This window comes from Microbacterium sp. Root180 (genome assembly GCF_001428485.1).
GTDB lineage: Bacteria > Actinomycetota > Actinomycetes > Actinomycetales > Microbacteriaceae > Microbacterium.
The window spans coordinates 284576-398344 of record NZ_LMHS01000003.1; the positions used below are offsets into that span (position 1 = coordinate 284576).

Genomic DNA, 113769 nt, shown 5'->3' on the forward strand with positions numbered 1-113769 from the left:
CCTCGTCGGCGCGCACGTGCGCCGGCTCCTGGAGTCCTAGCTCACGCGTCCCGCGCGTACCGCCACGGGAGTGCGCCGATCTCGAGCCGGTGACGGGATCCGGATGCCGCGTCCCCGGCATCCGCTTCGTATTCGGCGTCGCCGCGCCACAGCAGGATCGGTCCTTCGGCTCCCCGCCGGGCGACGGTCTCGAAGCGCTCGACGCCTGCCATTCGGGCCGCGGGCCGCACGGACTCGGCACGCGGATGCCCCGTCAGCCCGTGGAGGGTGACCCACGTCGGGGGGTAGAGGGTGAGCTCGCCGCGGCTGTGGCGGGCGAGGAGTTCGGCCGGCCGCGCCCACTCCGCCGCGACGGCCTCGGCGGGCTGCAGCCGCAGGGCGCCGGACGGCGCGACGGCGACGAAGAACCAGGTGCGGATGCGCAGCGCGATGCCCGGCGGCGGATCCCAGCACGACAGCGTCACGAGGTCGGCGGGATCGAGCATGAGCCCCGTCTCCTCGGCGGTCTCGCGCACGCCCGCTCGGCGAGCCGACTCCTCCTCGGACTCGGCGAGGTCGGCCGGTTCGAGCTTGCCGCCGGGGAAGACCCACGCCCCCGCGAACGAGCCGCGGTCGGGACGCTCGATGAGCAGCACTTCCGGGCCGGCGGGCGCATCGCGCAGGAGCACCACGGTCGCCGCGACCGGGATGTCGGGATCGGCGCCGTCGTGCGGCGTGCGGGCCCGCGCCTGGTCGATCGAGTCCGCGACGGCGCGCAGCGCGCGGTCTGCGGGGGTCTGCTCCGACACGCGACCCACTCTAGGCGGAAGGCCTTCTGCCCGCTGCCCGTGCACAACTCCGGAAGAACGGGGCTGTCGTGGCCGCGCATCGCCGGGAATCCGGGGATCTACGTCGGCGCACGAAGCGGATTGCCGGAGTTGTGCACGCCGTGCCGAGCCATGCCGAGGCCGAGCCCAGCCGTGCCGGGCCCAGCCGCGCCCAGCCGTGTCGAGGCCGGGCCAAGTCGAGGCGGAAGGTCTTCGGCCCCGCTGCCCGTGCACAACTCCGGAAGAACGGGGCTGTCGTGGCCGCGCATCGCCGGGAATCCGCGGATCTACGTCGGCGCACGAAGCGGATTGCCGGAGTTGTGCGCGGCCGCCGAGCGCTGCGCGGCCCCGGCGTGGCCGTGCGCGGCGCCGGGGCTCCGACCGACGCCGTGCGTCACGGCCCGCCTCAGGCCGCGACGAGCGCCCGCCGTCGCTCGAGGGCCAGGCTGAACACGGCGAGGGCGAGGCCGCCGAGCGCGAGCAGCACCCCGACCCACGCGGGGGCGACGTAGCCCCAGCCCGCGGCGATCACCACGCCGCCGAGGAACGCGCCGACGCTGTTGCCGATGTTGAGCGCCGAGTGGTTGAGCGCGGCGGCGATCGACTGGTTGTCGCCGGCGACGTCCAGCAGGCGGGACTGGATCGTCGGGCTCAGCGCCGACGAGACGAATCCCGTCGCGAAGGCGAACAGCCCGACCGCCCAGATCCACTGCGCCGTCAGTGCGAACAGAGCGAGCACGACGGTGAGCGCGATCAGTCCGCCGATCAGCGTGCGCTTGAGGTCGACGTCGGCGAGATGGCCGCCGACGAGGTTTCCGATCGTCATGCCGAGGCCCATCACTACGAGGATGAGCGGCACGACCCACTCCGGTGACCCGGTGACCTCGGTGACGACCGATGCGACGTAGCTGTAGACCGCGAAGAACCCGCCGAAGCCGATCGCCCCCACGCCGAGCGCGAGCCAGACCTGCCCGACGCGGAAGACCTTCAGCTCCTGACGGAGCGTGCGACCGGGCTCGCCCTCATGGGCGGGCACGAACAGCGCGATGAGGAGGGTGGCCAGGGCGAAGATCCCCGCGACGACCATGAACGCCGCACGCCAGCCCACCTGCTGCCCGAGGAAGGTGCCGAGCGGCACGCCTACCACATTGGCCACGGTGAGCCCGGTGAGCACGAACGCGACGCCCTTGGCCCGATTGCCGGGGCCGAGCACGTCCGCGGCGACGAGCGCGCCGATGCCGAAGAAGGCGCCGTGGGGCAGGCCCGCGAGGAATCGGGATGCCGCGACCAGCTCGAACGTCGGGAGCAGGAACGTGAGCGCATTGAACGCCGCGAGCACGAGGGCGAGTCCGATCATGACGCGGTGGCGCGGGTACTTCGCCACGCTGCCCGCGATGGTCGGCGCGCCGACGACGACGCCGAGCGCGTAGAGGGTGATGAGCCACCCCGCCTGCGCGACGGCATCCGCAGGGTTCGACGCCCACTGGGCGGGGAGGAGATCCTCGGCGATGTTCGGCAGCAGGCCCATGACGACGAACTCGGTCATGCCGATGCCGAAGCTGCCGACGGCGAGGGAGAGGAGCGCCCACGTCGCCGCACCCCTCGTCAGATTCGAGGAGGTCACCCGGTCATGCTAGCCGCGGGAGCGGCATCCTGTCGAATCGATTCGACACTGATGCCGCAGCGCGTCGCTCACACGTCGCGCTGCTCCTCGATGGCAGCCTCGAGACGCTCGACCTTGCCCTCGAGCTCGCCCGTCCAGCCGGGCCGGATGTCGGCCTTGAGCACGAGCGAGACCCTCGAGCCGAACGGCTGGACGGCCTCGGTGGCGCGTCTGACGACGTCGAAGACCTCGTCCCACTCCCCCTCGATCTCGGTGAACATCGAGGTGGTGCGATGAGGAAGGCCGCTGTCGCGGACGACGCGGACCGCCGCGGCCACGGCGTCGTGCACGGAGCCGTCCGCGTGTCCGGTGCCGCTGGGAGCGACGGAGAAGGCGACGAGCATGGGAACCTCCGAGGGGTCGATGGATTTCAGGATGCGAGGCGGGAGAGCGCGCGGCGCGGAGCCCGCACGACACCCACCACCGCCCACACCAGCAGCGCGATCAGCAGGAGATTGCGCAGGGTCAGGACGGCGGCGGCGATTCCGTCCGCGACGATCAGGCGGTCGTAGAGGAGGGGATACACCAGCTGCGTCAGCAGCGCCGCAGCGAGTCCGGCGATCGCCGCGCCCCACCAGCGCCGGCGATCCAGCACGAGCCCGATCGCGATCGGCGTGACGATCCAGGTGAGGAACTGGGGCGAGCCGACCTTGTTGAACACGATGAAGGCGAGCACGAGGGCGAGCGCGAGCGGCGGGAACAGCGCCGCGAATCTCGCGCCACGCCACGCCTGCACGGCTCCGAGCGCCGCGACCGCGAGCACTGCGAGCAGCAGCAGCGGTGTCATCGCCGCGATCACGGCATCGACGTTCGAACCGGTGACCTGGAAGGTGAGGATGTCGGAGTCGTAGTAGATCGACGCCCCCTCGACGCCGGCCACTGCCTGCCAGAGATACCACGCGGTCACGGGCGCCTCGAGCTGGAGCCCGCGACCGGTCTGCCCGGCGACGAATCCGAAGGCGAACACTCCCCCGCCCGCGGCAACGATCGCCACGAGGGTGAGACCGGAGACGATGACGGCGCCGGCGAGGACGACGAGCCGCCGACGCACGGCGATCACGGCGGCGGCGAGAAGAGCGGCGGGCCACACCTTCATCCAGGTCGCGACCGCCAGCAGCATCGACGCGAGGAGCGGGCGACCGACGAGCCAGAGCACGCCGGCGAGCGCGAGCGGCACCGTCACGGCATCGAGCCGGTACATGCCGACCGGGCCGAGGAGCAGGATGAACAGAAGCCAGAAGGCCGCCGCGATCGTGCGGCCCTGCGATCGCCCGCGCCCCACGAGCAGCGCGAACGCGAGGGCGTTCAGCGCCGTCACCAGGATCGCCCAGGCGACCTCGTAGCCGGCGATCCACGCCAGACCGCGCGCGAGCACCAGAGGAACGATCGCCAGCTGCGGATAGATCCACTCCTGCGAGATCCCCATGATCCAGCCGCTCTCGACCGCCGCGGTCACCCACGGCCGGTAGACGAGGGTGACGTCGCCCATCGGCGCGTTCGGCTCGATGAAGCCGAGGGCCGCCACGGCGACGTGCACCACGGCGAACCCGATCCACAGCCACGCTCGCCTCGACACCCGGCAATCCTATTTCGCGCCGCGCTCCCGACCCGGCGCCGCGTCAGACCGCGTCGAGCGCGTCGGCGTCGCGCAGCGCTCCCGACCCGACGCCGCGTCAGACCGCGTCGAGCGCTTCGGCGACGGCACGGGGCAGCGACTGCGCGACGTCGAGCGCGGTCACGGGCCCGCCGCCGCATGCGGCCGACGCGAGACGTCCGGCATGCCCGTGCAGCCAGGCGCCGGACGCGGCGAGCGCGGCGAGGGACGCGGCATCCGTCGACCGCTCCCCCGCGAACGCGGCGACGAGCGCGCCGATCACGCCGGCGAGCACGTCGCCGGTGCCCGCCGTCGCGAGCCAGGGCGTGCCCGCCGACACCTCGATGACGGAGCCGTCGGGCGACGCCACGATCGTGGACGAGCCCTTGAGGAGCAGCACCGCCCCGATGGCCTCGGCCGTTTCGCGCGCCGAGGCCGCGCGGTCGGCTCCCGCGTGCCCGAGGCCCAGCGCCGAGCGCAGCCGTGCATGCTCGCGCTCATGCGGGGTGAGGATCCGCGGCGCCGTGGCGTCCGTCGCGAGATCGAGGGCGCCGGCGTCGACGATCACCGGGTCGGTGTCGTGCAGGATGCCGCGCAAGACCTCCGTCTCGGTCGACGTGCGGGTGGCGGCATCCGTTCCCGAGCCGATCACCCACGCCTGCACGCGCCCTTCGGCCGCGACCGTCTCCGGGCGGCGCGACAGCACGAGCGACGTCGGGCGCTCCGGGCCGAGGTAGCGCACCATGCCCACCCCGGTGCGCCAGGCCGCCTCGACGCCGAGGACCGCCGCGCCCGGGTAGGCGTCGGACCCGGTGCGGATGCCGAGCACGCCACGGGAATACTTGTCGTCGGAGGCCGTTGGCCTTCGCAGGACGCGTCCGGCGTCCGTCGCCGTCCATGACCGGATCATGGCGCCACCCTACCCGCGGAGACTCCCCCGAATGAGCACCCTCTTCACGCCCCTGTCGCTGCGCGACCTGACGTTGCGAAATCGGCTGTGGGTCTCGCCGATGTGCCAGTACAGCGCCGTGGAGGGGGTGCCGCAGGAGTGGCACCACACGCACCTCGCGCAGTTCGCCTCGGGCGGTGCCGGGCTCGTGATCGCCGAGGCGACCGCGGTCTCGCCGGAGGGCCGGATCTCCCCGGACGACACCGGACTGTGGACCGACGCGCAGCGCGACGCGTGGGAGCCGATCGTGTCCGCCATCCGCTCGCGCGGGGCCGTCGCCGCCGTGCAGCTGGCGCACGCCGGACGCAAGGCCTCCACGTGGTCGCCGTTCTCCGGACGCCGCGGCACGGTCGTCGCGGCCGACGGCGGCTGGAACACGGTCGCCCCGTCGGCCGTCGCGTTCGACGGGTTCGCGGAGCCCGCCGCGCTCGAGGTCGCCGGTATCGACCGCGTCGTCGCCGACTTCGGCTCCGCGGCCCGCCGCGCCGTCGCCGCCGGGTTCGAGGTGCTCGAGATCCACGCCGCCCACGGCTACCTGATCCACCAGTTCCTCTCCCCGCTGTCCAACCTGCGCGAGGACGAATACGGCGGCTCGCTCGAGAATCGTGCGCGCCTGCTCCTGCGCGTGATCGATGAAGTGACGGATGCCGCTCCCGGCATCCCGCTGCTCGTGCGGTTCTCCGCCACCGACTGGGCCGACGGCGGGTGGGACGCCGACCAGACCGCCGTCGTCGCGCGCTGGTCGGCCGAGCGCGGTGCCGACTTCTTCGACATCTCCAGCGGCGGCCTCGTCGCGCACCAGCGGATCACGACCGGTCCCGGCTATCAGGTCGACCTCGCGGCTCGGGTCCGCCGTGAGGCGGGCGTGCCGGTGAGCGCCGTCGGCATGATCGACGACGCCGCGCACGCCGAGCGGATCCTCGCCGCCGGCGAGGCCGACGCGATCATGGCCGGGCGCGAGTGGCTGCGCGACCCGCACTACGGTCTGCGCGCAGCCGACGAGCTCGGCGCCGACATCGACTACTGGCCGAAGCAGTACGCCCGCGCCCGGCGCTGACGCGTGGCCGGCGGCGCGGGCACGCCTCGGCGCATAACTCCTGCACTCTCGCCCGTCCGATGCGCGGGCACTCCGTGATTCCGCACCACGGGCGCCGCCCAACCTGGAAAGTGCAGGAGTTATGCGCCGCGATCGCGCGGGCGCGCCGCGATCGCGCCGCGGCGGCGCGGGCAAGCCCCGGCGGCATCCAGGGGTTTGGGGCGCACATCATCCGTTGGGGCGCACATCGTGCGCCCCAACGGATGGATGCCGCCCCAAACCCGGCCGGCCCCACCCCAAACCCGGCCAGCCCCGCCCCAAACCCGGCCGACCCGACCGACCCGGGCTCAGCGGCCGAGGCCGCGACGCGTCGCGTCCTGCACCTCTCCGATGAGCTCCTCGATGATGTCCTCCAGGAACAGCACCGCGGTGGTCTCGCCCTCGGCGTTGCGCACCTGGGCGAGGTGACGCCCCGCGCGGCGCATGACCGCCAGCGCGTCCTCCAGATCGGTGGTCTCGAGGACCGGCACCATGTGGTGGATGCGCTTGGCCGGGATCGGACGGGCGACATCGGTGGCGGCATCCGGCCCCTCAGCGGCCTGCAGGATGTCCTTCAGGTGCACGTAGCCCACGGGCGTGCGCGTGTCGTCCACGATCACGTAGCGCGAGAACCCGTGCTTCGAGACGGCGCGCTCGATCTCGTGGGGCGTCGTCGTCTCGGGCAGCGTCACCAGGTCGGCCAGCGGCACGGCGATCTCGGCCGCCTTCTTGTCGGTGAACTCGACCGCCGCGGCCACCGTGCCGGCGAGGTCGTCGAGGACGCCCTCGATCCGCGACTGGTTCACGATCGTGGCGACCTCCTCGAGCGTGAAGGTCGATGCGGCCTCGTCCTTCGGCTCCACGCGGAACAGGCGCACGATGTGGTTCGCGATCCAGTTCAGCGTGACGATCACCGGATGGAAGACCTTCGACACCCACACGAGCGGCGTCGCGAGCATCAGCACGGCGCGGTCGGGAATCGAGAACGCGAGGTTCTTCGGCACCATTTCGCCGAACACGACGTGCAGGTACGAGACGAGCAGCAGGGCGATGACGAAGGCGATCGTGTCGACGGCGCCCTCCGACAGGCCCGTGAGCGCGAGCGGCTCCGCGAGCAGGTGGTGGATCGCCGGCTCGGACACGTTCAGGATCAGCAGCGAGCAGATCGTGATGCCCAGCTGGCTCGTCGCGAGCATCAGGGTCGCGTGCTCCATCGCGTACAGCGCGGTCTTGGCGGAACGCGATCCCTTCTCGGCCAGCGGCTCGATCTGCGAGCGGCGGGCCGAGATGACGGCGAACTCCGCGCCGACGAAGAAGGCATTCGCGATGAGGAGCACCACGAGCCAGGCGAGTCCGGCCCAATCGTTCATCGCGATTCACCCCCTTCCATCGCCGCCGCGTCGTGCGGCATGGGCGTGGGGGTGAAGCGCACGCGGTCGACCCGTCGGCCGTCCATGCGCTGCACTTCGATCGCGCCGTCCTCGGTCTCGATGCGGTCGCCCACGACGGGGATGCGCTCGAGGACGCTCATGATGAACCCGCCGACCGTGTCGTACACGTCGCCTTCGGGAATGCGGATGCCGGTGCGATCGAGCACCTCGTCGGGGCGGAGCTCGCCGGGGAACAGGATGGAGCCCTCCGCCCGGACGATGCCGGCCCGTCGGCGATCGTGCTCGTCCAGCACCTCGCCGACGATCTCCTCGACGAGGTCCTCGAGGGTGACGACGCCGGCCGTGCCGCCGTACTCGTCGACGACGACCGCCATCTGGTATCCGCGCGCTCGCAGCTCCGACACGAGCACGTCCAGGTGCACGGCCTCGGGGATGCGCAGCGGCTCGGTCGCCAGGGCGCCCGCCGGCACGTCCGTACGGCGGTCGCGAGGCACGCCGACGGCGGCCTTCAGGTGCACGATGCCGGTGATGTCGTCCATCGAGTCGTCGTAGACGGGGAAGCGGCTGTGCCCGGTGCGGCGGGCGAGCTGGATGACATCCTCGGCCGAGTCGTCGGCGGAGACCGCGTGGATGCTGGGGCGCGGCGTCATGACGTCCGCCGCGCTGAGGCGGGCGAAGGTCAGGCTGCGGTCCAGGAGCGACGCGGTGTCCTCCTCCAGCACGCCGGCGCTCGCGGAGCGGCGCACGAGGCTGGAGAGCTCCTCGGCCGTGCGGGCGCCCGACAGCTCCTCCTTGGGCTCGATTCCCACCGCCCGGAGCACGCCGTTGGCGCTGCCGTTGAGCACGACGATCGCGGGGCGGAACACCGTGGTGAACGCCACCTGGAAGGGCATGACGAGCTTGGCCGTCTCTCGCGGGATGGCCAGCGCGAAGTTCTTCGGAACCAGCTCGCCGATGATCATCGAGAAGATCGTGGCGACCGAGACGGCGATGATGACCGCGAGCGGGCTCACGAGCCCCTCAGGCAGACCCCACGCGGTGAAGACGGGGCGCAGCAGGTTCGAGATCGCCGGCTCCATCGTGTAGCCGGTGAGAAGCGTGGTCAGCGTGATGCCCAGCTGCGCGCTGGAGAGATGGGTCGAGGTGATCCGCAGTGCGCTGATGGTCAGCGAGAGGCGGGTTTCGCCGGCCTCTCGGCGGGCCTCGAGATCGGCGCGGTCGAGGTTGACCAGCGCGAACTCGCTCGCGACGAACAGGCCGGTCCCGACCGTGAGCAGGAGCCCCACGCCCAGCATGACGTAATCCATCACGCATCACCCCCGATGGAACGGGAGGCGGGTCGGTGGGGCGATCGTCTGCAACTGGGGGGGTCGTCCATCGTGCCGACCAGTCTAGGGCAGGGATTCCGACGGATGCCGGGCCCCGGCATCCGTCCGCGGCCCGGCTTTCGTCACCAGCTGACGGGAAGCGCCTTGCCCTCTTCGTAGCCGGCGGCGGACTGCAGACCGACACGCGCACGGTCGTGGAACTCGGGGACCGTGGCGGCCCCCGCGTAGGTGAACGACGACCGCACGCCCGACGTGATCATGTCGAGAAGATCCTCGAGGCCGGGGCGGAGGGGGTCGAGGTAGATCTTCGACGACGAGATCCCCTCGGCGAACAGCTCCTTGCGTGCGAGCTCGTAGGGGTCGAGCCGGCCGAAGCGCTCGTGCACGGCCTTGGTCGAGGCCATGCCCCACGACTCCTTGTAGGTGCGGCCGGACGCGTCGACCTGCAGCTCGCCGGGAGCCTCGATGGTGCCCGCGAACCACGAGCCGATCATGACGGATGCCGCGCCCGCGGCGAGCGCCAGGGCGACGTCGCGGGGGTAGCGCACCCCGCCGTCCGCCCACACGTGCGCGCCCATGATGCGCGCGGCCTCGGCGGTCTCGAGCACCGCGGAGAACTGCGGACGGCCGACCGCCGTCATCATGCGGGTCGTGCACATGGCGCCGGGACCGACGCCGACCTTGAGGATGTCCGCGCCGGCGGTCACCAGATCGTGCACGCCCTCCGCGGTCACGATGTTGCCCGCGGCGATCGGGATGCCGAGGTCGAGGTCGGCGACCGCGCGCAGGGCACGCAGCATCCCCTCCTGGTGACCGTGGGCGGTGTCCACGACGAGCACGTCCACGCCCGCCCCGGCGAGAGCCCGGGCCTTCGCGGCGACATCGCCGTTGATGCCGATCGCGGCGGCGACGATGAGCCGTCCCGACGCGTCGACGGCCGGGCGGTACAGGGTCGATCGCAGTGCGCTGCGGCGCGAGAGCGTGCCGACGAGGTGCCCGTGGTCGACGACGCACACGGTCTCGGCACCCGCGGCGACGATCACGTCGAACGCGTGTCGCGCGCTCTCGATGTCCACCGCGTCGACGGATGCCGTGCGCCCGCGTGCCAGGTCGCCCAGGCGAGCGTCCGGCAGGGCCGTGCCCAGGCGCGTGGCCGGGACCACCCCGAGGATGTCGCCGATGTCGAGCGTGCCGGCTGCGGCATCGGCCACCACGATGCCGTGACCCTCGGTCGCCGGAAGCAGCCGGGCGGCATCCGCCACCGTCGCGTCGGGCGGGAGCACGAGCGGGGTGTCCCACGGCACCGGCTGCGACTTGACCCAGCGGATGGCCGCGTCGAGCTCCTGGAGCGGCATGTCCTGAGGGAGCACGCCGAGCCCGCCGCGACGGGCCAGCGTCGCCGCCAGGCGAGCGCCGGTGACCGAGTTCATGTTGGCCGACACCAGGGGGATCGTCGCTGTCGTCCCGTCCCGGGGCGACAGGTCGACGTCGAGCCGGCTGGTGATCGAAGATCGCCGGGGCACGAGGAAGACATCGGAATACGTCAGATCGACGTCGGGGCGGTCGCCGTAGAACTCCATGTCCGTCAAGGGTAGTGACACTTCCTGTACAGCTCACGATGCGCGTTCTTTCAGGCGGCTCACCGCCTGGGCCGGATTCGGAACGCCAGACTGGGTTACGCTTGAGAGTCGTGCGGGAGGGGCCTTCGGGAGCCCTCGCACTCCAGATCTTCACCGATGAAAGCAGGCGATTCAGCGTGTCGAGCCAGGTGACGGGCGTCGGGGTTTCGAACGAAGGCGAGTTCGGAGCCAACGAGTGGCTCGTCGACGAGCTGTACGAACAGTTCAAGATCGACCGTAACTCGGTCGACAAGGCGTGGTGGCCGGTCCTCGAGGCCTACCACCCGGTCGACGAGGCCGACACCGCGCCCCCGCCGCCGGTGCCCACGCAGCAGGCCTCCGAGGGGGCGAGCCCGTCCGCGACGACGGCGTCCTCGAACGAGCCGCGCCCGGTGACCGCGCCCGTGCCGATCATCGGCGCGCAGCCGGTGGCTCGCACCACCGCCCGTCCGGCGGCACCGCAGCCGATCCCCGCGCAGGCGCCGAAGGTCGAGCCCTCCGCGTCCGCCGAAGCCGCCGACGACCAGGTCACCGTGCTGCGCGGCATGCCCAAGACGCTCGCGGCCAACATGGACGAGTCGCTGACGGTGCCGACGGCGACCAGCGTGCGCACCGTCCCGGCCAAGCTGATGATCGACAACCGCATCGTCGTCAACAACCACATGGCCCGCACGCGCGGCGGCAAGGTCAGCTTCACCCACCTCATCGGTTGGGCGATCATCCGGGCGCTCAAGGAGATCCCGAGCCAGAACGTGTTCTACGCCGAGATCGACGGCAAGCCCTCGGTCGTGGCGCCCGCGCACGTCAACCTCGGCATCGCGATCGACCTGCCCAAGCCCGACGGCACCCGTGCCCTCCTCGTGCCGAGCATCAAGCGCGCCGACCAGCTCAGCTTCAGTGAGTTCCTCACGACCTACGAGGACCTCGTCACCCGCGCCCGCAGCAACAAGCTCACCGCAGCCGACTTCCAGGGCACGACGATCTCGCTCACCAACCCGGGCGGCATCGGCACGGTGCACTCGGTGCCGCGCCTCATGAAGGGCCAGGGCTGCATCGTCGGCGCCGGTGCCCTCGAGTATCCCGCGGAGTTCCAGGGCGCGAGCGACAAGACCCTCAACGAGCTCGCGATCGGCAAGACGATCACGCTCACCAGCACGTACGACCACCGCGTCATCCAGGGCGCGGGATCGGGCGAGTTCCTCAAGCGCGTCCACGAGCTGCTGATCGGTCAGCGCAACTTCTACGACGACATCTTCGCCGCGCTGCGCATCCCGTACGCTCCGATCCACTGGGCCCCCGACATCAACGTCGACCTCGCGGAGCGCGTCGACAAGCAGGCGCGCGTGCAGGAGCTCATCAACTCGTTCCGCGTGCGCGGCCACCTGATGGCCGACATCGATCCCCTCGAGTACGTGCAGCGCACGCACCCCGACCTCGAGATCGAGCAGCACGGACTGACGTTCTGGGACCTCGACCGCGAGTTCGTCACCGGCGGCTTCGGCGGAAAGCGCACGATGAAGCTGCGCGACATCCTCGGCGTGCTGCGTGACTCCTACTGCCGCACGATCGGCATCGAGTACATGCACATCCAGGACCCCGAGCAGCGCCGGTGGTTCCAGGAGAACGTCGAGCTCAAGTATCAGAAGCCCGGCCACGCCGAGCAGCTGCGCATCCTCGACAAGCTCAACCAGGCCGAGGCGTTCGAGACGTTCCTTCAGACCAAGTACGTCGGGCAGAAGCGCTTCAGCCTCGAGGGCGGCGAGTCGCTCATCCCGCTGCTCGACGAGATCCTCCAGGGCGCCGCCGAGGCGGGCCTCGACGGCGCGGCCATCGGCATGGCCCACCGCGGCCGCCTCAACGTGCTGACGAACATCGGCGGGAAGACCTACGGCCAGGTCTTCCGCGAGTTCGAGGGTTCGGTCGCCATCGGCTCGAAGAGCGGATCCGGCGACGTCAAGTACCACCTGGGCACCGAGGGGACCTTCGTCGCGGACCACGGCGAGGAGCTCCCCGTCTACCTCGCCGCGAACCCGTCGCATCTCGAGACGGTCGACGGCGTGCTCGAAGGCATCGTCCGCGCGAAGCAGGATCGCAAGCCCATCGGCACCTTCTCGTGGCTGCCGATCCTCGTCCACGGCGATGCGGCGTTCGCCGGTCAGGGGGTCGTGGTCGAGACGCTCCAGATGTCGCAGCTGCGGGGCTACCGCACCGGCGGCACGGTCCACGTCGTCGTCAACAACCAGGTCGGCTTCACGACGACGCCCATCGACGCGCGCACCTCGGTGTACTCCACCGATGTCGCCAAGACGATCCAGTCGCCGATCTTCCATGTGAACGGCGACGACCCCGAAGCCGTCACCCGGGTGTCGCAGCTGGCCTTCGCGTACCGCGAGCGCTTCCACCGCGACGTCGTGATCGATCTCGTCTGCTACCGCCGCCGCGGTCACAACGAGGGCGACGACCCGTCGATGACCCAGCCGCTCATGACCAACCTCATCGAGGCGAAGCGCTCGGTGCGGCGTCTCTATACGGAGGCGCTCGTCGGTCGCGGCGACATCACCGAAGAGGAGTACGACAAGGCGAAGCAGGACTTCCAGAACCGCCTCGAGATCGCCTTCGCCGAGACGCACGCCGCCGAGACGGGTTCGTCGCCGGTGATTCAGGCGGATGCCGCGGATGACGCGGACGACGACGCCGCAGTGGGCGAGCCCGAGACGACCGGCGTGACGCGCGAGGTCGTGCACCTCATCGGCGATGCCTTCGTCAACAAGCCCGAGGGCTTCACGGTGCACGCCAAGCTCCAGCAGCTCCTCGACAAGCGTCTCGACATGAGCCGCAACGGCTCGATCGACTGGGCCTTCGGCGAGCTCCTCGCGTTCGGCTCGCTCCTCCTCGAGAAGACGAACGTGCGCCTCGCCGGGCAGGACGCCCGCCGTGGCACGTTCGTGCAGCGCCACTCCGTGCTGCACGATCGTGCGAACGGACAGGAGTGGATCCCACTCTCGAACCTCGCCGCCGACCAGGGTCGCTTCTGGGTGTACGACTCGCTCCTCAGCGAGTACGCGGCGATGGCTTTCGAGTACGGTTTCTCCGTCGAGCGCGCCGATTCGCTCGTCCTGTGGGAGGCCCAGTTCGGCGACTTCGCCAATGGAGCGCAGTCGGTCGTCGATGAGTTCATCTCGTCCGCCGAGCAGAAGTGGGGTCAGCAGTCGAGCGTCGCTCTGCTCCTGCCGCACGGCTACGAGGGCCAGGGGCCGGACCACTCGTCGGCGCGCATCGAGCGCTACCTCCAGATGTGCGCACAGGACAACATGACCGTCGCACGACCGTCGACGCCGGCGTCGTACTTCCACCTGCTGCGCCGCCAGGCCTACGCGCGTCCCCGCCGTCCGCTGATCGTGTTCACGCCGAAGGCGATGCTGCGCCTGCGCGGCGCCACCAGCCCGGTCGACGACTTCATCTCCGGTCGTTTCGAGCCGGTGCTCGACGACGACCGTGGTCTCGAGAGGGACGCCGTGAAGCGCGTGCTCCTGCACGCCGGCAAGATCCACTGGGATCTGCGCGCCGAGCTCGACAAGAATCCGAACCCCGAGATCGCGCTCGTGCGCCTGGAGCAGTTCTACCCGTCGCCGGTCGCCGAGCTCAACGCGGTGATCGACCAGTACCCGAACGCCGAGCTGGTGTGGGTGCAGGACGAGCCCGAGAACCAGGGCGCATGGCCGTTCATCGCGCTCGAGCTGAGCAAGCACCTGCACGGGCGCACGGTGCGTCGCGTGTCGCGCGCGGCCGCCGCCTCGACGGCGACCGGCTCGCCGAAGGTGCACGCGGCCGAGCAGGCCGCGATCCTGAAGAAGGCTCTGACGCTGTAGCGGATCAGCCCGCCACGTCGGCCCTGGGAGCTTCGGCTTCCAGGGCCGACGTGCGCTCGGCCGCGGCATCCGCACGCGCTTCGTGGGTGCCGAGGGCCGGGTCGTCCGCCGTCTTCACCCCGGCGGAGTCGAAGGTCGCCGCGACCCGCAGACGGCGCGCGCGGCGCACGAGTGTGACGCCGACAGCGCCCGCCGCGAGGATCGCCGCCGGAAGCAGCGAACCGATCGCGAGCACGAGCATGCCGGCGCACAGCACCGCGGCGACCAGCGCCATCCACCAACCCGGGGACCAGCGGCGGAGCAGGCGCACGGCCGCGACCATCCCCACCGCGTAGATGGAGACCATGCTGCTCGTGTGCACGAGGATGAACGGCGTGAGCTCGAGCCCCGACCACAGCATGAGCGAGAAGTAGATCAGCACGACGACGCCGGTGAGTGCCAGGGCGCGGCGCGGCACGGCGCCCGATTCGACCCCGGCGGCGAACCAGCGCGGCAGGTCGCGGTTGGCGGCGAGGGATGCTCCGAGCTTGGCGAACGCCGCGAGGTAGGCGTTCATGACCCCGAGCGCCACGATCGCGGCGATCGTGCCCACCGCGACGGGGCCGAGGCCGGACGAGCCGAGCCGCGCGAGCTCGAGCAGCGGGACCGCGCCGTCGCCGGCGGAGTCGCCGAGCGCGCCGACCGTGATGATCTGGAGCAGGAGATAGCAGACGCCGGTGACGACGAGGGCGATCGCGGTGCCGATCGGGATCGCGCGGCGAGGATCGCGGAACTCGCCCGAGATGTGGGTGCCCACCTCCCACCCGGCGAACGCCCACACGAACAGGCTGATCGCGGTGCCCACGCCGCCCCAGCCGTTCGGCAGGAAGGGGGTGAAGTTCGACGGCTCGACGGCCGGAGCTGCGAGCGAGACCACGCCGACCACGACCGCGAGGAGGAGTGCCGTGAGCACGAACTGCACCCAGCCCGCGACGCGCACGCCGAAAGCGTTGGCGGCGAAAGGCGGGACGAGGATCGCGAGGGCGATGACGGGAACCATGGCGCGGTCGATGCCCGCCACTGCCACGACGTACTCCCCGCCCAGCACGGCAACGACCGGCGCGCCCGCACACACGCCGAACAGGAACCAGTACCCGGTCATGCGAGCGGCCGTGCCGCCCAATGCCCTGCGCACATAGCTCGCGACACCGCCGGGGTCGGGGTAGCGCGCGGCGAGCACGGCGAACGTGCCGGCGAGAGGGATCGAGAGGCCGATCACGGCGAGCACGGCGACGATGCTCGCCGGGCCTGCGGCCTCGGCCGCGAGCCCGGGAAGAACCAGGAGGCCGGTGCCGAGCACGGAGGCGATGTAGAGAGCCGTGCCCTGGACGACGCCGAGCCTTCCCCTGGGCGGGGCCGGAGCAGCGTCAGGCGAGGTCATGGATCCAGTCTCGCGCGCGCCCCCGACACCGCGCTCGCGGGGATCGGACGTCGTTCTGCGGATTCCTGCCAACACGCCCCGGTCCGCGGGATCAGACGGGCTCGACCCCGGCGCGCACGAAAGCGTCGGCCGCGGCATCCGTCGAAGCCTCGCGATCGACTGCGACGAGGCCCAGACGCGTGCGCCGGTCGAGGAGGTCCTCGATGCCGAGCGCGCCCTCGACCTCGATCCCCCACTGCAGCTCCTGCGCCGTGACGCCGCGCGCAGCGGCGGGGCCGTCCGGGAGCGAGGCGGCGTAGGGAGCTTCGGCGCCGTAGCGGCGCACGAAGCGGGGCGGGGCGGCGATCTCGGCCATCCGATGGCGCGGCCACGCTCCGGCGAGCGGAACTGCGCGCGTGCGCGACGGGCGCGCCGGGAACGACGGATCCCGCCGGATGACGGCGTCCACGGCGTCCTCTGCCATGCGCCGGTAGGTCGTCAGCTTGCCGCCCACGACGCTGAGCAGGCCCGACGAGGACTCCAGGATCGCGTGGCGGCGCGACAGGTCGCTCGTGTCGTCGCCCTCGTCCGTGTCGTGGGCACCGGCCAGCAGCGGCCGGAGTCCGGCGAAGGTCGCGAGCACATCCTCCCGCGTCAGGGGTCGCGCGAGCACCGTGTTCATCGTCGACAGGAGAGCATCGATCTCCGGCTCGGTGGCATGGGGCACGTCGGGCAGCGGCCCGTCGGCGGGAACGTCCGTGAGCCCGATGTACGCGCGGCCGTGCGGCGCGGGGAGGGTGAAGACGAAGCGGCTCGACGAGCCGGGGACGGGCGCCGTGAGCGAGGCGTCCGATCCGCCCAGGCGCTCGGCCGAGACGACGAGGTGGGTGCCGCGGCTCGGGCGCAGCCGCACGTCCGCGGCGAGTTCGCCTGCCCACACGCCCGTGGCGCTCACGACAGCCCGCGCGCGCACCGACACCTCCGACCCGGTGACCCGGTCCTTCAGCACCGCACCGTCGCCGCCGGCCGAGACCGCCTCGACGCGAGTGAGGACGGATGCCCCGTACCCGGCCGCCGTGCGCGCGATCGCCACGACGAGCCGCGCATCGTCGATGAGCTGCCCGTCCCAGCCGCGCACCCCGCCGCGAAGCTCCTCCGGTGCGACCGCGGGGACCAGGCGCAGGGTCTCCGCCCGTCCGATCGGCCCCGGCGGACCGAGGACGGCGCCCGGCGTCCCCACGAAGCGGCGCAGGCCGTCGCCGAGACCGTAGCCGAGCCCGACGAACGCGCCCCGCGGCATGTGCCCCGGCGCGTAGAGGGGCACGACCTGCGCAAGCGCCCGCGTGAGATGCGGCGCGATCCGGGTCATGAGGAGATGCCGCTCGGCGGCGCTCTCGTGCGCGATCCCGACCTGGCCCGTGGCGAGGTAGCGCAGACCGCCGTGCACGAGCTTCGAGCTCCAACGGCTCGTGCCGTGGGCGAGATCGTGGCGTTCGACGAGCGCCGTCCGCAGGCCTCGGCTCGCGGCATCCAGCGCGATCCCTGCTCCCGTCACACCGCCGCCGATGACCAGCACGTCCAGTGGAGGGCCCTCGGCGAGCGCGTCGAGCTCGCGCGCGCGCCGCCCCGCGTTCAGCGCGGACGGGTGCGGCATCCGCCCGACGACGGTCATGCCGTCACCGGTGCGAGGTAGCCCCGCAGCGCCGCGCCGAGCTCGACGCGCCACGCTTGGGCGGGCAGCCATTCGGCGACGAGGGGCGCGGACTGAACGGCCGACTGCGTCAGGAGGAGGATCATCGCGGCCAGCTGCGCGGGCTCGCCCTCGCGCACGAATCCCGCCCGCTGTCCGGCCTCCACGCGCCACGCCGCATCGGCGTGGATCGCGCGCTGGCTCGTTCCGAGGCGGTCGAGGATGTACCGCGCGAACAGCTCGGGGTCGGTGTCGCGCAGCCGGTCGACCAGCGGCATCCGTCGCACGCGGTCGGCGGTTCCGGCGAGCAGACCGACGAGGTCGTCGAGCGAGGCGGGCTCGGGCTCGCCGGACGGGAGCACCGAGAGGAGCTCCCGTGTGACGAGCGCCGCGAAGATCGCCTGCGCGTCGGGCCAGTACCGGTAGAGAGTCTGCCGCGCGATTCCGCAGCGCCGTGCGATGTCGGACGCGGTCGTGCGACGGATACCGTGCGCGAGCACTTCGGCGAGCGCCGCGTCGAGGATCGCGGTCTCGGTGTCGGAGACGCCGTCAGCCATGTGACAACCATACATAATGTGTCATACTGTCGCCATGACCGCGACGGAGCCTTCCGGCATCCCCCCTCGCCCGCTCGCGGTGCCCGCGCCGCGCCCTCGCTCCGAGTGGGACGCATGGGGAACCGAGCCCGCACGTCTCCCCGCGGGTGCGAAGGCCCTCATCGCCACCCTCCTTCCGGGCAAGGCGCACCCGGTCCCGCGACGCAGCTCTCCGATGCTCACGCCGTCGCGACTGGACGCCGCCGACCTCGCGGCCCTCGGCGACGTCGTGGGCGCCGGAAACGCGACCACCGACGACGCCGTCCGCGTGCTCCACCTGGGCGGCAAGAGCACGCCCGATCTGCTGCGACGCCGACTGGACGACCCGCAGTCGGCACCCGATGCCGTCGTCTCCCCCGCCGCCCACGACGAAGTCGCGGCGGTCATCGCCGTATGCGTCGAGCGCCGGATCGCCGTGGTGCCCTTCGGCGGCGGCACGTCCGTCGTCGGCGGAGTCGACCCCGAGTCCGGATCGCAGCGCGCCGTCGTCGCCCTCGATCTGGAGCGGACGGCCGCGCTGCTCGACCTCGATGAGACGTCGCTGCTCGCGACGTTCGGCGCCGGGACGACGGGGCCCCAGGCGGAAGAGCTCCTCGGCGCGCGCGGCTACACGCTCGGCCACTTCCCCCAGAGCTTCCTCCACGCGTCTCTCGGCGGCTACGCCGCGACGCGCTCCAGCGGCCAGGCATCGCGCGGGTACGGACGCTTCGACGACCTCGTCCACGCGCTGCGGATCGCCGCACCCGCGGGAGATCTGTCGCTCGGGCGCGCGCCGGCGAGCGCCGCCGGTCCCGACCTGCGCCAGCTCTTCGTCGGTTCGGAGGGCGCCTTCGGCGTCCTCACCGAGGTCACCGTGCGCATCCGCCCGCGCCCCGCCGCCACGGCCTACGCCGCGTGGACCTTCCCCGACTTCGCGTCGGGAGCGGCCGCCCTCCGCGAAGCGACGCAGCGCGGCATCCGTCCCACGGTCCTGCGCCTCAGCGACGAGACCGAGACGCGCGTCAACGCCACGATGGGCGGCCACCTCACGCGGCTGAGCGGATGCCTCGCCATCGCCACCTTCGAGGGCGCCGACACCGCCGAGGCCGTGCGCGTGCGGGACGACATCGCCGCCGTGTTCGGGCGGCACGGCGCCAAGGCGCGCGGCGAGGATCCGGCCAGGTCGTGGGAACGCGGGCGGTTCGCGTCGCCTGCCCTGCGCGACACGCTCATGGACGCCGGCATCCTCGCCGAGACCCTCGAGACGGCGACGACCTGGTCTGCGCTCACCGGGCTGAAGGCGGCCGTGACCGCCGCGCTGTCGACCACGATGACGGCGGCCGGCGCGAAGCCGATCGTGCTGAGCCACATCTCGCACGTGTACCCGGCGGGCGCCTCGCTGTACTTCACCGTCGTCGCGGCGCTGACCGCCGATCCGCAGGAGCAGTGGGCGAGGGCGAAGGATGCCGCATCCCGCGCGATCGGGGAGGCCGGCGGCACGATCACCCACCATCACGCCGTCGGGCGCGACCACCGGCCGTACCTCGAGGCGGAGATCGGCCCGCTCGGGGTCGAGGTCCTCCGCGCCGTCAAGGTCGTGCTCGACCCGCACGGGATCATGAACCCCGGCGTCCTCGTGGGGTCGGGCGAAGGATCCGGGACGCCCGAAGGCGGCCGCGAGTGACCGTCGCGCTCCTCGTCAATCCCGCTGCGCGGGGCGGCGCCCACACGGGTGCGGCGACCCACGCGGCCGAGCGCCTGCGGGAGCACGGGGTGCGCACCGCCCTGGTGAGCGGCGGCAGCGCGGCGGAGTCCTCCGCGCTGCTGCGTGCGGCGATCGCCGCGGGCGTCGACGCGGTCGCGGTCGCCGGCGGGGACGGCACGGTGCGCCTCGCCATCCAGGAGGTCGCGGGCACCGGAATCCCGCTCGGGATCATCCCTGCCGGGACGGGCAACGACTTCGCAGCGACTCTCGGGCTGCGCGAGCTGGATGCCGTCGCGGCCGCCGACACGATCGCCGCCGGCGCCACGCGCGACATCGACCTCGCCCGCGTGACGCGCGAGGACGGCTCGACCGAGTACTTCGCGACCGTGCTGGCGAGCGGCTTCGACTCGAAGGTGAACGACCGCGCCAACGCCATGCGCTGGCCCCGCGGCGGCTCCCGCTACAACATCGCGATCCTGCGCGAGTTCCTCACGCTCGCGGGCATGCCCTACGAGGTCGCGTTCGAGACCGCCGACGGCGCGCGCGAGCGCGTCACGGGCGACCTCGTGATGGCGACCGTCGGGAACGGGCGCACCTACGGTGGCGGCATCCCGATCTGTCCGGATGCCGACCCCTCCGACGGCCTGCTCGACCTCGTACTGGTGCGTCCCGCCGGTCGCGCGCGCCTCCTCCGCCTGCTGCCGCGCGTGTATCGCGGCACGCACGCCACCGTGCCGGAGGTGGCGACGCACCGGGTGCGCTCGGTGCGGCTGGTGTCGGCCGGAGTGACCGCCTACGCGGACGGCGACCCGATCGGGGCGCTGCCCCTCACGGTCGACGTCGCGCCCCGCGCGCTGCGCGTGTTCGCACCCGCTCCCTGACGCAGTCCGCTCAGTGCGTGGCCTGCGCCGCCCGCAGCGTGGCCAGCACCTGGTCGCGCAGCTCCTCGGGAGCGGTCTCCTTGCATGCGCGGGCAACCACCTCGGTCAGGGTGCGCGCCACGAGCGCCTCGTCCCGGCATCCGTCGCAGTTCTCGAGGTGCTCCGCGATGTCGGTGTGCTGGGTCTTGCACACCTCGTGGCGGAGGTACTCCTCCAGGTCGCGCCGCGCCTTCTCACAGCCGCAGTCGGTCATGTCGTGCTCCTCGTGGCGGCCGTGGTGATGCCGCGCTCTTTCGCATAGTCGGCCAGCAGTTCACGAAGCATGCGCCTGCCACGGTGCAGACGGCTCATGACCGTGCCGATCGGGGTTTTCATGATGTCGGCGATCTCCTGGTAGGCGAAGCCCTCGACGTCGGCGAGGTACACCGCCAGCCGGAAATCCTCCGGAATGGACTGCAGCGCGTCCTTGACGATCGACGCGGGCATGTGGTCGATCGCCTCCGCCTCGGCGGATCGGCTGCTCGTGGCCGTGGTCGACTCGGCCCCGCCGAGCTGCCAGTCCTCGAGTTCGTCGATCGTGCCCTGGTACGGCTCGCGCTGCTTCTTGCGGTAGGTGTTGATGTACGTGTTCGTCAGGATGCGGTACAGCCACGCCTTGAGGTTCGTCCCCTGCGTGAACGTGCGCCACGACGCGAAGGCCTTCACGAAGGTCTCCTGCACGAGGTCGGCGGCGTCGGCGGGATTGCGGGTCATGCGCATGGCGGCGGCGTACAGCTGGTCCATGAAGGGCAGCGCCTGCTCTTCGAACTGCGCACGCGCGTCCGGCACCTGGTCGATCGTGTCGCTCATCACGCGCAAGTCTACGGCGGGCGCCTCCCGGCTGCCCGAGAGGTCCCTTGGCGTCGTCTCGATATCGAGGCGATCGAGGGTGGCGATCATCCGGCTCCACTTCTGTCATCCATCCCGGCTCGCCGGGGTGGGGTTCAGTAGGGTAGAACCCGATGACAGGCAGCGGCTATTCCCCCAGCACCGCGCCGAGCGGGCGCGGCCCCTGGCGCGCTCCCGTCGCCGACGGCCCCCTTCACGCCACGGTGACCGTTCCGGGCTCGAAGTCGCTCACCAATCGCGAGCTCATCCTCGCCGCGCTCGCCGACGCGCCGAGCCGGCTCATCTCCCCCCTGCACTCCGACGACTCCCGGCACATGGTCGAGGCCCTGCGCTCGCTCGGCGTCGGCATCGAGCTCGAGCCCGGCGCCGGCCGCTTCGGCGACGACATCCTCGTGACGCCGGTGTGGCCGCTGCGCGGCGACAGCGTGGTCGACTGCGGCCAGGCCGGCACCGTCATGCGCTTCGTGGCGGGGCTCGGAGGGTTCGCGCGGGGCGACGTCACGCTGACGGCCCACGAGAGCGCGCTGCACCGCCCGATGGGCGCGATGATCACGGCGCTGCGCGACGTGGGCGTCGACATCGACGACGGCGGGCACTGGGCGCTGCCGTTCATCATCCGAGGGCACGGGCACACGCGCGGCGGCGAGGTCACGATCGACGCGAGCGCGTCGAGCCAGTTCGTGTCGGGCCTGCTGCTGGCGGCCCCCCGGTTCGACGTCGGCCTGCACCTGCACCACTCCGGCGAACGACTGCCGAGCATCCCGCACATCGACATGACGGTCGAGGCCCTCGCGCATCGCGGCGTCCACGTCGAGCGCCCCGCGCAGGGCGAGTGGATCGTGCCGGCCGGTGCGGTGCGCGGCAAGGATGTCGCGATCGAGCCCGACCTGTCCAACGCCGCACCGTTCCTCGCCGCCGCCATGATCGTCGGCGGCTCGGTCTCCGTCACCGGCTGGCCCGCCCACTCCACGCAGCCCGGAGCGATGCTCACCGACATCCTCGCGCTCATGGGCGCCCGGGTGCAGCGCCGCGGTGGTGCACTGACCGTCACGGCGGGCACCGGCATCCAGGGAGTCGACCTCGATCTGTCCGCAGCGGGCGAGCTCACGCCGACCATCTTCGCGCTCGCGGCGTTCGCCGACGCCCCGTCGACGCTGCACGGCATCGGCCACATCCGCGGGCACGAGACCGACCGCATCGCCGCGCTCGTCGGCGAGCTGCGCAGCCTGGGCGGCGAAGCGGAGGAGCTGCCCGACGGCATCCGGATCGTGCCCCGCCCCCTTCACGGCGGCACGTGGCGCGCGCACCACGACCACCGCATGGCGACGACGGGCGCCCTCATCGGACTGGCGGTGCCCGGGGTCGAGATCGACGACATCGGCACGACCGCCAAGACGATGCCCCAGTTCCCCGAGCTCTGGCAGGCCATGCTCGAGGACGGCGGCGACTCCGCCGCGCACGCGACGGAGACGATGCGGGCATCGTGAGCTGGCTCGACGATCTCGACGAGGACGACGAACCCGAGTTCGACGAGGCCGACGTGCGCGTCCGGCCCAACCCGAAGGCGAATCGGCCCCGCACGAAACGCCGCCCCGCCCACTCCGACGCGCGCATCGCCCGTGTGCTGGGCGTGGACCGAGGCCGCTACACGGTTCTCGTCGATGAGGACCTCCCCGACGAGCGGACGATCCTGGCCGTCCGCGCGCGCGAGCTGCGCAAGACGGCGATCGTCACCGGCGACCGCGCGCGCGTGGTCGGAGACATCTCCGGCGACGAGGGCACGCTGTCACGGCTGATCGGGATCGAGGAGCGCACCTCGCTCCTCCGGCGCAGCGCCGACGACACCGACCAGGTCGAGCGGATCATCGTCGCGAACGCCGACCAGATGCTCGTCGTGGTCGCCGCCGCCGACCCCGAGCCGCGCGCCCGTCTCGTCGACCGCTACCTCGTGGCGGCGCTGGATGCCGGCATCCGTCCTCTCCTCGTCGTGACGAAGACCGACCTCGCCGACCCGACGGAGTTCCTCGGGCATTTCGAGGGCCTCGACCTCGAGGTGTTCACGAGCGGGCATGAGGAGATGCCGCTCGAACGCATCGGCGCGGCCCTCGTGGGACACTCGACCGTGTTCGTCGGCCACTCGGGCGTCGGCAAGTCGACCCTCGTGAACGCCCTCGTGCCCGAGGCGCACCGAGCAACCGGTCACGTCAACGTCGTGACCGGCCGTGGCCGCCACACATCGAGCTCGACCGTGTCGCTGCGCTATGCCGGAGCCGCGGGCAACGGATGGGTGATCGACACCCCGGGTGTGCGCTCGTTCGGTCTCGGCCACGTGGATCCCGCGAACATCCTGCGCGCGTTCACCGACCTCGCCGAGGTCGCCGAGGAATGCCCGCGGGGATGCACGCATCTGACGGATGCCCCGGACTGCGCCATCGTCGAGGCCGTCGCCGAAGGCCGGCTCGGTCCCGGCGGACCCGCCCGCCTGGACTCGCTCCAGCGCCTGCTCGAGACGTTCGCCCGGCGCGACCCCGCCCGCGCCTCGAGCGAACCCGCGGGCCACGACGGAGCCTAGGCTGGTCGAGTGACCACGCCACTCGAGACCGGTTCCCCCGCACCCGACTTCACGCTCGTCGACCAGGACGGGCGATCCGTTTCGCTCTCGTCCCTCCGCGGCGGCCGCGTCATCCTGTTCTTCTACCCGGAGGCGATGACCCCGGGCTGCACGAAGGAGGCGTGCGACTTCCGTGACAGCCTCGTGCCGCTCCAGGCCGCGGGCTACACGGTGCTGGGCATCTCGCGCGACGAGCCCGAGAAGCTGCGGCGGTTCCGCGAGCGCGACGGACTCACGTACGACCTGCTCAGCGACCCCGATCACGCCATCCACGACGCCTACGGGGTGTGGGGCGAGAAGATGAACTACGGCAAGACGTTCATGGGCGTCATCCGATCGACGTTCGTCATCGATCCCGAGGGTCGCGTCGAGCACGCGCTGTACAACGTGCGCGCCACGGGCCATGTGGCACGCGTGCGCAAGCTCGTCGGGCTGGACGCCGCATAGCGCTGCGCTCGAGAGCGCGCGTGGGAGCTCAGGCGGATGCTTCGTCCCGCGACTCCCGCCCGGCCTCGCGCACGGCGAGAACGAGCAGCACGAGGGTCACGATCGCGGGGGCGGCGATGACCAGCGCGGCCGCCGGCTCGGCGTAGGCGCCCGTCGCCGCACCGAGGGCGACCGCCAGGATCAGCAGCTGCGCGACCACCGCACCGGAGCGCCCCCACGAGCGACCCCGCCAGATCGCGACGGCGAAGGCGATCACCGCCGCCGCGCCGACCGCGGTGAGCACGATGAGAGCGAGGGCGCTGTCGATGGACGCGGTGTCCCCCCCGACGATGGCGACGATCTGCCACACGGCGAGGGCGACCAGGCCCAGTCCCTCGAGTCCGACGAGGACGGCCGCGACGCGGCCGATCCGGTTTGTTCGCATGGCTGGACATCTTTCGGGTCGAACGGGTCGGGATTGTGCGAACCCTCTATGTCGCAGAGGGAATACTCAGCAACTTGCACAGAAACCTGGCGCGCGTCCCTTGATCTAGGTAAACCGCTATGGGACGATTGGTGAAGCAGTGTGCTCCCACAGCGACGTGGGGCGAGCAATCCTCGCACTCCCACAGGGTACCGGACCCGAATTCGGCCCTCTTCGTCAAAACATCCCCCGCATCAAGGAGCACCACCATGGACTGGCGCGACAAAGCCGCCTGCCTGACCGTCGACCCCGAGCTGTTCTTCCCCGTGGGGAACACCGGACCGGCCGTCGATCAGATCGAGAAGGCCAAGTCCGTCTGCGCACGGTGCACCGTCACCGAGATCTGCCTCCAGTACGCGCTCGAGACCGGTCAGGACTCGGGCGTGTGGGGCGGCCTGTCCGAAGACGAGCGTCGCGCCCTCAAGCGCCGCGCCGCGCGCGCCCGCCGCGCTTCCTGACCCCGGTCGCAGGCTTCTCGAGAACGCGCTTGTGTTCTCGACACGCCGCCGACGGATGACACACCCGCGTTCTCGCGAAGACGGATGCCGTCAGTTCCTGCCGCGCTCGATGTAGCGCAGCGGGATCTCGATCGTGACCTCGGTGCCGCTCCCCATGATCGTGTGCCAGTCGATCGTTCCGCCCAGCTCACCCTGGATGAGCGTGCGCACGATCTGGGTGCCGAGACCGCGACCGACCTGACCTTCGGGAAGCCCTGAGCCCGTGTCGCGCACGCGAACCTCCAGGTGCTCGCCGGTGCGGTCGGCGATGATCTCGACATCACCCTCCTGACCGGCCAGGCCGTGCTCGACCGCATTGGTGACGAGCTCGGTGAGAGCCAGCGCCAGCGGGGTCGCATACTCGCTGGGCAGAGTCCCGAACCGGCCGGTCGAGTGCGTGCGCGCGCGGGTGTTCGGAGCTGCGGCGACTTCGGCCACGAGCTTGAGCACCCGGTCGAAGACCTCGTCGAAGTCGACGTTCTGCGCGAGGCCCTCGGAGAGCGTGTCGTGCACGACCGCGATCGCCGACACCCGTCGCATGGCCTGCGTGAGGGCCTCGCGCGCCTCTTCGCTGTGAGAACGGCGGGCCTGGATGCGCAGGAGCGAGGCGACGGTCTGCAGGTTGTTCTTGACGCGATGATGGATCTCACGGATCGTGGCGTCCTTGGTGATCAGCTCCTGCTCCTGGTGCCGGATCTCGGTCACGTCGCGGCACAGCACGATTGCGCCGATGCGCTTGCCGTGGTCGCGGAGCGGGATCGTGCGCAGCGACACGGTGACGCCGCGCGCCTCGATGTCGGCGCGCCATGGGGCGCGACCGGTCACCACGACCGGGAGCGACTCGTCGAACTGGCGGTTCGCCGGAAGGATCTGCGTCACGACCTCGACGAGCGACTCCCCTTCGAGCTCGTCGTCGAATCCGAGCCGGTTGAAGGCCGACAGCGCATTGGGGCTCGCGAACGTGGTGATCCCGTCGACGTCGAGCCGCACGAGTCCGTCGGAGGCGCGGGGCGCGCCGCGGCGCGGCGACGTCGGGGCGGACATGTCGGGGAAGTCGCCGGTCGCGACCATGCCGAACAGCTCATCGGCGCAGTCGTTGAACGTGATCTGCTGGCGGGAGGGCGTGCGAGCCTCACCGAGGTTCGTGTGCCGTGTCACCACGCCGATCGTCTGCGCGGGCTCGGTTCCCCGCGCACGGACCACCGGGACGGCGCGCACGCGGGTCGGGGTCTCTTCGAACCAGTCGGGCGACGCCGAATCGACGATGCGCCCGGTCTGGAAGGCGTCGCGCACCTGCGTGCGCCACTGCGGGCGGACCCGATCGCCGACGATGTCGCGATAGAAGAGCGTGGCCGCGCCGCTCGGGCGTGTGTGCGCGACGGCGACGAAGGAGTCGTCGGATGTCGGGACCCACAGCACGATGTCGGCGAAGGCCAGGTCGGCGAGCAGCTGACCGTCGCCCGCGAGACGGTGAAGCCACTCCACGTCCTCTGCGCTGGAACGGCCCTGGGCGTAGACGAGATCGCTGAGGGTCGACACGACTCTCAGCCTAGACGCCGTCGGAGATCCGCTCGGCGCCGGCGATGCGTCGCGACGTCCGGCGGGGCGGGCGCGTCGTCGGGGCGGTGACGATCGCCTCGCCGACGAACCGTCGCAGGGAGAGCGTGAAGGGCGACTTCGGCGCGATCTCGGCGATCGGGCGCGCAGCGAGGAGCGCGGCATCCGCCGACCGGGGATCCATCGGGAGGAACCACATGTCGCCGATGCCGCCGAAGCGGTCGAGGGTGCGGCGCACCTGACCTCGCGGATCGATGCCGAGGGCGCTCGGGCGCAGCCGGTTCGCGAGCACCACGACCGGGGTCGCCCCGATGGTCGCGCGCAGGTCGGAATGGGCACGCAGGAAGCGGGCGACGCCCACGGGATCGGCGCCCGCGACGGCCACGACGAGATCGGCGCATCGGAGGGCGGCGAGGGTCGCCGCATTTCGACGCGGTCCGTCGAGGTCGCTGACGATCTCCTCGTCGCGCTCGAGTGACGCGGCGACGTCGACCACGGTGTAGTCGGTCCAGTCGCGGCAGACGGAGAGTGCCCGCTCGACGCGCGTCCCGGAGAGCTCGGGCCAGCGGGAGGGACGGTTGAGTCCCGTCAGCACGTCGACGCCGCTGCCGCCGAGCGGAACGCTCACGCGCGAGAGCTCGCGCGGGTCGAGTCCGCCCCGCTCCGCCTGACGGCACGCGGCGGCGAATCCCGGGCCCTCGTCGGCCAGACCCAGCGCGAGCGCGATCGAGGGGGCGTGGGAATCGGCATCCACCAGGCCGACGTGTCGACCTCCCCGCGCGAGTTCGACGGCGAGCTCGACCGCGACCGTCGACCGGCCCGGCGCACCGGCGGGACCCCATACGACGATCACCCGCGGCCCGGGTCGCGGCGACGGGGCGGATGCGGGTCGCGCGGGCGCAGCGCCCAGCACGTCCGACAGGCGCCACCCCTCGATCGCGAGCGCCAGTGGCTGCTCGAGCCCGAAGACCTCCGCGAGGCGCATCGACGCGTCGTCGGTGCACAGCGGAACAATGCGCGTGGCGGTTCGGTCGCAGACCGCGACGACGGCGGCGGTCAGCGTGTCGCGGCGGACCTCGAGCACGACGGCGTCGGCTTCGGCGACGGCGCTCAGCAGCGCCCCGGCGCCCGGATCGAGGAGCAGATCGTCGGCGGCTGCTGCCAGCGACGTCGCGTCGGACGTCGCCACGACATGGTGGCCCTCGCGGCGGAGCGCCTCGGCGAGGGCGCTCGCATCGTCGACGGCCAGGAGCAGCTTCATGCCCCGCCGCCGAGGGTGGGAACGATCGAGAGCGCCGAGTCGTCCGCGAGCGCCGCCAGGGTGGCCGCGACATCCGCTCTCGGGATGACCAGCTCGAGCGCCGCGGCCCCGCCGCCGATCAGCGTGTCGTCGCGGGTGACCGAGACCACCGTCGCATCGGCGACGAGGATGCGGGGCGCGTCGTACTCCCCCGGCTCGACGAGCGGGGCGGCCCAGAGCTCCACCGCGCTGCCCTCGTCGACGGATGCCGGAACGTCGACCGCGCTCTGCACCACGACGTTCGTCGTGCGCGCGCTTTCCGCCGCGCCGACGGCGTCGGCGGGGACGAGCTCCCCCGCCTCGATCGTGCGTGTGGCGACACGGCCCTCTTCCCAGGCGTCGGGCGAGAGGTAGACGCCGCCGAGGTGACCGAGCGCGACGTCCACGTGCCGCAGGTCGTCGGCCGCGATCACCTGGCCCGGAACGATGGTGTGCGCGGCGACGTAGGCGGGCGCGGTCTGCCGGGCGGCCGCCACCACGAACCACACGCCGGCGACGGAGGCCACGATCAGCAGGATTCCGAGCAGGAATCGCGCATCCCCCCAGAAGGCGCGACGGCGGGTTCGGACGGGCTCTGCGACAGTCATGCCCCCATGGTGGCCGAGCTCGCAGCACCGCGATTTCGTTATCCACAGCGGTTTCGGCGCCGATCCCCCCTCATCGGGGCGGGTCCATAATGGGGGCATGCCCGAGACCCCGACATCGGACGTGCGTCTGCTCGCTCCTGCACAGGTGAGCGAGGTGCTCGGGGTCTCCGTCGACGAGGTGATGGCGCTCGTCATGGAGGGGCAGCTCACCGGCATGCGCGTGGGTTCCCCCGCCCGCTGGCGTGTGGAGGAGGCGAGCGTGGCCGCCTACCTGGACGATCAGGCGGAGGCCGCGCGGCGCACCGCGCTGTGGCAGCAGGCCCAGAATGCGAGCTTCCCGGAGCTGTGGGGCTCCGGACCCGTGCGCCACGCCGACTGAGGCACCCCCGGTCAGAGCAGCGACGTCGTCCCCTCGACGCGCACCCACGAGATCGCAGCCAGCGGCACGATGCGGTGGCCGGTGACCGCGTCCGCTCGGCGGGGCGCCCCCGGGTCGTGCAGAGCGAGGTCGAGGTGGTCGGCGCCGGCGCGATCGATGGTGCCGTGGAGCGCACGTCCGGTGGCGAGGTGCACCGCGATGCCCGCGCGGCGACGCACCAGGTCGCGCAGCACGAACCCGAAGGTCAGCCGGTCGGCGAGCGCCGACCTCGCCGGACCCGGGCGCGCGCTGCGAAGGACGTCCTGGTGCGGCATCCCGATGCCCATGATCGCCGCGAACGGCACCACCACCGCCCCCGCGGGTCCCTCGAGGGGCGAGAGCGCGACACAGTCCGCGCCGACGCCCGTGACAGCACCGCGCATCGTCGTGCCGTCGGAGAGGTCCAGCGACGGCGTGGACGGGGAGCCGTCGCGACCGACCAGCCCGCCCAGACGCTCCTGGAGCGAGACGCGCGACAGCCGCAGCCGCTCGGCCTCGGTGTCGAGCGCGGCGCGCTCGGCCTCCCACTCGGAGGCGAGCTGACCCTCGAGATCGTCGAAGAAGCGGTCCCAGCGCATCCGGCGAGGCTAGGGCAATCATCGAGAGCGGATCACAAGTTATCCACATCGGTCCGAGCGGATTCCCCTTCGAGCGGCGTCATGTGTTCTACTGTCCGCAAGACATCCCCCCTGTCGAGATAGGCACCCATGGCAATGCTGCCCGCGGGCTCTGCCCACGCTTTCCGCGCGCTCGGAAGCGCCGCAGAGCTCTCCGAGTTCTTCGCGCCGCAACGCACGTCCGCCACCGCCCTCCCCGAGCCGGAGCCCTTCCTGCGCAACATCACGCGCGGCGTGCTCGAGGTGCTCGCCGGGGTGCGCGAGGTCGACCAGCTCGCACGCTGGCTCACCGAAGACCCCTACCGCAAGCTCGTCACGCGGTCGAACCTGGCCACGCGTGCACGCAGCGCCCGGGGGGTCCCGGCGCGGCGACCCGTGCACATGATCCTCTCGGTGCACCAGTCCGCGCCTGCCGACGGGGTCATCGAATCCGTCGTGATCGTCCAGGGTCCCGCGCGCACGCGCGCGGTGGCGCTGCGCCTCGAGGGCATGGACGGGCGCTGGCGCGCGACATCCCTCGCCCTGCTCTAGCGGGGGCTCGACAGCCGTCGCGGCTTCGTGGGGCGGTCGATCGTCAGTCCTGCGCGTCGATCAGTTCGAGCAGCGCCTTGCATGCGTCGCGGATGTCGTCGTGGCCGAACTGCCCGGCGCGACTCTGCGCGGCGATCACTCCCGAACGATGCACCCTGCGGAAATCGCCAATCGGAAACGACCACGCCTGCTTCGTGTCACGGTCCTCCGTCTTGTCGACGCCGAGATGCCAGTGGGCGTAGGCGGTCCACCCGTCGCGCTCGATGAAGCCGTTCTCCTCATCCGCGGTGGGCGCCGCCTCCGACCAGTCGCCCTGCTGGTCGCGCACGACCTTCCCCTCGCGAACGAGGGCGCGGGCCTGGCGCAGCGCGGGTCTGTTCAGTTCGATCGCCATGGACAGACCCTAGGACCGCCGGACGGCGCTGACGACGGGGTTGACGGATGCCGCGGCATCCGCCTCGCTCACTGCTTGTACGACGAGAGGAAGTTGCCCAGGCGCTCGATCGCCTCGGTCAGCACGCGCGCCTCGGGAAGGGTGACAATGCGCAGGTGGTCGGGCGTGGCCCAGTTGAAACCGGTGCCCTGCACCAGCAGGACATGCTCGGCGACGAGGAAGTCGTAGACGAGCTTCGCGTCGTCACGGATCTCGTAGACCTCGGGATCGAGGCGCGGGAACGCGTAGAGGGCACCCTCGGGGCGGACGCACGTGACACCCGGGATCGCCTCCAGCCCCTCCCAGGCGGCATCGCGCTGCTCGCGGAGCCGACCGGTCGGCGCGATCAGCGAGTCGATCGACTGCACGCCCGACAGCGCGGCCTGCACGGCGTGCTGCGCGGGGACGTTGGGGCACAGCCGCGTCGAGGCGAGCAGCGTGATTCCCTCGATGAAGCCGGATGCGTGATCCTTCGGACCGGTGATCACGAGCCACCCCGAGCGGTAACCGGCGACGCGGTACGTCTTGGACAGCCCGTTGAAGGTGAGCACGAGCAGATCGGGAGCGACGGACGCCAACGGGATGTGCACGGCATCGTCGAACAGGATGCGGTCGTAGATCTCGTCGGCGAGCACGAGGAGCGAGTTCTCACGGGCGATCTCGGCGATTCCGTCGAGCACCTCTCGCGAGTACACCGCGCCGGTGGGGTTGTTCGGGTTGATGACGACGATCGCCTTCGTGCGCGGCGTGACCTTGGCGCGGATGTCGTCGAGGTCGGGCTGCCAGCCGTTCTGCTCGTCGGCCAGGTAGTGCACCGGCGTGCCGCCGCCGAGGCTCGTCATCGCGGTCCACAGCGGATAGTCGGGGGCCGGGATCAGCACCTCGTCGCCCTCGTCGAGCAGGGCCTGCATCACCATCGTGATGAGCTCCGACACGCCATTGCCGAGGTAGACGTCGTCCGGGCCGAACGACGGGAAGGAAGGGTCCTGCTCGTAGCGGTACACGACCGCGCGACGCGCCGACATGATGCCGCGGCTGTCGCTGTAGCCGTGTGCGTGCGGCACTGCCTCGATCATGTCCCGCACGATCTGGAACGGCGCCTCGAAGCCGAACACCGCCGGGTTGCCGGTGTTGAGCTTGAGGATCGTGTGTCCCTCGTTCTCCAGGCGATCCGCCTCGACCAGGGCCTGCCCGCGGATCTCGTAGAGGACATCCTTGAGCTTGCTGGACTGGTCGAGAGTGCGAAGGGGACTCATCGGCCCAGGATATCGGGGCCGCAGGGAGGCCAATGGACGCCGTGTGGCCCGGGCGTCACCGCCCGGGCCCCCGGCTCACTTCTTCTTCTGCTCGGCGGCGCGGCGCTGGGCGCGATTCTGCGGAGCCTGCTGCGGTGCGCCGGCGGCGGCATCCGTCCGCTGGCCGAAGGCACCGCGCTGCTGCTCCGCGGCCGGAGCGGCGGCGGGTGCAGCGGCCGGCTGCGCGGATGCCGCAGACGCGGCGGCCTGGCGGAGCCGGTTGGTCGCGGCCTGCTGCACCTGGCCGCGGTCGTTGCGGACCTCGACCTCACCGGCGTCGTTCGCCGCGGAGTACTCCAGGCGCTGGCCCTCGACGGGCTGTGCGCCCAGACCCTTCGCCTCGACCTCGGCCTCGCCCTCGCCCTGACGACGCACCTCGACCTCGAGGTTGTAGAGGTAGCCGACCGACTCCTCCTTGATCTGCCCCATCATCGCCTGGAACATCTGGTAGCCCTCGCGCTGGTACTCGATGAGCGGGTCGCGCTGGGCCATCGCGCGCAGGCCGATGCCGTCCTTGAGGTAGTCCATCTCGTAGAGGTGGTCACGCCAGCGGCGGTCGAGCACCTGCAGCACGACGCGGCGCTCGAGCTCGCGCGTGGCCGGCGTGCCGAGCGTCTCTTCACGCTTGTCGTAGGCGATGCGCGCGTCGGAGAGGATCTCGCGCTTGAGACCGTCCGACGTGATGCCGCCCTTTCGTCCGGCGCCCTCGGCGACGACCTCGTCGATCGAGACGCTCACCGGGTAGAGCGTCTTCAGCTCGGTCCACAGGGCGTCGAAGTCCCAGCTCTCGTTGTGACCGGCACCGGTGTGGTCGTCGATGACGGCGTTGATGGCGTCTTCGATGAAGTGCTGGACGCGGTCGGCGATGTCGTCGCCCTGCAGCATGTGCCGGCGGTCGGAGTAGATCGCCTCGCGCTGGCGGTTGAGGACGTCGTCGTACTTGAGGACGTTCTTGCGGATCTCGGCGTTGCGGGCCTCGACCTGGCTCTGCGCGGACTTGATCGCGCGCGAGACCATGCCCGACTCGATGGCGACGTCGTCGGGGAAGTTCGTGCGCGCGAGGATCGCCTCGGCTGCGCCCGACTGGAACAGACGCATGAGGTCGTCGGTGAGCGACAGGTAGAAGCGGCTCTCACCAGGATCGCCCTGACGACCCGATCGACCGCGCAGCTGGTTGTCGATGCGACGGGACTCGTGGCGCTCCGTGCCCAGCACGTACAGGCCGCCGGCGTCGACGACCTTGCCGGCCTCTTCGGCGACGGTGTCGCGGGTGCCCTGGTAGACGGCATCCCACTCCGCCTCGTACTCGTCGGGGGTCTCGACCGGGTCGAGGCCCTTCGCCTTCATCTCCTGCACCGCGAGGAACTCGGCGTTGCCGCCGAGCATGATGTCGGTGCCTCGACCGGCCATGTTCGTGGCGACGGTGACGGCGCCGAATCGGCCCGCGCGCGCGACGATCTCGGCCTCGCGCGCGTGGTTCTTCGCGTTGAGGACCTCGTGCTTGATGCCCTTCTTCGCGAGCAGGCGCGACAGGTACTCGCTCTTCTCGACGCTCACCGTGCCGACGAGCACGGGCTGACCGCTCGCGTGGCGCTGGGCGATGTCCTCGACGACCTGCGCGAACTTCGCCTGCTCGTTCTTGTAGACGAGGTCTGCCTGGTCCTTGCGGATCATCGGCTTGTTCGTCGGGATCGGCACAACGCCGAGCTGGTAGGTCGACATGAACTCCGCGGCCTCGGTCTCGGCTGTACCGGTCATGCCGGCGAGCTTCTCGTACAGGCGGAAGTAGTTCTGCAGCGTGACGGTGGCCAGAGTCTGGTTCTCGGCCTTGACCGGCACGGCTTCCTTGGCCTCGATGGCCTGGTGGATGCCCTCGTTGTAGCGACGGCCGACCAGGATGCGGCCGGTGTGCTCGTCGACGATCATGACCTCGTCGTTCATGACGACGTAGTCGCTGTCGCGCTTGAACAGCGCGAGCGCCTTGATCGAGTTGTTGAGGAACGAGATCAGCGGGGTGTTGGCCGACTCGTACAGATTGTCGATGCCGAGGTAGTCCTCGACCTTCTCGATGCCGGGCTCGAGCACGCCGATGGTGCGTTTCTTCTCGTCGACCTCGTAGTCGACGCCGACCTCGAGGGTCTTCGCGATCTTCGCGAACTCGACGAACCAGCGGTTGGCCTCACCCGACGACGGACCGGAGATGATGAGCGGCGTCCGCGCCTCGTCGATGAGGATCGAGTCGACCTCGTCGACGATCGCGTAGAAGTGGCCCCGCTGCACGAGGTCCTCCTTGCGCCAGGCCATGTTGTCGCGCAGGTAGTCGAAGCCGAACTCGTTGTTCGTGCCGTAGGTGATGTCCGCGTTGTACTGCTCGCGGCGCACATCGGGCGTCTGCCCGGCGACGATGATGCCGGTCGTCATGCCGAGCGCGCGGTAGATGCGGCCCATGAGCTCCGCCTGGTACGAGGCGAGGAAGTCGTTGACGGTGATGACGTGGACGCCCTGCCCGGCGATGGCGTTGAGGTAGACCGGGAACGCTCCGGTGAGGGTCTTTCCCTCACCCGTCTTCATCTCGGCGATGTTGCCGAGGTGGAGCGCCGCGCCACCCATGATCTGCACGTCGTAGGCGCGCTGGCCGAGGGTGCGCTTGGCGGCCTCGCGCACGGCGGCGAACGCTTCGGGCATGAGCTGGTCGAGCGTCGCGCCCGCTTCGAAGCGCGCCCGGAGCTCGGCCGTCTCGCCGCGGAGTTCCTCGTCGGTGAGGTGCGCGTAGTCCTCTTCGAGGGCGTTGACGGCCTTGACGACCTGCTGAAGCCGCCGGAGGATGCGACCCTCGCCGGCGCGAAGCAGTTTCTCGAGGGGGTTGGCCACGGAGTGTCTCCATCTGTCGGGTGTGACGCATCGGCGCCGCTGTCGCCCGGAGCTCGGCCCCAGACATACCTTCCTATGTTATCCACCCGTGACCTTGGTGTGCGCTGGGTGTGGGCGAGCGATCGTTGCGATGTTTCCCGGTATGCATATACTCGGAATCTACATACCCGGTATGCACCGGGGACGACGGGAGAAGCCCATGTCCGTTCGGCAGAGCCTGCTGGCGATCCTCGATCAGGGGCCGTGCTACGGCTACCAGCTCCGTGCGGAGTTCGACCGTCGCACCGGCTCGACGTGGCCGCTCAACGTGGGGCAGATCTACAACACCCTCGATCGCCTCGAGCGCGACGGAATGGTCGCGAAGGGAGACGTCGACGAGCAGGGTCACGTCTACTGGGAGATCACGGATGCCGGAGCCGCCGACGTGCGCGGGTGGCTCGCCTCCCCCGTCCAGCGTTCGCAGGGCACGCGCGACGAGCTGGCGATCAAGCTCTCCGTCGCCGCGACCCTTCCGGGAGTCGATGTCGGCGAGATCATCCAGACGCAGCGCCGCGCGTCCCTGGCCCAGCTGCAGTCGCTCAACAGGGCGAAGTACGCGGGCGCGAGTCCGGACGGTCGTGAGGAGCTCGCCTGGTCGCTGGTCGTCGACTCCATGATCTTCGCGGCCGAGGCAGAAGTCCGCTGGCTCGATCACACCGAGCAGCGCCTGGCGCAGCATCCCGACCACGCGATGGCGCTCGAGCTGTCGACGGAGCGGCCGCGGCGAGGACGCCCGGCCCGGTCCGAGACGAAACCGGCCCAGCCGGACACATAAGAGATGAACCGTCGGAGAGGACGAACCATGAGCCCCGCAGTGCCTGCCATCGATCCCGCCGCCATCCACCTGCCCCCGACCGAGCCCATCGACATCACCGAGCTCGTCACCCAGGCAGTGCGTCCCGCCTGAGGGCCATCGGATGCCGCGGGCCACGGCATCCTGTCGCCTCCCAGGCGGCACGCACTAACCTGAAGCGTGACCGAAACCGACACCCCGATCGCGGACGAGGCTCCCGTCGAGCCCGCCGAGATGACGTTCTCCGACCTCGGACTGGGCGATGCCGTGCTCAAGGCACTGCGCGACGTCGGGTACGAGACGCCGTCGGCCATTCAGGCCGCGACCATCCCCACGCTGCTGGCCGGACGCGACGTCGTGGGCCTCGCACAGACCGGCACGGGCAAGACGGCCGCGTTCGCCCTGCCGATCATCGATCGTCTGGACCTGTCGCAGAAGAATCCGCAGGCTCTCGTGCTGGCCCCGACCCGCGAGCTGGCGCTCCAGGTGTGCGAGGCGTTCGAGAAGTACGCCGCGCACCTGAAGGGCGTGCACGTCCTCCCCGTCTACGGCGGCCAGGGCTACGGCGTGCAGCTGTCGGCGCTGCGCCGCGGCGTGCACATCATCGTCGGCACGCCCGGCCGCATCATGGACCACCTCGACAAGGGCACCCTCGATCTGTCGGAGCTGAAGTACCTCGTGCTCGACGAGGCCGACGAGATGCTGAAGATGGGCTTCGCCGAAGACGTCGAGACGATCCTCGCCGACACCCCCGACACCAAGCAGGTCGCGCTCTTCTCGGCGACCATGCCCGCCACGATCCGCCGGATGTCGCAGCAGTACCTGCACGACCCGGAGGAGATCACCGTCAAGTCGAAGACGACGACGTCCTCGAACACGACGCAGCGCTACCTCATCGTGTCGTTCCAGCAGAAGATGGATGCGCTCACGCGCATCCTCGAGGTCGAGAACTTCGATGGCCTCATCGTCTTCGGCCGCACCAAGAGCGTGACCGAGGAGATCGCCGAGAAGCTCCGCGCCCGCGGCTACTCTGCCGCCGCCATCAACGGCGACGTGGCCCAGGTGCAGCGCGAGCGCACCGTCAATCAGCTCAAGTCGGGCAAGCTCGACATCCTGGTGGCCACGGACGTCGCGGCCCGCGGCCTCGACGTCGAGCGCATCTCGCACGTGGTGAACTTCGACATCCCTACCGACACCGAGTCCTACGTGCACCGCATCGGCCGCACCGGCCGCGCCGGCCGCTCGGGCGACGCGATCAGCTTCGTCACGCCCCGCGAGCGCGGCCTGGTGCGCGCGATCGAGCGCGCGACGCGGCAGGAGCTCACCGAGATGAAGCTCCCGAGCGTCGACGAGGTGAACGAGACGCGCCTGTCGCGCTTCGACGACCGGATCACGGCTGCGCTGGCCGAGAACGAGCGCATCGACCGCTTCCGCGACATCGTCGCCCATTACGTGCGCAACCACGACGTGCCCGAGGTGGACGTGGCGGCTGCGCTGGCCGTGGTCGCGCAGGGCGAGTCGCCCCTGCTGCTCGAACCCGAGCCCGAGCGGCCGCGCTATGAGCCGCGAGAGCGCGACGACCGCGGAGGTCGATTCGACCGCGACGATCGCGGCGAGCGGCCCCAGCGACGCGAGCGTGCGCCGCGCGAGGGCATGGCCACCTATCGCATCGCGGTCGGCAAGCGCCATCGGGTCGAGCCGCGCCAGATCGTCGGAGCACTCGCGAACGAGGGCGGCCTGCGCCGCGACGACTTCGGCGCGATCCAGATCCGGCCGGACTTCTCGCTGGTGGAACTGCCCGCGGACCTCTCCCGTGGCACGCTCGACAAGCTCTCCGACACGCGCATCTCGGGCCGGCTCATCGAGCTGCGGCTCGACTCCGGCGGTCCGAGCCGTCGCCGCGACGACCGGGACGATCGCCCCGACAGGAAGCCGCGCCACTCGCCGCGCGACCGCTGATCGCAGCCCGGTTGTCCGCGTTCGGGGCGTGAAGCGCACGGGACTCGCCGTGAGCCTCGGCGCGGTGCGGTCAAACGCCGCCCCGAAACGCTCCGCGTGCCGGGCGGCAGTTCGCGAGTCCACAGCGCCTCCGACCGTCAGCCGCCTCCCGGGCGGCGCCCATAGGATCGATGCATGGCCGGATTCTGGGGCAAGCGCAAACGCGAACAGGAAGAGCTCGAAGCGCAGGACGCCGATCTCGCACGGCGGGCGCGCACAGCGCTCGTCGCAGCGGATGAGCGGATTCGCGTCACGACCGACGAGCTGGCGTTCGCCGAGGCCGAACTCGGCGCCGAGCCGACGAAGGACCTGCGCGACGCTCTCGAGTCCGTGCGCACGCACCTCGCCGAGGCGTTCCACCTTCACCAGCTGAACCACGACGAGATCCCGGACACCCCCGAAGAGCTGCGCACCCGCAACGCGCGCATCGCGCAGCTGTGCGAATGGGCCGAGGACCTGCTCGACGATCGGACGGAGGCGCTCGCCGCACCGATCGAGCGCGCGCGCAGAGCTCCGGAGATCGTCGCGAAGGTGCGCGAGGACGCCGTGCGCCTGCGCGCACGCATCCCGCAGGCCCGCGAGACCGTGCAGCGCCTGGCGAACCGGTACTCGACCGAGGCGCTCGCGCAGGTCGCGGCCAACCCCGCCGAGGCCGAGCAGCTCCTCGGCTTCGCCGAGCACAGCGCCGGCATCGCCGAGCGCCGCCGCGAAGCCGGCCAGCGCGAGCAGGCCAACCTCGCTCTCGAGGCCTGCACCGAGGCCGCGCGCCGCGCCGCAACGCTGATCGACGCGGTCGAGACGTTCGAGGTCGAGGCGCTGCGCGCAGAATCGACGCTGTCGGCGATCGTCGAGGACTCGCGCGAAGACATCGCCGTCGCACTCAAGGAGCCCCACACGCCGGCCGTCAGCACGGCGATCGGCGACCTGCAGACGGCCCTCGCCTCGCTGCCGGCCGCCGGCGTCAACACCGACCCGTTCACGCTGCTCTCGCGGCTGCGCACCGCCAACGCGGCGCTCGACGAGGCCATCGCGAAGGCCCGCGAGCGCGCCGCACGGCCGATCCCCCCGCTCGAGCATGTGCGCCACGCGATCGACGACGCCGATCGTCAGCTCGCCGTCGCGAAGGACGTCATCGCCGGGCATCGCGGCTGGATCGGCGCGGACGCCCGCACGCGTCTGGCCGAGGCCGAGCGCATCCGGACCGACCTCGACCGCTATCTCGGCACGTCGGCGAGCGCCGCGACCATGATCGACGAGGACCACCGCGAACAGGCGATGGCGATGGCCCGCCGGGTCGGCTTCCTCGCGGGCGAGGCGCTGCAGCTCGCGCAGCGCGATATCGACGCCTCACGCCCCCAGGGCGGCCCCGACCAGTGGGGCGGATCGCAGCAGGGCTGGGGAGGCGGCCGCCGCGGAGGCGGCGGCGACCTCATGGGAGGCATCCTCGGCGGCCTCGTCATCGGAAGCATCCTCGACGGCTTCATCGACTGAGCCATCCGGACATAGGGATGCCCCGACCCTCGGGCCGGGGCATCCGCTCGTCTCAGTCGCCTACGACGCGACGGCCTCGGGGGCTGCCAGGGTCGTGAGCGAGATGACGCCGTAGTCCCATCCCTTGCGGCGGTACACGACGCTCGGGTGATCGTTCTGCACGTTCACGAACAGGAAGAAATCGTGGCCGACCAGTTCCATGCGGTCCACGGCCTCTTCGACCGACATCCACTCGGGATCGAACTCCTTCGTGCGGATGACGACGGGGGTGTAGCCCTCCTCCTCCTCGTTGCCCGTGACGATCGGGATCTCGCCGGTCGCAACGGCGCGGAGCACGTCGACCGACGCAGGCTGCACGTCGATCCCCTGGATCGCACCGCTGCCCTTGTCGAGCTTGGCTCCGCGAGGGTGGTTGCGGGCGTCCACGCGCTTGTCCTTCGCGCGGCGGAGCTGCTCGCACAGCTTGTCGACCGCGAGATCGAGCGCGGTGAACTTGTCACCGTCAGTGGCCTCGGCCCGAACGATCGGGCCCTTTCCGGTGAGGGTCAGTTCGACCGTGTCGTCTTCCACACGGCCGTTGTGATACGCGCGGTGCGTGATCTTGACATCCACGCGCTGCGCTCGTGGAGCGAGGTGTTCGATGCGGGCGGCCTTGTCTTCGACGACCGAGCGGAATCGATCTGTGATCCCCACTCCCACGCCGACGATGCTGGTTTCCATCCCTGACCTCCTTGTTCCGGTCCGCCCGGCCAAGGGCGGACCATGAGTCGCCTTGTGGTCCCCACGCTAGCCCCGACCCCGTCACATGTCACCTGTGAGTTTCGAATGCGACGCCGGGTGGCCTCCGGCCGTTCATATGACGCGGCGTGGCGGCCGCGGTGACCGCGCCCAGGACCACGGCGCCGGCCGCGCGGAGGGCGCGGACGGCCTCCTCCAGGCTCGCCCCGGTGGTCGCCACGTCGTCGAGCACGACGACGCGACGACCCGCAGCGGATGTCGCCATCAGGCTGTGGGCGACATTGTCCCGACGCGCATTGCGGTCGAGACCGCGCTGGTCGCCCGTGCGGCGTGCGTGTCTCAGCAGACGCGCGACGGGGAGTCGCGCGCGCTGCGCGAGCAGGTCGGGCACACGGACGCCACGACGACGATACGACGCGCGCGAGGTCGGCATCGGCACCACGACGGCATCGCCCGCGTCGAGCCGGGCGAATGCCTCCCGCATCCCCGGAGCGAGCCTGCGCGCCAGCGGCGTGCGTCCGTCCTCCTTGATCGCGCGGACGACCCGCGCCGCGATGCCCTCGAACGAGAGGCCGCTCCAGAGCACGACCTCCCCGCCCGGTGCATCGAGCACGCGCCGGACGGGCTGCGGCTCGAGCGCCGCGATGCACGCGTCGCACAGGGAGGAATCGGGGATGCCGCATCCTGCACACACCACGGGGAGCACGAGTGCGAGCGCGTCGGCGAGCGCTGAGCGCACGACGGCGGCGGAGTCGTCGAGAAGCATGCAGGCAGGTTCCCACCAGGGCTGAGTGCGCCCGGCGCCCGCGCGAGCGAGCAGGGGATCCCGATGGCCCCATCGCGATCTGGGGAGGAGCGCTACTCCGGCACGCCCTGCTGGGTGGCCAGCACCAGCACGCCCGTCGCCGTGGGCTGCCAGCTCGTGCCGCGCTTCACCGACAGCATGCCGTCGTCGGCGAGCAGTCGCACGCTCGAGAGCGACGTGCCTCCCGCGATCGACGTCATCGCTGCCGGCGCACTGCTGGTGGAGGCCAGGCCTCCGACGACCTGCTCCAGCACCTCGGTCCCCTCGGCGTCCCCGGACAGCACGCCGACGGAGAGGTCGTCGAGCCACGCGATGCCGCGACTCGCGCCGTCGACCGCCGCGAGCTGCACGGGGTCCCCGAGGCGCTCGGGAACCTGGTCGGCACCGCGGACGATTCCCGCGACCCACAGCGCGGTGCGCCCGCCGGCGGTCACGACGGCCGCGATCCGCGTGCCGTCGCGCGAGACCGACATCGCGTGCACGGCGGTGGCTCCCGGCCAGGCGTCGGCGACGATGACCGGTGAGAGGTCGGGCAGGTAGGCCTGAAGCCCACCCGGCTGGTCCCGGGGCACCGTCCAGACGATGTCGAACGCATCGATCGATGGGTCGATGAGACCGGCCCGAGGATCGAGGTTGTCCCAGGTCTCGTCGGCGCGCACGATGGACACCGTCCCATCGGCCTGCCGGATCGCGGCGGCCTCGCGCTGGGGGTCGACCTGGATCGCGACCGGCGCGAACTCCGGGACGATCTCGGAGAGACCGGGGATCGGCTCGAGCTCCTCCCCGCCGGCGAGGAAGCCGAACCCGTTCTCGGTCAGCACGAGCGGCGCACCGGGGATGCGGGTCGACCGTACGGCGACCGCCTCGGCGTCGATGGGGGTCGACTGGACGGTGAGTTCGACATCCGCCACGCCCGCTGTCGCGAGACTCGCCCGGAGCTGCGTGTACATGCGGTCGATCGTCTCGGGATCGGCCCCGAGGACCGACTCCGACAGGTCGACTTCGTACGCGTTCCCGGGGCGCGGCACGGCCGCGACGACCGTGACGCCTTCGGGGAAGGCGCTCTCGACCGCGTCGCCGAGCCATGCGCTCGGCGGTGCGTTGAGCGCATCCGCGACGAGGCGCGGAGCGGCGGTCGTCGGGAACCACCGCGCGTCGGGCACGAGGTACTGCCACGTCGGGTCGAAGTACATGACGGAGTAGTTGTGGAAGACCCGGGGGAACTCGTCGCGATCGAGCACCACTCCGTCGGCGGCGAACGAGATGCGCCACTCGCCCCCGACCTGCTGGAGCTCGAACGGCAGCACGCGCGCACCGACCTCGGCGCGCTCGTACGCGCCCGTGTCATCGACCGTGGCAACTGTGGTGATCGACATCGAGACGGCGCCCTCTTCGGCCTCGACGGGGGCCCGATCCTCGAACACGTCGACGATCACGCCGGCCGACGGATTCCACACGTCGGCGAACTCGGGGGTGAGGAATTCGCGGGCGCGATCCCAGCGGGCATTGGCGCCGGGGCCGGAACCTGCGCGGATGAACCCCTCGACGATCTGCTCCGCCGTCGCACCCGGCTGCGGGCTGTCGGGCAGCAGGAAGGAGATGTCCTCGGAGTCCGGAGCATCCGAAGCGCTCAGCCCGTAGTTCACCCTCCCGCTGGTCGGCAGACCCGCGCAGGCCGTGAGGCCGATCGCGAGCACGGCGACCAGAAGCGCCAGGATGCCGCGGCGCGCCGTCATGACGCACCCCCCGTGGTCGCGGCATCCGTCTTCTGAGCCGCCTCCGCGCGAGGGATCTGGATGGGTTGCGTCAGGCCGAGGTCGTCGGCCGTGATCGAATCCTCACCCGGGTCGAGAGGGATCGGGGACCGCCCGGTGAGGCGTCCTCCCTTGCGGGGAAGGGTGAGCACGAAGTTCGTACCGCGGCCGAGTTCGGACCAGACGCCGAGCGCGCCACCGTGCAGCCGCGCATCGCCCAGGGCGATCGACAGGCCCAGCCCGGTCCCCCCGATCGTGCGCGTGCGCGACGGGTCGGCGCGCCAGAAGCGATCGAAGACCCGCTCGACGTCTTCCGGCTTCATGCCGAGCCCGAAGTCGCGGACGCCGATGGCGACCGCCTGCTGGTCGCTGTCCACCGTGACGACGATCGGTCGGCCCTCACCGTGCTCGATCGCGTTGCCCAGCAGATTGCGCACCACCCGACGCACCCGTCGCGGATCCATGTCGACGGGGGAATATCCCCCGGGGGCGACGAGCCGCACGTCGGTGCTGTGCTGCTCGGCGAGCTGCTCCATCGAGGAGATCACGTCTTCGGCCAGGTGGGCGAGACTGGTCGGCTCGAGCTCCAGCTGCACGGATCCCGCGTCGTAGCGGCTGATCTCCAGCAGATCGGTCAGCAGCGTCTCGAACCGCTGCACCTGGTTGTTCAGCAGCTCGGCGGCGCGCGCGGTCGCGGGGTCGAACGCGTCCCGCTGGTCGTTGATCATGTCGGCCGCGAGGCGGATCGTGGTGAGAGGGGTGCGCAGCTCGTGCGAGACATCCGACACGAAGCGCTGCTGCACCAGCGAGAGGTCGGCGAGCTCCTTGATCTGCGATTCGATGCTGTCGGCCATGGCGTTGAACGAACGGCCGAGAGTGGCCAGTTCGTCCTCGCCGCGCACGGGGAGCCGCACGCCGAGCTCTCCCGACGCGAGTCGCGCGCTGCTGTCGGCCGCCTCCCCGATCGGGGTCGTCACCGATCGCAGCACGAACCACGCGATACCGCTGATGAGCAGCACCAGCCCGATGCCGACGATCCACAGCGTGCCCTGGACGAAGCCGAGGGTCTGCGGCGCGTTGGCCAGGTCGTACGCGAGGTACAGCTCGTAGGCGCCGACGCCCGGGACGTTCAGCTGCTGCCCGACGACGATCCCGGGAGCGGTCGCGCCGTCCTCCGTCGCGAGGGCGACGGACTGCCACACCTGACGGTCGTCATTGGCGCGCACGCTCTCGCGCATGCCGTCCGTGAGCAGCGCTTCGAAGGCGAAATCCGAGGTGAAGTCCTGCGGCGCGTTCGGCGAGGGCGGGCCGATGCGGAACGCGGCGTACGCGTCGCTGGTCGACTGCTGGTTGAGCGTCGCGCGCACGAGCTGCATCGCGTTCTGAAGCTGCACGCCGTCTTGCCCTGCGACGCTGTCGAGGGTCTGCTGCGCCGCGGCGGTCGTGCGCTGCGCGTTGAGCAGCACCTGGTCCTTGCGCGAGACGAAGAGGTCGTTCTGGATGGCGAGGGCCATCCACACGCACGCGACGATGACGGCCAGGGCGGTGAGCCCGAGTGTCACGAGGATCGTCCGGAAGCGCAGTGAGCGCCGCCAGAGCGCCGCGATGTTCCCGGGCCAGGCGCGCCAGTGCCGCCACCCGGTCAGCGGCGTCCGGGTCGCCGTCACCCCCGTGATCGGGGCTGCCATGCGGGCCTCACACGACCGCGCCGGCGCGATAGCCGACGCCGCGCACCGTGGTCACGATCTTCGGGTTGTCCGGGTCCTGCTCGACCTTGGCGCGCAGGCGCTGGACGTGCACGTTGACCAGGCGCGTGTCGGCCTTGTAGTGGTAGCCCCAGACCTGCTCGAGCAGCATCTCGCGGGAGAACACCTGCTGGGGCTTGGAGGCGAGGGCGACCAGCAGTTCGAATTCGAGGGGCGTGAGAGGGATCGCGCCGTCGCCGCGACGCACCTCGTGCGCTGCCACGTCCACGGTGAGGTCGCCGATGCGCAGGGTGTCGTTGGTCGGCTGGCTCGCCGGCCGCAGGCGCGTCTTGATGCGCGCCACGAGCTCCTTCGGGTTGAACGGCTTGACGATGTAGTCGTCCGCGCCGGACTCGAGGCCCTTCACGACGTCGGCGGTGTCGGTGCGGGCGGTGAGCATGATGATCGGGACGCCGGACTCGGCGCGCACGCGCGTGCAGATCTCGATGCCGTCCATTCCGGGGAGCATCAGGTCGAGCAGGATCAGGTCGGGACGCTCCGTGCGCCACGCCTCGACCGCCTGCGCCCCGTCGGAGCAGAACACGGTGTCGAATCCCTCAGTGCGCAGCACGATGCCGATCATCTCGGCGAGGGCGGTGTCGTCGTCGACCACCAGGATGCGTGATGTCATCGCGCGGATTCGTCCTTCTCTTCGTCACACGGGCAGGGCGCGGACGGCGCCTTCCCCTTGCGCTCCCCACAGAGTAGTCGACGCCACCTGAGCACAGGCCGAAGACCGCCCGTGACAGCGCCGAACGGTGTGGAGAGCGGATGCCGCGCCCACCCGATATGACACGATAGGGGCACGCCCGACACGGTGCGCGAAGACGCAGGTGCACGACCCCGAGGGAGACGAGCGTGACCGCCTATCCGGCCTGGACTCCGGCATCCCGACCGGGGATCATCCCGTTGCATCCGCTGCCGTTCGGCACGATCCTCGGACGCTCCTTCTCGGCCCTGCGCAGCAACCCGCGCGTGCTGCTCGGCTTCGCGCTCATCGTGCAGACCCTCGCGTACCTCGTCGTCATCGCCGCAGTGGGCGCGATCGCGTTCGCGTCGTTCTCGCGGCTGGCGACCCTGCAGTTCGGAACTGACGAGTACGACGCGGTCGCCGCCGGGTCGACGGCGATCACGATCATCGCGGGCGTCGTGCTCGGCCTGGCCGCGGGGGCGCTCGGCGTCATCGTCCAGGGCATCGTCGTCACCGAGGTCGCGCACGCCGCCGTGGCCGAGAAGCTCACCCTCGGGGCGCTGTGGCGGCAGGTGAAGCCGGTCGTCTGGCGCCTCATCGGGTATTCGCTGCTCCTCATGCTCGTGATCGTCGCCGCGCTCGCCGTCGTCGCCGTCACCACGATCGCGATCGCTGCGGCGATCGGTCCCGCCGCCATCGCGCTGATGCTGCTCGTCTTCCTCGCCGCGATCCCGCTGACGCTGTGGCTATCGGTCAAGCTGCTGCTCGTGCCCGCCGCCATCATCCTCGAGGGTGCGACGATCGGGCGGGCGCTCGCGCGATCCTGGACCCTCACGCGGCGGCGCTTCTGGCCCACGCTGGGCGTGATCGTCCTCATCTCGCTGGTGTTCGGCTTCGTGGCGCAGGCGGTGAGCCTCCCGTTCAGCCTGCTCGGCTCCGGTCTCGGCACGATCATCGCCCCGACGGGCGAACCCAACGCGACCGCGATCGTCGGCCTCGTCGTCACGACCCTGCTCGCGCAGGCCGTGACACTGCTCATCCAGTCCGTCGCCATCGTGGTGCAGTCCACCGCGACGGCGATCATCTACATCGACTGCCGCATGCGCCACGAGGGCCTCGACCTCGATCTGCTGGCCTACGTCGAGCGAAGGGATGCCGGAGCCACCGTCCTCGCCGACCCCTACCGCGAGAACATCGGCCGCCCCGCGGTGCGCCCCGTCTACGGTTACCAGCCCGCGTACGGCGCACCCGGCGCCTATCCCCCGTACGTGCAGCCGGCCGCGGCTCCCGGGTACGCTGCCCACCCGTATCCCCCGGCTCCCCACGGCCAGGCGCCCTACCCGCAGGCTCCCTACCCGCAGGCGCCCTACCCGCAGGCTCCCTACGGCCAGGCTCCGTCCGGGCAGCCGCCGTACGGGCAGCAGGCGTCCCCGCAGGCGCCCACCGGGCAGGCGCCCGCGTACGCCGCGCCCGCGCAGGCCGACGGCGCCGCTCCGCCCGTACGCGAGACCCCGCCCGGGCCGGGCGCGCCGACGACGTGGACCGCGCCCGGGTCATCCGCCGATGGCGTCGACCGAGAGTCTCCGTGGGCCTGACGGGACTGCTCACCGCCGCGGCGAGCACGGGGATCACCCTCGTCTCCCGCGCGATCGATGACGTGCCGCCCCTCCAGCCCGACGGCGACGAGGCGCGCCGGTGGGCCGAGACCGAGCTGTCCGACCCGGTCTACGACATCGCCGAACCCACCCTGCTCGACCGCGTCGCCCAGGCGATCGCGGAGTTCATCGGCAACCTCTTCTCGACCGAGCTGTCGGGCGGGTGGGGCTCCCTCGTCGCTGTGATCGCGGCGGTCGTCGTGATCGCGGTGATCGTGGTCGCCTTCATCGTGTGGGGCGTGCCGCGATCGTCCCGACGCGCGCGAGCCTCCACAGCCACCCTGTTCGGGGAGGAGGAAGGCCGGTCTGCGGCCGAGCTGCGCACGGCAGCGGCATCCGCTGCGCGCGACGGCGACTGGGACGAGGCCATCGTGCTGCACTTCCGGGCCCTCGCGCGAGGATGCGTGGAGCGCGGCGTCGTCGACACCCCGCCCGGCGCCACAGTGCACGCGTTCGCACGGGCGGCGGGTCGCGTGTTCCCACCGCTCGCGGATCGCCTCGAGGATGCCGCTGCGGCATTCGACGACGTGCGCTACCTCCGGCGCCCCGGCACCGCCGACCTCTATCGACTCGTCGCCGAGGTCGACGCCGCGGTCGTGGCGGCACGGCCGATCGCATCCGTCGAGGTGCTCGCATGAGCGCGACCGTCGCTCCGGACGTGGAAGCGCCGCCCGTGCGGCGACGGCACGTCGGGACCTGGGTGGCGATCGGTGTGGCGGTCCTGGTCGTCGGCGCGGTCGGGGCCGCTCTGGCAGCGAGCTCGCAGTGGATGGAGCGCGATGCCCTCGACCCGGAGTCCGCAGGCCCCTCGGGAACCCGCGCCCTCGCTCGGATCCTCGATGACCACGGCGTGGAGGTGCGGATCGCGCGCGACCACCAGGAGGTGGCCGCCCTTCTCGCCGGCGATGCCGACACCCTCGTCCTCCCCGACACTCCGTCGCTGACGGACGAGAGGCTTCGCGAACTCGTCGACCTCGCCTCGGACGTCGTGCTGATCGAGCCGCGCTCTCGCACCCTCGACCTCCTCTTCCCGAATGCGGCGATGGCGGGTTCCGCGCCGTCCGCCGTCGTGTCCCCGGCCTGCGATCTCGGCGACGCCGAGCGGGCCGGCGGCATCGCGCCGGGCGCGCTCTTCACGGCGCCCGGGGATGTCACGGCCTGCTACCCCGTGGACGGCGCCCACGCGCTCCTCACCGCGCTCGACGGCGACCGACGCTCGACGGCGGTCGACGGGACGGTGCTCTTCACCAACGAGCATCTCGCCGAGAACGGCAACGCCGCCCTCGGCATGAACCTCATGGGGCGGCATCCGCTCGTCGTCTGGTATCAGCCCGGCCTCGGCGACACCGACCTCGCCGACACCGACTTCACGCTGGGAGAGCTCACCCCGCCCTGGGTGAGCCCGGTGATCGTGCTGCTGCTCGTCGCCGGTGTCGCCGCCGGGATCTGGCGCGGCCGCCGCTTCGGCCCGCTCGTCGCCGAGCGCCTTCCGGTGACGGTGCGCGCCGCCGAGACGACGGAAGGACGCGCGCGCCTGTATGCGCAGTCGCGCGACGCCCTGCATGCGGCCGATCAGCTGCGCATCGGGACCCTCGAGCGCCTCGCCCGCCTGCTCGGCCTCGGGGCCGGCGCCTCCGCGCAGGAGATCACCGACGCCGCCGCCGCGCGCGCCGGGCTCGACCGCGGTGCGGCGCGCCGCACACTCCTGGACGAGGTGCCGGCGACCGACGCCGACCTCGTCGACCTCAGCCAGCGTCTGCGACAGCTCGAAGACGCCGTCCACGCCCGAGTCCGCCCCGAGAGGAATCCCCGATGAGCGACACTCCCCCGCCCACCCCGGCAGCCCACGACGACGCCGCGCTGCGGGAGGCGATGAACCGCGTCCGCCTCGAAGTCGGCAAGGCCGTCGTCGGCCAGGACGGCACCGTCACCGGGCTGCTCATCGCACTGCTCGCCCGTGGACACGTCCTTCTCGAAGGCGTGCCCGGCGTGGCGAAGACGCTGCTCGTGCGCGCCTTCAGTGCCGCGCTCGGGCTCGACACGAAGCGCATCCAGTTCACGCCGGACCTCATGCCCGGCGATGTGTCGGGGTCGCTGATCTATGACGCCAAGACCGGCGAGTTCGAGTTCCGCGAGGGGCCGGTGTTCACGAACATCGTCCTCGCCGACGAGATCAACCGAACGCCTCCCAAGACCCAGGCGGCGCTTCTCGAGGCGATGGAGGAGCGACAGGTCTCCACCGACGGCGTCACCCGCCCGCTCCCCGATCCGTTCCTCGTCGCCGCGACGCAGAACCCCATCGAGCACGAGGGCACGTACACGCTGCCCGAAGCGCAGCTCGACCGCTTCCTCCTCAAGCTCATCGTCGAGATCCCCGCTCGCGATGCCGAGCTCGCCGTCCTGCGCCGCCACGCCGGCGGTTTCGACCCGCGCGATCTCGCGGGCGCGGGTGTGCGGCGTGCGGCGAGCGCCGACGAGATCCACGCGGCGCAGCGGGCCGCGGCATCCGTCACCGTCTCCGACGATGTGCTCGGGTATGTCGTCGACCTCGCGCAGGCCACCCGACGCAGCCCGTCGGTGCAGCTGGGGGTGAGCCCTCGCGCCACCACTGCCCTGCTCGCCGCCGCGAAGGCGTGGGCGTGGCTCGGCGCATACCCGGCGATCACCCCCGACCACGTCCAGACGATGCTGCTTCCGACGTGGCGGCACCGCATCCGCCTGCGCGCCGACGCCGAGCTCGAGGGCGTGTCCGTCGACGCGGTGCTCGGCTCCGTCGTGCAGCAGACCCGCGTCCCGATCTGACCCATGTACGTCACCGGCCGCCTCCCCCTCCTCGTCGCCCTCGGCGCGGTGCCCGTCGTGCTGCTCTCGCTGGCCGGCGTGGACGCCTGGGTCGCGGCGGCCGGCTGGGTGGTCCTGTGCCTCATCGCGGCGCTGGCGGATGCCGCGCTCGCGGCGGATCCGCGACGCATCCGCGTCGAGCGACCCGCCGCACGGCGGGTCCTGCTGGGCGAGCCGGCCGGCGCCGAGGTGCGGCTGCGCAACGAGGGCGAGCGCACCGTGCACGGGCGCTTCCGCGACGCATGGCAGCCGACGGCGGGGGCACCGGACGGTCGCATCCCCCTCGTCCTCCCGGCCGGGGAGAGCCGCGCGACCGTCATTCCCCTCCTCCCCCGGCGCCGCGGCGAACTGACCTCGCGGTTCGTCGTCGTGCGGTCCGACGGACCGCTGCGCCTGGCCGGCCGGCAGACCCGGCTCGATTCCCTCGGCGCGATCCGCGTGCTTCCGCCGTTCACCTCCCGGCGCCACCTGCCCTCGCGCCTGGCCCGGCTGCGCGAGCTCGACGGGAACACGAGCATCCAGGTGCGCGGGCAGGGGACGGAGTTCGACAGCCTGCGCGAGTACGTCCGCGGCGATGACGTGCGCTCCATCGACTGGCGCGCGACCGCGCGATCGACCACGACGATGCTGCGCACGTGGCGCCCCGAGCGGGATCGGCACGTGATCATCGTCATCGACACCGGGCGCACCTCGGCGGCTCGGGTCGGCGACGGCGTCCGCATGGATGCCGCGATGGAGGCCGCACTGCTGCTCGCGGCGCTGGCATCGCGCGCCGGAGACCACACCCACCTGCTGATGTTCGACCGACGGGTACGTGCCCGGGTGACCCGCGTGGATGGACCGGGTCTGCTTCCCGCGCTGGTCGACGCCATGGCGCCCGTCGAACCACAGCTCATCGACACCGACTGGGATGCCGCCTTCGCAGAGGTGCGGCGACTCACCTCGCGACCGTCGCTGGTCGTGCTCCTGACCGCGCAGGACTCCGCCGGCGCGGCGCGGGGATTCCTCGGCTCGCTGCCGGCGCTGACGGGTCGCACCCAGGTGCTCGTGGGCGCGGTCACCGACGACCCGGAACCCCGTGAGGACCGGCCGGACGCGGCATCCGTCTACCGCGAAGCAGCGGAGCGGAAGACACAGCGCGATGCCGCCGCGGTCGCGGCAGCGATGGCACGAGCCGGGGCCGAGGCGATCTCCGACTCGCCGGAGATGCTTCCGCCCCGTATCGCCGACCGGTATCTCGCGCTCAAGGCGGCCGGGCGGCTCTGACACGCGCCTCCGGCAGACGCGGAACGGCCCGGGTGTCATCCACCCGGGCCGTTCTGCGTGCGAGGTTACTTGTCGGTCGCGGGCAGCTTGTCGTGGGTGTTGAGCACGCGGAACACGACCGCCGCGATGGCGCCGCCGACGATCGGGGCGAGGAAGTAGATCCAGTACGAGCTCCACGCGAACGTGCCGGTGATGGACAGTCCCAGTGCGACGGCGGGGTTGAAGCCGCCGCCCGAGATCCCGCCGAGGCCGACTGCGCCGACGAACACCGTGGTGCCGATGGCCAGGCCGTAGAAGGAGTTGTTCGGGTGGTCCTTCGACGTCGCCACATTCAGCACGACATAGACGAGCACGAAGGTCCAGAGGGCCTCGACGAGCAGCGCGGGACCGACCTCGACCTCCATCGGCGCCTCCGCCGCAGGGAAGAGGGCGAAGCTCACCGCAGCCGCGAGGGCTGCGCCGACCAGCTGCGCGACGATGTAGACCACGAGACCGACGGCGTCGATGGCTCCGCGGAGCCAGACGCCCACCGACACGGCGGGGTTGAGATGCGCGCCCGAGATGTGGCCCGTGGCGAACACCATGATCATGAGCGCGAAGCCGATCGCCAGCGGCGTGAGATCGCTGCCGCTGTTGACCGCCGCGATGATGGCGAAGACGAAGACGAATGTGCCGACCAGCTCGGCGACTGCACTGCGAACCGTGCCCGTCATGGGAGTTCCTCCATTCAGAACGGGCGGCGCGAACTGCCCCGCCACGAGTTACGGCCCCGACACTAGCGGACGTTCAGCGATTTCCCAGGGAGCGCACGCCGTCCCTCACGTGAACGCTTCATGGCCACGCGCCGCGACATGCGACAGGCAGGGCGATCCACTAGATTCGGTGCGGGCGTCCCCCGTCTGCGCCCGAGGAGGAGCCGCCATGAGCGAGTCGACCACCGCCCGGCCCGCGAGCTCAGCGCTCGTCGCCGAGGCGATCGGCACCTTCGTCCTCGTCCTCGGCGTGATCGGCACGGCACTGTTCGCCGCCGGATACGGCGAAGGGACCGACCAGGCCAACCGGGGGGTCGGGTTCCTGGGCGTGGCCCTCGCGGTCGGTCTGACCGTCGTCGCCGGCGTGTACGCGTTCGGCCCGATCTCGGGCGGGCACTTCAACCCCGCCGTGACCATCGGGCTGGCCGCCGCGGGTCGCTTTCCGTGGAACCGCACGATCGGGTACATCGTCGCCCAGATCATCGGCGGCGCCATCGCGACGACGGTGATCGTGCTGATCGGGCTCTTCGGCCCGAACGGGTGGCTCTCGACCGCACAGGACAGCGGATTCGCCAGCAACGGGTGGGACTCCCGGTCTCCGGCCGGCTTCGGCATCGGCGGCGCCATCGTCGTCGAGGTGCTGTTCACGGCGCTCTTCGTGCTGGTGATCCTCGGAGTGACCCACCCCACGCGGGGCAACCCGGCGTTCGCGGGCCTTGTCATCGGGCTCACGCTGACGCTCATCCATCTCGCCACCATCCCGATCGACAACACCTCGGTGAACCCGGCCCGGTCGATCGCCACGGCGATCTACGGCGGCCCCTTGGCGATCGGGCAGCTCTGGGTCTTCCTCGTGTTCCCCGTCGTGGGTGCGCTGATCGCCGGCTACGCCTTCCGCGCCCTGTTCGGCACCGCAGAGGACAGCGCCGCGCCCGAGTGAGGCTGCGTCACCCCGCGGTGAGCGTCGGCGTGCCCGTCTCGTACTCGGTGAGGTCACCGGTCTCACCACGACGGAACGCACGCCCTCCGACCACGATCATGTAGACGAGGAACAGCGCCAGCGCGGCCGCACCGATGCCGATCTTGAGCGGCCACGGCCAGGGCTGCGCCGTCACGAATCCCTCGATGATGCCGGCGACCGCCAGCGCGAACACGAGACCGATCGCGACGGTCGCGAGTGACCTGCCCGCGGCGGCGAGCGCCTCGCCGCGCGAGCGACGCCCCGGCGCGACCCATGCCCAGAAGATCGTGAGGCCGGCCGCAGCGGCGACGAAGAGGCAGGTGAGCTCGAGCAGCCCGTGCGGCGCGATGTACAGGAGGAAGACATCGGCGCGACCGAACTCGATCATGATCGCCGCGGCCGTCCCGACCCCCACCGCGTTCTGGACCATCACCATGATCGGCCAGAACCCCGTGATGCCGAACAGCACGCACTGGACCGCGATCCACGCGTTGTTGGTCCAGACCGTGCCCGCGAAAGCCGCGGGGTGGTTCTCGCTGTAGTAGTCGGTGAAGTCGCTCTCGGCGTACTGCTCGAGCTGCCAGCGGCTTCCGAGCGCGGCGACCAGCGCGTCGTCGCCCGACACCCACAGCGCCACGACGGTGCCCACCAGGACGAATCCGACCGCGATCGCCAGCGTGAGCCAGCGGATCCGGTAGAGGGCGGCGGGGAGCTGAAGGGCGAAGAAGCGCGGCACCTTCCGCATCACGTTCTCGGGTGCGCCGGTCAGGCGGAGCCGTGCCCGTGCGAGCATCGTCGAGATGTGGTCGCCCTGCACGCTGCGTCCGGTGGACGTCTTGGCATCGGCGAGGTCCGCCGAAGCCGCGCGATAGCGATCCACCAGCTCGTCGACCTCGGCTCCGGCGAGCCGCCGCGTGCGGCTGAGCTCGTCCAGCCGCGCCCATTCGTCCCGCCGCGCGGCGGTCAGAGCGTCGAGGTCCATGTGCTTCACTGTACCCATGCCGGACGGCCGCGCCTCGATCATCGACATCCACCAGGACGAGGTGCTGACCGGCGAGGCGGTCGCACTCGATGTGCAGCCGGTCGGCTACTTCCTGCGGGCGCTCGGCGTGCTCATCGACATGCTGATCGGCGTCATCCTGATCGTTCTCTTCGTCCTGCTGACGACGTGGCTGCTGAGCATCGGGGCGCTCGACGAATCGACTCTGACGATCGCGACCGTCACCATGCTCGTGCTCGTCCTCGTGCTGATCCCGACGGTGGTCGAGACCCTGAGCCGCGGCCGCAGTCTCGGCAAGCTCGCCGTGGGCGGGCGGATCGTGCGAACGGACGGCGGTGCGACGGGGTTCCGGCACGCGTTGATCCGGGCGCTCGTGGGCGTCTTCGAGCTGTGGTTCACGGTCGGGGCCGTCGCCGCCTTGGTCGGCGCGTTCACCCCCCGGTCGCAGCGGCTCGGCGATCTCCTGGCGGGCACGTACTCCGAGCGGACCCGCACTCCGCGGCTGCCCGCCGCCGACTTCGGCGTCCCGGCGCAGCTCGTGGAATGGGCCGCGGTGGCCGATGTCGCACGCCTGCCCGAGCGCCTCTCACGTCGCCTGGCGCAGTTCGCGTCCTCGGCGCGCAGGATGGAGCCCGGCGCGCGTGCACGGGTCGGGGCATCCCTCGCCCGCGAAGCGGCCGAATACGTCTCGCCGGTGCCCGCCGTCGACCCCGAGACGCTCATCATCGGCGTCGTGGCCGTTCGTCGTCAGCGGGAACTGCGTGCGCTCCAGCTCGAGGCCACGCGCGTGGACCGGCTCATCGCCGCGGCGCCGTCCACCCCGCGAGGCTTCCCGGAGCGCTGAAGTCCTCCTGGCGAGGGCCGTTTGTGCGGGCAAATGCGTGCGACACGGCGGACGTGTCGATGCATTCGCCCGCACAAACGGACGGCAGGCCGGCTCAGTACCGGTAGTGGTCGAGCTTGTACGGTCCGTCCACCGGGACGCCGATGTAGGCCGCCTGCTCGGGCGTGAGCGTCGTCAGCTCGACCCCGAGGGCCGCGAGGTGCAGTCGCGCGACCTTCTCGTCGAGGGTCTTGGGCAGTGTGTACACGCCGATCGGGTAGTCCTCGCGCCGGGTGTAGAGCTCGAGCTGCGCGAGCACCTGGTTGGTGAAGGAGGCGCTCATCACGAACGACGGATGCCCCGTCGCGTTGCCGAGGTTCATCAGGCGTCCCTCGCTCAGGACCAGCACGCTGCGACCGGTGGGCAGTCGCCACTCGTGCACCTGGGGCTTGATCTCGATGCGCTCGGCGCCAGGGATCGCGGCAAGACCGGCCATGTCGATCTCGTCGTCGAAGTGGCCGACGTTGGCGACGATGGCGAGATGCTTGAGGCCGAGGAGGTGCTCGGGGGTCACCACGCGCGTGTTGCCGGTGCCGGTGACGACGATGTCGACCTGGTCGATGACCGACTCCAGGCGCGCGACCTGGAACCCGTCCATCGCGGCCTGAAGGGCGCAGATCGGGTCCACCTCGCCGACGATCACCCGTGCGCCCTGGCCGCGCAGCGCCTCGGCCGAGCCCTTGCCCACGTCGCCGTAGCCGGCGACGAACGCGACCTTGCCGCCGATCAGCACATCCGTGGCACGGTTGAGCCCGTCGGGCAGCGAGTGGCGGATGCCGTACGTGTTGTCGAACTTCGACTTGGTCACCGAGTCGTTGACGTTGATGGCCGGGAAGAGCAGGCGACCGGATGCCGCGAGCTCGTAGAGGCGGTGGACGCCGGTCGTCGTCTCCTCGGTCACGCCGATCAATCCCGACGCCAGGCGGGTGAAGCGCTGCGGGTCGCGCGCGAGGCTCGCGCGCAGCGTCTCGAGGACGATGCGATACTCGGCGGAGTCGGAGGCCGCGGCATCCGGAACCGCCCCCGCGCTCTCGAACTCGACGCCCCTGTGGACCAGCAGCGTGGCGTCGCCGCCGTCGTCGAGGATGAGGTTGGGACCGTCGGCCCCCTCGGCCGACCAGTCGAAGATGCGGTCGGCGAGGCGCCAGTACTCCTCGAGAGTCTCACCCTTCCACGCGAAGACGGGCACGCCGGCGGGGGCGTCGACGGTGCCGGCGGGACCGACGACCACGGCTGCCGCGGCCTCGTCCTGCGTCGAGAAGATGTTGCAGCTGGCCCAGCGCACCTGTGCGCCCAGCGCGACGAGCGTCTCGATGAGCACGGCCGTCTGCACGGTCATGTGGAGCGACCCGGCGATGCGCGCGCCGCGCAGGGGCTGCAGCGGGCCGAACTCCTCACGCAGGGCGATGAGTCCGGGCATCTCGTTCTCAGCGAGGCGCAGCTGGTGACGACCGGCTTCGGCGAGCGAGAGGTCGGCCACCTCGAACTCGAGCGAGCGGACGGCGGCAGCGGGCGATTCGGTCGGCATCCGCCCATTCTCGCACCCGCCGGGTGCGGCGTGCCGGGGTCTAGACGCGCAGCGTCTCGTGCCGCACGACGACCCAGCCCTTGGGCACCGACAGGCGGTCGGTGTGGATGGCGCACAGGTCGTGAGCGTGCGGGTCGGTTCCGCCGCCGAGCGGCCCCAGCGCGGCCATCTGATCGCCGTAGTCGTACGTCAGCGTCGTCACGGCCTCGCGGGCGCATCCCACCTTGGAGCAGAGTCTCTCGCGCATCGGGTCGACGCTATCGTCCCCGTGATGCGGGAGCCGGATGCCGCGCCCACGGCGTGCGATTCGGCTCGATGGGCGCGCGGCGCGCCTAGGATGGTCGCATGGCGTGGCGGCGGACCCGGAGCACGGAATCACCGTCCCGGCGACGCTCGCGCCACGGCCGGCACGGTCGGGAGGACCGCAGTCCGGTCGTGCGCCCGCCGCTCCCCCCGCTCGACACGAGGATCGACCGCTTCGACCTCGCCGTCGGCACCGCGGCGGAGTTCCTGCGGTCGGCGTGGCCGGAACTGCGCGACGTCAGCTTCGAGATCGCCGACATGCCACCGGCGAGCGACGACGACGGCATCCCCCGCTGGACGGCGCTGCGCGACGCGCGGCGGATCATCGTCTACCGCCTGCCGATCGAGCGCCTGAGCCATCTGCACCGCGACGACGACCTGCACCGCCGCATGATGATCGAGAGCTGCGTGTTCCGCGCGGCGGCCGAGTACCTCGACCGCGATCCCTGGGACCTCGGCCCCGAGCGGTTCCGGTTCTTCTAGGGGTAGACGACGATGTCGGGTGCCGCAGCGTCGGCGGGCCACACCGACATGCCCGCCAGCGCGCCGTCTCCCGTCAGCGACAGTGCGGCGCGGATCCGCCCCGCGCCCGGATCCAGGACGTAGACCGTGCGCGGCGAGAGCCGGGCGGTCGTGCTGCCGTTCGCCGGCACCGTCACATCGAGGCGGTACGAGCCGTCCTCCGAGGTCAGCGAGACCTCGACCGGCTCGTCGTCGGGATTCACGAGGGTGAGCGCGGGCGGGGGGCCGCTCGGCGCTGCGAACAGGCTCGGCACCGACACCACCGGCGACGGCGTGTACCAGGCGAAGTCGTCGCCCGCCTCGTACCCGGTCGCCTGCCACACCGCGGCCACCAGCGGCTCGCCGGCCTCGACGCGGACCGTGTAGGTGCCCACCGGGAGGCCGCCGAGGTCGACCTCCACGGGCTGACCTGCGACCAGCGCCACCTCCTCCGGCTCCCGCGCCGGATCGTCCCGGCCGACGGGTGTCACGGTGATCGACGCCGTGGCATCGGCGGACGGCGCGAGCATCCGCAGCACGGTCGCGACGTCCGAGGCGCCGTCCGCTCCCGGGGCGCGCGTGACCGCGACGCCGGTGATCGTCTGCTCGGCGAGCGGCTCCGGGATCGAGCTGACCTGATCCACGCCGCCCGGGGTCAGTGTGCGCGTGATGCTCGCCTGCAGCGACGCGTGCACGGGGGCGCCGGCCGCCGAGACCCGCACCACCGGGCTCGCCTCGCCGAGGACCAGACCCGCCAGCGGGATCGCGCGCTGCGTTCCCGGGGCCACGACGACATCGGTGCCGCCGGGCGGCGTCTGCGCTCCGGCGGCGCCGAAGACGCTGAGCTGCACCGTGGCGGGAACCACCCCCGGGTTCGACAGCAGAACGAGGTCGGCGGCTCCGGTCTCGCCCGACCCTCCGACGAGCCACGACTCGAGGAGCGGCGGGCGGCACGCGGATGCCGCGAATCCGGCGAGATCGTCCGCCGAGACGATCGCCGAGCCCGCCGCGCCGACGTCCACCCGCTCCCGGTCCTGGGGCGGCGCGGTGAAGACCTGCGGACCGTCGCCGAGGTCCTGTCCGTCGAGGGCGAGCACGGTCTCGGTCGGCGGCGGAGCGCCTTCGCCCACACCGCTGGTCACCTGCTGGGAGGCCGCGATCGACACGGCCCCCGCCTGTGCGACATCCCTGCCGACGGTCAGCAGCGGCCCGTCGCAGGCGACGACGGACGCGGCCGGGGCAGGCTGGGCCGATACGGACGCCGGCTCGCGCGCCACGGTCGGCCACGGCAGCGTGACAGCGGTCGCCACGGCGACCACGGCGGCCGCCGACACGACCGTTCCGGCCAGCAGCCGGGTGCTCGTCGTCGCCCAGCGGAACATGCGCCGATCGCTCATCGACCCTCCTGCCAATGCGGGCCGACGACGCGCGGCGTCTGCCGCGCCTCGCGACGCGACGCGCTCGTGGGAAGGGCGAGCAGGAGCGCTGCCGCCAGGACGGCGATCTGCGCGGCGGTGATGAGCGCCGCGGTGGCATGAACGGATGCCGCCACCGCCGGACGGGGCGCCGGCTCGGAGGTCACTCGCCACAGCGCCCCCTTGGTCGTCTCACCCACGGCGTCGAGGGTGTCGCGCTGATCCAGCGCGGTCGTCGCCGACAGTCGCATGGTGCGGGCGGTGTCGGACTCGGGCGCTGTCGCCGGTGCGACGAGGACGAACGAGATCCCGCGCTCGGCGAGCTCGGCCACGACGTCGTCTGCCGACGAGGTCACCAGATCGGCGGCGAGCTCGGCAAGGTCGGCGGCCTGCTCGTCGGGCTCCGTGCGGGTCGAGAGCAGCGTGGTCTGACCGCCGATCGTCTCGCTCCCGCCCCAGACGACCTGCGCCGACACTCCCCCGGCGTTCTGCGGCGTGAGCACGATCGTGCCGACGTCCGGATCGTCGTTCCCCTCGGCCGCGACGTACGCGGGGAGGGTGGATTCCGGTCCGTTCGTGAGCAGCGCGGTGCCGCGCGTCATCGCCGTGAGTGAGGGAACGGCGAGCACGGCGATGCCGAGGAGGGCGACCGTCGCCGCCAGGCCGCGGACGAGCCGGAGGCGAGGGGCGAGTCCGGCGTCCAGCGCGACGGCTGCCGCGCCGATCGCACCGAGCCACGCGAGGCTCAGGCCGCCGCCGGGCCAGATGGCCACCGCGGTGGACTGATCGAACGAGACCGCGATCCCCACGGCGGCGAACGCGGTGGTCATTCCGAGGGCGGTCACGACCAGGAGGGTGATGCCGGCTGCCCAGCGCTGGGTGAGCGGGGAGATCAGGGCGAGCAGCGCAACGGGAGCGACCAGGAGCGGGACCCACCACGTCGGGCCCTCGGGAAGCAGAGTGGTCCACCCGGCGAGATCGGGCGTGGGGATGCCCGCGGCGAGGAGCGCCCGTCCCGCGGCATCCGGAGCGACCTGCGGTCCTGCCCACGGCACGCCCGGATCCGAGAGCAGTCCCCACAGCTCGCCCCGACGAGACGCGCTCCAGACCAGGGGCGCGAAGAGCACCACCGCCGGGACGATCATCCAGATGAGCCGCGCCACGCCCCGTCCGCCGCGCAGCACCACCGCGAGGACGATCGATCCCGCCCATGCGACGACCAGTGCGGGAGCGAGGGACGGCGAGACCGCGAGCACCGCCGCGAGAAGGAGCGATGCCGCCCCCGCCCCCGCCCACGAACGATGCGCGACCGACCCCGCGAGGAAGAGCCACGGGAGCAGCAGATGAGCGAGCACGGCGGAGGGACGGCCCTGGGTGAGTGCCACCAGGAACGCGGGCGACAGCGCCCACAGCACCCCCACCATGAGCCGCAGCACGGACCTGTCCGTCACGCGCGTCGCAGCGAACCATCCGCCGAGCGCTGCCAGCGGCAGCGCGATGATCCACAGGATCACGACGGCGCGCGACGGCGCCCACGGCGACAGCGAGCCGAGGACCGCGATGACCCCCGCGAAGGGATCGGCGGGTCCGATCGTGTCGAGCCCGAGCGCCCGCTGGCCGTACGCGGCATCCGTCCACAGCTGGAAGACGGCGGTGCGCAGCGGCTGCAGCGCGCCGCCGCCCACCGTGGTCCACGCGAGGAGAGCAGGGAAAGCGGCTATCGAGGCGACGAGCGCGCCCAGCACCAGCCACGCCGCCCCGCCCGAGAAGAACCGCAGTTCGGACCGTCGCGGGGTTCCGACGACGGTGTCGGCCGGCTCGTGTCCGAACTGCTCACGCAGCTCGGAGCCCGTCGTGCGCAGGGGCGCGAGCTGGGCCCACGATGTGCGCTTGGTCTGCGCGAGCCGCCTCCGGCTGCGCGACACCGCGACGGGCCGGAACATCGCCACCGCGGCCGCGCCCCACTCGGGAAGGATGCTGCCCGGCTCCTTGCGAACGAGATCGACGACAGTCCGCCACACGGCGAGGGGCAGGATCGCGAGCCAGTGCAGCGGCACGGCCACCGCGGGCGCGTAGGAAAGCCGCCGGTGCAGCTGGGCGACGCGTGACGAGTACGCCCGGCGTCGGCGCCGCGGGGCGGTCAGCGCGGAAGGCTGGCCCGCCACGCCGTCTCCCGCCGTCGCCACGATGGCCGTCGGAGCCAGCTCGACCCGCGCACCCGCGAGGCGTGCGCGCACGCCGAGGTCGAGTCCTTCGTCGGCGCCGTGCAGTGCGGGGTCGATGCCGCCCAGCTCACGCCACGCGTCCGCGCGCACGAGGAGGCCCCGGACGTCAGCGCCCAGCACATCGGCGCCGCCGTCGTGCTGGCCCTGGTCGAGCTCGCCGTCGGCGAGTCCGATCGACCGCCCGAACCGCGTCATCCCCACGCCGAGGGAGACGATCTCGGAGCGATCGTCCCAGCGCACGAGCTTCGGCGCGGCGAACGCCGCGGACGGCGACAGCTCGAGCGCGCCCGCGAGGCGAGCCAGCGTCTCACGCTCGGGAGCGGTGTCCTGGGCGAGGAGCCACACCGCATCGCCGTCGAGGCGCGGCGCGACGAGCGCGATGGCAGAGGCGAAACCCGTCGACGACGGGGCCTCGATCACGGATTCGGCGAGCGAGGTCCGCGCGACCTCGGCGAGTGTCTCATCGCCGCCGCACAGCACGATCGTGAGGACATCGACGGGACGGCTCTGCTCCGTCAGCGCCGCCAGTGTGCGCCGCAGGTGATACGCGGCCGGCGTGCGGCCGTCGGGACGCACGACGAGGATGGCGTGTACTCGGACGGGCATGACGTGGTCAGCCTAGGCGGCATCCGCACGACCCGCGGCCGCACGCGCCGATCGAGTCGGATCGATCGGCGAAAGAGCCGGATGCTGTCGGATCAGCCGGCGCGGCGCTTGAGCTTGCGGCGCTCGCGCTCGCTCAGGCCGCCCCAGATGCCGAAGCGCTCATCGTTCTGGAGCGCGTACTCGAGGCACTCGCCGCGGACGTCGCACGTGCCGCAGACGCGCTTGGCGTCGCGCGTGGATCCGCCCTTCTCCGGGAAGAAGGCCTCGGGGTCGGTCTGGGAGCAGAGCGCATCGGTCTGCCAGGAGAGCGGATTGTCGTCACCCTCGATCGGTCGGCGGACACCTGGGACCCCGAGCTGGACCGGATCGACGAACCAGTTGTCGGGAACGCCGGAACGGTATTGCGACGCCGTCATCTCGTACTCCCCCCGGGGATACCCCTCCACGCGGTGTGCGTGTTGGAGTAATTACACCGGTGTAGTTCGCTCAGGTCAAGTCGCAGATACTAAAGGCTCAACTCGCTCTTGAACCTTCGCGACTCGCCGTCGGCGCGTCGCCGTGTGATAACGGTCCGATGAGAAGTCCATCATCTACGCGGAGGAGCGAGCGCTCTCCCCCGCTGCGGCGATGAAGACCTCTCCGTCGCCCTGCAGGAGGATCGACTTCTCGTCGGGGGTGACGAGCACGGCGGCTCCAGGGGCGAGCGTCTCGGCCGCGCGGCTCGCCGACCCCGTCACGGTGATCGTGCCGGCCGTGCCGAGCACGATCGACGCGCCGTGGACCGGTCGCACGAGCTCGCCGTGCGCGCCGCCCAGCGTCACCCGATCCAGCACGAAATCGCTCACGGGCACGTCGAATCGCCCGACCTGCGCGGCGACGACGCTCGGCTCGATGATCGGCGGCGTGCGCGGGGCGTCGTCGATCACGTCGAGCAGCTCCGCCACGGCGATGTGCTTGGACGTGAGCCCGCCCCGCAGCACGTTGTCGCTGGCTGCCATCAGCTCGACCCCGAGCCCCTCGAGGTAGGCGTGCAGCACGCCTGCCGGCACGAACAGTCCCTCGCCACGGCGGAGGGTCACGAGGTTCATCAGCAGCGCGACCACGATGCCGGGGTCGCCCGGGAATCGCTCCTGCAGTGTACGGACGACGGAGAGCTCGGCACGGAACTCGTCGGACGTCGCGGCCACCGCCGCCGCGATCACGTCGCGCACGTCTCCCCGGGCTTCGGGCGACAGCACCCAGGCGAGCACATCACGGAGCGCGACATCGGACACTCCCAGGCGCTCCTCGAGGGGGCGCCCGCCGGCACCGAGCGCCTTCACGAGGCGACGGCTGGCCTCGACCTCCCGCAGCCCCGCCAGCGCAAGGAACTCGTCGCTCACGGCGACGATCAGCTCCGGCTTGTGGTTCTCGTCGCGATAGACGCGCCCGTCGGCATCGCGCGGGATACCCGCGGCCTCCTCCCGCGCGAATCCCGCCTGCGCCTGCGGCTTCGACGGGTGCGCCTGGATCGACAGAGCGGATGCCGCGCCCAGCAGCTTCAGAAGGTAGGGCAGATGCTCCGGAGCACCGGCGTCTCGGCCCTCGTCGGCCAGCCACACGTCGAGAGTGCGGCCGTCGGGCGTGATCGAGGGATCGCCGGGATGATCGCCGAACCACACTTCGGCCTCGGGGCGACCGGTGGGCGCTCGGCCCTCCAGCCCCGCGATGAGCGTGGCCGACCCCCACGCGTAGTCGCGGGGTTCGTTCGTGAGCGGCACGAGCATGCCTCCAGCGTACGGCGGCGCCGCCCCGGCTCCGGGCCTGAGCCGCACCGGATCCGCAGGTTCGCGGGAGTAGCCTGGGAGCGATGGCCGTCCACTCGAAGCATCCGGCATCGGCACCGCCCGCGCCACCGGTACGTGAGAAGTCGGGCCACCTCATGCTGCGCGGCTGGTGCATCTTCGTGATGTTCATGGCCCTGTCCGGCACCGCCTGGGTGCACGCCTTCGGCGAGCTGAGCGCGGCCGTGATCACCATCGCGGGCGGACTCCTGTCCGTCGCGCTGTGGATCGTGATCCGCCCGCCCGTCGCGTGGCGGAGACTCCCGTGGTTCGTCGTCGCCTTCGTCGCGCTGGCGACGCTGTCGCTGCTGTGGTCGGCGTGGCCCCAGACGACGGCACTCACCCTCCTGCTGCTGTGGATCACCACGACCCAGGCCCTGTTCATCGGCAACGTGCTGACCTGGCGGGAGCTCGTCCGGGCGGCGGCATCCGCTCTGAAATGGGTGCTGGCGCTGTCGATCCTGTTCGAGCTGTGGGTGGCGGTGTTCGTCCAGGCGCCGGTCCTCCCCGGGTTCGAGGTCGCCACGGCCGCCGACCCGATCGAATACTGGTCGCGGAACAACCTCTTCGAGGGCGGCCGCCTCCAGGGGATCATGGGCAACGCCAACCTGCTCGGGCCGGTCGCCCTGCTCGCGATCATCGTGTTCGGCATCCGGATCGCGTTGCGCGCCCCGCGGCGCGGGCTGCTGTGGGCGTGGATCGGACTGTCGGCATACCTCTTCTACCGGGCCTCGTCGGCGACGGCGTACGTGGCCGCGGCCGCGGTCGTCGTCGTGCTCGCCACTGTGCTGCTGATGCGCCGCGCACGGCGACCGCACGAGCGCACCAAGTACTACGTCGCCTACGCGGTCGTCGGCCTCGGCGGCCTCGCCGCCCTGTACTTCCTGCGCGACAGCATCTTCGCGGCGCTCGGGCGCAGCGCCGATCTGACCGGCCGCGAGGACATCTGGGACGCCGTGCTGGAGCGGGCCGGCGAGCGGCCGTGGCTCGGCTGGGGCTACGCGACGCCGTGGGCCCCCTGGGACCCCGCCTTCGACGGCTGGATCATCGACCACGGCCAAACCGTGCTCCAGGCGCACAACATGTGGGTCGACATCCGCATGCAGCTCGGCATCGTCGGAGTCGTCGTCACCGCATTCGTCTACCTCGCGTTCGTCTGGCGGTCGTGGTTCTTCGCCGTGGACCGTCCCCGGTGGGACCTGCGCGACGACCGGCCCTACTCCCCCATCACCCTCCTGCCGACCCTGATCGGTGCGATCGTCCTCGTGCAGGGACTCGCCGAGTCCAGTCCGCTCCTCCTGTGGGGCTGGATGTTCGTGGTGATGCTCGGCGCCAAGATCAAGCAGTCCCCCCACGTCGGCGTGGGCCCGGCCGAGCAGAGCCTCGCGATCGAGCGGGGCGAGCCGACGAAGCAGGCGCCGTGACGGCGGCTTCCGGCGCGCGCCCCCCGCACGGGTGGTTCCTGACGCTCCTCGGGTCGGCCGATCTCGCCCGCGCCTATACGGTGACCGTGCTCGGCGCGGTGTTCGCGTCGTTCGCGATCGAGCGCCTGGCCGGCCGGGTGACGTACGTCTCGATCATCGTGGGGCTGTGCGTGCTCGGCGCCGGTATCCTCGCCACGCGGCGCCAGGAGATCTCGCTGCTGCGTCTCGTGCCGACGACGCTCGTGCTGTTCCTCGGATGGGCGCTCGCGAGCGTCTTCTGGAGCTCCGACTCCGCGACCTCGTTCTGGAGCTGGGTGACCACCGCCGCCCTCGCCTTCCTCGCGGTGGTGATCGGCCACGTCCGCGACACCCTTCAGACCGTGAGAGCGCTCGGCGACGTCCTCCGGGCGCTGCTGGCGGTGTCGCTCGCCGTCGAGGTGCTCTCGGGCATCCTGCTCGACATCCCGATCCGGTTCCTCGGCGTGCAAGGCAACATCGCTGAGCTCGGACCGATTCAAGGCATCTTCGGAACGCGCAACATGCTCGGCTTCGTCGCGGTCCTGGCGCTCATCACGTTCCTCATCGAGTACCGCACGCAGTCGGTGCGCCCGGGTCTGTCGTACGCCTCGGTGCTGCTTGCCGGCGGACTCGCCGCGCTCAGCGACTCTCCGACCGTCCTCGTGCTCGCGGTCGGCGTCGGCCTCGCCGTGGCCGCTCTCGCGCTGGTCCGGCACACCCGCCCGGAACACCGGGGCGCCCTCCAGCTCGGCCTGGGCGCGCTCGTGGTCGTCGGTGTGCTCGTGGGCTACTTCGCACGGCATCCGATCATCGCGTGGCTGGGCGCCGGCACCGACTTCTCCATGAGGGTGAACCTGTGGAACGTGATGGTCGACTACGTGCGATTCGAGCCCGTCCTCGGCTGGGGATGGTTCGGCGCATGGAGCCCGCGCGAGTACCCCTTCGGCATCATCAACTACATCCTCGATTCGTCGCACGCCACCGGACTCAACGCCTACTTCGACGTGCTGCTTCAGCTCGGCTGGGTCGGACTGTTCTTCTTCATCGCGCTCGCGGCGATCGCGCTGGTGCGGGCCTGGCTCGCCGCGAGCGAGCGGCGATCGGTGATCTACGCGTGGACGCCGCTGATCCTCATCGCACTGCTCATCGACTCGATGTTCGAGAGCTTCACGCTCGTCGGGATCGGATGGATGATGCTCGTGCTGTGCGCGGTGCGCGCCGGACAGTCCCGCTCGTGGCGGGAGCGGATCGACGCGCCGGGCACCGAGGGCGGGCTTCCCCGCGACCGCGACGATCCGCTCGTCACGGGCTGAGCCGTTCACAGGGGAGCCCACGACGGGCAGGGTAGGCTTCTTCCCTGGCCCGACGCCCCGCGCCCCGCCCGCTCATGGAAGTCCCCACGTGACACACATCCTTCAGAACGTCGTCTTCCCGACTGACCGCGATCCCGACCTTCTTCCCCTCTACGTGGACCCTGAGACGTGGTCCGTGATCGACGAGGAGCCGGTGCGCGTCTCCAACCGGGCGCAGCTCGGCAACATCCTCGGGCGCACCTCCGCGCGGATCCTCGCCGGTCGGCGGGTGTCTTTCGGAACGTACTTCAATGCCTTCCCGGCCTCGTACTGGCAGCACTGGACGACGGTCCGCGACGTCCGTCTCACGGTCCGCACGAGCGGACCTGCGACGATCCTCGTCTACCGCTCGAACGGCTCGGGCGTGCGCCAGCGCATCGAGACCCGCGAGGTCGAGGGCGCCACGGCAACCGTGTTCGATCTGGTCCTGGACCAGTTCAGCGACGGCGGCTTCATCTGGTTCGACATCGTCGCCGATGAGAAGAGCGCCATCTTCGAGGGAGCGGAGTGGACGACCGAACAGGATCCCACCCGCGCGGGCAAGGCCTCGATCGGCATCACGACGTACAACAAGCCGGACTACTGCGTGTGGACGCTGATGAACCTGGCGGAGTCGCCGGACGTTCTCGAGCTGCTCGACCGCATCTTCATCATCGACCAGGGCGATCGCCGCGTCGACGCTCAGCCCGAGTTCGCCGAGGTCTCGGCGGCGCTGGGCGAGACCCTGCAGATCGTGACCCAGCCGAACCTCGGCGGCTCCGGCGGCTTCGCGCGCGTGATGGCGGAGAGCCTCGCCCGCCCCGAGACCGAGTTCGTCCAGCTGATGGACGACGACGTCCGACTCGAGCCGGAGTCGGTCCGGCGCTCGATCGTCTTCGCGCAGTACGCGACGGTGCCGACCATCGTCGGGGCCCACATGTTCGACCTGCTCGACCGTCCGAAGCTCCACGCGTGGGCCGAGGTCGTGGACGAGGAGCCGTTCATGTGGCGGGCGCTCTACCAGGAGAAGCTCCCGCACGACTTCAGCGTGGCGAACCTGCGTCAGACGCCCATGCTTCACATGCGCCTCGACGCCGACTACAACGGCTGGTGGATGTGCCTCATCCCGATCGCGGCGATCCGCGAACTGGGACTTCCGCTCCCGGCGTTCATCAAATGGGACGACGCGGAGTACTGCCTGCGGGCACGGGAGGCCGGCTATCCGACCGTGTCGCTCCCCGGCGTCGCGCTGTGGCACGTGTCATGGGTCGGCAAGGACGACACCATCGACTGGCAGGCCTACTTCCACGCCCGCAATCGCATCGTGGCGGCCCTCCTCCACTCGAACGCGCCCAACGGCGGCACGCTCCTGCGTCACAGCCGGCGCATGGATCTCAAGCACCTCATGATGATGCAGTACTACCCCGTCGCCCTGCGCCACCGGGCACTTCAGGACGTGCTGTCCGGCCCCGAGCACATGCGCCGCAATCTGGCGACCGCGATGCCCGAGGCCCGTGCGGTCGCCGCCGACTTCCCCGAGACCGTCATCCACAAGGACTCCGGGGTCCCGCTCCGCTCTCGACGCGGGCGCGTCGTCTTCACGCACCGTTCGGTGCACAAGCTCGACAACCCCACCGGGCTGCGCCTGCGCTGGTTCACGCTGAGCACCCTCGTCTCGCACTGGTTCCACGCGCCGCGGCCCGAGAACATCGCGCAGCCCGAGGTGGAGTTCGGCAAGGGCGATGCGCACTGGTGGCGGCTGCCGATCTACGACAGTGCGCTGGTGAGCGCCGCCGACGGGTCGGGCAAGAACATCTACACGCGCGATCGGCGCCAGTACCGCCGGATGCTGCGAGAGAGCGTGCGCCTCCACCGGCGGCTGCAGCGAGAGTGGCCGAAACTCGCCGCCCGGTACCGAGCGGCCTCCGACGAACTGACCTCGCTCGAAGCGTGGCAGGGCACCTTCGGGAGCGGCCGATGAGCGCGGCATCCGTCTCCGCCGCCTTCGACCCGGCGAGCGCCACGATCGCGATCGTGACCTACAACCGCTCCGGTCTGCTCACGCGTCTGCTGGAGAGCATCGCGCTCATGGACCCGAAGCCGGGCCACGTCGTCATCATCGACAACGCCTCATCGGACGACACGTCCGCCGTGGTCGAGTCGTTCCGCGACCGCATCGGCACGGAGCTCGTCTACCACCGCATGGAGACCAACACCGGCGGCTCGGGCGGATTCAGCGAGGGCATGCGCGTCGCCTACGAACTCGGCTCCGAGTGGATCTGGCTCATGGACGACGACGTCGAGGTGCTTCCCGACGGCCTCGCCCGGATGGGCGCGTGGTCCCCACGATTCAAGAGCATCCAGGGCCGACGCTACGACTACGACGGCAGCGAGTTCTACTGGCAGTACCGGCTGTCGATCCCCTTCGGCATCCCGATACCGTTCGCACCCGCCGGATTCGACGCCTCCGGCTACCGCGAGATGAACAGCGGATGCTTCGAGGGCATGTTCATCCACCGCGACATCGTGTCGCAGATCGGCCTCCCCGACCCGCGCTTCTTCATCTACTGGGACGACTCGGTCTACGGCTGGCTCGCCTCGCGCCGGACGACCGCCGTCATCGTCGACGAGTTCGTGCTGCGCCGCACGCGCGAGATCCGTCAGTGGGACATGGGCATCCGGCACCTGAACGCTTCGAGCGACGCCTACCGGTACTACATCATGCGCAACCGCGGGCACATGAAGCACTACTTCAAGGTCAACGGCGCCTACCGGCCGGTGCGCTTCTGGCTCGGCTCCGTGCTGACGTTCGCGAAGGAGCTGATCCGCCTGGTGTTCGTCGAGCGCAAGGTCCGGGGCACCAGCAACCTGTTCCGCGGCATCCGGGATGGGCGCAAGATCGCGAAGGACGCGACCTGGGCCCCGATGCCTCCGCTGGCGGCGCGAACGGAAGGCGAGCCGCAGGGCTGACTAGTCGGAGCCGCGGCTCGAAGCTACGCGCAGGCCAAGTGAGGGAGCCGGCTGGCCGACGAGCGCTGAGTTCACGACACCGATGACCAGGAACAAAGCCCAGAAGTGGCCGGGAGCCTGGAGAATCGGGTTCACGGCATTGGCCAGGGCGACGGCGAGAGCCGCAGTGGCGGTGACCGCAAGCACGGGCCGCAGGTCCGGTCGGCGTCGCTGAGCACGCCACAGCGCTAGCACCGTCGTCACTGCGATCGCAATCAGCAGGATGGCTCCCAAGGCCCCTGTCTGAAACAGAAGGAGGTGGTACTGCATTTCGAACGCCCACGCACGCTCGTCGTTGCGCGCGTAGCCGTCGATTGTCGCGCCGATGCCGTGCCCCCACACCGGCGATTGGAGGAAACCCTCCCAGAGCCGCTGGACCTGCTCCAAACGAAGCCGCTCGTCGATGGACGTCGCCTCTCCAGCCAGCAATCCTCCGATACCGGCGAGAGTCCGTGCGACGATGGGCAGCCGCTGGGCAAGCAGAACGCCCACCGCGGCAACTGCTACGCACGCCGTGGCGAGCACCCACCGTCGACGCGACCACGGGTTCGCCTTCCAGTCACGCGTCGCGAGATAGGCGACGCCCACGAGGACGGGCGCGACGACGGCCAGCGCGAGACTGGCCCGCCGGGTCGAAAGGAGCGCCGCGAGACATGAAAGGACCGCCGCGGCGATCACCAGGACTCGGGGTGGGAGATGGCGGGCATCTCCGAAGAAGAGGGCCATGAGCCACATCGGCGTAAGCGCGATCAGGCTGGATGCTCCGTAGACACCGACAGCGCTGGCCAGCCCGCTTCCGGTCACGTCTGCGTCGAAGACGACCCGGAGAAACGTGGGAAGCGCTCCCGAGGCCGATGACCCGATCGCTGCGGCCACCAGCATGACCGCACTGAGCGCGATCGTCGCCCAGGCGAGGACCACCAGCACGGAACGCAGCAGGGCCTCCGAGATGGCCACGCTCCAGATCCAGAAGAGCACGGGAGCCCCCACCCACGCGATCAAGGAATGCTGCCACCCGGGATTGCCGAATCCAACAGCGAAGCCCAGGACCATGAGGGCGGCGGACGCGACAACGACCGGCACGAGCGCGTGCGCTAAGCGGCGCCGCTCGAGCACCGCGAGCGTGAGCGCGGAAATTCCCGCAAGAGCCAGAGCCGAACTGAGGATAGCGGTGTGACCAACCGGAAGCACGACGAAGTAAGCGAGGGTTGCAAGCAACGCGACACGGGCCGCGCCAATGGCGATCGTCTCCGGCAGAACGATGCTCCGACGTGGGTTCACGCGTGGATCAGTCCGCGACGCAGGCGAGCACGGAGTCCGTGAGCGTCGTGGGCTTCACCACGGGCGTCACGTCGGCGGTGATCGGCCTCTCAGACCCGTCGGCCGAGTATCGCAGCACGATGGTTCTGCTCTCGCCCGGGGCAAGCACGACGCGGACGGCTTCCACTGCCATTCCCCCATCGGTACCGGTGCGCGCTCCTACGATGTCGCCGCCAACCTCGCTGGCGACCAGAGAGTACCCGGCGGGGGCGTAGACGAGAGTCTCGAGCTGCATCGACCCCTTGGGGGTGTAATCCCCTGTGCCCGTCACATACTCGGGGAGACCAACGACAGACGCGGCATCCACCGTGTTGACGATCGTCACCGAGACCTGGACCTGCCGGGTGCCGTCCTGGCAATCGCCCTGCGCCACGTCCACGCTCTGCGTCATGAAGCGCTGCATCTTTCCTGGCGTGAAGTCAGTGAAGTAGACGCCGATTCCGTCCGATTTCTCAGTCTGCGCCGGACCGCGCTTGTCGACGCCGGTGCCAGCGATCAGCTGCTGCTCGCTCTCCCGCGAGCTCCATATACGGACCCTGCCCTCCTCCACGGCGAGGCCGATAACCGACACCAGCTTCGCCGGGTCGGCGCCGCCGGACATGAGCGCTTGGAGCGTCTTGCCGGCGAAGGCCTGATTGATCAGGTCGACCTCGGCAGGCTCGTAGTCGTAGTACAGGTCGCCGAGCAGGAGCGGGACCGCGTTATCGTTCGAGATCTCCAGTCCGTCGAAAATAGGAATCGGCCCTGTCGCGACGAGGAGGTAGCTCAGCGCGAGGGTGTCCATTGAGATCACGGCGTCGACAGTGACGCCTGTCTTGTGACGCCACATCTCGCGAGCGATCTCGAACGTGAGGTCGAACCTCGGCGTCTTGGTGGCGTTCTGCACGTGAGTGCCGAGACCGAACGGGTACAGGTCGCGGACGTCGTCGGCGATGGGAACGATCGGCTCGGCGAACTGCTCCATGTCTCGCCCGGACGCCGAGGACTGTGCCACGACACTCACGGCGCCATCCTCTATGTGCAGCTGTGCCAACGACCCGACCGTTCCGCCGGCCGGCATGACCTCGCCGTTGTTCTGGAAGATCACGAGGACGTCGCGCGGACCGTCCTGACCGAGCATCGACGGCAGGGCATCGACGACGGGCATCGCCGGACCGATGAGGGAAGACACGCGCTCGAGCGCGTCGTCGATCCGCTTCACGCCCCCGCTGACGGGGCCGACCAGGATGCCTCGGTCGACCGAGGCCATGAGGCCCTCGGCTTCACTGACCGAACCGGCGATGGCGTGGAAGGTGGAGATGAGCGTGCTGATCGACGCGGTGTCGATCCGCCCGTCAACCGGAGTCAGCTGCGCCAGACTCAATGTCGACGCGGGGACGATCGCACCGCGGGCGATCTCGTCAACGGTCGCAGTCGCCATTCGCACGGCGTAGAGGTTCTGGCCGACGAACGGAACGACCTCCATCGCTCGCCAGACGAACCCGTCCGTGTCCGCGCTCGCTTTCCGCGCCGTCTCGGCGAGGTCGGCGGCCTTCGCCTGCGCCTCCTCGCTCTTGCCCGCGACGATCAGCTCCTGGATTTGCGACACCGCCGGCATCGCCGCCTCCAGGCTGTCGCGGGCTCCGAGCGCTTTGGGCAGAATGATGGCCGATACTCCGCCCACCACCACGATGAGAAGACCGACGATGCCGAGGGTCCATGCGAGTGCGCGTCGGCGTTTGGCGCGCTTCTTACGTATTACTCGTCGATTCCCCGCAGGCATGAGGAGAATGCTACCGATTCCAGCCTGAGCGAAAGCCCACCGCCGTGGCGTGGAGGAGTCCCGGAACGAAATAGGCTTTAGTCGTGCAACACCTTCCCTCGCGTCACACTTCCGCGAACCCCGCCAAGCTGGTTGTGGTCGGTCAGGGCTATGTCGGTCTCCCCGTCGCGATGAGGGCGGTAGAGAAGGGGTATTCCGTCGTAGGAATCGACCTCGATCAGAATCGGGTGACTGCGCTCAAGTCGGGCGACTCGTATGTCGACGACGTCACGTCCGCCACCCTTCGCGAGGCCCTGTCGTCGGGCCGGTACGTCGCCACCGCCGACTATGCGGATGCCGCAGGCTTCGACGTTGCGGTGATCACCGTGCCCACGCCGCTCCGCGAGGGAATGCCCGACATCTCCTATATCGAGTCGGCCGGCGAATCGCTGGCCGCGCACCTGAAGCAGGGCGCGCTGGTCGTCCTCGAGTCGACGACGTACCCGGGAACCACCGAAGAGGTCCTGGTTCCGCTGCTGGAGCGCGGATCCGGACTGGTGGGGGGCTCGGAGTTCTCTGCCGGCTACAGCCCCGAGCGCATCGATCCCGGGAACCCGACATGGGGGTTCTGGAACACGCCCAAGGTCATTTCGGGGATCGACGCCCGGTCGCTGGCGGCTGTGAGCGAGTTCTACGCGAGCCTTGTCGACACGGTCGTGCCTGTGCGCTCACCCAAGGAGGCGGAGCTCACCAAGCTCCTCGAGAACACCTTCCGCCACGTGAACATCGCCCTCGTCAACGAGTTGGCGATCTTCTCCCACCAGCTGGGGGTGGACATCTGGGAGGCGATCGACGCTGCGGCGACAAAGCCGTTCGGCTTCATGAAGTTCACGCCCGGCCCGGGCGTCGGCGGGCACTGTCTGCCGGTGGACCCCAGCTACCTCTCGTGGCGGGTGCAGCGTGAGCTCGGTCAGAGCTTCCGCTTCGTGGAACTCGCCAACGACATCAACGACCACATGCCCGACTACGTCGTGCAGCGCGCCCTGCGGATGCTGAACGATCATTCGAAGTCGCTGCGCGGTTCGCGAGTGCTGCTGGTCGGCCTCTCCTACAAGCGCGATACGGGCGACATCCGTGAGTCGCCGTCGCTGCGACTCATCGAACTGCTGCGAGAGTACGGCGCGGAGGTGAGCGCCGCTGACGAGCGGGTCGAAGCGCATCGCTGGCCGGCGGGAGTCGAACGCGTGTCGCTCACGGCCGACGCCGTCGATGCCGCGGACCTCGTCATCCTGGTCACCGACCACTCGGATTTCGACCTCTCGGTGATCGAGAACGCGACGACGTCGACGCTGGACACCAAGCACCGTCTCCAGGCTGCGCACGTCACCCAGTTGTGACGGCATGAAGACGGCTCTCGCGTCGCTCGCCTCGGCCATAGGGATGCTCGGGGTCCAGGTCGTCGCGCTCGTGATCCTGCAGCCCGCGGAGTTCGGGCTGTTCTCGTCGGTGTACCTGCTGGGCGCTCTCCTCCTCTCTATCAGCCTCTCCGTCGTCTGCGACAGTTGGGCCCGCCTCGCGCGCTCGTCCGAGACGGTGCGAGATGACTGGGGCAGCTACGGTGCTGCGAGCTTCTACCTTTGCGTGCTCGGCGGAGTGGTCGCCGGCGTCGTCGCCCTCTTCCTTCCTCCCCTGGCTCCGTATTGGTGGCTCGCGGCGGTCGCCGTGTTCGCGATGGGCTACCGCTCGAGCGCCCGCTTCTACAGCCTCCACCAGAGCCGTTGGAACGAGGTTCTCCCCGGCGATGTCGTGGGCGCGATGATCGCCGTCGTCGGAGGACTGTGGGCGTTCTTCGCAGCAGACGACCATCTCGGGGCCGTGATGGCGGTGTGGGCGGCCTCCACGTTGGGCGCCGCTGTGCTGTCGCGAATGCCCGTGAGCTGGCGACCGATGACGCTCATCCACTGGGGCTCCCGCCATCGCACGACGATCGGCCCCCTGCTGCGGGACTCGCTCCTGATGGACGCGGCCGCGATCGGCACGCCGTACGCGATGATCCCGCTGCTCGGTGTCGCCGATTTCGGGCTCTATAGAGCCGTGTCCAACGTCGCAGCGCCCGTGCGCCTGGTGCTTGCGCCGATCCGACCGCGCCTCGTGCTCACGACACCGACAGCGCGTCTGGGGATCTTGGTGACAGCGGCCGCGATCGTCACCGGCATGCTCGCCGCCGCAACGGTGTGGGCCATCGACGCGCTCGGGCTGGATCTGGGCACCTTGAGTCACCTCGGTGCGCTGGCGATCCCCACCGGCCTGTTCGTCGCAGCCAACTTGCAGAGCCACACGTTCTATCTCCTCGCGCGGGGCCACTCGGCCCCCCGCACGCTGTACGTCGGTCGAGCGGTGCAGACGGTGCTGGGCATCGTCCTTCCGATCGTCGGCGCCCTGCTGTGGGGTCTGGAGGGTGCCGTGTGGCTCTATGCCGTCGCGACGACCGTCAGCGCGGTCGTGTGGACCGTTCTGGTGTACCGCGGCCGCAGGATCACGTGAGCCCGACGGCGCGACGCCAGACATCGCGCCACGCCGCGAAGCTGTAATGGTCGCGGACCATGCGCAGGCCGGCCTCTCCCCGCATTCGGCGCGCAGCCTCGGGCTCATCGATGATCTGCTGCAGCGCACCGGCCCAGTCATCGACCGAGGAAGCGGCCAAGCCTGATGCGCCCGCGATGATCTCACGGTTGACCCCGACCGGGCTGGCCACGATCGGAAGCGCGGCGGCGGAGTACTGGAGCAGCTTGTAACCGCACTTGCCGCGGGTCCACGGATTGTCGGGCAGGGGCATGATTCCGACGTCAGCGCCCGAGAGCGCCGTCGCGAAGCCGTCGGGGCTCCACGCGATCCGATCGACCATCTGATCGAGCTCGCCGAGGCCGCGGTCACCGGCGCTGATGAGCGTCAGCCTGAGACCGTGCGAACGGTGGACGCGCAGGAGCGCCGGGGCGAGAGAGCTCAGATACTGCTCAGTCGCCGGCGATCCGATCCACACCGCCCGTGGGGTCTCCGATTGCGAGTAGTCGCTCTTGCGTCGGTAGTCGTCCGGTTCCACGCAGCTGGGGACCACCACGACGTTCCGGCTCACGGTCGACGCCGCATCCGCCAGGATGTCGTTTCCCGCGATCACGACGCCCGCAGCGGCCGCGGCGCGGCGCCAGATCCGGGCCTTCGCGAACGTTCCGCGGTCGAGCACGTGGAGCGCATCGTCGACGTCGTAGGCCGACCACTTCGCCCGTCGGAGCAACGCCTCCTCCACCCCGCCGCGGCTCAGCGGCGACGCCTGACGGGAGAGGAGCAGCGTGCGGCCGCCGACCGAGCGGCTGAGCCGACGCAGCCGACTCTCGGCGCGCGCGACGGCGAGAGGATGCATCAGGAGGTCTCGAGGGGAGTTCGTCGAGGTGTCGAGGTACGTCTGCGGCTCGGATCGGAGGCCGAGGTCCGCGAGCCAGTCGAAGACGCGGACGCGTGCGCTGCCTGCCATGCGTCCGTAGCTCGTGACGGTGATCAGGCGCTCAGCCATCGACTGACCTCCTTCGACGGGCGACCGCGCAGAGGATCACGACCCCCGCCGACGCGAGGTAGAGCGTCGTATGGAGCTTCTGCACGAACGGCGCGAGGAAGATCGTGGAGACCAGCAGCGCGGACAGCCAGAACCGCGCCGGGGAGAGTGCCCGGGTGCGGTACATGTACCCGATGAGAAGTCCCATCGCGAGCGCGCCCGCCGCGACGCCGAGCTCACGGAAGTCGCGGTAGAACGGCTCGAACCACGTGTAGACGTTGGTGAGGGTGCCGACGTCGACGAACGGCGCCACAGGGTTCCACGGTCGAGCACCCGGAATGATGCTGAGCGGCCCTTCGAAGAGCGCTGCGCCCCAGGTCTGCGGGTTGTAGTCCCCGTAGATCACGCGCGCGCCGTCCGCCCGCGGCCAGGCGACGTTGTCCGATGACGTCAGTGCCAGGAATGCGGGCGTCCCGGCGGTGAGGTAGACGAACGGACTCATGAGACCGGACTGTGCGAGCGCCGGCGACACGGTTTCACGCGCGGCTTGCCAGTCCCCCGTCTTGCCGAGCGCGGCGCCGAGCAGCTGGAACGCCAACACCGCGACCACCGCCAGCCCCGCGACGGCGCCCGCGATGGCCAGCGGACGGCGGGCGCGCCGTCGCGCGTGCGGGTCGGGAGCAGCCGAGCGGCGTGTGGCCAGGTACAGGGCGGCGATGGCCCACAGCACCGCCGTGAAGAGGTTCGTGCGCTGCAGGAGGAGGAGCATCGATGCGCCGACCGCGACCACGATCGCGGCACGCCACCACACCGACAGGCCGCCTCGGATCGACCGGGGAACGACGGCGACGGCGACGAGGAAAGGGCCGACGTACAGGAGAAGCCGCGCCCACAGCGGGACCGACGCCAGATACGAATCCGTGGCGCTGCGGATGCTGACGGGATCGGTGAACAGCGTCGCCAGACCGAACCGGCCGGCGATCACGAGGAGGTACGTCGCAAATCCGACCGCGTACGCGGCGAGGAGGATCCCCAGTGTGGTGCGTCCGACGATCGCGATGCTCTTGTCGGCTGGTGGCAGCGGCAGACGCGCGATTCTGCGCGCACCCCAGGCGGTCCCCCACCACGACCCGAGGTTGAAGAAGACGAGCCCGACGAGCAGGATGCCCCATGCGACGGGCGACGCCTCGCGATAGGCGATCAGGTTGGAGCCGACCAGCAACAGGGTCACCGCCCACACCGCGTTGTGGAGCACGCTCGGGAGCGCACCCTGCCGGTCGATCCTGACCGCGACGATCGTCAGTCCCGCCAGCACCGCGACCAGAATGACGGCGGCGATGCCGTTCGGAATCGTCGTCTCACCCACGGGTCACCGCTACCTCGCGCAGATCGTCGAGAAAGGCGCACAGCGCATCCTGTACGCGATCACGTGAGAACTCCGCCAAGACGAGCTCTCGGCCCGCCAGCCCCATCCGTCGTGCGAGGTCGTCGTCCTGCACGAGCCGTGTGAGAGCCCTCGCGAGCGACTGCGCGTCGCCCACGGGGACGATGATCCCGGTCACCCCGTCCTCCACGGAGTCGACCGCGCCCGTTGCGTCGGTCGTGACGACAGCGGTCGCCGACGAGGATGCCTCCAGGACCACGTTGGGAAAGCCCTCGCGTCGCGTGGGGAGGCACAGAACTCGCATCGTGGGATAGTACGCAGCGACATCCGCCACCTGACCCGTCACCACCGGCGTTCTGCGGAAGTCCTGGAACGCCTCCAGATCACTGCCGTCCATGCCCCCCACGATGAGGAGCTGGTGGTCGACCCCGTCATGCTCGAGAATGCCCGACGCGGCCGCGAGAATGTCCAGACCCTTGTCGTGGTTGAGCCGTCCGACGAAACCCACGACGGGCACGCTCGGATCCAGCCCGGTCACCGCGGGGGCTGGCCCCGGGGCGAAACGCGCGGTGTCGACCCCGTTCGAGCTGCCCCTGCCGAGCACCACCACGCGATCGGCCGAAGTGAGCCGAAGCTCCACGAGGCGTTCGGCAAGGCTCTGGCTGACGCACAGCGCGGTCGTCGCGCACCGCAGCGCCGCCTTCTCGAGGACCGTCAGCACCCTCCGCGTGAATCCTGTCGTCGTCTCGAGCCGAAGACCGCGCACGTGATAGATCCGGATCGGCACTCGCGTGAAGAACCCGGCGAGCGTGCCGAGCAGGCCGGCCTTCGGCGTCCCGACGAGGATCACCTCGGGTCGGAGGTGGCGCAGCAGGCGCAGCCAGCGCACGAGCGCGCGTGCGTCGCCCCACGGATCGGGGTCGCGCGACATCGGAAGCGTGTGCGTGGTCACACCGGGTGTCGCGTCGAGAATCGCCAGACGCTCGCCGCCGCCCGCCACGACGTGCACGTCCCAGCCCTCGCGGACGAGGCGTTCCGGAATTCCCGTCAGCAGGCTCAGCGAGATGTCGGCTGTCACCGCCACGACGATCCGACGTGACCGCGCGGGCATCAGCGACGTTCCTGGCGGAACCACTCCACGGTGGCGGCGACACCTTCTCTCAGCCCGACCGGTTCGACGGCCGGGAAGAGCTCGCGGATCCGCACACCGTCCGACTGCGACGCTCGTACATCTCCGGCGCGCGCCTCGACATGCTCCACTCGCAGACGTTCTCCGAGTTCATCCTCGAGCACATCGATCAGCTCGAGCAGGGTCGTGTTGGTGCCGAAGGCGAGATTGACAGGATGCTCCGACACGACCCGATCCGCGATCGCGCGGTGAAGCGTCTCAGTCACCGTGTCGACGAACGTGAAGTCTCGCGACTGCCTGCCGTCGGAGTGGACGACGAGCGGGTCGCCGCTCAGCGCGGCCGAGACGAATCGCGGCACGACGGCGGCGTAGGCGTGATCGGCGGCCTGCAGCGGTCCGTAGACGTTGAAGAACCGGAAGGCCAGCGTGGGCAGCCCGTACGACTTCTGGTACGCGATCGTGTACGCCTCTGCGCCGAGCTTCGTCGCGGCATACGGGCTCAGCGGGCGGGTCCAGTCGAATTCGGACTTGGGGAGCGCCGGGTTCGATCCGTACACCGAGCTCGAGGACGCGAAGATCACGTGCGCACCCTGCGTTCGCGCGCCCTCGAGCACGTTGAGCGTTCCGGTGAGGTTCGCGACGTGGCTGGCGATCGGGTCGTTGACCGAGCGCGGCACGCTTCCCAGCGCAGCCAGATGGACGACGGCATCCGCACCCGAGACCGCTGCGGCGACGGCGTCGCGGTCGGCGACCGAACCGTGGATGAACGCGGCAGTCACGCCTTCGAGATTCGCTTCGCTCCCGGTGCTGAGGTCGTCGAGGACGCACACATCCCAATCGGGCTCGTGCATGTTGAGGCGGCGAACGAGATTGGCGCCGATGAATCCCGCGCCTCCGGTGACCAGGATCCTCATGGCCGTGCTTCCTCTCTTGTGTGCGGCGCGCCGCGTGAATGCAGTCGTGCCGGAACACCGACGACCACCGCGGCAGCCGGGACATCCCGGGTGACGCATGCGGCGGCGCCGACCACGCTGTCCTGCCCGACGTGGATCCCCTGGAGGACGACCGCGCTGGCTCCGATGAGCACCCCGCTGTCCACGACCACTTCCCCCGACACGATCGCTCCCGGGTTGACGGAGGCGAACGCGTCCAGGCGCGCGTCGTGACCGATCGTCGCCGCGGGGTTGATGTGGACATGCCTACCGAGGCGGACGTTCGTGGAGATCTGTGCGCCGGACGCGATGATCGATCCCTCTCCGATGGTCGTCTGGGTACCGATGACCGCCGACGGATGGATGAGCGTCGCGGGGCGCATGCCTCGCGCGACGAGCCGTTCGACAACGGCCCGGCGCGCCGCCGGCGACCCGATCGCGACGGCGAATAGCGCGCCGGGCGCTTGCTCTGCGAACTCGTCGATCACGCCCAGATAAGGGCAGTCCCGCGCTGCGAGTCGGTCCTTGGCGATCTGGCTCGGCGAGTCGTCCACCACGCCGGCGACCCGGAAGCGAGGCGCCGTGCGATTGATCGCCGCGACGATGTCGAGCGTCTCCCGCCCGAACCCGCCCGCCCCGACGACGACGAGATCCTTCATTCGTCGGCGCCGATCGTGCCGCGGAACTCGGGCATCGTCGCATGTCCCGTCGCCGAGACACCCTGGCGACGCGCCACGATCCCCGCCGTAGCCATCAGGATCCGCGTGTCGACACGGAGCGATCTCGTGTCGACGTACTCCACATCGAGCCGCAGGCGCTCATTCCACGGAACGTCGTTCCGACCCCGCGACTGTGCCAGACCGGTGATTCCGGGCCGCACCTCGTGGCGCCGGGCCTGCTCGGGAGAGTAGCGGGACAAGTAGGCGGGCAGAAGCGGGCGCGGGCCGACGAAGCTCATGTCGCCGCGGAGCACGTTCCACAGCGTGGGGAGCTCATCGAGACTCGACGCGCGCAGCATCCTGCCGAAGCGCGTGAGGCGATCGGTGTCGTCTATGAGCCCTCGCTCCGTGTCGACGTCGCGCATCGTTCGGAACTTGCGAAGCACGAACAGATGACCCCCGCGGCCCGGACGCTCCTGGCTGAACAGGACCGGCCGGCCGAGGTTCATCGCCACGCAGACCGCCACGACCGCGATGATCGGCGACACGAGCACGAGCACCACCCCCGCATACGCGAAGTCGAGCACCCGTTTCACGCGATCGTAGATCTCGACCCTCATGCCCGACTCTCCAGGAAGGACCGGAGCGCCGTCTCGACCCGGGTGAACTGCTCTTCACTCAGCGCCGAACCGCTCGGGAGGGTGACCCCGCGACGGAACTGCCGCTCGGCCGCACCGCCGACTGTCGCGCCGTAAGAGGCGAACACGGGCTGAAGGTGCATCGGCTTCCACAGCGGCCGGGACTCGATGTTGCTTTCCGCCAGTCCGGCGATGAGCTCCGCCGGCGACCAGCCCGCGCCCTCGTCGACGATGATCGCGGTGAGCCACGCGTTGTCGTCATCGTCGTCGTCACCGCCGAAGATCCCCACCCCGTCGACCTCGGCGAAGAATGCACGATACCGCCGACGCCATTCGCGGCGCCGTGCCAGCATGTCGTCGAAGCGGGCCAGCTGCGCACGACCGAGCGCAGCGAGGATGTTGCTCAGACGGTAGTTGAATCCGATGTCGGCGTGCTCGTAGTGGCTCACGGGCAGCCGCGCCTGCGTCGCCAGGTGGCGCACGCGATCGGCGACGGCGGCGTCGTCGGTGACCAGCATCCCGCCGCCCGACGTCGTCATGATCTTGTTCCCGTTGAAGGAGAAGACCGACGCGCGGCCGAAGCTTCCGACGGGCCTCCCGTGGAAGCGCGCGCCGAAGGACTCGGCGGCATCGGCGAGCACCGGCACGCCGAACTCGGCGGCAAGCTGCTCGATGGCGGCGTAGTCGACGGCCTTCCCCAGCAAATCGACCGGGAGCACGGCACGGACGCTCTCGCCGTCCGCCTGTAACTGCGCCAGCGTCTCGCCAAGGAGTTGCACGTCGATATTGCCCGTCGTCGGGTCGGCGTCGACGAAGTGCGGGCGGGCGCCGGTGTACACGATCGCGTTCGCCGTCGCGGCGAAGGTCATGGTCGAGGTGACGACGACATCGCCGGGGCCGACGCCGAGCGCGAGCAGGCCCAGGTGCAGCCCCGCCGTGCCCGAGCTCAGCGCCACAGCGAATCGTGCGCCGACGCGCTCGGCGACCTCCCGTTCGAACGCGTCCACCTCGGGGCCGAGTGGCGCGATCCAGCCGGACCGCAGCGCGCGCAGGACGGCTTCCTCTTCGAGCGCGCCGGTGTCGGGTGAGGACATATAGATCCGCGACTCAGTCATTCGCCTGCGCTCTCGTGGCGGCACTTGTGTCGGTACCCGGATCTTGGGTTGCGGCGGCCGAACCGAGCCGGCTCTCCCAGCCCCGCTTGTCGAGCGCGGCCGGCGAGATCGCTCCCACCTTCGCGTGCGAGATCATGGGATGGAAGGGACTCGACGTCTCCTCGCTGGCGCCGACGAGCTCTTCGTGCAGTTTTTCGCCGTCGCGAAGCCCGGTGAACACGATGTCTACGCGCTGGCCGCTCATGGCGATCATTCGTCTCGCGACATCGAGGATGCGCACCGGCTCTCCCATGTCGAGGATCAGCACCTCACCCGGTCGGCCGATGCCGCCTGCCTGGACCACGAGCTGGCAGGCCTCGGGGATGGTCATGAAGTAGCGGCTCACCTCGGGGTGCGTGATGGTGATGGGACCGCCCAGCTCGATGAGGCGCTGGAAGGTCGGGAGCATGGACCCTCGACTGCCGATCACGTTCCCGAATCGAACGGACAGGTACCGCTGGCCAGTCTCGGTCGCGGCCCACGCGGTGAGCTTCTCGGCGACGCGCTTTGAGTGTCCCAGCACGCTCGTGGGGTTTGCGGCCTTGTCCGTCGAGATATTGACGAACGTAGTCACGTCGACCGCGCGTGACGCCGCGATCACGTTGAGCGTGCCGATGACATTGGTCTTCCACGCCTCGTCGGGATACTGCTCGAGCATGGGCAGGTGCTTCAGCGCCGCGGCGTGGAAGACCACCTGCGGTCGGCGCGAGTCGAAGATGCCCCGCAGTGTCGCCTCATCGCGGATGTCGGCGAGAACAACGTCGTTCGTGTTGAGAAGTCCGTGGCCCGCGACGCCGAGCTGCGCCTGCTGGAGCCCCGTTTCATCCCGATCTAGCATGATGAGTTCGCCCGGCCCGAACTGCGCGATCTGGCGGCACAGCTCTGAGCCGATCGAGCCGCCTGCCCCAGTGACGAGGATCCGCTGCCCGGTGATGTATCCCGCGATCGCGGAGATGTCGGTCTCGACGGGCTGCCGGCCGATGAGATCCTCGATGCTCACGCTGCGCAGATCGGACAGCCGCGACGCGCCGCTGAGGATGCGGTCGAGCTCCGGGAAGACGAGGGTGGTCAGGCCCGCAGCCTCGGCTGCGTCGGTCGTCTGGCGCAGCAGCGCGGCGTCCGCGCGGCCGATCGCGACGACGAGGTCGGTCGCCTCCGTCGCCTCCGCGACCCGCGCCAGGTCCGCGGAGGTTCCGAGGACGGGCACGCCGCTCACCCGGAGGTTGCGCTTGCGCGGGTCGTCATCGACGAACCCGACCGGTGCGAAGGCCCCCGAGCTGTTCGCCATCGTCCGCACGAGAGCCTGGCCGAGTGATCCCGCGCCGAAGACGATGACCCGGTGCTCGGCGTTGTTCGCGCGTCGGCGACTCCGCCGGAAGAACAGAGGCGCGTACCGCAGGAGGAACAAGAACGCGGCCGCCAGGGGCAGCGCGATGAGCACCGTGCTGCGAGGCAACCCGGGGACAGGCGGATGCGCTGCGACGACGATGGCGAGCACCACAGCCTCGACGACGAGCGTCAGGACGAGGGCGCGGACCTCGTCGAGGGAGCGACTTCCGAACCGCCCGCGATATACGTGGAACACCCACCCCAGAAGAGCCTGCAGGCCTGCCGCGAAGGCGGCCAAGGCGAGCACCCACAGCCATGCGACGGCGGAGACGTCGAACTCATAGCGAAGCAGCACGGCAAGGATCACGGCGAGGAACCAGGCGACGCAGTCCATGATCGCCCGGAAGTCCATGCGGCTCATGGGCTGACCTCTGCGCGTCCGCGTGCAGCCGTGAACACGATCGTGCCGATCACTCGTCCGCCCGCCGCTGTGGCGAGGTCGGTCGTCTCCGACACCGCCGCCTTTCGGGTGCGGCCTGCTACAGCCACGACGGCGATGTCCTTGTCTGCGAACTGCTCGATCGTCGCCGTCGAGGTTTGCGGGAGACCCTCCACGATCTTCGGCTCGGCGCCGCTCAGGCGCGCAAGTTTCGCTACGGCGAGCGCCGGGGCAACGTCGTCGACGAGTGTCGCGAGGACGACATCCTGGTTCGCCGGCTGTCGTGCGGCGACCACATCCAGCATCCTCACCGTCGCGCGCGTGTCGTCTGCACGGTGCCGCCCGGCGCGCACGAAGCCGAGCAGGCGAGCGCCGCTGGCCGCGACGGCGTCCGACGGAAGCTGAATCCTCGAGGAAAAGGCGATGCGCGCCCACAGCACGACGGTCCCGAGCCCGGTCCCGGCCAGGAATCCGGTGACGAGCGCTTGACCGATCTGGGGCGTCACGCGCGGCTCCCGAGCGCCTGCCGGCTCGATGATCTCGACGCGCGCGAGGGGGTGGCGCGCCTCGACTGTCTCTGCAAGCGCAGCCGAGACGGCGTCGGCAATCGACTCGGCTGCGCGCGAGTCTTCATCGGTGACAGCAACGCGGATGACTGCTGATCCCGGTGAGGAGGTGACCTCGACACGACCAGCGAGATCGGCAGTCGAGCCATCGATTCCGAGCGTGTCGATGACCGGTTGGAGAACCCGTGCCGTGGTCGTCGTTGCCGCCACCCCGGCCGCCAACTGCGCTGCGGCGATGGTTCGCGCGGCCTCGTCGATGGCGGCGGCGCCGGGTTCGGCCGCGATCGTCACGAGAGATTCCGCCGCGACCGTCGTAAGGCGCGGCTCGGTGACCACGTATGCCAGGGCACCTACCACTCCGACCACGATCGCCAGGATCGGGATGAAGGCGTTGCGACGTACCGCCGCGGCCACACCGCCCACGTCCAATCGAGGACCACCCAACCCATATCGCTCAGTCGGCACGCACCGGAGGCGTCCCCTTCTCAGCAGATTCTAACAAGCCGCACCGCGCACCACTGACAATGGCGGGTATAGCGCGCCGCGACGTGGACCCGAAGTGAGCGCTCTCACTCGCGATGCGGCTCGCTCTGCTCGTCGTCGGGTGCGTGGTCCTCCTCGACCGCGACCATTCCTGCGGGCGCGGCACCAGCATTGCGGAAGGAGAAGGACTTGTGCAGGGCGTACGTGACGATCACCAGGATCGCCGTCACTATGAGCTGACTCACGAGCTTCTCCATGGCGCTGTCGAACCCGAGCACCGAGGCCGAGAACCAGCTCATAGCCAGATTGGCGAGGAACGAACCCAGCGTGACCGAGGTGAACTTGACGAACTCGCGGAACGGATGCCCAGTTCCGCGGAAGACGAAATGCCGCTGCAGCACGAACGACGTCAGGTTCGAGACGATCCAGCTGAACGTGATGGCGATGGCGTAGTCGGCAGGGACGCCCCACGCATCGAGGATAAGCAGCGCGATCGCGTAGAGGCCGTACGAGAACGCGGTGTTCAGGCCTCCGAACACGAGGTACCGGATCTCGGGGCGTCGGGAGGCCTCCACGAGCAGGTTTCGCATCGCGCCCACCCTACACTCGGCATCCCCGATCCGCCCGGGCAGCCCAGGTGCGAGCAGGCGGGTGCGTTAGGCTCGACCGTTGACGTCCTGCCATCGTTCGCGGACCAGCCGGCCCCACGGTACGACGGCCGCGGAAGGAACTCGAATCGTGACCGCCCCCGCCCTGAGCGTCGTCATCCCGGCCTACAACAACGGTCGCACGCTCGTCGAGACGATCACGTCGGTGCTCGACCAGAACGTGGACGGGCTCGAGGTCATCGTCGCCGATCACGCGTCCTCCGACGACACCCTCGGAGTCATGCGTCGCTTCGCGGACGATGAGCGGGTCCACCTGCTCGAGACGCCCGCCGGCGGAGGCGCCGGACGCAACTGGAATCGCGTGACCGAGGCCGCGACCGGCGAGTTCCTCAAACTCGTCTGCGGCGACGACGTGCTCCGCCCCGGCGCTCTCGCACGTCAGCTCGAGATCCTCCGATCCACCGGCGCCTCCCTGACAGCATGCCGTCGGGATGTAGTCGACGCGAACGGGCGCATCCTGAAGGCGGGGTGGGGACTGCGCGGGCTGGGCGAGCGGATGCCCGGGCACCAAGCCGTCCGGAGGTCAGTGCGGGCAGGCTCCAACCTGTTCGGCGAGCCGGCGTCGGTGATGATGCGACGCGACCGTCTCGCGCAGAGCGGCGGCTGGTTCGACCGGTTCCCCTACTTGATCGACCAGGCGACGTACTCCCGCGTGCTGTTGAGTGGCGACTTCGCACCCGATCGCGAGGTCGGCGCGACTTTTCGGATGAGTGTCACGCAGTGGAGCGTCGCGCTGGTGCGCGAACAATCGGACCAGGCGCGCGGATTCCACGCGTGGCTGCTTGCGGAGCATCCAGAGGTCGTGTCGGCGACCGATGTCCGTATCGGCGACGTGCGGTCGACCGCGATGGCCCGCGCTCGTCGCCTGTCGTATCGTCTGCTCGAGAGGAGGATGCGATGACCGTCGACGAGACCTATGCGCACAGGATCAGCATCGTGATTCCGGTCTATCAGGGTGAACGCACGCTCCGCTCTGTGATCGACGAGATCCGTCCCCTTACCGCAGGGTTCACCACGGATGCAGGTCACGCGGCGCGAGTCGACGAGGTCGTCCTTGCCTACGACCGCGGACCCGACGATTCGGCCCGCGTCATCCGCGAGCTCGCCGGAGAGCTGCCCTGGATCAAGCCGGTGTGGCTCAGCCGCAACTACGGCCAGCACGCGGCCACGCTCGCCGGCATGGCGAGCTCCGGGGGCGAGTGGATCGCGACACTCGACGAGGACGGACAGCACGACCCACGAGAAATCCGGATTCTGCTCGACCAGGCGCTGGCCGAGCGGGCCGATCTCGTCTATGCCGAGCCCGTCAACCGGGCGCCGCACGGTTTTGTCCGCAACACGGCGTCGAGGGCTTCCAAGCGCACGCTCGAGTCGTTCCTCGGAGGCGGCCGCGCGTCGCACTTCAACAGCTTCCGCCTCATTCTCGGTGAGATCGGACGGAGCGTCGCCGCGTATGCCGGCACCGGCGTCTACCTCGACGTCGCACTGTCCTGGGTCGCGAGCCGCGTCGCCACCGCACCGGTCACGCTCCGCCAAGAGGGCGATCGTCCCTCCGGGTACTCGTACCGCCGGCTGTTCGGTCATTTCTGGCGGATGGTGCTCACGTCGGGCACGCAGGGCCTGCGGTTGGTCACGGCCGTAGGCGTGGCGTTCTTCATCGGCGGCATCGCGTTCGCCGTCTACCTCACGGTCGCGCGCGTGCTGTCCGGCGACATCCCCGAGGGCTGGACGTCGCAGATGGTGCTGACCGCGCTGGGCACGGGCGTGATCCTCGTGTCTCTCGGAATCATCGCGGAGTACCTGGGGGTCGCCGTGAGCGCCGCCCTCGGCAAACCCGCCTATCTCATCGTCCGCGATCCGGCCAGCGGCCCCCTCGGACACACACAAGCGCCTGAGCAGCGGACGATCGATCCAGAATGATCCCGGCGCGGCGGTGGGTCATCGGACGTGGGCTCCTCGGGCGCGCGGTTGAACGGACGCGAGCCGACGAGGTCTTCTCGGTCCCCGTACCGTGGGACGATCCGGATCGGACTGTCGACGCGTTCCGCCACGCGCTCACCAAATTCGCCGACACGCGCTCCCTGCTCGAGATCTATTGGTGCGCGGGGCGGGGCGTCACCTCCACACCTCGCGACGTGCTCGCTGTCGAGGCATCCGTGTTCGAGCGCATAGTCGGCGTCGTGCTCGCGGCGCCATCCGAGACGCGGTCGCGGCTCACCGTCTTCCTCGCGTCGTCCGTCGGCGGTGCGTACGCGGGATCACCCGTGCCGCCCTTCACCGAGTCGACACCGGTCGCCTCACTGAGCGCGTACGGTGACACCAAGTTGCGTATGGAGGCGACACTCAGACGCGCGACGACGGACGGACAGTGGCGTTCGCTCGTCGGACGCATCACGAACATCTACGGCGCGGGCCAGGATCTCTCGAAGCCCCAGGGACTCATCTCGGCGCTGGTGAAGGGCCACCTGAGTGGGCAACCCACCTCGGTATACGTCCCGCTGGACACGCTCCGCGACTACATCTACGAGGACGACTGCGCCGCCGTCGTCGACGCCGGCGTGCGCCGCGCCGCGGCCGAGCCGCCGGGAACGACCATCACGAAGCTGATCGGCGCGATGCGCGCCGTGTCGGTCGGGGCGCTGCTGTCCGAGCTCACACGGCTTCGGCGGCATCGTGGCCCGATCGTGCTCGGGGGCGGTGACGCCCGCGGACAGGCTCTCGATCTCCGCATCCGCTCCGAGGTGTGGACCGACCTTGACGGGCTCGCCCGCACGACTCTTCCCGAGGGACTCAGCCGTGTGTATCAGGCTCAGCTTCTCGGGCGGGCGTCGCCGCGATGAATTGCTCCTCGTCACCCTCGGCCGGGACCGGGGAACGCCGACGTGCGCGCCGCTGGAGGATGACCCAGCCGATCGCCGCCGCCGCTCCGAGCGCGAGCGCCGCCACCATGACCGGGAACCCGGGCGGCCGGAACGCGACCGTCACGATGTCTCCTGGCTGCGCCTCGGACGTGTCGACGGTCAGCAGCCACCCTCGCGTCGGCGAGGCGTGATCGGCGCCGCTTATCGCATAGCCGGGGTAGTCGAGTCGCCCGAGCACGACGCGCGAGTCGTTCCCGACCGAGTCCACACGGAAGGTCACCGTCGTGCCGGACGTGTCAAGAACGGTGACCTCCGTGCCCGACCCCGTCCAGGCGACGCCTCCGGCGCCCGCCACCTCCTGGGCGCGCTCGAACAGCCACGTGTAATCCCCGTCGGCAACGAGACGCCATCCCTCCGGCGGCATCGGCTGCTCCGGGAAGGTCGCCTTCATCGCGAGGATCGTGCTGACGCCCATGAGGTCGGCGACCGGGAGCCCAGTCGTGTCGTCGGTGCTCCACAGCGTGGCGAGCGAATCGGCGCAGGTCGAACCCCGCAGGTCCATGCACAGGTCCCTGGAGAACGTCGAGTACGGCAGCACCGTGTACAGGCTGCTGACTGGCGTCGGGCTCAGATACCAGAGGTTACCCATCAGACGCTCATCGAAGCTCGCATCCACACCTCCGTAGGCGTAGATGTCTCCTACGACGATCGCGTCGCCGGATGCCTCGGCGAGCACGGCTTCCATGCGTTCGACACTGTCCGGCACACCGAACTTCGGCAGCGGCGTGTACGGGAACACGAGCATCTGCGGCACGACCAGCAGCCCCGACACCGCGACGGCCGCGGCAGCCGTGAGCCCGGTCCGCCGCGCGTCGCCCGGAGCCCGAGGGGACAGGGCCACGAACGCGATCCCCACGATGGCGAGTGCCTGGACGACCAGGACAACGGCAAGAGAGCGCCATTGCGGCGGGGTGTTGGCGAAGGTGATACCCGTGGTCACCAGGAGGAGGGCGAACGACCACCCGACGCGGCGACCTGTGACGAGAGCGGGGAAGGCGTGTGTGGCCATGACCGCGACGAGGACGCATGCGGCGAGGCACACGTACGGCATGAAGCGCACCGGCCAGCGCAGCGGCCCCACCTGGCTCGGTCCGATGACGAGGACGATCATGAGCGCGAGGAGCACGAACAGCGGGATGCACCGCCGGACGACGCTGCGCGGCATCGGCAGCAGGAGCGGGAGCAGCGGGAGCAGCCAGGCGACGTACACGAGCGGGGCAGCCGTCTCAGGCCCCCACCACGCGCCGACGGATGCCGTTGCAGTGGGCGCCGCCGCCGACATGAGGTCGCTCAGATCTGCGTTGAGGAAGCGCGCGTTGGAGATGCCGAGTCCTGCGCGCGCGGTGACGGGCGCGGTGAGCACACCGGGCAGATACACCACGATGGTAAGAAGTGCCCCCCACGCGGAAGCCAGCAGGGTGCGCACGATGCGCCCGCGATCGCGGCCGATGATCGCGCGTACCAGGCTCTCGACCAGGATGATGACGAGGATCAGAACGCCGAACACGTAGCCGAACGTGACCAGCGCGAAGCTAGCGAGGAGATAAGGGATCGGGGAGCGGAGGGCCTCGACCGACCGGCGTAGACCCCACCAGACCCAGGGCAGCACCGCCGCGTTGAACAGGCCGGTCGCCCACGACGGGGCATCCATGTACACCGTGAAACCGCCGAGTGGCACGAGAACCCCGGCGACCGCGGCCCAGGGGGCACTCGCGGTGAAGGACCGGGACAGCAGGTACACGCCACCGGCCATGAGCATGAGGAAGGCGATCTTCACGATGGTCGTGTGAACGACAGGATTCTCCGCCCAGCGGGCGGTGATCGCGATCAGCCACGTGAGCGGATTGAGCAGGCCCCACTGCCCTTCGGCGAAGTAGTTTCCCGCCTGCCATGCGTGCGGGTCGAGGACGGGGAAGCTGCCGCTCAGCAGCCGGTCGCCCAGCTGCCACCACTGCCCGAACGCGCCGACCTCGCTGTCGTCCGCGAAGTAGAACCGTGGAGTGACGAAGACCCGGGACACCGCGAAGACGCCGGTGAGCGTGACCGTGACTGCGACCCAGACTGCGGCCACCCCCCGACGGCGGGCGGTCACGGAGGTCTGTTGGGTCACGTCGAACCAATCAGGTGGCGGGGAGATTGAGCCACTCTAGCAACGGCCACACGGCGACCCGTGCGGGCCACCCGCCGCGTGAAGGGGCGCGGCTGTGGAACTATGGGACGGTGAAGGGCATCATTCTCGCCGGCGGCTCGGGCACGCGGCTGCATCCGATCACCCTCGGCGTCTCCAAGCAGCTGGTACCGGTGTACGACAAGCCGATGGTGTACTACCCGCTCTCGACCCTGATGCTCGCCGGCATCCGCGACATCCTCGTGATCACGACTCCGCACGATGCGACGCACTTCGAGCGACTGCTCGGCGACGGCTCGCAGTTCGGAGTGTCGATCTCGTTCGCCCAGCAGCCTTCCCCCGACGGTCTGGCTCAGGCGTTCACGATCGGCGCGGACTTCATCGGCGACGACAAGGTCGCCCTCGTCCTCGGTGACAACCTGCTGTACGGCCCCGGGCTGGGCACGACGCTCGCCCGTTTCGCCGACATCTCCGGCGGGGCGGTGTTCGCGTACTGGGTCGCCGACCCGCAGGCGTACGGCGTCGTCGAGTTCGACGACGCCGGCCGGGCGATCTCGCTCGAGGAGAAGCCCGTCAGCCCGCGCAGCAACTACGCGGTGCCCGGCCTCTACTTCTACGACAACGATGTGGTGGAGATCGCCCGCGGACTCGCGCCCAGCGCGCGCGGGGAGTACGAGATCACCGACGTCAACCGGGCGTACCTCGCGCAGGGCAGGCTCTCGGTGGAGGTCATGCCCCGGGGGACGGCCTGGCTCGACACCGGGACGTTCGATCAGATGACTGACGCGGCCGATTACGTGCGCACGATCGAGCGCCGCACCGGCATGAAGATCGGCGCGCCCGAAGAGGTCGGCTGGAGACAGGGCTTCCTCACCGATGACGAGCTCCGCGTTCGTGCGGAGCGGCTCCTCAAGTCGGGCTACGGCGCCTACCTCCTCGCACTCCTGGAAAGGGGCCGCTGATGGCTCGACTGCTCGTCACCGGTGGAGCCGGCTTCATCGGGTCGAACTTCGTCCACCATGCGCTGGATCACACCGACCACCACATCACGGTGCTCGACAAGCTCACCTACGCGGGCAACACGGCATCACTGGACGGCCTGCCCGAGTCCCGGTTCCGGTTCGTGCGGGGCGACATCGCGGATGCCGCACTCGTGGACTCCCTCTTCGCAGAGTCCGACGCCGTCGTGCACTACGCCGCCGAGTCGCACAACGACAACTCGCTCGACGATCCGCGCCCGTTCCTCGACACGAACATCATCGGCACCTACACGCTGCTCGAAGCCGCCCGACGGCACGGCACGAGGCTCCACCACATCTCGACCGACGAGGTGTACGGCGATCTCGAGCTGGACGACCCCGCGCGCTTCACCGAGTCCACGCCGTACAACCCGTCGAGCCCCTACTCGTCCACGAAGGCAGGATCGGACCTGCTGGTGCGCGCGTGGGTGCGGTCGTTCGGCGTCGCGGCGACCATCTCGAACTGCTCGAACAACTACGGTCCGTATCAGCACGTCGAGAAGTTCATTCCCCGTCAGATCACGAACGTGCTCCGCGGCATCCGTCCGAAGCTGTACGGCGCGGGCGAGAACGTGCGCGACTGGATCCACGCCGACGACCACTCCGCCGCGGTCCTCACGATCCTGGAGAAGGGCGTGATCGGCGAGACCTATCTCATCGGCGCCGACGGCGAGGAGAACAACAAGGCGGTCGTGGAACTCATCCTCACCCTGATGGGACAGCCCGCCGATGCGTACGATCACGTGACCGACCGCACCGGACACGATCTTCGCTACGCGATCGACTCCACCAAGCTGCGCACCGAGCTGGGATGGACGCCGATCTATCAGGACTTCCCGGCGGGTCTTGCGGCGACCATCGAGTGGTACCGCGAGAACGAGGCATGGTGGGCTCCGGCTAAGGATGCGACCGAGGCGTTCTACGCGTCCAAGGGCCAGTGATGACGGAATTCGGCAAGCCCCTCCGGCCGACCATCACCCCGATCCCGGGGCTCGTGCTGTGGGATCTCACCGTTCACGGCGACAGCCGCGGCTGGTTCAAGGAGAACTGGCAGCGGGAGAAGATGGTGGCCGCGGGTGTGCCCGACTTCGGGCCGGTGCAGAACAACGTGTCGTTCAACGACGCGGTGGGCACCACGCGGGGCATCCATGCCGAGCCGTGGGACAAGTGGGTGTCGGTCGCGACCGGCCGTGTCTTCGGCGTATGGGTCGATCTCCGCGAAGGCCCGACCTTCGGAACCCGCTTCACGGCGGAGCTCGACCCGTCGCGCGCGATCTTCGTCCCCCGCGGGGTGGGGAACGGCTACCAGACGCTCGAGCCCGATACCGCGTACACCTATCTCGTCAACGAGCACTGGTCGCCGGAAGCGACGTATTCGTTCCTCAACCTCGCCGACGAGAGCGCCGCGATCGAATGGCCCATCCCGCTCGATCGGGCCGAGATCTCCGACAAGGACCTCCGCCACCCCCGGCTCGCCGATGTCGCGCCCGTCGCCCCGCGGAAGATCCTCGTCACCGGCGCGGACGGACAGCTGGGCCGCGCACTGCGCGCCGAGTTCGGCGACGCCCCCCACATCGAGTACACGACGCGCGCCCAGCTCGACCTCGCCTCGCCCGAGGTCGTCACTGCACGGCGCTGGCGCGAGTACGACGCGATCATCAATGCCGCCGCGTACACAGCCGTGGATCTCGCTGAGACGCCCGAAGGCCGCCGCGCTGCGTGGACGGTCAATGTGACAGGGGTGTCGCACCTCGCTCGGATCGCGCACGAGAACCGGCTCGCACTCATCCACGTCTCCAGCGATTACGTCTTCGACGGCTCATCGGCCGATCCCTATCGGGAGGACGACCCGCTCGACCCGCTCGGCGTCTACGGCCAGACGAAGGCGGCCGCCGACGCCATCGTCTCGTCCGTGGACCGGCACTACATCCTCCGGACGTCCTGGGTCATCGGAGACGGACGCAACTTCGTGCGCACGATGAGCGGCCTCGCCGAACGAGGTGTCGACCCACGGGTGGTCGACGATCAGCTCGGGCGGCTGACGTTCACCGATGACCTGGCGCGCGGCATCCGTCACCTGCTGGACACGGGGGCGCCCTTCGGGGTCTACAACCTCACGGGCTCCGGCCAGCCCGCCTCGTGGTGCGACGTCGCCCGCCGCGTCTTCGCGCTCACCGGGCACGACCCGCAGCGCGTCGGCGCCGTCTCGACGGACGAGTACTTCGCGAGCGCGAAGGGGCTGGTCGCTCCGCGTCCTCGCCGCAGCGTGCTCGACCTCGCCAAGATCATCGCGACCGGGTTCGAGCCGGCCGACTGGGATGCCGCCCTCGGTGGATATCTCCGCGATGCGCAGTCGCCGGCTCCCGACGGGGGTCAGCCGGCGTTGTAGTCGGCGTTGTAGCGATCGAGCACTTCGCCGATCGGAGCATCCATCTGCAGCCGGCCCTTGTCGAGATAGAGTCCGCGCGTGCAGAAGCGGCGCAGGTCGCGCTCGCTGTGACTGACGAAGAACAGCGTGCGACCGTCGGCGAGCAGCTCGTCGATGCGCTTGTAGCACTTCTCCCTGAAGGCCTTGTCGCCGACGGCGAGCACCTCGTCGACGAGGAGGATCGGCTCCTCGAGCTGCGACACCACGGCGAACGCGAGCCGCACCTTCATGCCGTTGGAGAGGTGCTTGTACGGCGTGTCGATGGACTCCTGGAGCTCGGCGAACTCGATGATCCCGTCGAACCGGCGGGCGACCTCGGCCTTGGGCATCCCGTGAAGCCCCGCCGTCAGGCGCACGTTCTCGCGCACGGTGAGGTCGCCGACGAACCCGCCCGTGATCTCGATGAGCGGCGCGACTCCGCCGTTGACCTCGACCGTGCCCTCGTCCTGGATGAGGACTCCGGCGACGAGCTTGAGGAGCGTGCTCTTTCCCTGGCCGTTGCGGCCGACGACCCCGATCGACTCACCGGGTCGCACATCGAAGGTGACATCGCGCAGGGGCCAGAACTCGCCCGGCTTGCTGCGGCGCGACGAGTCGGCGAACAGGTCCTTGATGCTCCGGCGCCCGCGGCGGTTGCGGCGGAACCGCACGCCGAGATCGCGCACCTCGATGGCATGATCGGATGCCGTCATCACAGCTCCTTCAGCAGGGGACGCTCGAGGCGGCGGAAGACGAACATGCCCAGCGCGAGGAAGCCGACGCTCATGACGGCGCCGACGCCGATGACCCACGGGTCCCACTCCTCGGCGAAGAAGCCGACGCGGTACAGCGCGAAGATGCCCGACAGGGGGTTGAAGGCGGCGAGCGTCTCGAAGACGCCGGGAAGATCGGACACCCCGTAGATCACCGGCGACGCGTAGAACAGCGCACGGAGGATCAGCTTCGTCGTGCGCTCCAGGTCGGTCCAGATGACGCACAGGGGCGCCACGAGCAGACCGAGACCGACGAGCAGCACCGTCTGCAGCAGGACGGCCACCGGGAAGAGGAGAAGACCCCAGTTCATCTGCACCGGGGTCTCACTGAACGCGGCGATCACCACGAACAGCGCGAGCACGGGGAGTGAGCACAGGAACTCGATGCCCTTGGACAGGACGATGCGGTTGACCCAGATCGAGCGCGGAATGGCCGTCGAGCGCACGAGCCGCGCGTCCTTGCTGAAGGCGCGGGTGAAATCGGAGACCGCGGCGTTGAACCACACCCAGGGAAGGAGCGCCGTGATGAGGAACACGATGTACGGCTCATGACCGACCGTGCGCTGGAAGATCTGGGTGAAGACGAACCAGTAGATCGCGCTCATGACGAGCGGATCGAGCACGGACCACAGGTAGCCCAGCGCACTGGTCGCGTAGCGAACCTTGAGGTCGCGGGCGGACAGCAGCCACAACGAGTGGAGGTACCGCCTCGGCGATCCGGGCGCGCCGACTGCTGCGGTGGTCACGATGCGAGTCTAAGGGGCGCCGATCAGGCGAGCTGGTTGTTCCACATGGACAGTGCGGCGCCGATCGCCATGTGCATGTCGAGGTACTGATACGTGCCGAGCCGGCCCCCGAACAGCACGTCCTGCTCGCCCTTGGCGAGCTCGCGGTAGGCGACGAGGCCGGCGCGGTCCTCGGGGGTGTTGATCGGGTAGTACGGCTCGTCCTCACGCGTGGCGAAGCGCGAGAACTCGCGCATGATGACCGTCTTGTCGGTCGGGTACCGGTCGGCGCGCTCGGGGTGGAAGTGGCGGAACTCGTGGATGCGCGTGTACGGCACGTCCGCGTCGGCGTAGTTCATGACCGAGGTGCCCTGGAAGTCGCCGACCTCGAGCACCTCCTGCTCGAGGTCGATCGTCCGCCACGACAGCGCCCCCTCCGCGTAGTCGAAGTAGCGGTCGACGGGTCCGGTGTAGACGATGGGCAGCTGCCCGACGGTCGCCTTCTTGTTGAGGGGCTGCGAGGCGTCGAAGAAATCGGTGTCGAGCTTCACCTCGATGTTCGGGTGATCGGCCATGCGCTCGAGCCACGCGGTGTAGCCGTCGGTCGGCAGACCCTCCCACGTGTCGTTGAAGTAGCGGTTGTCGTAGGTGTAGCGGACCGGGAGCCGGCTGATGACCTCGGCCGGCAGCTCCTTCGGGTCGGTCTGCCACTGCTTGGCGGTGTAGTCGCGGATGAACGCCTCGTACAGGGGGCGCCCGATGAGCGCGATCCCCTTCTCTTCGAGATTCGCGGCGTCCTTCGCGTCGAACTCGCCCGCCAGCTCGTGGACGAGCTGCTTCGCCTCGTCGGGGCTGTAGGCGGCCTGGAAGAACTGGTTGATCGTGCCCAGGTTGATCGGCATCGGGAACACGACGCCCTTGTGGTTCGTGTAGACCCGGTGCACGTAGTTCGTGAAGGAGGTGAAGCGGTTCACGTACTCCCACACGCCCGGGTTCGAGGTGTGGAAGAGGTGCGCGCCGTAGCGGTGCACCTCGATGCCGGTCGTGGGCTCGTTCTCGCTGTAGGCGTTGCCGCCGATGTGGTGCCGGCGGTCGATCACCGTGACCTTGCGACCCGATGCCGCTGCTCGCTCTGCAATCGTGAGACCGAAGAAGCCGGAGCCGACGACGAGGAGATCCATACGTGACATGCTTTCGTGAAGACGGATGCCGCGGACACGGCGACGCGGCGGGCAGAAGGCACCGCCGCGTCGTGCCAGCCTACCGGGAGCAGCCGCACCGAACCTGAGTGAAAACTCGGGCGGCAGGGCGGTTAATGTAGCCCTTTCGTGTGCTAGCCGCATCCAGACACGCCGCACGAACGCGAGTTCGTCCCCCAAAAGGGGGACACGATGGGGCTTCTGGTGAGGCCGGGCCCTCCGCTAGCGTGTTGGCAAGCGTTGTACCCGAGCGCCCGGGCGTCCCCAAGCCCTGTCATTTTTTGTACGACCCCAGCGTACGAAGGAGGGCCGCTATGCGTGCCCGCATCATCTCGATCATCCTGCCCGTCATCCTCATCGTCGGCGCGAGTGTCGCCACCGCAGCACCGGCGCAGGCCGCCACCGGTGACGCGGCGACCGTCTTCGCCCAGACCAACGCCCAGCGCGTGAAGGCCGGTCTCAAGCCTCTGATCTCCGATCCGATCCTGGATCAGGCTGCCGGCGAGTGGGCCCGGGTGATGGCGAACTCGTGCACCTTTTCGCACAGCAGCTCCACCTGGCGGGCCAGCCGCGTCGCGAAGGCCGGATGGTCAGCCACCGGCGAGAACATCGCCGCCGGCTACGCGACGGGAGCGGTGGTGAGCGCGTGGATGGCCTCCCCCGGCCACCGCGCGAACATCCTCAACGCGAAGTACACCGGTGTCGGCATCGGCCACGCGAAAGGCACGTGCTACTCCTCCTACTGGGTGCAGATATTCGGCCTGACCAAGACCGCCGCACCGGCCGGAGTGGCCGATGTCAGCGGCGATCTCAACGCCGACGTGGTCGCGGTCGACTCGAACGGCCAGCTCCTCGCGTACCGCGGCGCCGGCAACGGTCGCTGGGCCGGCTCATCCGTGGTGGGGTCGGGCTGGACGGCGAGCGACAAGCTGGTGACGCTCGGCGACTTCACCGGCGACAGCGTGAACGATGTCGGCAGACTCCGCGCCGACGGCACGTTCGACCTGCTCGCCGGAACCGGCCGTGGCGGATTCGTGGCTCCCGCGACGATCGGCCGGGGCTGGACGGGCTACCGGCTCGTCACCGGCGGCGTCGACTACGACGGAGATCGACGCCCTGACGTGCTCGCCGTGACGACGGCCGGCGCGCTCATGCTCCACCGCGGCAACGGCGCGGGCGGCTGGGCGGGTTCGGCGGTCAAGGTCGGGTCGGGATGGGGCGGGATGACCGCCGTGTTCTACGCCGGCGACTTCAACGGCGACACTCGCGGCGACGTCATGGCGCGCCGCAGCGACGGCACGCTGTGGCTGTACCCGACCTCGGGCGCGAGCTCGTGGGGGCCGTCCAAGCGGGTGGGCACGGGTTGGAGCGGGCTCACGGCCGTCTTCAGCCCCGGGGACTTCGACGGCACCGGAAAGCCGGACGTGATGGCGCGCAAGACCGACGGCACACTGCTGCTCTACCGCGGGAACGGCGCCGGCGGCTGGGGGACGACCAGCGTCCTCGGCGCCGGCTGGAACGCGTTCAGCGGTATCGGCTGAGCCGTCGACCCGTCGGCGCCGATGGGGTGGTCAGGATCACCCGGCGGCGCCGACGACGATGCGCGGCGTACCCACCCAGGATGCGGCATCCGTCGCGTTGCGACCGTCGACGAGAAGACGGATGCCTGGAAGCTGCTCCGGGGTCAGCGCGCGGTAGTCCGCGTGGTCGGTCTGGAGAACGGCCACATCGACCGCGTCGCCCAGGGCGAACGGCTCGAATCCGAGAGCGCGGAGCTCGTCGTCGCTGTAGAGCGGGTCGTGGACGCGGACCTCGGCGCCGCGCGCCTTCAGCGCCTCGACGGTCGGGAAGACGCCCGAGAACGCCGTCTCCTTGACTCCCCCGCGATACGCCGCACCCAGGACGACGGCGCGGCTGCCCTCGAGCGAGCCGAGGACGCCGGCGGCCTGGGCGACGAGGCGCTCCGGCATCGAGGCGTTGAGCAGGCGTGCGGTGCGCACGATGTCGGCGTCGGGGTCGGTCGACAGGTACAGGCGGGGGTACACGGGGATGCAGTGACCGCCGACCGCGATGCCGGGCCGGTGGATGTGGCTGTAGGGCTGCGAGTTGCAGGCCTCGATGACCTGGTAGACGTCGATGCCGTGGTCCGCGGCGAACAGCGCGAACTGGTTCGCCAGGCCGATGTTCACATCGCGGTAGGTGGTCTCGGCGAGCTTCGCCATCTCGGCGGCCTCGGCCGAGCCGAGGTCCCACACGCCGTTCGCGCGCGCCAGGTCGTCGCGCTCATCGAACTGCAGCACCGCCTCGTAGAACTCACGGGCACGCTCGGCGCCCGCCTCGGAGAGGCCGCCGATCAGCTTGGGGTACTTGCGAAGATCGGCGAACACGCGGCCCGTGAGCACGCGCTCGGGCGAGAACACGAGGTGGAAGTCGGCGCCCTCGGTGAGGCCCGAGCCCTCCTCGAGCATCGGCTTCCAGCGGCCGCGGGTCGTGCCGACCGGAAGGGTCGTCTCGTACGACACGAGCGTGCCGGGCGTGAGGTGCTCCGCGAGCGAGCGGGTCGCGCCATCCATCCACGCGAAGTCGGGCTCCCACGTGGTGTCGTTCACGAAGAGCGGGACCACGAGCACGACGGCGTCGGCGCCGGGGATGGCGTCGGCGTAGTCGGTCGTCGCGCGCAGGCGTCCGGCGGGAACGAGCTCGGAGAGCTTCTCCTGCAAGTGCGCCTCTCCGGGGAAGGGCTCGATGCCGGCGTTGACGGCATCGACCGCCTTCGGGTTGACATCGACGCCGATCACCTCGTGACCCGAGTCGGCGAACTGGACGGCGAGGGGAAGGCCGATCTTTCCGAGGGCCACGACGGCGATACGCATGGATTCCAGTCTAGGCGAGGCGGCGCTCCCCGGTCGGCATCCAGGGAACCCCCGGGTCACGTCGGGGTATCCTGGCCCGACGCGCTCGCGCGCGATGCCCCTCCCCCGACGACGGCCGAGCCCTGTGAGGACCCCGAGCCCGTGCGCCCTTCAGACATCCGACGAGCACCCGCCACGCGCGGACCCTCGGCGACGCGGAACTCCGGGATCGACCTCCTTCGCGTCCTCGGCATCTGCGCCGTCGTCTACGGGCACGTCGTGACCACCGAGACCACAGCCCAGTGGATCTACCCGTGGCACGGCCCGCTCTTCTTCTTCCTCTCCGGCTACTTCTGGAAGCGCGGCCGGAGTGCAACGTCCGAGCTGCGGATCCGCGCCCGGTCGCTCCTCGTGCCCTACGCGTTCTGGCTCGCCGCCGGGCTCGTGCTCCTCGGCATCGCCGGCCTGCTCACGGTGGAGGGGGTGTTCGCGATCGCGCGTGGGGGCGTATCCGCCAAGGGCATCTTTGCAGCGTTCTGGTTCGTCACCGCACTGTTCTGGGCGACGATGCTCGCGCGGCTGCTGGAACCCCTTCCCGGCTGGGTTGCGTGGGCCGTCGCCGTCGCTGGCGTCGCTGCGTCCTACTCGCTGCCGATGGGCGCGCTGCCGCTCGCGCTCGGCCACGCCTTCCCGGGACTGCTGTTCCTCCTGTTCGGCGCGCTCGCGGCGCGGGTGCGTCTGCCGTGGTGGGCCGGTCTGGCGCTGCTCGCGGCGTGCGCGGCGGTGATCGCCGCGCTCCCGATCGCGTACTTCAACCTGAAGTCCCTCAACCTCGGCACCCCCGTCGTCGGCGTGCTGCTGGCCGTCGCCCTCTCGTGGGGCCTGACCGTCTCGTTCGGGCACGTCTCCGCTGCGTGGGCCACGCTTCCCGCGACCGCGGGCATCGCGGTGGTCCTCCTCCACACGTTCGTGCTGTTCTTCGTCGCTCCGTGGGGCCTGCCCGTGCCGATCACCCTGGCGATCGTGCTGAGCGCGACGTGGGCGATCGCCGTGGTCCTGCGGTGGACGCCGCTCTCCCCCGCGGCCTGCGGGGTCCCGCGGCTCCGGGTCAGCGCCGGGCCGAGAGGATCGGCCGCAGCATCGAGAGTGCGGCGTCGCGTTCTCGATCGAAGCTGAGCGTCCGCGCAGCCGCGTGCGAGTGCTCCTTGAAGCGCTGCACGGTCTCGGCGGTCAGGCCCGCGAGCGCGCGGACACCCGCCTCGACGGTGAAGTCCTCCCCGATCACGCCGAGATCGAACTCCCGAACCACTCGTTCCATCTCGACGGTCGGCCCGACGGCGATGGCAAGGCGGCCCTGAACGAAGTCGAACAGCTTGTTGGGAAGGGTCAGGCGCGCGTTCGTGTGGACGGGCGGAATCCAGAAGACGCCGACGTCGTAGGCGTTGAGGGTCCGCGGGAGATCCGCGGGTGCCACCGGCTCGTGGAACGTGATCCGGGGGTCGTCGCCGGCTCTGGCGCGCAGCTGCGCGAGATACCGCCCGCCGTCGGCTGCGGGGACGAGATAGAGATCGAGCGTGAAGCGCTCATCGAGTTCTCGCACCGCATCGATCATCGTCTCGAGGCTTCTGCCATGGATCGCTCCGCCGCTGTGCACGAGGCGGATCCTGCCCGGCACGGGCGGCGAGGGCTTGAGATCGGCGAACGGGGCGGCGTTGCGCATCACCACCGGGCGCATCCCGAAATCGCGTTCGTAGAGATCGGCGATCTCGTCACCGACGGTGGTGACGGCGGCGGCGCGCGGAAGGTAGGTGCGGCAGAGATGGACCATGAAGGGCGCGACCAGCAGCCGCCAGGACAGGACGTGAGTGCGCTCCTCGGGAGCCCACTCATGCAGGTCGGCCCACACCGGTGCGCCGCCGGAGACCGCGAACGCGAGCCCGAGCACGCGCGCATCGTTGGCCACGACCAGATCGAACTGCCTGTGCTGGAGCTGGGCGAGGGCGTAGGCGACCCCGGGTGCGGCGAGCTCAGCGCGGCGGAATTGCCGGGTGGCGAGCTTGAGGACCCCGGCCGGCGTCTGGGGAAGCGAGAGCTTGTCGTCCGGGACGCGGATGTGCTCGACGACTCCGGGCGGGGCCTCGCCGTGTCCGACGGTCGTCACGTGGCCGAGCTCGCGGAGGACCTCGATCTGGCGCAGCACGCGCGCGTCGCGGCGAATGGGGGTCAGCGAGATGCAGAGGATGCGGGTCATGATGCGCACTCCCGATAGATGTCTGCGAGCTGCGCCGCGCTCCTCGCGAGGCTCCGTTCGGCCACGACGAACTCGCGCGCTCGCCGCCCCATGTCTGCCCGCTCCTCCGAGGAGAGCTCCAACGCATCGCGCAGCCGTAGGGCGAGCGAGCTCTCGTCCGCCTCAGGGACGAGCCAGCCCGTCTCGCCGTCGCGCACCATCTCGCCGGTACCCCCGCTGTCATAGGCGATCACCGGCACTCCGCAGGCCTGCGCCTCGAGGAGCACCAGCCCCGCGGCCTCTCGGGCGATGCCGTTCACTCGCGTCGGAAGCACCAGGACGTGCGCTGCCGCAAGCTCGTCGCGCAGATGGTCGCTGGTCAGGCCGCCCGCCACTCGGAGGTGTCTGTGGCGTTGCGCCGCCTGCAGGAGAGCTCCGCGCTCGGCTCCCTCTCCGATGAACACCAGTTCATGCGGGACGTGAGCAAAGGCCTCCAGGGATGCGGCGATGAGGTCGTGGACGCCCTTCGGCTTGCTCAGCCTGCCCACGAAGAGCACCCGCGGCGTCTCGGGACGCTCCGCCTCCGAGGGGCGGAAGACGTCGGTGTCGACGCCTTGATAGTGGACGGTCGTCCGCCGTGCGTCGGCGCCGCCTCGGACCGCCACATCGGCGATGTAGGAGCTCACGGCCAGCACCGACCGCGCGACGCGGTACATCTCGGCGACATCGCGCTTCATGCGCGCGAGCGCGGGGCGTCCGAGGGGCCGGCGGCTCGACATCGGAGTGAGGGGCACGAAGGCGTCGCCGCCGTGGACCGTGACGAGCGCGGGTATACCCTGCCGGGTGGCGACACGCGCGGCGGCACCCGACCCGTAGGCGAAATGCTGGTGGACCACATCCGGATGCCACTCCGCGACGGCGCGCGCCGTCGCGTGGTTCAGCAGCGCGCCGAGCTGCTCACGACGCCGGACCGGCAGCCGATCGGCGAGGGGGAGCACGCGCGCCAGGGTGTCTTCGATATCGACGGACGCGCGCACGGCCGGGTCCGAGATCGAAGCGGCGCCTGCGAAGAACCGGAAGTCGAACTCACCGGCGAGCGCGCGAGGGTGCGCCAGCGCGAAGTACGTGGGCGGGATCAGCAACGATCCCTTCGTCACGGCAACGCGCATCGGGCTCCTCTGGGCGATTACGGCCGGTGATAACGTGGTTACCCCACGTCCCGGTTGCTCATACTTTGACGGGTTCGCCTTGCGCCACGATTCCCCGCCCCACCTACTCTATGTCGCCTGGGGTTTCGCCCCTTCCCGCAGCGGTGGCGCCTACAGACTGCTGGCGACCGCGAACGCCTTCGCACGGCAGGGCTGGGATGTCACCGTGCTGACCGTGGAGCGCGAGATCTTCCAGCGCAGCACCGGCATCGACCCCTCCCTCGAAGCCCGCGTGGATCCCCGTGTTCGGATCGAGCGGATCCCGTTCCCCCACGAGGAGACCAACCTCGACCTTCGCGCGTGGGGAGCTTTCCGGGCACACGCTCCGGAGCTGTGGAACGGCTGGAAGGCCTGGCAGACGTCACGGGTCTTCCCCGAGCCGCGCTATGGGCTGTGGAAGCCCGAACTCGAGAAAGCCGCCGCGCGCATCCACTCTGAGCGCCCCGTCTCGCTCACGATCGGATCGGGCAACCCCAACGTCGTGCATACCGCCGGATTCCACCTGCACGAGCGGGCCGGCGTCCCGTACGTCATGGATTACCGCGATACCTGGCAGCTCGACATGTACAGTGGGCGCCGCACGATGACCGACCGGACGCCGGGGGCGGTCTGGGAGCGCCGGCTCATCGAGTCAGCGGACGAGGTCTGGTTCGTGAACGAGCCGATCGCAGCATGGCACCGAGACCTGTATCCCGGGTCGGCGGGGAAGATCTCCGTCGTCTCGAACGGATTCGATCCCGAGTTCGTCGGGGTGCCGACGCCGCCCCGGCCGGATCGCGATCGCGGGCTCGTCCTCGGAAACATCGGGACGATGACCTCGCAGACGCCCATCCGGCAGTTGGTCGACGGCTGGATCACGGCGCGCGACCGGGGCCGCCTCCTGTCGGATCGCATCGACCTCTACGGATACCTGGGCCATCAGGGCGACGACGAAGGGCGCGTGCTGGAACAGGTGGCGCGGGTCTCCGACGGGAGCGTCGCCTACCGCGGCGCCGTGTCGAAAGCGACCATCGCCGAGGTCTACGCGCGCCTCGATGCCCTCATCCTGCCCCTGGGCACCAGCCGATTCATGACCAGCGGGAAGGTGTTCGAGTACATGTCGACCGGCCTGCCCATCGTCTCGGTGCACGACCCCGTCAATGCGGTCAGCGACACCCTCCGCGGATACCCGGGCTGGGTGCCGGCAGCCTCGCTCGAAGCGGGGGACATCGCCGATGCCCTCATCCGGGCGACCGAAGCGGCGGCGACGCAGACGCTCGCCGATCGCGAAGCCGCGCGGGCCTGGGCCCAGCGGTACGAACGCTCGCAGATCCTCGACCCGATCGCCACGCGATGGCGGGAGGCGCTCGCCGCCAGGTCCGCCGCATGAGCCGCATCGTCGCAGTGGTCTCGCACCCGGGGACCGTGGACGCGCTCACCGACCTCGCCGAGGAGCACGATCTCGCGATCGTCGGCCCCCGTCCCGCGCGCACCGGGGTGATGCACGTGACCCATCCGGTCGACCTCGGCACGCGATCGCCGCTGTCCGCTGCGATCGTCCGCGCCGCCTGGAAGAGTGCCGCCGGACGCAACCTGATCCGCACCTCCCCGCTCGACCAGTCCCGGCGCCTCTGGCGCGCCACGCGCTCCGACAGGGCGGTGCGCGAACTCATCACGGGCGCTGACGTCGTGGTCGCGGTGGATCGCGACGCCGTGTTCACGGTGTGGAAGATGACCCGTTCCCGGCGATTCGGGCAGGGGTGGGCGGCGGTGTTCGGCGCCTCAGCCGCTCGCTACATCGCGGCGTCGCGGTCGGTCTGACCGATCGCGCGGAGCCGTGCCGTCGCGGCGGACACCCCGCTGACGACCTGCACGCCGGCGCCGCCGCGCCGCGCCGACCGCCAGGCCGCGTAGAACGCGTCCCGCTCGACGGCGACGACGATCTGCGCCGAGCTGAGGAGTTCCGCCGCCTCGCGCGAACGTCGTGTCGCCCGCCAGAAACGGGAACCGGGATCGACGGGAGTGAGGCGGCGGACGGCACGCCCGACGGCCGTGCGCCGCATCCAGCCGTCGATGCGGCGAACCGCCGGCGAGGGCGGCGGGACCCCTACCGAACGCACACCGAGTGCCGGCGGCGGGGCGACCGTGATCACCGCGACGTCGGCACCTTCGGCTTTCAGCGATGACAGCGCGGCGTCGGAGATCTCACCACCCGGCGCCAGGATGACCACCGCGGTCACGATGCCGCCTCTGCGAGGACGTCGTCGAGCTCCCGCACGGCAGCCTGAAGCTGACCCGCCCGCTCCCACCGCGCACCGGCCGCGATTGCATCCGCCCGATCCGCGGCGCTCCCGGACAGGACGTCGGCCGCTGCCGCGAGGAACGCGGCGGCAACGCTCTGCGGATCCAGGGACTCGGTCGGATGCCAGTGCGAAGAGTCGCCGAGCACCTCCCACACCGGAGTCTCGGGCGTGTGCACCGAGACGATGGGCAGACCCGTCGCCGCATACTCGTACACCTTGCCGCTGGTCACTCCGGGCCCGCTGGGGAGTGCGAGGACGAGCGCGTCGAAGCCCCGGTAGACGTCCCAGACGTCGGCTCGCGCTACAGGCCCCTCGAAGGTGACCCCGGCGGGCACGGCGGAGGCCAGCGCGTCGAGCAGGGTGGGGCTGCCCTCGCCCGTTCGCCCCAGATGGCCGCGAAGGACGAGGCGCGATCCCGGGGGGAGGTCGGCGCGGGCGAGCTTCCAGCCTTCAACGACCGCCTCGAGGGGGAACGCGCCGAAGTTGATCGTTCCGACGTAGCCGAAAGTGAGACCTCGGTTCGCGGGCGGGGACCACGGCACGCCGATGCGGGCGTCCGCGTCGGAGCCGGGCGCGTCGAAGCCGTTGCGGACTGTTCGCATCCGCGATGCCGCGTCGGGGTATCGCCGAGCGTGCCAGGTCCGGATGGGGTCGTTGACGAACCACACCTGTAGCGCGTCCGCCATGAGTGCGCTCTCCCGCTCCCGCATCGCGAGCGTCGCCGTCGGCGGGTCCTCCCCCGTGAACGTCAGGAATGTCCAGGCATCCCGGTAATCGAGGACGTAGGGCACGCCGAAGCGCTCCCGGAGGTGCGTCCCGGGGACGAAGTCCACATAGGGCGCGGCCGTCCCCAGAGCGAGCGTGACAGCATCCGCGCGATGGACGCGCTCGGCGGCTCGCCGGAGTGCCGGAGCCCACGAGCCGAACCAGGGCTCCGGGAACTGCGACGCATCCTTCCGCAGGCGGGTCTTCGCCCAGATCTCCGGCTGCCGTGCGCGCAGGCGGCTCCACTGGGCGATGTCGGTCGAGAGTTCATGGTGCTCCAGCGGCACCTCCACGGTCTGCACTGCGGGATCGACGCTGCCGACGAGCGATTCGTCCACGACGAGGTTGTCGCGGAAGAGGCGCGCCGGCCCGCAGAGCACCGTCACGCTCCAGCCCGCTGCCGCGAAAGCGTTCGCGATCCCCACGGCACGATAGACCCCGGATGTCCGTGCCGGCGGAAATGCCCACGAGGTCAGCAGGAGGTGGCCGCTCATGCCGCGGCGACTCCGACGAACGGTGCCAGCACGCGTGCGGAGAGCGCGCCGTCATGGACCGCCGCCACGAAGGCCGGACCGCGTGCGGCGACCATCCGGTAGTGCTCGCGGCGTTCGACCACGTCGCGCAGCACCTCGCCGAGGGTGGCGGGCGTCGCCTCCACGACCGGAAGCTCGAGACCGGTCACCTCGCACACGTGGTCGCGCACCTGCTCGTGCACGTGCGCGATGACCAGGCGCCCGGCAGCCATCGCCTCGACCGAGGTGACGGAGTACATGCCCAGGGCGAACTGCTCGAGAACGATGTCGGACTCCGCGTAGAGCGCAGGCATCCGCGCTGACGGGACCCGGATGACGCGAGAGTACGAGATCACCTCGCTCTCGTCGAGGGCCTCGACCACCGGCTCGATGAGGTGCGTGCCCTTGACGCGAGGATTGGTCGGCGCATGAAGGACGACCGGACGCTCCCGCTCCAGAACACCCTCCGCGGTAGCCCACTTCGCCGGGTCGACGACGATGGGCAGCCACACCGAGCCTGGCCGGTCGAGCAGCATCTCGGGGGTGGAGACGAGCACCGGCGCCGCGACGGTGTCGAGCACGGACTGGTTGAATCGGGCTCGACGCTCCAGCTTCTCGACCCACTCGGGAGGAGCATCGCGGAACGGCGACCATTCGTCCAGCTGGGCATGCCGGGATGGGAGGCGGATGTCGGTCCCGTGGCACAGCATCCCGATCCCGACGTCGTGCCCGCGCAGCCAATCGGCCTCGCGCGACACGACCTTGTCGCTCGCGGCGCCGAACAGCGAGGACGCGGCCTCGAAGAACACATGGCTGAAGCCTGCGCCGACGGCATCGCGCTGACGCGTGCCCCAGCGGCGGGAGTTGGTGTAGACCGCGTCGCTCACCTGATAGTCGATCGGGAAGGCGAGGCCGCCGTTGTCGCCCGCCTGCATCGAGACCGCTCCGACGCCCGGCAGTCGTTCCAGGGAACGCGCCCACGCGAAACCCTGTGCGGCGAAATTGCGCGGGCCGATGAGCACGCGCACCGCGGTGTCCGGCGCGACGACGGGGTCGGGAACGTCGGACAGGGCATACCTCGCCGACGCAGGGCCGGTGCGCGAAGTGACCGCTTCCGGCAGCCGCGCGCGGACGAGTCGGCGCACCATCCGCAGTCGCGACAGCAGGCGCTCCCGCGCGCTCGGCGGAGTCACGTCAGACCCGACAGTCGCGCCTGGATCGCGAACTCCGGATGAGCCTCGACGACCTCGTCGAAGGTTCCCGAGGCTGCGACGCGGCCCTCCTGCATGTAGAGGATCTGATCGGAGGATCGGATCGTGGAAAGCCGGTGAGCGACCGCGATGACGGTCACCTCGCCGTGGAGTTCCTTGATCGCGTCAGTGACGTTGGCTTCCGTCTTCGAGTCCAGCGCACTGGTCGCCTCGTCGAGGATCAGCACGAGCGGGTCGGTGTAGAGCGCACGCGCGATTCCCAGTCGCTGGCGCTGACCGCCGGACAGGCTCATGCCGCGCTCGCCCACCCGCGCATGGATGCCACCGTCGCGTTGCGCAATGACCTCCCACAGCTGCGCTCGGCGCGCCGCCCGCTCGACTCGCTCGACGTCGTAGCTGTCGTCCCAGACCAGTGCGATGTTCTGGGCGATCGTGCCGTCGAACAGTGCGACTTCCTGAGGCACGTAGCCGACGTGGCCACGCCACGCGGCCAGCACATCCTCGATCCGCTTCCCATCGATCGTGATCGAGCCCTTCGTAGGCGTGATGAGACCGAGGAGCAGGTCGACGAGGGTCGACTTCCCGGCGCCCGAAGGACCGGCGATGCCGACCGTCGTTCCGATCTGGATCTCGACCGCCACGTCGGTGACCGCGGGGAGGGTCGCATCCGGGAACGTGAACTCGACGCCCTCGAGCGCGAGGACACGCGGGGCCTCGGGCAGCGGCTGCCGGCCGAGGCTCTCCTGCGCCTTGATGTACTCCTCGGAGGAGCGGATGTCGTTGATCACGACGTCGACGTACGGAGCGGTGGTGATCGTGCGGGTGATCACGCCCTGGAATCCGGTCAAGGCGGGGACGAGCCGGAATCCGGCGATGCCGAACAGGGCGATGGCGCCGATCGCCGCTTCCATCCCGGAGTCCGGACCCGCAGTGACCCAGGCCACGCCGCCCGTGAGGAGGAAGCCGCCGATGACGGCGGAATCGAAGATGAACCGCGGGACGGCACCGAGGAAGTTGGAGTTGGAGCGCGCTCGCGCGGAGAGCGCACGCTGGCGCTCGACGACCTTCTCGACCTCCGCGGCCTTGTCGCGCAGAGTGATCTCCTTGAGAGCGGCGACCATGCCCGAGATCAGTGCGGCCGCGGCCATCTGAGAATCCCGGGCGACGCGCGCCGCCTGCCGGGTGCGGCCGCCCAGCACGTAATACTGCACCGCCGCGATGCCCGTCAGGTACACCACCGTGATCACGGCGGTCACGGGCTGCGCGATCAGGATCACGACCATCACGCCGATCGAGGTGACCACGAGTCCGGGGAGCGACGTGATCGGCAGAAGGAATCCGGATGTCACATTCGCGACGCCGGTGTTGGCCATCTGCACGACTTGAGCGGAGTTGCGGGTGAGCCGTTCCGTCCACGGAGCGCGCAGGTATGCGGCGAGAAGCTGCGCACCCACCTCGACCTCGAACGCCGCGAAACGGCGAGTGGCGATCCACTGCAATCCGACGTTCGCGGCGGACTTGGCGATGACGATCGCCGAGAGGATTACGATCAGCCACACCATGCTGTCGGGAGCGAGCGTGCCCACCAGCGGCAGCTGCACCGCGGTTCCCGTCGCGGCTGCCGCGAGCGTCAGAGCGAGGAGCATGAGGGCGACGACGTCCACGATCGACAGCAGCGCCGACACGATCGAGTACCACAGCAGGAATCGCCGGGCTGCGTGCGGGAGGTACGGCAGCAGCCGGCGGAGGAGAACGAGGATCTGCTTCATGGGGTGCTCACGGGGTGCGTGACGCTCCGGTGCGTGCCGATTCGAGCGCCGCCTCAACGACGACGAGCGTCCGCAGGCCCTGCTCCATCGTGACGACATCGCTGGGCAGTCCCAGCACCGCATCCCGGAACGCCTCATGCTCGACGCGCAGCGGCTCGCGCTTCGCGAACGAGTAGCGGGTGACGTCGCCCTCGGACACACCTCGGAAGGATGAGACCGACTCCCACTCCAGCGGAATCGTGCCGTTGGCGAAGAAGGTGAGATCGCCGGTGGCGGTGTCGGCGACGAAGGCGCCCTTCTCGCCGGTGACGACGGTGACGCGCTCCTTCATGGGGCTCAGCCAGTTGACCAGGTGGTTCACGATCACTCCCGACGCGAGACGCCCGGTGATCACGACCATGTCCTCGTACTCGCGACCGCTCTTGAACGTGGTCTGGCCGAACACGTTGACGTACTCGCTCTGCGCGACCCATGCGGTGAGGTCGATGTCGTGCGAGGCGAGGTCCTTGCCCACGCCGACGTCCGCAATCCGCGACGGGAACGGGCCCTGCCGGCGCGTCGTGATCTGGAACACGTTGCCCAGGTCGCCCGCCTCGAGGCGGCGGCGGAGCTGCTGGAGCGCCGGGTTGAATCGCTCGATGTGCCCCACCGCACCGACCAGGCCGGCCGATGCGAAGGCATCCACCATCTTCTGCCCGGCCTCGACCGAGTCGGCGATGGGCTTCTCGACCAGGGTGTGGACACCCGCCGCCGCCAGCTTCAGGGCAGCGGCTTCGTGGAAGCGGGTCGGCACGGCCACCACGGCCATGTCGATTCCCGCGGCGATCAGCGCGTCGATGTCGGGCAGCACCTCGAGCTCACCCGCCACGCCGTGAGGATCGCCACCGGGATCGGCGATCGCGACCAGCTCGACGCCGTCCAGCTCGCGCAGGACTCGGGCGTGGTGGCGCCCCATCATCCCGACGCCCAGCAGCCCGGCACGCAGCGCGGCCATCAGGCGCCGGCCCCTGCGACGGCGTTCACGGCGGCGACGATGCGCGCGAGATCGTCCTGTCCCAGCGACGGGTGGACCGGGAGCGACACGACCTCGCGCGCCGCCGTCTCGGTCTCGGGCAGGTCGAGCCCGGGTGCGAAGTGCGCGAGCGAAGGCAGGCGGTGGTTGGGAATGGGATAGTACACCCCGCTGCCGACGTTGTGCTCTTCCTTGAGGGCACGCACGAAGCCGTCGCGGTCGTCCGCCACCCGGATCGTGTACTGGTGGTAGACGTGCACCGCGCCGTCGAGGACGGGCGGCACGACCACGCCTTCGAGGTGGGCGTCGAGGAACGCGGCGTTGGCCTGGCGGGTCGCCGTCCACGCATCCACCTTCGTGAGCTGCACGCGACCGATCGCAGCGTGGATGTCGGTCATGCGCGCGTTGAAGCCGATGACCTCATTCTCGTACTGGCGCTCCATGCCCTGGTTGCGCAGAAGGCGCGCGTTCCGGGCGATGTCGTCGTCAGCCGCCGAGATCATGCCGCCCTCGCCGCTGGTCATGTTCTTGGTCGGGTAGAGCGAGAACATGCCGAAGGCGCCGAACGTGCCGACCGGGCGCCCGTCGAGCGCGGCGCCATGGGCCTGCGCCGCGTCCTCGTAGATGGCGACCCCATGCTTGTCGGCGATCGCCTGCAGCTCACGCATCCGTGCGGGGTGACCGTACAGGTGCACCGGCATGATGCCCTTGGTGCGGGAGGTGATGGATGCCTCGACCGACGCCGGGTCGAGAGTGAACGTCTCGGGCTCGATGTCGGCGAAGACCGGAGTCGCGCCGGTGAGGGCGACCGAGTTGCCGGTGGCCGCGAAGGTGAAGGACGGGACGATGACTTCGTCTCCCGGCCCGACGCCCGCAGTCAGCAGACCGAGGTGCAGACCCGCGGTTCCGGAGTTGACGGCGACGACGGGGCGCCCCTTCACGAAGTGCTGCGAGAACTCCGCTTCGAAGGCGGCGACCTCGGGGCCCTGAGCCACCATGCCGCTGCGGAGAACGCGATCGACGGCTTCGCGCTCGTCGTCGCCGATGATCGGCTTGGCCGGGGGGATGAACTCGCTCACGCGTTCTCCTCTGTCAGAAGTCCGTCGGACTCGATGTAACGGGCGCCCGTCGTGGGGCAGATCCAGGGACCGTCGGGGACCTCGCGGGTGAGCGGCATGCCGGCCCTCCCCACCCAGCCGAGGCGCTTGGCGGGGACTCCCGCGACGAGCGCGAACGGCGGCACGTCCTTGACCACCACGGCGCCGGCCGCGACGGTCGCCCACGCGCCGATCGTCACCGGGGCGACACAGGTCGCCCGCGCACCGATGGACGCGCCGGTCTCGATGGTGACGCCGACCGGCTCCCAGTCGTGGGCGCTCTTCAGCGTGCCATCGGGGTTGATCGCGCGGGGATAGGTGTCGTTGGTGAGGACGACGGCCGGCCCGATGAACACGCCGTCGCCCAGCTTCGCGGGCTCGTAGACCAGCGCATAGTTCTGCACCTTGCAGTTGTCGCCCATGATCACGCCGGTACCGACGTAGGCGCCGCGGCCGACGATGCAGTTGCGGCCGAGGACGGCCTGCTCGCGGACCTGCGCGAGATGCCAGATGGACGAACCGTCGCCGATGGTGGCGTCGGGCGAGACGTCGGCGGAATCGACGATGCGCACGGCGGGAGAATGTGTCATGTTGGGGGCTCCTGCACCGGGCGCGTAGACGGCCACGAGTGCTGATCGATTCTACCTTCGTCCACCTGTGGGCCCGCCAGGGCGAGCACGGCGGCTGCGGCGCGGGCGCCGACGGCATCGAGGGAGACGTTGTCCGCGGCCCACCGGGCGCGGTGCGGCCGCTCCCGTTCGCTGTGTCCGCTCGTCCACTCGCCGAGGAGGGTTTGCATGGATGCCGCGACCGCCCGCACATCGTGGTCCACGGCGATGCCGAGTCCATTCTCGCGGATGATCGCGCCGAACTCGTCCGGCCCGGCGTACAGGACCGGCGTGCCGCAGGCGGCGGCGGCGTACGCCTTGGTGGGGTGGGCGAACTCGTAGCCGGTGCCAGGGGCGAGCGTCACCAGGGCGGCGACGGCGCCGCGCAGCCGCTGCGCCGCCTCCTCGGGCGCGATGACCCCGCCGAAATGCACCCGGCCGGGAACGAGTCGCTCGCTCAGGTCGCGGAGCTCCTCTTCGTAGACGCCCTGGCCGAAGAAGCGGAGCGTCAGATTCGGATGCGCGGCGGCGATCGAGGCGAAGGCCTCGATGAGCACCTGAGGTCGGTGCACCTCGGACATCGTCCCGGTGTAGACGAAGAAGGGATCGCCCTTGGTGCGCGGCCCATCGGGGGCGAACACGGAGGTGTCGACGCCGTGCCCGACGACGGTGACCCGATCGAGGTCGGTCCCGAGGGCGGCGAGCCGCTCGTTGACGCCTTCGGACACCGAGAGGATGGCGGCCGCCCGTCCCAGCACGAACCGCTCGAGCATGCGCATCGCGCCGACGATTACTCGTGGCGCGCCCACCGCGGCCACACCATCGCTCCACACGTCCGCCGCGTAATACGCGAAGGGACGGCGGCGCAGCGCCGCCACGACGGCGGTCACGACGCCGGTCGTCGGGGGCGCCTCCGCCACGGCGACCGAGAACCGACGCGTGATCAACCGCGCGAACAGCGGCACGTCGAAGCTCATGTACTGGACATAGCCGCGGACGTTCCCGCCACGATCGCGCAGCACCGGAAGCCGCCGCACCTCGACGCCGTCGACCGCGCGGATGGGCGGGGCGTGCTTCGCCGGCGTCGAGGTGACCACGCTCACCTCAGCGTGACGCGCGAGCGCGCGGGCGAGCGCACCGAGGCGAAAGGCCGCGGCGTTGACCTCGGGCGGGTAGGTGCGGGTCGCGAGAAGGACGAGCGACCTGGCCGGACGGGGGCTCACGCTCACCCCTCGGCGTCGCGCGGATCGTCGCCGCGCTGGTCGCGCTCGGCGTTCTCGAGCTCAGCCAGGCGCCGCTCGTGGAACGCGCTCTGCTCGGCGAGGGTGCGGATCTTGTCCTCTACCCTGGTCAGCTCGGCGCCGTACTGCAGGCTGACGAGGAACAGCAGCCCGATGGCGATGAAGAACACCAGGTTGGTCGGCACCGCGATCCCCAGCAGCTGCGCCGCCCAGGTCAGCGTCTGCGGGAAGATCGCCACGATGAGCGCGAGGATGCCGCCGACGAGCCACCACACCGCGTGCCGTTCGCGCAACGTGGCGCGACGCATGAGCTCGATGATCGCGACCAGAGCGAGGAGGGCCGCGGCGATGCCGAACGCATAGGTCATCGGGCTCATGCGAGCACATCCGCAGGGATCGGCACACGCGGGCGCAGCAGGGCGAGCAGGAAGGCCATCCCCGCCCGCACGAGGTACACGGTCGCCCGCAGTGGCTGGTGCGACGGGGCGCCGGCCTGACGGGGGCGCATCTCGACCGGGTGCTGCGCCAGGCGCAGGCCCGCACGGGCGCCGATCACCAGAGCCTCCACGGTGTCGCCCAGATACTCGGCGGGGTAGGTGTCGGCGAACAGCCGCACCGCCGCCGGGCCATTGGCCTTGAATCCGCTCGTCACATCGTCGAGCCGGTGGCCGGCGACGCGGCTCACAGCCCCGGCGAGGACGTGCATCGCCCACCGGCGAGGGCCTCGCGCGCCGTACTCGCCGACGCCGGCGAACCGCGCCCCGATCACGACGTCTGCGGTGGCGAGTCCGGCGATCAGCTCGGGGATGTAGCGCGGATCGTGCTGGCCGTCGGCGTCCACCTGGACCACGATCGTGTGGCCGTGGTCCCGCGCGTACCGGAAACCGGCGCGCATAGCTCCCCCGACCCCGAGGTTGAAGGGGAGGCGGAGCACTACGGCGCCGGCCTCATCCGCGACGCGGGCCGTGGCATCCGTCGACCCGTCGTCGACGACGAGGCACACGGCGGTCGGGACGGCCTCGCGGACACTGCGGACGACATCGCCCACCGACGCTTCTTCGTTGAGCGCCGGAACGACGATCAGAAGGCGGTGCACGGGGGCGGGCATATCACGAAATCCTAGTCGGGCCGGGCTCGGGGTCACCGCTCGCACGCGGTGATCCGCCA

102 protein-coding genes (2 of these 102 only partly in view) are annotated in these 113769 nt (G+C 70.4%); 38 read left to right on the top strand and 64 right to left on the bottom strand.

Annotated features, from left to right (window positions below):
• Positions 1-40: the final stretch of a homoserine O-acetyltransferase MetX gene (gene metX / locus ASD93_RS08810; RefSeq protein ID WP_056121447.1), read on the top strand. It extends 1166 nt beyond the left edge of the window; 40 of the gene's 1206 nt are visible here — the last part of the coding sequence; the start codon falls outside the window, past its left edge; it ends in the stop codon at positions 38-40.
• 1 nt (position 41) lies between these two features.
• On the opposite strand, the gene ASD93_RS08815 is transcribed toward metX, so the two are convergent.
• From ASD93_RS08815 to ASD93_RS08835, 5 genes are all read right to left on the bottom strand, one after another.
• The gene (locus ASD93_RS08815) at positions 42-788 is read right to left on the bottom strand and encodes an NUDIX hydrolase (RefSeq protein WP_056121448.1); all 747 of its coding nucleotides are present in this window, start codon (positions 786-788) and stop codon (positions 42-44) included.
• 424 nt (positions 789-1212) lie between these two features.
• The gene (locus ASD93_RS08820) at positions 1213-2430 is read right to left on the bottom strand and encodes an MFS transporter (RefSeq protein WP_268777954.1); all 1218 of its coding nucleotides are present in this window, start codon (positions 2428-2430) and stop codon (positions 1213-1215) included.
• 68 nt (positions 2431-2498) lie between these two features.
• Positions 2499-2813, bottom strand: a complete 315-nt coding sequence (locus ASD93_RS08825) for an MTH1187 family thiamine-binding protein (protein WP_056121450.1) — start codon at positions 2811-2813, stop codon at positions 2499-2501.
• A 26-nt stretch (positions 2814-2839) separates the two neighbouring features.
• Positions 2840-4045 (bottom strand): DUF2029 domain-containing protein, encoded by a 1206-nt coding sequence (locus ASD93_RS08830; protein ID WP_056121452.1) that lies wholly within the window; start codon positions 4043-4045, stop codon positions 2840-2842.
• A gap of 97 nt (positions 4046-4142) precedes the next feature.
• Positions 4143-4973, bottom strand: coding sequence for an NAD(P)H-hydrate dehydratase (locus tag ASD93_RS08835; protein ID WP_056121454.1), 831 nt, complete (start codon positions 4971-4973; stop codon positions 4143-4145).
• Positions 4974-5004: 31 nt separating this feature from the next.
• Here ASD93_RS08835 and ASD93_RS08840 point away from each other — a divergent pair, with 31 nt between their 5' ends.
• A complete protein-coding gene (locus tag ASD93_RS08840; protein ID WP_056121456.1) occupies positions 5005-6069 on the top strand; it encodes an NADH:flavin oxidoreductase/NADH oxidase in 1065 nt (354 codons plus the stop codon).
• Between the two features lie 326 nt (positions 6070-6395).
• Here the strand turns inward: ASD93_RS08840 and ASD93_RS08845 are convergent, their stop codons facing one another.
• The 3 genes from ASD93_RS08845 to ASD93_RS08855 all read right to left on the bottom strand — a co-directional run bounded on the left by ASD93_RS08845 (position 6396) and on the right by ASD93_RS08855 (position 10386).
• Positions 6396-7457 carry a hemolysin family protein gene (locus ASD93_RS08845; RefSeq protein WP_056121457.1) on the bottom strand — a complete coding sequence of 354 codons (1062 nt, stop codon included), beginning with the start codon at positions 7455-7457 and terminating at the stop codon, positions 6396-6398.
• Entirely contained in the window at positions 7454-8785 is a 1332-nt protein-coding gene (locus tag ASD93_RS08850; protein WP_056121459.1) for a hemolysin family protein, read from the bottom strand. Before ASD93_RS08850 ends, ASD93_RS08845 begins: the two co-directional genes overlap by 4 nt.
• Before the next feature lie 143 nt (positions 8786-8928).
• Positions 8929-10386 carry a GuaB1 family IMP dehydrogenase-related protein gene (locus ASD93_RS08855; RefSeq protein WP_056121461.1) on the bottom strand — a complete coding sequence of 486 codons (1458 nt, stop codon included), beginning with the start codon at positions 10384-10386 and terminating at the stop codon, positions 8929-8931.
• Positions 10387-10562: 176 nt separating this feature from the next.
• Between ASD93_RS08855 and ASD93_RS08860 the strand changes: the two genes are divergently transcribed.
• Positions 10563-14294 (top strand): multifunctional oxoglutarate decarboxylase/oxoglutarate dehydrogenase thiamine pyrophosphate-binding subunit/dihydrolipoyllysine-residue succinyltransferase subunit, encoded by a 3732-nt coding sequence (locus tag ASD93_RS08860; RefSeq protein ID WP_082569378.1) that lies wholly within the window; start codon positions 10563-10565, stop codon positions 14292-14294.
• A gap of 4 nt (positions 14295-14298) precedes the next feature.
• Here the strand turns inward: ASD93_RS08860 and ASD93_RS08865 are convergent, their stop codons facing one another.
• The 3 genes from ASD93_RS08865 to ASD93_RS08875 form a co-directional block, all read right to left on the bottom strand.
• On the bottom strand, positions 14299-15714 hold the full coding sequence (locus ASD93_RS08865; RefSeq protein WP_056121463.1) for an APC family permease: 1416 nt from the start codon (positions 15712-15714) through the stop codon (positions 14299-14301).
• Positions 15715-15805: 91 nt separating this feature from the next.
• Positions 15806-17365 (bottom strand): glycerol-3-phosphate dehydrogenase/oxidase, encoded by a 1560-nt coding sequence (locus tag ASD93_RS08870; RefSeq protein WP_082569258.1) that lies wholly within the window; start codon positions 17363-17365, stop codon positions 15806-15808.
• Positions 17362-17940 (bottom strand): TetR/AcrR family transcriptional regulator, encoded by a 579-nt coding sequence (locus ASD93_RS08875; RefSeq protein WP_056121464.1) that lies wholly within the window; start codon positions 17938-17940, stop codon positions 17362-17364. Before ASD93_RS08875 ends, ASD93_RS08870 begins: the two co-directional genes overlap by 4 nt.
• A gap of 34 nt (positions 17941-17974) precedes the next feature.
• Between ASD93_RS08875 and ASD93_RS08880 the strand changes: the two genes are divergently transcribed.
• Positions 17975-19642 carry an FAD-binding oxidoreductase gene (locus ASD93_RS08880; RefSeq protein ID WP_082569259.1) on the top strand — a complete coding sequence of 556 codons (1668 nt, stop codon included), beginning with the start codon at positions 17975-17977 and terminating at the stop codon, positions 19640-19642.
• Entirely contained in the window at positions 19639-20544 is a 906-nt protein-coding gene (locus ASD93_RS08885; RefSeq protein WP_056121467.1) for a diacylglycerol kinase, read from the top strand. The genes ASD93_RS08880 and ASD93_RS08885 overlap by 4 nt, the downstream gene beginning before the upstream one ends.
• Positions 20545-20554: 10 nt before the next feature.
• On the opposite strand, the gene ASD93_RS08890 is transcribed toward ASD93_RS08885, so the two are convergent.
• Both ASD93_RS08890 and ASD93_RS08895 read right to left on the bottom strand, forming a co-directional pair.
• Positions 20555-20797: a hypothetical protein gene (locus ASD93_RS08890; RefSeq protein WP_056121468.1), complete on the bottom strand. Its 243-nt coding sequence runs from the start codon at positions 20795-20797 to the stop codon at positions 20555-20557.
• Positions 20794-21483: a sigma-70 family RNA polymerase sigma factor gene (locus tag ASD93_RS08895; RefSeq protein ID WP_321163625.1), complete on the bottom strand. Its 690-nt coding sequence runs from the start codon at positions 21481-21483 to the stop codon at positions 20794-20796. Before ASD93_RS08895 ends, ASD93_RS08890 begins: the two co-directional genes overlap by 4 nt.
• A 62-nt stretch (positions 21484-21545) precedes the next feature.
• Here ASD93_RS08895 and aroA point away from each other — a divergent pair, with 62 nt between their 5' ends.
• From aroA to bcp, 3 genes are read left to right on the top strand one after another with little or no spacing between them, the layout of a single operon-like run.
• Positions 21546-22919: a 3-phosphoshikimate 1-carboxyvinyltransferase gene (gene aroA, locus ASD93_RS08900; protein ID WP_056121471.1), complete on the top strand. Its 1374-nt coding sequence runs from the start codon at positions 21546-21548 to the stop codon at positions 22917-22919.
• Positions 22916-24004, top strand: coding sequence for a ribosome small subunit-dependent GTPase A (rsgA, locus tag ASD93_RS08905; protein ID WP_056121473.1), 1089 nt, complete (start codon positions 22916-22918; stop codon positions 24002-24004). The genes aroA and rsgA overlap by 4 nt, the downstream gene beginning before the upstream one ends.
• Before the next feature lie 9 nt (positions 24005-24013).
• Positions 24014-24490, top strand: a complete 477-nt coding sequence (gene bcp / locus ASD93_RS08910; RefSeq protein WP_056121475.1) for a thioredoxin-dependent thiol peroxidase — start codon at positions 24014-24016, stop codon at positions 24488-24490.
• A gap of 28 nt (positions 24491-24518) precedes the next feature.
• On the opposite strand, the gene ASD93_RS08915 is transcribed toward bcp, so the two are convergent.
• Complete coding sequence (locus tag ASD93_RS08915; protein WP_056121477.1) at positions 24519-24914, bottom strand: hypothetical protein; 396 nt, start codon at positions 24912-24914, stop codon at positions 24519-24521.
• A 248-nt stretch (positions 24915-25162) separates the two neighbouring features.
• Here ASD93_RS08915 and ASD93_RS08920 point away from each other — a divergent pair, with 248 nt between their 5' ends.
• Positions 25163-25411, top strand: coding sequence for a WhiB family transcriptional regulator (locus tag ASD93_RS08920; RefSeq protein ID WP_018171995.1), 249 nt, complete (start codon positions 25163-25165; stop codon positions 25409-25411).
• A gap of 90 nt (positions 25412-25501) precedes the next feature.
• Here ASD93_RS08920 and ASD93_RS08925 read toward each other — a convergent pair whose 3' ends face one another.
• Genes ASD93_RS08925 through ASD93_RS08935 form a run of 3 tightly spaced genes read right to left on the bottom strand, consistent with a single transcriptional unit; the run spans position 25502 to position 28894 of the window.
• Positions 25502-26989: a sensor histidine kinase gene (locus ASD93_RS08925; RefSeq protein ID WP_056121479.1), complete on the bottom strand. Its 1488-nt coding sequence runs from the start codon at positions 26987-26989 to the stop codon at positions 25502-25504.
• 10 nt (positions 26990-26999) lie between these two features.
• The gene (locus tag ASD93_RS08930; RefSeq protein ID WP_056121482.1) at positions 27000-28268 is read right to left on the bottom strand and encodes an AAA family ATPase; all 1269 of its coding nucleotides are present in this window, start codon (positions 28266-28268) and stop codon (positions 27000-27002) included.
• Positions 28265-28894: an SAF domain-containing protein gene (locus tag ASD93_RS08935; RefSeq protein ID WP_056121485.1), complete on the bottom strand. Its 630-nt coding sequence runs from the start codon at positions 28892-28894 to the stop codon at positions 28265-28267. The genes ASD93_RS08930 and ASD93_RS08935 overlap by 4 nt, the downstream gene beginning before the upstream one ends.
• A gap of 97 nt (positions 28895-28991) precedes the next feature.
• On the opposite strand from ASD93_RS08935, the gene ASD93_RS08940 reads away from it, so the two are divergent.
• Positions 28992-29273: a helix-turn-helix domain-containing protein gene (locus ASD93_RS08940; RefSeq protein WP_056121487.1), complete on the top strand. Its 282-nt coding sequence runs from the start codon at positions 28992-28994 to the stop codon at positions 29271-29273.
• 11 nt (positions 29274-29284) lie between these two features.
• Here ASD93_RS08940 and ASD93_RS08945 read toward each other — a convergent pair whose 3' ends face one another.
• Positions 29285-29890, bottom strand: a complete 606-nt coding sequence (locus ASD93_RS08945) for a hypothetical protein (RefSeq protein ID WP_056121489.1) — start codon at positions 29888-29890, stop codon at positions 29285-29287.
• Positions 29891-30019: 129 nt separating this feature from the next.
• Here ASD93_RS08945 and ASD93_RS08950 point away from each other — a divergent pair, with 129 nt between their 5' ends.
• Positions 30020-30460, top strand: coding sequence for an Rv3235 family protein (locus tag ASD93_RS08950; RefSeq protein ID WP_414843700.1), 441 nt, complete (start codon positions 30020-30022; stop codon positions 30458-30460).
• A 43-nt stretch (positions 30461-30503) separates the two neighbouring features.
• Here ASD93_RS08950 and ASD93_RS08955 read toward each other — a convergent pair whose 3' ends face one another.
• The 3 genes from ASD93_RS08955 to secA form a co-directional block, all read right to left on the bottom strand.
• A complete protein-coding gene (locus ASD93_RS08955; RefSeq protein ID WP_056121493.1) occupies positions 30504-30854 on the bottom strand; it encodes a hypothetical protein in 351 nt (116 codons plus the stop codon).
• A 68-nt stretch (positions 30855-30922) separates the two neighbouring features.
• Positions 30923-32149 (bottom strand): pyridoxal phosphate-dependent aminotransferase, encoded by a 1227-nt coding sequence (locus ASD93_RS08960; RefSeq protein ID WP_056121495.1) that lies wholly within the window; start codon positions 32147-32149, stop codon positions 30923-30925.
• A gap of 75 nt (positions 32150-32224) precedes the next feature.
• Positions 32225-35059, bottom strand: a complete 2835-nt coding sequence (gene secA / locus ASD93_RS08965) for a preprotein translocase subunit SecA (protein ID WP_056121497.1) — start codon at positions 35057-35059, stop codon at positions 32225-32227.
• A gap of 199 nt (positions 35060-35258) precedes the next feature.
• Here secA and ASD93_RS08970 point away from each other — a divergent pair, with 199 nt between their 5' ends.
• The 3 genes from ASD93_RS08970 (at position 35259) to ASD93_RS08980 (ending at position 39380) form a co-directional block, all read left to right on the top strand.
• Positions 35259-35873 (top strand): PadR family transcriptional regulator, encoded by a 615-nt coding sequence (locus ASD93_RS08970; protein WP_056121499.1) that lies wholly within the window; start codon positions 35259-35261, stop codon positions 35871-35873.
• Positions 35874-36125: 252 nt separating this feature from the next.
• On the top strand, positions 36126-37850 hold the full coding sequence (locus ASD93_RS08975; RefSeq protein ID WP_082569379.1) for a DEAD/DEAH box helicase: 1725 nt from the start codon (positions 36126-36128) through the stop codon (positions 37848-37850).
• Positions 37851-38024: 174 nt separating this feature from the next.
• The gene (locus ASD93_RS08980; protein WP_056121503.1) at positions 38025-39380 is read left to right on the top strand and encodes a hypothetical protein; all 1356 of its coding nucleotides are present in this window, start codon (positions 38025-38027) and stop codon (positions 39378-39380) included.
• 60 nt (positions 39381-39440) lie between these two features.
• Here ASD93_RS08980 and hpf read toward each other — a convergent pair whose 3' ends face one another.
• The 5 genes from hpf to mtrA all read right to left on the bottom strand — a co-directional run bounded on the left by hpf (position 39441) and on the right by mtrA (position 45053).
• Entirely contained in the window at positions 39441-40100 is a 660-nt protein-coding gene (hpf, locus tag ASD93_RS08985; RefSeq protein WP_056121505.1) for a ribosome hibernation-promoting factor, HPF/YfiA family, read from the bottom strand.
• Positions 40101-40188: 88 nt separating this feature from the next.
• The gene (locus tag ASD93_RS08990) at positions 40189-40884 is read right to left on the bottom strand and encodes a ComF family protein (protein WP_056121506.1); all 696 of its coding nucleotides are present in this window, start codon (positions 40882-40884) and stop codon (positions 40189-40191) included.
• 92 nt (positions 40885-40976) lie between these two features.
• On the bottom strand, positions 40977-42659 hold the full coding sequence (locus ASD93_RS08995) for an LpqB family beta-propeller domain-containing protein (RefSeq protein ID WP_056121508.1): 1683 nt from the start codon (positions 42657-42659) through the stop codon (positions 40977-40979).
• Complete coding sequence (mtrB, locus tag ASD93_RS09000) at positions 42656-44365, bottom strand: MtrAB system histidine kinase MtrB (RefSeq protein ID WP_056121509.1); 1710 nt, start codon at positions 44363-44365, stop codon at positions 42656-42658. Before mtrB ends, ASD93_RS08995 begins: the two co-directional genes overlap by 4 nt.
• 7 nt (positions 44366-44372) lie before the next feature.
• On the bottom strand, positions 44373-45053 hold the full coding sequence (gene mtrA, locus ASD93_RS09005; protein WP_056121512.1) for an MtrAB system response regulator MtrA: 681 nt from the start codon (positions 45051-45053) through the stop codon (positions 44373-44375).
• 227 nt (positions 45054-45280) lie between these two features.
• Between mtrA and ASD93_RS09010 the strand changes: the two genes are divergently transcribed.
• From ASD93_RS09010 to ASD93_RS09030, 5 genes are read left to right on the top strand one after another with little or no spacing between them, the layout of a single operon-like run.
• Positions 45281-46708 carry a glycerophosphoryl diester phosphodiesterase membrane domain-containing protein gene (locus ASD93_RS09010; RefSeq protein WP_056121514.1) on the top strand — a complete coding sequence of 476 codons (1428 nt, stop codon included), beginning with the start codon at positions 45281-45283 and terminating at the stop codon, positions 46706-46708.
• A complete protein-coding gene (locus tag ASD93_RS09015) occupies positions 46699-47406 on the top strand; it encodes a DUF4129 domain-containing protein (protein ID WP_056121516.1) in 708 nt (235 codons plus the stop codon). The genes ASD93_RS09010 and ASD93_RS09015 overlap by 10 nt, the downstream gene beginning before the upstream one ends.
• Positions 47403-48584, top strand: a complete 1182-nt coding sequence (locus tag ASD93_RS09020; protein ID WP_082569260.1) for a DUF4350 domain-containing protein — start codon at positions 47403-47405, stop codon at positions 48582-48584. Before ASD93_RS09015 ends, ASD93_RS09020 begins: the two co-directional genes overlap by 4 nt.
• Positions 48581-49570, top strand: a complete 990-nt coding sequence (locus ASD93_RS09025; protein ID WP_056121517.1) for an AAA family ATPase — start codon at positions 48581-48583, stop codon at positions 49568-49570. Before ASD93_RS09020 ends, ASD93_RS09025 begins: the two co-directional genes overlap by 4 nt.
• A gap of 3 nt (positions 49571-49573) precedes the next feature.
• Positions 49574-50875, top strand: a complete 1302-nt coding sequence (locus tag ASD93_RS09030; protein WP_056121519.1) for a DUF58 domain-containing protein — start codon at positions 49574-49576, stop codon at positions 50873-50875.
• 65 nt (positions 50876-50940) lie between these two features.
• On the opposite strand, the gene ASD93_RS09035 is transcribed toward ASD93_RS09030, so the two are convergent.
• Positions 50941-51588 (bottom strand): MIP/aquaporin family protein, encoded by a 648-nt coding sequence (locus ASD93_RS09035; protein ID WP_056121521.1) that lies wholly within the window; start codon positions 51586-51588, stop codon positions 50941-50943.
• A gap of 208 nt (positions 51589-51796) precedes the next feature.
• Here ASD93_RS09035 and ASD93_RS09040 point away from each other — a divergent pair, with 208 nt between their 5' ends.
• Positions 51797-52567: an aquaporin gene (locus tag ASD93_RS09040; RefSeq protein ID WP_056121523.1), complete on the top strand. Its 771-nt coding sequence runs from the start codon at positions 51797-51799 to the stop codon at positions 52565-52567.
• 7 nt (positions 52568-52574) lie between these two features.
• Here ASD93_RS09040 and ASD93_RS09045 read toward each other — a convergent pair whose 3' ends face one another.
• Positions 52575-53570 carry a stage II sporulation protein M gene (locus ASD93_RS09045; RefSeq protein WP_056124267.1) on the bottom strand — a complete coding sequence of 332 codons (996 nt, stop codon included), beginning with the start codon at positions 53568-53570 and terminating at the stop codon, positions 52575-52577.
• A 16-nt stretch (positions 53571-53586) separates the two neighbouring features.
• Between ASD93_RS09045 and ASD93_RS09050 the strand changes: the two genes are divergently transcribed.
• Entirely contained in the window at positions 53587-54432 is an 846-nt protein-coding gene (locus ASD93_RS09050; protein ID WP_056121525.1) for an RDD family protein, read from the top strand.
• A gap of 94 nt (positions 54433-54526) precedes the next feature.
• On the opposite strand, the gene ahcY is transcribed toward ASD93_RS09050, so the two are convergent.
• Both ahcY and ASD93_RS09060 read right to left on the bottom strand, forming a co-directional pair.
• A complete protein-coding gene (ahcY, locus tag ASD93_RS09055) occupies positions 54527-55999 on the bottom strand; it encodes an adenosylhomocysteinase (RefSeq protein ID WP_056121528.1) in 1473 nt (490 codons plus the stop codon).
• Between the two features lie 40 nt (positions 56000-56039).
• Positions 56040-56246, bottom strand: a complete 207-nt coding sequence (locus ASD93_RS09060; protein ID WP_056121530.1) for a DUF3499 family protein — start codon at positions 56244-56246, stop codon at positions 56040-56042.
• 188 nt (positions 56247-56434) lie between these two features.
• On the opposite strand from ASD93_RS09060, the gene ASD93_RS09065 reads away from it, so the two are divergent.
• Positions 56435-56785: a metallopeptidase family protein gene (locus ASD93_RS09065; RefSeq protein WP_056124270.1), complete on the top strand. Its 351-nt coding sequence runs from the start codon at positions 56435-56437 to the stop codon at positions 56783-56785.
• Here the strand turns inward: ASD93_RS09065 and ASD93_RS09070 are convergent.
• The 4 genes from ASD93_RS09070 to manA all read right to left on the bottom strand — a co-directional run bounded on the left by ASD93_RS09070 (position 56782) and on the right by manA (position 62815).
• Positions 56782-58200: a DUF5719 family protein gene (locus tag ASD93_RS09070; protein ID WP_056121532.1), complete on the bottom strand. Its 1419-nt coding sequence runs from the start codon at positions 58198-58200 to the stop codon at positions 56782-56784. The two genes, ASD93_RS09065 and ASD93_RS09070, sit on opposite strands and share 4 nt — an antisense overlap.
• Positions 58197-61049 (bottom strand): glycosyltransferase, encoded by a 2853-nt coding sequence (locus tag ASD93_RS09075; protein WP_056121534.1) that lies wholly within the window; start codon positions 61047-61049, stop codon positions 58197-58199. The genes ASD93_RS09070 and ASD93_RS09075 overlap by 4 nt, the downstream gene beginning before the upstream one ends.
• Positions 61050-61141: 92 nt before the next feature.
• Positions 61142-61465, bottom strand: coding sequence for a WhiB family transcriptional regulator (locus ASD93_RS09080; protein ID WP_082569261.1), 324 nt, complete (start codon positions 61463-61465; stop codon positions 61142-61144).
• Positions 61466-61639: 174 nt separating this feature from the next.
• The gene (gene manA, locus ASD93_RS09085; protein ID WP_056121535.1) at positions 61640-62815 is read right to left on the bottom strand and encodes a mannose-6-phosphate isomerase, class I; all 1176 of its coding nucleotides are present in this window, start codon (positions 62813-62815) and stop codon (positions 61640-61642) included.
• Between the two features lie 83 nt (positions 62816-62898).
• On the opposite strand from manA, the gene ASD93_RS09090 reads away from it, so the two are divergent.
• From ASD93_RS09090 to ASD93_RS09105, 4 genes are all read left to right on the top strand, one after another.
• Positions 62899-64296 (top strand): O-antigen ligase family protein, encoded by a 1398-nt coding sequence (locus tag ASD93_RS09090; RefSeq protein ID WP_056121538.1) that lies wholly within the window; start codon positions 62899-62901, stop codon positions 64294-64296.
• A complete protein-coding gene (locus ASD93_RS09095; protein WP_056121540.1) occupies positions 64293-65627 on the top strand; it encodes an O-antigen ligase family protein in 1335 nt (444 codons plus the stop codon). Before ASD93_RS09090 ends, ASD93_RS09095 begins: the two co-directional genes overlap by 4 nt.
• Positions 65628-65715: 88 nt before the next feature.
• Complete coding sequence (locus ASD93_RS09100; protein WP_056121542.1) at positions 65716-67626, top strand: glycosyltransferase; 1911 nt, start codon at positions 65716-65718, stop codon at positions 67624-67626.
• Positions 67623-68615, top strand: a complete 993-nt coding sequence (locus ASD93_RS09105; protein WP_056121544.1) for a glycosyltransferase — start codon at positions 67623-67625, stop codon at positions 68613-68615. The genes ASD93_RS09100 and ASD93_RS09105 overlap by 4 nt, the downstream gene beginning before the upstream one ends.
• Here the strand turns inward: ASD93_RS09105 and ASD93_RS09110 are convergent, their stop codons facing one another.
• Both ASD93_RS09110 and ASD93_RS09115 read right to left on the bottom strand, forming a co-directional pair.
• A complete protein-coding gene (locus ASD93_RS09110) occupies positions 68616-69935 on the bottom strand; it encodes an O-antigen ligase family protein (protein WP_056121546.1) in 1320 nt (439 codons plus the stop codon).
• A gap of 7 nt (positions 69936-69942) precedes the next feature.
• The gene (locus ASD93_RS09115) at positions 69943-71736 is read right to left on the bottom strand and encodes a DUF4012 domain-containing protein (RefSeq protein ID WP_157536915.1); all 1794 of its coding nucleotides are present in this window, start codon (positions 71734-71736) and stop codon (positions 69943-69945) included.
• Between the two features lie 83 nt (positions 71737-71819).
• Here ASD93_RS09115 and ASD93_RS09120 point away from each other — a divergent pair, with 83 nt between their 5' ends.
• Together ASD93_RS09120 and ASD93_RS09125 are read left to right on the top strand one after the other, a co-directional pair.
• Entirely contained in the window at positions 71820-73112 is a 1293-nt protein-coding gene (locus ASD93_RS09120) for a nucleotide sugar dehydrogenase (protein WP_235566921.1), read from the top strand.
• 4 nt (positions 73113-73116) lie between these two features.
• The gene (locus ASD93_RS09125) at positions 73117-74259 is read left to right on the top strand and encodes a hypothetical protein (RefSeq protein WP_056121550.1); all 1143 of its coding nucleotides are present in this window, start codon (positions 73117-73119) and stop codon (positions 74257-74259) included.
• Here the strand turns inward: ASD93_RS09125 and ASD93_RS09130 are convergent.
• From ASD93_RS09130 to ASD93_RS09175, 10 genes are all read right to left on the bottom strand, one after another.
• A complete protein-coding gene (locus tag ASD93_RS09130; RefSeq protein WP_056121552.1) occupies positions 74252-75283 on the bottom strand; it encodes a glycosyltransferase in 1032 nt (343 codons plus the stop codon). The genes ASD93_RS09125 and ASD93_RS09130 overlap by 8 nt on opposite strands.
• Complete coding sequence (locus ASD93_RS09135; RefSeq protein WP_056121554.1) at positions 75276-76628, bottom strand: O-antigen polymerase; 1353 nt, start codon at positions 76626-76628, stop codon at positions 75276-75278. The genes ASD93_RS09130 and ASD93_RS09135 overlap by 8 nt, the downstream gene beginning before the upstream one ends.
• Positions 76621-77757, bottom strand: a complete 1137-nt coding sequence (locus ASD93_RS09140) for a glycosyltransferase family 4 protein (protein WP_056121556.1) — start codon at positions 77755-77757, stop codon at positions 76621-76623. The genes ASD93_RS09135 and ASD93_RS09140 overlap by 8 nt, the downstream gene beginning before the upstream one ends.
• A complete protein-coding gene (locus tag ASD93_RS09145; protein ID WP_056121557.1) occupies positions 77757-78689 on the bottom strand; it encodes an NAD-dependent epimerase/dehydratase family protein in 933 nt (310 codons plus the stop codon). The genes ASD93_RS09140 and ASD93_RS09145 overlap by 1 nt, the downstream gene beginning before the upstream one ends.
• Entirely contained in the window at positions 78686-79366 is a 681-nt protein-coding gene (locus ASD93_RS09150) for an acetyltransferase (RefSeq protein WP_056121559.1), read from the bottom strand. Before ASD93_RS09150 ends, ASD93_RS09145 begins: the two co-directional genes overlap by 4 nt.
• The gene (locus ASD93_RS09155; RefSeq protein ID WP_056121561.1) at positions 79363-79986 is read right to left on the bottom strand and encodes a sugar transferase; all 624 of its coding nucleotides are present in this window, start codon (positions 79984-79986) and stop codon (positions 79363-79365) included. The genes ASD93_RS09150 and ASD93_RS09155 overlap by 4 nt, the downstream gene beginning before the upstream one ends.
• On the bottom strand, positions 79983-81098 hold the full coding sequence (locus ASD93_RS09160; protein WP_235566922.1) for a DegT/DnrJ/EryC1/StrS family aminotransferase: 1116 nt from the start codon (positions 81096-81098) through the stop codon (positions 79983-79985). Before ASD93_RS09160 ends, ASD93_RS09155 begins: the two co-directional genes overlap by 4 nt.
• Positions 81099-81111: 13 nt before the next feature.
• Positions 81112-82908, bottom strand: coding sequence for a polysaccharide biosynthesis protein (locus tag ASD93_RS09165; protein WP_056121564.1), 1797 nt, complete (start codon positions 82906-82908; stop codon positions 81112-81114).
• On the bottom strand, positions 82905-83906 hold the full coding sequence (locus ASD93_RS09170; RefSeq protein ID WP_157536916.1) for a hypothetical protein: 1002 nt from the start codon (positions 83904-83906) through the stop codon (positions 82905-82907). Before ASD93_RS09170 ends, ASD93_RS09165 begins: the two co-directional genes overlap by 4 nt.
• A gap of 155 nt (positions 83907-84061) precedes the next feature.
• A complete protein-coding gene (locus ASD93_RS09175; RefSeq protein ID WP_056121568.1) occupies positions 84062-84565 on the bottom strand; it encodes a GtrA family protein in 504 nt (167 codons plus the stop codon).
• A 148-nt stretch (positions 84566-84713) separates the two neighbouring features.
• Between ASD93_RS09175 and ASD93_RS09180 the strand changes: the two genes are divergently transcribed.
• From ASD93_RS09180 to ASD93_RS09190, 3 genes are read left to right on the top strand one after another with little or no spacing between them, the layout of a single operon-like run.
• Positions 84714-85544 (top strand): glycosyltransferase family 2 protein, encoded by an 831-nt coding sequence (locus ASD93_RS09180; protein ID WP_056121570.1) that lies wholly within the window; start codon positions 84714-84716, stop codon positions 85542-85544.
• A complete protein-coding gene (locus ASD93_RS09185; protein ID WP_200950656.1) occupies positions 85541-86563 on the top strand; it encodes a glycosyltransferase in 1023 nt (340 codons plus the stop codon). Before ASD93_RS09180 ends, ASD93_RS09185 begins: the two co-directional genes overlap by 4 nt.
• Positions 86560-87483, top strand: coding sequence for an NAD-dependent epimerase/dehydratase family protein (locus ASD93_RS09190; protein ID WP_056121571.1), 924 nt, complete (start codon positions 86560-86562; stop codon positions 87481-87483). Before ASD93_RS09185 ends, ASD93_RS09190 begins: the two co-directional genes overlap by 4 nt.
• On the opposite strand, the gene ASD93_RS09195 is transcribed toward ASD93_RS09190, so the two are convergent.
• Positions 87434-89674, bottom strand: coding sequence for a hypothetical protein (locus ASD93_RS09195; protein ID WP_157536917.1), 2241 nt, complete (start codon positions 89672-89674; stop codon positions 87434-87436). The two genes, ASD93_RS09190 and ASD93_RS09195, sit on opposite strands and share 50 nt — an antisense overlap.
• Positions 89675-89784: 110 nt before the next feature.
• On the opposite strand from ASD93_RS09195, the gene rfbA reads away from it, so the two are divergent.
• From rfbA to rfbD, 3 genes are read left to right on the top strand one after another with little or no spacing between them, the layout of a single operon-like run.
• A complete protein-coding gene (gene rfbA / locus ASD93_RS09200) occupies positions 89785-90654 on the top strand; it encodes a glucose-1-phosphate thymidylyltransferase RfbA (RefSeq protein WP_056121575.1) in 870 nt (289 codons plus the stop codon).
• Positions 90654-91652, top strand: coding sequence for a dTDP-glucose 4,6-dehydratase (gene rfbB, locus ASD93_RS09205; RefSeq protein WP_056121577.1), 999 nt, complete (start codon positions 90654-90656; stop codon positions 91650-91652). The genes rfbA and rfbB overlap by 1 nt, the downstream gene beginning before the upstream one ends.
• Entirely contained in the window at positions 91652-93100 is a 1449-nt protein-coding gene (rfbD, locus tag ASD93_RS09210; protein ID WP_056124280.1) for a dTDP-4-dehydrorhamnose reductase, read from the top strand. Before rfbB ends, rfbD begins: the two co-directional genes overlap by 1 nt.
• Here rfbD and ASD93_RS09215 read toward each other — a convergent pair.
• Genes ASD93_RS09215 through glf form a run of 3 tightly spaced genes read right to left on the bottom strand, consistent with a single transcriptional unit; the run spans position 93085 to position 95797 of the window.
• Positions 93085-93831: an ABC transporter ATP-binding protein gene (locus tag ASD93_RS09215; RefSeq protein ID WP_056121579.1), complete on the bottom strand. Its 747-nt coding sequence runs from the start codon at positions 93829-93831 to the stop codon at positions 93085-93087. The two genes, rfbD and ASD93_RS09215, sit on opposite strands and share 16 nt — an antisense overlap.
• Entirely contained in the window at positions 93831-94637 is an 807-nt protein-coding gene (locus ASD93_RS09220; RefSeq protein ID WP_056121581.1) for an ABC transporter permease, read from the bottom strand. The genes ASD93_RS09215 and ASD93_RS09220 overlap by 1 nt, the downstream gene beginning before the upstream one ends.
• Positions 94638-94660: 23 nt before the next feature.
• Positions 94661-95797, bottom strand: a complete 1137-nt coding sequence (gene glf, locus ASD93_RS09225; RefSeq protein WP_056121582.1) for a UDP-galactopyranose mutase — start codon at positions 95795-95797, stop codon at positions 94661-94663.
• A 332-nt stretch (positions 95798-96129) separates the two neighbouring features.
• On the opposite strand from glf, the gene ASD93_RS09230 reads away from it, so the two are divergent.
• Positions 96130-97356, top strand: a complete 1227-nt coding sequence (locus ASD93_RS09230) for an FG-GAP-like repeat-containing protein (RefSeq protein ID WP_056121584.1) — start codon at positions 96130-96132, stop codon at positions 97354-97356.
• A 36-nt stretch (positions 97357-97392) separates the two neighbouring features.
• Here ASD93_RS09230 and ASD93_RS09235 read toward each other — a convergent pair whose 3' ends face one another.
• Positions 97393-98688 (bottom strand): nucleotide sugar dehydrogenase, encoded by a 1296-nt coding sequence (locus tag ASD93_RS09235; protein ID WP_056121587.1) that lies wholly within the window; start codon positions 98686-98688, stop codon positions 97393-97395.
• Positions 98689-98829: 141 nt separating this feature from the next.
• On the opposite strand from ASD93_RS09235, the gene ASD93_RS09240 reads away from it, so the two are divergent.
• Positions 98830-99843, top strand: a complete 1014-nt coding sequence (locus tag ASD93_RS09240) for an acyltransferase family protein (RefSeq protein WP_056121588.1) — start codon at positions 98830-98832, stop codon at positions 99841-99843.
• On the opposite strand, the gene ASD93_RS09245 is transcribed toward ASD93_RS09240, so the two are convergent.
• Complete coding sequence (locus tag ASD93_RS09245; RefSeq protein ID WP_056124283.1) at positions 99776-100918, bottom strand: hypothetical protein; 1143 nt, start codon at positions 100916-100918, stop codon at positions 99776-99778. The genes ASD93_RS09240 and ASD93_RS09245 overlap by 68 nt on opposite strands.
• Complete coding sequence (locus ASD93_RS09250; RefSeq protein WP_056121590.1) at positions 100915-102066, bottom strand: glycosyltransferase; 1152 nt, start codon at positions 102064-102066, stop codon at positions 100915-100917. The genes ASD93_RS09245 and ASD93_RS09250 overlap by 4 nt, the downstream gene beginning before the upstream one ends.
• Before the next feature lie 79 nt (positions 102067-102145).
• Between ASD93_RS09250 and ASD93_RS09255 the strand changes: the two genes are divergently transcribed.
• Both ASD93_RS09255 and ASD93_RS09260 read left to right on the top strand, forming a co-directional pair.
• Complete coding sequence (locus ASD93_RS09255; protein ID WP_162253389.1) at positions 102146-103474, top strand: glycosyltransferase; 1329 nt, start codon at positions 102146-102148, stop codon at positions 103472-103474.
• Positions 103471-103905: a hypothetical protein gene (locus ASD93_RS09260; protein WP_157536919.1), complete on the top strand. Its 435-nt coding sequence runs from the start codon at positions 103471-103473 to the stop codon at positions 103903-103905. Before ASD93_RS09255 ends, ASD93_RS09260 begins: the two co-directional genes overlap by 4 nt.
• On the opposite strand, the gene ASD93_RS09265 is transcribed toward ASD93_RS09260, so the two are convergent.
• The 11 genes in view from ASD93_RS09265 to ASD93_RS09315 are tightly spaced (at most 32 nt apart) and all read right to left on the bottom strand, a layout consistent with a single transcriptional unit that may run on beyond the window.
• A complete protein-coding gene (locus ASD93_RS09265; protein WP_056121597.1) occupies positions 103878-104324 on the bottom strand; it encodes a hypothetical protein in 447 nt (148 codons plus the stop codon). The two genes, ASD93_RS09260 and ASD93_RS09265, sit on opposite strands and share 28 nt — an antisense overlap.
• On the bottom strand, positions 104321-105646 hold the full coding sequence (locus ASD93_RS09270) for a glycosyltransferase (protein ID WP_056121599.1): 1326 nt from the start codon (positions 105644-105646) through the stop codon (positions 104321-104323). The genes ASD93_RS09265 and ASD93_RS09270 overlap by 4 nt, the downstream gene beginning before the upstream one ends.
• On the bottom strand, positions 105643-106857 hold the full coding sequence (locus ASD93_RS09275; RefSeq protein ID WP_056121601.1) for a hypothetical protein: 1215 nt from the start codon (positions 106855-106857) through the stop codon (positions 105643-105645). The genes ASD93_RS09270 and ASD93_RS09275 overlap by 4 nt, the downstream gene beginning before the upstream one ends.
• Positions 106854-108644 carry an ABC transporter ATP-binding protein gene (locus ASD93_RS09280; protein ID WP_056121603.1) on the bottom strand — a complete coding sequence of 597 codons (1791 nt, stop codon included), beginning with the start codon at positions 108642-108644 and terminating at the stop codon, positions 106854-106856. The genes ASD93_RS09275 and ASD93_RS09280 overlap by 4 nt, the downstream gene beginning before the upstream one ends.
• Before the next feature lie 7 nt (positions 108645-108651).
• Positions 108652-109638 carry a Gfo/Idh/MocA family protein gene (locus tag ASD93_RS09285; protein ID WP_056121606.1) on the bottom strand — a complete coding sequence of 329 codons (987 nt, stop codon included), beginning with the start codon at positions 109636-109638 and terminating at the stop codon, positions 108652-108654.
• The gene (locus tag ASD93_RS09290) at positions 109638-110735 is read right to left on the bottom strand and encodes a DegT/DnrJ/EryC1/StrS family aminotransferase (RefSeq protein WP_056121608.1); all 1098 of its coding nucleotides are present in this window, start codon (positions 110733-110735) and stop codon (positions 109638-109640) included. Before ASD93_RS09290 ends, ASD93_RS09285 begins: the two co-directional genes overlap by 1 nt.
• Positions 110732-111343 carry an acyltransferase gene (locus ASD93_RS09295; protein ID WP_056124287.1) on the bottom strand — a complete coding sequence of 204 codons (612 nt, stop codon included), beginning with the start codon at positions 111341-111343 and terminating at the stop codon, positions 110732-110734. Before ASD93_RS09295 ends, ASD93_RS09290 begins: the two co-directional genes overlap by 4 nt.
• Positions 111340-112584, bottom strand: a complete 1245-nt coding sequence (locus tag ASD93_RS09300) for a glycosyltransferase family 4 protein (RefSeq protein ID WP_082569380.1) — start codon at positions 112582-112584, stop codon at positions 111340-111342. The genes ASD93_RS09295 and ASD93_RS09300 overlap by 4 nt, the downstream gene beginning before the upstream one ends.
• 2 nt (positions 112585-112586) lie before the next feature.
• Positions 112587-112979, bottom strand: coding sequence for a DUF2304 domain-containing protein (locus ASD93_RS09305; RefSeq protein ID WP_056121610.1), 393 nt, complete (start codon positions 112977-112979; stop codon positions 112587-112589).
• On the bottom strand, positions 112976-113710 hold the full coding sequence (locus tag ASD93_RS09310; RefSeq protein ID WP_056121612.1) for a glycosyltransferase family 2 protein: 735 nt from the start codon (positions 113708-113710) through the stop codon (positions 112976-112978). Before ASD93_RS09310 ends, ASD93_RS09305 begins: the two co-directional genes overlap by 4 nt.
• 32 nt (positions 113711-113742) lie before the next feature.
• On the bottom strand, positions 113743-113769 hold the 3' portion of the coding sequence (locus ASD93_RS09315; protein ID WP_056121614.1) for a DUF6541 family protein. Its footprint extends 1932 nt past the window's final position; 27 of the gene's 1959 nt are visible here — the last part of the coding sequence; its start codon lies beyond the right edge, outside the window; its stop codon occupies positions 113743-113745.

What these genes read in the sequence shown, in the direction of transcription:
- ASD93_RS08825 (WP_056121450.1), bottom strand. Translation starts at nt 2,813, where the DNA reads ATGCTCGTCGCCTTCTCCGTCGCTCCCAGCGGCACCGGACACGCGGAC.
- ASD93_RS08835 (WP_056121454.1), bottom strand. Translation starts at nt 4,973, where the DNA reads ATGATCCGGTCATGGACGGCGACGGACGCCGGACGCGTCCTGCGAAGG.
- ASD93_RS08840 (WP_056121456.1), top strand. Translation starts at nt 5,005, where the DNA reads ATGAGCACCCTCTTCACGCCCCTGTCGCTGCGCGACCTGACGTTGCGA.
- ASD93_RS08845 (WP_056121457.1), bottom strand. Translation starts at nt 7,457, where the DNA reads ATGAACGATTGGGCCGGACTCGCCTGGCTCGTGGTGCTCCTCATCGCG.
- ASD93_RS08850 (WP_056121459.1), bottom strand. Translation starts at nt 8,785, where the DNA reads ATGGATTACGTCATGCTGGGCGTGGGGCTCCTGCTCACGGTCGGGACC.
- ASD93_RS08855 (WP_056121461.1), bottom strand. Translation starts at nt 10,386, where the DNA reads ATGGAGTTCTACGGCGACCGCCCCGACGTCGATCTGACGTATTCCGAT.
- ASD93_RS08865 (WP_056121463.1), bottom strand. Translation starts at nt 15,714, where the DNA reads ATGACCTCGCCTGACGCTGCTCCGGCCCCGCCCAGGGGAAGGCTCGGC.
- ASD93_RS08870 (WP_082569258.1), bottom strand. Translation starts at nt 17,365, where the DNA reads ATGACCGTCGTCGGGCGGATGCCGCACCCGTCCGCGCTGAACGCGGGG.
- ASD93_RS08875 (WP_056121464.1), bottom strand. Translation starts at nt 17,940, where the DNA reads ATGGCTGACGGCGTCTCCGACACCGAGACCGCGATCCTCGACGCGGCG.
- ASD93_RS08880 (WP_082569259.1), top strand. Translation starts at nt 17,975, where the DNA reads ATGACCGCGACGGAGCCTTCCGGCATCCCCCCTCGCCCGCTCGCGGTG.
- ASD93_RS08890 (WP_056121468.1), bottom strand. Translation starts at nt 20,797, where the DNA reads ATGACCGACTGCGGCTGTGAGAAGGCGCGGCGCGACCTGGAGGAGTAC.
- ASD93_RS08895 (WP_321163625.1), bottom strand. Translation starts at nt 21,483, where the DNA reads ATGATCGCCACCCTCGATCGCCTCGATATCGAGACGACGCCAAGGGAC.
- aroA (WP_056121471.1), top strand. Translation starts at nt 21,546, where the DNA reads ATGACAGGCAGCGGCTATTCCCCCAGCACCGCGCCGAGCGGGCGCGGC.
- ASD93_RS08915 (WP_056121477.1), bottom strand. Translation starts at nt 24,914, where the DNA reads ATGCGAACAAACCGGATCGGCCGCGTCGCGGCCGTCCTCGTCGGACTC.
- ASD93_RS08920 (WP_018171995.1), top strand. Translation starts at nt 25,163, where the DNA reads ATGGACTGGCGCGACAAAGCCGCCTGCCTGACCGTCGACCCCGAGCTG.
- ASD93_RS08930 (WP_056121482.1), bottom strand. Translation starts at nt 28,268, where the DNA reads ATGAAGCTGCTCCTGGCCGTCGACGATGCGAGCGCCCTCGCCGAGGCG.
- ASD93_RS08935 (WP_056121485.1), bottom strand. Translation starts at nt 28,894, where the DNA reads ATGACTGTCGCAGAGCCCGTCCGAACCCGCCGTCGCGCCTTCTGGGGG.
- ASD93_RS08940 (WP_056121487.1), top strand. Translation starts at nt 28,992, where the DNA reads ATGCCCGAGACCCCGACATCGGACGTGCGTCTGCTCGCTCCTGCACAG.
- ASD93_RS08945 (WP_056121489.1), bottom strand. Translation starts at nt 29,890, where the DNA reads ATGCGCTGGGACCGCTTCTTCGACGATCTCGAGGGTCAGCTCGCCTCC.
- ASD93_RS08950 (WP_414843700.1), top strand. Translation starts at nt 30,020, where the DNA reads ATGGCAATGCTGCCCGCGGGCTCTGCCCACGCTTTCCGCGCGCTCGGA.
- ASD93_RS08955 (WP_056121493.1), bottom strand. Translation starts at nt 30,854, where the DNA reads ATGGCGATCGAACTGAACAGACCCGCGCTGCGCCAGGCCCGCGCCCTC.
- ASD93_RS08960 (WP_056121495.1), bottom strand. Translation starts at nt 32,149, where the DNA reads ATGAGTCCCCTTCGCACTCTCGACCAGTCCAGCAAGCTCAAGGATGTC.
- ASD93_RS08970 (WP_056121499.1), top strand. Translation starts at nt 35,259, where the DNA reads ATGTCCGTTCGGCAGAGCCTGCTGGCGATCCTCGATCAGGGGCCGTGC.
- ASD93_RS08975 (WP_082569379.1), top strand. Translation starts at nt 36,126, where the DNA reads ATGACGTTCTCCGACCTCGGACTGGGCGATGCCGTGCTCAAGGCACTG.
- ASD93_RS08980 (WP_056121503.1), top strand. Translation starts at nt 38,025, where the DNA reads ATGGCCGGATTCTGGGGCAAGCGCAAACGCGAACAGGAAGAGCTCGAA.
- hpf (WP_056121505.1), bottom strand. Translation starts at nt 40,100, where the DNA reads ATGGAAACCAGCATCGTCGGCGTGGGAGTGGGGATCACAGATCGATTC.
- ASD93_RS08990 (WP_056121506.1), bottom strand. Translation starts at nt 40,884, where the DNA reads ATGCTTCTCGACGACTCCGCCGCCGTCGTGCGCTCAGCGCTCGCCGAC.
- ASD93_RS08995 (WP_056121508.1), bottom strand. Translation starts at nt 42,659, where the DNA reads ATGACGGCGCGCCGCGGCATCCTGGCGCTTCTGGTCGCCGTGCTCGCG.
- mtrB (WP_056121509.1), bottom strand. Translation starts at nt 44,365, where the DNA reads ATGGCAGCCCCGATCACGGGGGTGACGGCGACCCGGACGCCGCTGACC.
- mtrA (WP_056121512.1), bottom strand. Translation starts at nt 45,053, where the DNA reads ATGACATCACGCATCCTGGTGGTCGACGACGACACCGCCCTCGCCGAG.
- ASD93_RS09020 (WP_082569260.1), top strand. Translation starts at nt 47,403, where the DNA reads ATGAGCGCGACCGTCGCTCCGGACGTGGAAGCGCCGCCCGTGCGGCGA.
- ASD93_RS09025 (WP_056121517.1), top strand. Translation starts at nt 48,581, where the DNA reads ATGAGCGACACTCCCCCGCCCACCCCGGCAGCCCACGACGACGCCGCG.
- ASD93_RS09030 (WP_056121519.1), top strand. Translation starts at nt 49,574, where the DNA reads ATGTACGTCACCGGCCGCCTCCCCCTCCTCGTCGCCCTCGGCGCGGTG.
- ASD93_RS09035 (WP_056121521.1), bottom strand. Translation starts at nt 51,588, where the DNA reads ATGACGGGCACGGTTCGCAGTGCAGTCGCCGAGCTGGTCGGCACATTC.
- ASD93_RS09040 (WP_056121523.1), top strand. Translation starts at nt 51,797, where the DNA reads ATGAGCGAGTCGACCACCGCCCGGCCCGCGAGCTCAGCGCTCGTCGCC.
- ASD93_RS09045 (WP_056124267.1), bottom strand. Translation starts at nt 53,570, where the DNA reads ATGGACCTCGACGCTCTGACCGCCGCGCGGCGGGACGAATGGGCGCGG.
- ASD93_RS09050 (WP_056121525.1), top strand. Translation starts at nt 53,587, where the DNA reads ATGCCGGACGGCCGCGCCTCGATCATCGACATCCACCAGGACGAGGTG.
- ahcY (WP_056121528.1), bottom strand. Translation starts at nt 55,999, where the DNA reads ATGCCGACCGAATCGCCCGCTGCCGCCGTCCGCTCGCTCGAGTTCGAG.
- ASD93_RS09060 (WP_056121530.1), bottom strand. Translation starts at nt 56,246, where the DNA reads ATGCGCGAGAGACTCTGCTCCAAGGTGGGATGCGCCCGCGAGGCCGTG.
- ASD93_RS09070 (WP_056121532.1), bottom strand. Translation starts at nt 58,200, where the DNA reads ATGAGCGATCGGCGCATGTTCCGCTGGGCGACGACGAGCACCCGGCTG.
- ASD93_RS09075 (WP_056121534.1), bottom strand. Translation starts at nt 61,049, where the DNA reads ATGCCCGTCCGAGTACACGCCATCCTCGTCGTGCGTCCCGACGGCCGC.
- ASD93_RS09080 (WP_082569261.1), bottom strand. Translation starts at nt 61,465, where the DNA reads ATGACGGCGTCGCAATACCGTTCCGGCGTTCCCGACAACTGGTTCGTC.
- manA (WP_056121535.1), bottom strand. Translation starts at nt 62,815, where the DNA reads ATGCTCGTGCCGCTCACGAACGAACCCCGCGACTACGCGTGGGGGTCG.
- ASD93_RS09090 (WP_056121538.1), top strand. Translation starts at nt 62,899, where the DNA reads ATGGCCGTCCACTCGAAGCATCCGGCATCGGCACCGCCCGCGCCACCG.
- ASD93_RS09105 (WP_056121544.1), top strand. Translation starts at nt 67,623, where the DNA reads ATGAGCGCGGCATCCGTCTCCGCCGCCTTCGACCCGGCGAGCGCCACG.
- ASD93_RS09115 (WP_157536915.1), bottom strand. Translation starts at nt 71,736, where the DNA reads ATGCCTGCGGGGAATCGACGAGTAATACGTAAGAAGCGCGCCAAACGC.
- ASD93_RS09125 (WP_056121550.1), top strand. Translation starts at nt 73,117, where the DNA reads ATGAAGACGGCTCTCGCGTCGCTCGCCTCGGCCATAGGGATGCTCGGG.
- ASD93_RS09130 (WP_056121552.1), bottom strand. Translation starts at nt 75,283, where the DNA reads ATGGCTGAGCGCCTGATCACCGTCACGAGCTACGGACGCATGGCAGGC.
- ASD93_RS09140 (WP_056121556.1), bottom strand. Translation starts at nt 77,757, where the DNA reads ATGCCCGCGCGGTCACGTCGGATCGTCGTGGCGGTGACAGCCGACATC.
- ASD93_RS09145 (WP_056121557.1), bottom strand. Translation starts at nt 78,689, where the DNA reads ATGAGGATCCTGGTCACCGGAGGCGCGGGATTCATCGGCGCCAATCTC.
- ASD93_RS09150 (WP_056121559.1), bottom strand. Translation starts at nt 79,366, where the DNA reads ATGAAGGATCTCGTCGTCGTCGGGGCGGGCGGGTTCGGGCGGGAGACG.
- ASD93_RS09155 (WP_056121561.1), bottom strand. Translation starts at nt 79,986, where the DNA reads ATGAGGGTCGAGATCTACGATCGCGTGAAACGGGTGCTCGACTTCGCG.
- ASD93_RS09160 (WP_235566922.1), bottom strand. Translation starts at nt 81,098, where the DNA reads ATGTCCTCACCCGACACCGGCGCGCTCGAAGAGGAAGCCGTCCTGCGC.
- ASD93_RS09165 (WP_056121564.1), bottom strand. Translation starts at nt 82,908, where the DNA reads ATGAGCCGCATGGACTTCCGGGCGATCATGGACTGCGTCGCCTGGTTC.
- ASD93_RS09175 (WP_056121568.1), bottom strand. Translation starts at nt 84,565, where the DNA reads ATGCGAAACCTGCTCGTGGAGGCCTCCCGACGCCCCGAGATCCGGTAC.
- ASD93_RS09185 (WP_200950656.1), top strand. Translation starts at nt 85,541, where the DNA reads ATGACCGTCGACGAGACCTATGCGCACAGGATCAGCATCGTGATTCCG.
- ASD93_RS09190 (WP_056121571.1), top strand. Translation starts at nt 86,560, where the DNA reads ATGATCCCGGCGCGGCGGTGGGTCATCGGACGTGGGCTCCTCGGGCGC.
- rfbB (WP_056121577.1), top strand. Translation starts at nt 90,654, where the DNA reads ATGGCTCGACTGCTCGTCACCGGTGGAGCCGGCTTCATCGGGTCGAAC.
- rfbD (WP_056124280.1), top strand. Translation starts at nt 91,652, where the DNA reads ATGACGGAATTCGGCAAGCCCCTCCGGCCGACCATCACCCCGATCCCG.
- ASD93_RS09215 (WP_056121579.1), bottom strand. Translation starts at nt 93,831, where the DNA reads ATGACGGCATCCGATCATGCCATCGAGGTGCGCGATCTCGGCGTGCGG.
- glf (WP_056121582.1), bottom strand. Translation starts at nt 95,797, where the DNA reads ATGGATCTCCTCGTCGTCGGCTCCGGCTTCTTCGGTCTCACGATTGCA.
- ASD93_RS09230 (WP_056121584.1), top strand. Translation starts at nt 96,130, where the DNA reads ATGCGTGCCCGCATCATCTCGATCATCCTGCCCGTCATCCTCATCGTC.
- ASD93_RS09235 (WP_056121587.1), bottom strand. Translation starts at nt 98,688, where the DNA reads ATGCGTATCGCCGTCGTGGCCCTCGGAAAGATCGGCCTTCCCCTCGCC.
- ASD93_RS09245 (WP_056124283.1), bottom strand. Translation starts at nt 100,918, where the DNA reads ATGACCCGCATCCTCTGCATCTCGCTGACCCCCATTCGCCGCGACGCG.
- ASD93_RS09250 (WP_056121590.1), bottom strand. Translation starts at nt 102,066, where the DNA reads ATGCGCGTTGCCGTGACGAAGGGATCGTTGCTGATCCCGCCCACGTAC.
- ASD93_RS09260 (WP_157536919.1), top strand. Translation starts at nt 103,471, where the DNA reads ATGAGCCGCATCGTCGCAGTGGTCTCGCACCCGGGGACCGTGGACGCG.
- ASD93_RS09270 (WP_056121599.1), bottom strand. Translation starts at nt 105,646, where the DNA reads ATGAGCGGCCACCTCCTGCTGACCTCGTGGGCATTTCCGCCGGCACGG.
- ASD93_RS09280 (WP_056121603.1), bottom strand. Translation starts at nt 108,644, where the DNA reads ATGAAGCAGATCCTCGTTCTCCTCCGCCGGCTGCTGCCGTACCTCCCG.
- ASD93_RS09285 (WP_056121606.1), bottom strand. Translation starts at nt 109,638, where the DNA reads ATGGCCGCGCTGCGTGCCGGGCTGCTGGGCGTCGGGATGATGGGGCGC.
- ASD93_RS09295 (WP_056124287.1), bottom strand. Translation starts at nt 111,343, where the DNA reads ATGACACATTCTCCCGCCGTGCGCATCGTCGATTCCGCCGACGTCTCG.
- ASD93_RS09305 (WP_056121610.1), bottom strand. Translation starts at nt 112,979, where the DNA reads ATGAGCCCGATGACCTATGCGTTCGGCATCGCCGCGGCCCTCCTCGCT.
- ASD93_RS09310 (WP_056121612.1), bottom strand. Translation starts at nt 113,710, where the DNA reads ATGCCCGCCCCCGTGCACCGCCTTCTGATCGTCGTTCCGGCGCTCAAC.